Annotated in this window: 90 protein-coding genes, 5 rRNA genes, 1 pseudogene and 1 riboswitch (2 of these 97 only partly in view); of the genes and pseudogenes, 9 read left to right on the forward strand and 87 right to left on the reverse strand. The window is 54.3% G+C overall.

Annotated features, from left to right (window positions below):
- The 31 genes from NYE74_RS02715 to NYE74_RS02865 form a co-directional block, all read right to left on the reverse strand.
- Window positions 1–407, reverse strand: a 23S ribosomal RNA gene (locus tag NYE74_RS02715); it reaches 2,652 nt to the left of the window's first position.
- 306 nt (window positions 408–713) lie between these two features.
- A 16S ribosomal RNA gene (locus NYE74_RS02720) occupies window positions 714–2,267 on the reverse strand.
- Together the 16S and 23S rRNA genes form the textbook arrangement of a ribosomal RNA operon.
- Before the next feature lie 394 nt (window positions 2,268–2,661).
- Window positions 2,662–4,170 (reverse strand): lysine--tRNA ligase, encoded by a 1,509-nt coding sequence (gene lysS, locus NYE74_RS02725; protein ID WP_036618058.1) that lies wholly within the window; start codon window positions 4,168–4,170, stop codon window positions 2,662–2,664.
- A gap of 105 nt (window positions 4,171–4,275) precedes the next feature.
- Entirely contained in the window at window positions 4,276–4,752 is a 477-nt protein-coding gene (greA, locus tag NYE74_RS02730; RefSeq protein ID WP_036618060.1) for a transcription elongation factor GreA, read from the reverse strand.
- A 302-nt stretch (window positions 4,753–5,054) separates the two neighbouring features.
- Window positions 5,055–6,056, reverse strand: coding sequence for a tRNA dihydrouridine synthase DusB (dusB, locus tag NYE74_RS02735; RefSeq protein ID WP_036618063.1), 1,002 nt, complete (start codon window positions 6,054–6,056; stop codon window positions 5,055–5,057).
- 300 nt (window positions 6,057–6,356) lie between these two features.
- Window positions 6,357–6,563 carry a helix-turn-helix domain-containing protein gene (locus tag NYE74_RS02740; protein ID WP_082207598.1) on the reverse strand — a complete coding sequence of 69 codons (207 nt, stop codon included), beginning with the start codon at window positions 6,561–6,563 and terminating at the stop codon, window positions 6,357–6,359.
- Window positions 6,515–7,063 carry a 2-amino-4-hydroxy-6-hydroxymethyldihydropteridine diphosphokinase gene (gene folK / locus NYE74_RS02745; RefSeq protein WP_036618067.1) on the reverse strand — a complete coding sequence of 183 codons (549 nt, stop codon included), beginning with the start codon at window positions 7,061–7,063 and terminating at the stop codon, window positions 6,515–6,517. Before folK ends, NYE74_RS02740 begins: the two co-directional genes overlap by 49 nt.
- Before the next feature lie 10 nt (window positions 7,064–7,073).
- Window positions 7,074–7,436 (reverse strand): dihydroneopterin aldolase, encoded by a 363-nt coding sequence (folB, locus tag NYE74_RS02750; RefSeq protein ID WP_036618069.1) that lies wholly within the window; start codon window positions 7,434–7,436, stop codon window positions 7,074–7,076.
- 61 nt (window positions 7,437–7,497) lie between these two features.
- On the reverse strand, window positions 7,498–8,334 hold the full coding sequence (gene folP, locus NYE74_RS02755; protein WP_124333518.1) for a dihydropteroate synthase: 837 nt from the start codon (window positions 8,332–8,334) through the stop codon (window positions 7,498–7,500).
- Window positions 8,331–9,260: an aminotransferase class IV gene (locus NYE74_RS02760; RefSeq protein WP_036618073.1), complete on the reverse strand. Its 930-nt coding sequence runs from the start codon at window positions 9,258–9,260 to the stop codon at window positions 8,331–8,333. The genes folP and NYE74_RS02760 overlap by 4 nt, the downstream gene beginning before the upstream one ends.
- Window positions 9,257–9,838 (reverse strand): aminodeoxychorismate/anthranilate synthase component II, encoded by a 582-nt coding sequence (pabA, locus tag NYE74_RS02765; protein ID WP_124333519.1) that lies wholly within the window; start codon window positions 9,836–9,838, stop codon window positions 9,257–9,259. Before pabA ends, NYE74_RS02760 begins: the two co-directional genes overlap by 4 nt.
- Window positions 9,839–9,846: 8 nt before the next feature.
- Entirely contained in the window at window positions 9,847–11,805 is a 1,959-nt protein-coding gene (locus NYE74_RS02770) for an anthranilate synthase component I family protein (protein ID WP_227873002.1), read from the reverse strand.
- A gap of 469 nt (window positions 11,806–12,274) precedes the next feature.
- On the reverse strand, window positions 12,275–13,213 hold the full coding sequence (gene cysK, locus NYE74_RS02775; RefSeq protein ID WP_124333520.1) for a cysteine synthase A: 939 nt from the start codon (window positions 13,211–13,213) through the stop codon (window positions 12,275–12,277).
- A 296-nt stretch (window positions 13,214–13,509) separates the two neighbouring features.
- Window positions 13,510–14,400, reverse strand: a complete 891-nt coding sequence (gene hslO / locus NYE74_RS02780) for an Hsp33 family molecular chaperone HslO (RefSeq protein WP_213511328.1) — start codon at window positions 14,398–14,400, stop codon at window positions 13,510–13,512.
- A 42-nt stretch (window positions 14,401–14,442) separates the two neighbouring features.
- Entirely contained in the window at window positions 14,443–15,207 is a 765-nt protein-coding gene (locus NYE74_RS02785; RefSeq protein ID WP_155621552.1) for a type III pantothenate kinase, read from the reverse strand.
- A gap of 4 nt (window positions 15,208–15,211) precedes the next feature.
- Window positions 15,212–16,078 carry a carboxylating nicotinate-nucleotide diphosphorylase gene (gene nadC, locus NYE74_RS02790; RefSeq protein ID WP_036618084.1) on the reverse strand — a complete coding sequence of 289 codons (867 nt, stop codon included), beginning with the start codon at window positions 16,076–16,078 and terminating at the stop codon, window positions 15,212–15,214.
- On the reverse strand, window positions 16,068–17,684 hold the full coding sequence (gene nadB, locus NYE74_RS02795) for an L-aspartate oxidase (protein WP_036618085.1): 1,617 nt from the start codon (window positions 17,682–17,684) through the stop codon (window positions 16,068–16,070). Before nadB ends, nadC begins: the two co-directional genes overlap by 11 nt.
- 36 nt (window positions 17,685–17,720) lie before the next feature.
- Window positions 17,721–18,659, reverse strand: a complete 939-nt coding sequence (gene nadA / locus NYE74_RS02800; RefSeq protein ID WP_036618086.1) for a quinolinate synthase NadA — start codon at window positions 18,657–18,659, stop codon at window positions 17,721–17,723.
- Window positions 18,660–18,978: 319 nt separating this feature from the next.
- The gene (gene ftsH, locus NYE74_RS02805; protein WP_341004573.1) at window positions 18,979–21,108 is read right to left on the reverse strand and encodes an ATP-dependent zinc metalloprotease FtsH; all 2,130 of its coding nucleotides are present in this window, start codon (window positions 21,106–21,108) and stop codon (window positions 18,979–18,981) included.
- 101 nt (window positions 21,109–21,209) lie between these two features.
- Entirely contained in the window at window positions 21,210–21,749 is a 540-nt protein-coding gene (hpt, locus tag NYE74_RS02810; RefSeq protein ID WP_036618088.1) for a hypoxanthine phosphoribosyltransferase, read from the reverse strand.
- A 76-nt stretch (window positions 21,750–21,825) separates the two neighbouring features.
- Window positions 21,826–23,253: a tRNA lysidine(34) synthetase TilS gene (tilS, locus tag NYE74_RS02815; RefSeq protein WP_270620251.1), complete on the reverse strand. Its 1,428-nt coding sequence runs from the start codon at window positions 23,251–23,253 to the stop codon at window positions 21,826–21,828.
- Between the two features lie 17 nt (window positions 23,254–23,270).
- Window positions 23,271–24,224: a serine/threonine protein kinase gene (locus NYE74_RS02820; protein ID WP_340923949.1), complete on the reverse strand. Its 954-nt coding sequence runs from the start codon at window positions 24,222–24,224 to the stop codon at window positions 23,271–23,273.
- Window positions 24,196–24,939, reverse strand: a complete 744-nt coding sequence (locus NYE74_RS02825) for a VWA domain-containing protein (protein WP_036618092.1) — start codon at window positions 24,937–24,939, stop codon at window positions 24,196–24,198. The genes NYE74_RS02820 and NYE74_RS02825 overlap by 29 nt, the downstream gene beginning before the upstream one ends.
- A gap of 757 nt (window positions 24,940–25,696) precedes the next feature.
- Window positions 25,697–26,644 (reverse strand): IS110 family transposase, encoded by a 948-nt coding sequence (locus tag NYE74_RS02830; protein ID WP_249732660.1) that lies wholly within the window; start codon window positions 26,642–26,644, stop codon window positions 25,697–25,699.
- A 472-nt stretch (window positions 26,645–27,116) separates the two neighbouring features.
- Window positions 27,117–28,064 (reverse strand): IS110 family transposase, encoded by a 948-nt coding sequence (locus NYE74_RS02835; RefSeq protein ID WP_249732660.1) that lies wholly within the window; start codon window positions 28,062–28,064, stop codon window positions 27,117–27,119.
- Between the two features lie 671 nt (window positions 28,065–28,735).
- Window positions 28,736–29,701 carry an ABC transporter ATP-binding protein gene (locus NYE74_RS02840; RefSeq protein ID WP_036618094.1) on the reverse strand — a complete coding sequence of 322 codons (966 nt, stop codon included), beginning with the start codon at window positions 29,699–29,701 and terminating at the stop codon, window positions 28,736–28,738.
- Window positions 29,694–30,674, reverse strand: a complete 981-nt coding sequence (locus tag NYE74_RS02845; protein ID WP_341004574.1) for an ABC transporter ATP-binding protein — start codon at window positions 30,672–30,674, stop codon at window positions 29,694–29,696. Before NYE74_RS02845 ends, NYE74_RS02840 begins: the two co-directional genes overlap by 8 nt.
- An 11-nt stretch (window positions 30,675–30,685) precedes the next feature.
- On the reverse strand, window positions 30,686–31,621 hold the full coding sequence (gene opp4C, locus NYE74_RS02850; protein ID WP_124333637.1) for an oligopeptide ABC transporter permease: 936 nt from the start codon (window positions 31,619–31,621) through the stop codon (window positions 30,686–30,688).
- 15 nt (window positions 31,622–31,636) lie between these two features.
- Complete coding sequence (locus NYE74_RS02855) at window positions 31,637–32,593, reverse strand: ABC transporter permease (RefSeq protein WP_341004575.1); 957 nt, start codon at window positions 32,591–32,593, stop codon at window positions 31,637–31,639.
- Window positions 32,594–32,598: 5 nt separating this feature from the next.
- Window positions 32,599–34,380 carry an ABC transporter substrate-binding protein gene (locus NYE74_RS02860; RefSeq protein WP_341005297.1) on the reverse strand — a complete coding sequence of 594 codons (1,782 nt, stop codon included), beginning with the start codon at window positions 34,378–34,380 and terminating at the stop codon, window positions 32,599–32,601.
- Between the two features lie 699 nt (window positions 34,381–35,079).
- On the reverse strand, window positions 35,080–36,276 hold the full coding sequence (locus NYE74_RS02865; protein WP_115311341.1) for an IS4 family transposase: 1,197 nt from the start codon (window positions 36,274–36,276) through the stop codon (window positions 35,080–35,082).
- Between the two features lie 311 nt (window positions 36,277–36,587).
- Between NYE74_RS02865 and NYE74_RS02870 the strand changes: the two genes are divergently transcribed.
- Window positions 36,588–37,706 (forward strand): IS110 family transposase, encoded by a 1,119-nt coding sequence (locus NYE74_RS02870; RefSeq protein WP_036623922.1) that lies wholly within the window; start codon window positions 36,588–36,590, stop codon window positions 37,704–37,706.
- A 578-nt stretch (window positions 37,707–38,284) separates the two neighbouring features.
- Here NYE74_RS02870 and NYE74_RS02875 read toward each other — a convergent pair.
- Window positions 38,285–39,205, reverse strand: a complete 921-nt coding sequence (locus NYE74_RS02875) for an ArsR/SmtB family transcription factor (protein WP_341004576.1) — start codon at window positions 39,203–39,205, stop codon at window positions 38,285–38,287.
- A gap of 119 nt (window positions 39,206–39,324) precedes the next feature.
- Window positions 39,325–41,832 (reverse strand): stage II sporulation protein E, encoded by a 2,508-nt coding sequence (gene spoIIE / locus NYE74_RS02880; RefSeq protein WP_082207599.1) that lies wholly within the window; start codon window positions 41,830–41,832, stop codon window positions 39,325–39,327.
- Between the two features lie 64 nt (window positions 41,833–41,896).
- Here spoIIE and NYE74_RS02885 point away from each other — a divergent pair, with 64 nt between their 5' ends.
- Window positions 41,897–42,052, forward strand: coding sequence for a hypothetical protein (locus NYE74_RS02885; RefSeq protein WP_155621562.1), 156 nt, complete (start codon window positions 41,897–41,899; stop codon window positions 42,050–42,052).
- Between the two features lie 171 nt (window positions 42,053–42,223).
- On the opposite strand, the gene NYE74_RS02890 is transcribed toward NYE74_RS02885, so the two are convergent.
- The 4 genes from NYE74_RS02890 to yabP all read right to left on the reverse strand — a co-directional run bounded on the left by NYE74_RS02890 (window position 42,224) and on the right by yabP (window position 44,064).
- Window positions 42,224–42,700, reverse strand: coding sequence for a S1 domain-containing RNA-binding protein (locus NYE74_RS02890; protein ID WP_036618103.1), 477 nt, complete (start codon window positions 42,698–42,700; stop codon window positions 42,224–42,226).
- Window positions 42,701–42,817: 117 nt separating this feature from the next.
- Complete coding sequence (locus NYE74_RS02895; protein ID WP_051985144.1) at window positions 42,818–43,177, reverse strand: FtsB family cell division protein; 360 nt, start codon at window positions 43,175–43,177, stop codon at window positions 42,818–42,820.
- 21 nt (window positions 43,178–43,198) lie between these two features.
- Window positions 43,199–43,786, reverse strand: coding sequence for a spore cortex biosynthesis protein YabQ (gene yabQ / locus NYE74_RS02900; protein ID WP_036618104.1), 588 nt, complete (start codon window positions 43,784–43,786; stop codon window positions 43,199–43,201).
- Complete coding sequence (gene yabP, locus NYE74_RS02905; RefSeq protein WP_036618106.1) at window positions 43,783–44,064, reverse strand: sporulation protein YabP; 282 nt, start codon at window positions 44,062–44,064, stop codon at window positions 43,783–43,785. The genes yabQ and yabP overlap by 4 nt, the downstream gene beginning before the upstream one ends.
- A gap of 182 nt (window positions 44,065–44,246) precedes the next feature.
- Here yabP and NYE74_RS02910 point away from each other — a divergent pair, with 182 nt between their 5' ends.
- Window positions 44,247–45,698, forward strand: a complete 1,452-nt coding sequence (locus NYE74_RS02910) for an aspartate ammonia-lyase (RefSeq protein WP_082207600.1) — start codon at window positions 44,247–44,249, stop codon at window positions 45,696–45,698.
- Window positions 45,695–46,948 carry a [FeFe] hydrogenase H-cluster maturation GTPase HydF gene (hydF, locus tag NYE74_RS02915; protein ID WP_036618108.1) on the forward strand — a complete coding sequence of 418 codons (1,254 nt, stop codon included), beginning with the start codon at window positions 45,695–45,697 and terminating at the stop codon, window positions 46,946–46,948. The genes NYE74_RS02910 and hydF overlap by 4 nt, the downstream gene beginning before the upstream one ends.
- Window positions 46,949–47,704: 756 nt before the next feature.
- Here the strand turns inward: hydF and NYE74_RS02920 are convergent.
- The 4 genes from NYE74_RS02920 to mazG form a co-directional block, all read right to left on the reverse strand.
- Entirely contained in the window at window positions 47,705–48,823 is a 1,119-nt protein-coding gene (locus NYE74_RS02920) for an IS110 family transposase (protein ID WP_036623922.1), read from the reverse strand.
- Between the two features lie 243 nt (window positions 48,824–49,066).
- Window positions 49,067–49,348 carry an RNA-binding S4 domain-containing protein gene (locus tag NYE74_RS02925; protein ID WP_341004577.1) on the reverse strand — a complete coding sequence of 94 codons (282 nt, stop codon included), beginning with the start codon at window positions 49,346–49,348 and terminating at the stop codon, window positions 49,067–49,069.
- On the reverse strand, window positions 49,348–49,620 hold the full coding sequence (locus NYE74_RS02930) for an HU family DNA-binding protein (protein ID WP_036618112.1): 273 nt from the start codon (window positions 49,618–49,620) through the stop codon (window positions 49,348–49,350). Before NYE74_RS02930 ends, NYE74_RS02925 begins: the two co-directional genes overlap by 1 nt.
- 184 nt (window positions 49,621–49,804) lie before the next feature.
- On the reverse strand, window positions 49,805–51,301 hold the full coding sequence (gene mazG / locus NYE74_RS02935) for a nucleoside triphosphate pyrophosphohydrolase (protein WP_155621563.1): 1,497 nt from the start codon (window positions 51,299–51,301) through the stop codon (window positions 49,805–49,807).
- Between the two features lie 702 nt (window positions 51,302–52,003).
- Here mazG and NYE74_RS02940 point away from each other — a divergent pair.
- Window positions 52,004–53,122 (forward strand): IS110 family transposase, encoded by a 1,119-nt coding sequence (locus NYE74_RS02940; protein ID WP_036623922.1) that lies wholly within the window; start codon window positions 52,004–52,006, stop codon window positions 53,120–53,122.
- Between the two features lie 923 nt (window positions 53,123–54,045).
- Here NYE74_RS02940 and NYE74_RS02945 read toward each other — a convergent pair.
- From NYE74_RS02945 to NYE74_RS03040, 20 genes are all read right to left on the reverse strand, one after another.
- On the reverse strand, window positions 54,046–55,680 hold the full coding sequence (locus tag NYE74_RS02945; protein WP_124333641.1) for a polysaccharide biosynthesis protein: 1,635 nt from the start codon (window positions 55,678–55,680) through the stop codon (window positions 54,046–54,048).
- A gap of 195 nt (window positions 55,681–55,875) precedes the next feature.
- Window positions 55,876–56,418, reverse strand: a complete 543-nt coding sequence (gene spoVT / locus NYE74_RS02950; RefSeq protein WP_326047818.1) for a stage V sporulation protein T — start codon at window positions 56,416–56,418, stop codon at window positions 55,876–55,878.
- Window positions 56,419–57,030: 612 nt separating this feature from the next.
- On the reverse strand, window positions 57,031–58,182 hold the full coding sequence (locus tag NYE74_RS02955) for a peptidylprolyl isomerase (protein ID WP_036618122.1): 1,152 nt from the start codon (window positions 58,180–58,182) through the stop codon (window positions 57,031–57,033).
- A complete protein-coding gene (mfd, locus tag NYE74_RS02960; protein ID WP_341004578.1) occupies window positions 58,169–61,696 on the reverse strand; it encodes a transcription-repair coupling factor in 3,528 nt (1,175 codons plus the stop codon). The genes NYE74_RS02955 and mfd overlap by 14 nt, the downstream gene beginning before the upstream one ends.
- A gap of 156 nt (window positions 61,697–61,852) precedes the next feature.
- A complete protein-coding gene (locus tag NYE74_RS02965) occupies window positions 61,853–62,083 on the reverse strand; it encodes an anti-sigma-F factor Fin family protein (protein WP_036618126.1) in 231 nt (76 codons plus the stop codon).
- 140 nt (window positions 62,084–62,223) lie between these two features.
- Entirely contained in the window at window positions 62,224–62,784 is a 561-nt protein-coding gene (gene pth, locus NYE74_RS02970; RefSeq protein WP_036618128.1) for an aminoacyl-tRNA hydrolase, read from the reverse strand.
- A 258-nt stretch (window positions 62,785–63,042) separates the two neighbouring features.
- Entirely contained in the window at window positions 63,043–63,996 is a 954-nt protein-coding gene (locus NYE74_RS02975; RefSeq protein ID WP_036618130.1) for a ribose-phosphate diphosphokinase, read from the reverse strand.
- A 152-nt stretch (window positions 63,997–64,148) separates the two neighbouring features.
- Window positions 64,149–65,549, reverse strand: a complete 1,401-nt coding sequence (glmU, locus tag NYE74_RS02980; protein WP_278738791.1) for a bifunctional UDP-N-acetylglucosamine diphosphorylase/glucosamine-1-phosphate N-acetyltransferase GlmU — start codon at window positions 65,547–65,549, stop codon at window positions 64,149–64,151.
- A 170-nt stretch (window positions 65,550–65,719) separates the two neighbouring features.
- Entirely contained in the window at window positions 65,720–66,004 is a 285-nt protein-coding gene (spoVG, locus tag NYE74_RS02985) for a septation regulator SpoVG (RefSeq protein WP_036618134.1), read from the reverse strand.
- A gap of 179 nt (window positions 66,005–66,183) precedes the next feature.
- Window positions 66,184–67,017, reverse strand: a complete 834-nt coding sequence (purR, locus tag NYE74_RS02990; RefSeq protein ID WP_036618135.1) for a pur operon repressor — start codon at window positions 67,015–67,017, stop codon at window positions 66,184–66,186.
- 130 nt (window positions 67,018–67,147) lie between these two features.
- A complete protein-coding gene (ispE, locus tag NYE74_RS02995; protein WP_036618136.1) occupies window positions 67,148–68,002 on the reverse strand; it encodes a 4-(cytidine 5'-diphospho)-2-C-methyl-D-erythritol kinase in 855 nt (284 codons plus the stop codon).
- Between the two features lie 166 nt (window positions 68,003–68,168).
- On the reverse strand, window positions 68,169–68,351 hold the full coding sequence (locus tag NYE74_RS03000) for a small, acid-soluble spore protein, alpha/beta type (RefSeq protein ID WP_036618137.1): 183 nt from the start codon (window positions 68,349–68,351) through the stop codon (window positions 68,169–68,171).
- 242 nt (window positions 68,352–68,593) lie between these two features.
- Complete coding sequence (gene veg, locus NYE74_RS03005) at window positions 68,594–68,869, reverse strand: biofilm formation stimulator Veg (protein ID WP_036618138.1); 276 nt, start codon at window positions 68,867–68,869, stop codon at window positions 68,594–68,596.
- A gap of 361 nt (window positions 68,870–69,230) precedes the next feature.
- Window positions 69,231–70,427, reverse strand: coding sequence for an IS4 family transposase (locus NYE74_RS03010; protein WP_115311341.1), 1,197 nt, complete (start codon window positions 70,425–70,427; stop codon window positions 69,231–69,233).
- 537 nt (window positions 70,428–70,964) lie between these two features.
- Window positions 70,965–71,861: a sporulation peptidase YabG gene (yabG, locus tag NYE74_RS03015; RefSeq protein WP_036618140.1), complete on the reverse strand. Its 897-nt coding sequence runs from the start codon at window positions 71,859–71,861 to the stop codon at window positions 70,965–70,967.
- Window positions 71,862–71,923: 62 nt separating this feature from the next.
- Complete coding sequence (gene rsmA / locus NYE74_RS03020) at window positions 71,924–72,814, reverse strand: 16S rRNA (adenine(1518)-N(6)/adenine(1519)-N(6))-dimethyltransferase RsmA (protein ID WP_036618142.1); 891 nt, start codon at window positions 72,812–72,814, stop codon at window positions 71,924–71,926.
- Entirely contained in the window at window positions 72,811–73,365 is a 555-nt protein-coding gene (rnmV, locus tag NYE74_RS03025; RefSeq protein WP_036618143.1) for a ribonuclease M5, read from the reverse strand. Before rnmV ends, rsmA begins: the two co-directional genes overlap by 4 nt.
- Window positions 73,366–73,543: 178 nt before the next feature.
- On the reverse strand, window positions 73,544–74,680 hold the full coding sequence (locus tag NYE74_RS03030) for a 3D domain-containing protein (protein WP_036618144.1): 1,137 nt from the start codon (window positions 74,678–74,680) through the stop codon (window positions 73,544–73,546).
- A gap of 329 nt (window positions 74,681–75,009) precedes the next feature.
- A riboswitch (cyclic di-AMP (ydaO/yuaA leader) is annotated at window positions 75,010–75,220 on the reverse strand.
- A 194-nt stretch (window positions 75,221–75,414) separates the two neighbouring features.
- Entirely contained in the window at window positions 75,415–76,203 is a 789-nt protein-coding gene (locus NYE74_RS03035) for a TatD family hydrolase (protein ID WP_316561659.1), read from the reverse strand.
- A 16-nt stretch (window positions 76,204–76,219) separates the two neighbouring features.
- Window positions 76,220–77,509 carry an HD domain-containing protein gene (locus tag NYE74_RS03040; RefSeq protein WP_270619958.1) on the reverse strand — a complete coding sequence of 430 codons (1,290 nt, stop codon included), beginning with the start codon at window positions 77,507–77,509 and terminating at the stop codon, window positions 76,220–76,222.
- Between the two features lie 321 nt (window positions 77,510–77,830).
- Here NYE74_RS03040 and NYE74_RS03045 point away from each other — a divergent pair, with 321 nt between their 5' ends.
- On the forward strand, window positions 77,831–78,085 hold the full coding sequence (locus NYE74_RS03045; RefSeq protein ID WP_009226360.1) for an AbrB/MazE/SpoVT family DNA-binding domain-containing protein: 255 nt from the start codon (window positions 77,831–77,833) through the stop codon (window positions 78,083–78,085).
- Window positions 78,086–78,240: 155 nt separating this feature from the next.
- On the opposite strand, the gene rsmI is transcribed toward NYE74_RS03045, so the two are convergent.
- The 10 genes from rsmI to NYE74_RS03095 form a co-directional block, all read right to left on the reverse strand.
- Window positions 78,241–79,134 carry a 16S rRNA (cytidine(1402)-2'-O)-methyltransferase gene (gene rsmI / locus NYE74_RS03050; RefSeq protein WP_036618147.1) on the reverse strand — a complete coding sequence of 298 codons (894 nt, stop codon included), beginning with the start codon at window positions 79,132–79,134 and terminating at the stop codon, window positions 78,241–78,243.
- On the reverse strand, window positions 79,131–79,886 hold the full coding sequence (locus NYE74_RS03055) for a tRNA1(Val) (adenine(37)-N6)-methyltransferase (RefSeq protein ID WP_036618148.1): 756 nt from the start codon (window positions 79,884–79,886) through the stop codon (window positions 79,131–79,133). The genes rsmI and NYE74_RS03055 overlap by 4 nt, the downstream gene beginning before the upstream one ends.
- 67 nt (window positions 79,887–79,953) lie before the next feature.
- Entirely contained in the window at window positions 79,954–80,325 is a 372-nt protein-coding gene (locus NYE74_RS03060; RefSeq protein WP_036618150.1) for an initiation-control protein YabA, read from the reverse strand.
- Between the two features lie 45 nt (window positions 80,326–80,370).
- The gene (locus NYE74_RS03065) at window positions 80,371–81,171 is read right to left on the reverse strand and encodes a PSP1 domain-containing protein (protein ID WP_036618153.1); all 801 of its coding nucleotides are present in this window, start codon (window positions 81,169–81,171) and stop codon (window positions 80,371–80,373) included.
- 154 nt (window positions 81,172–81,325) lie between these two features.
- A complete protein-coding gene (holB, locus tag NYE74_RS03070) occupies window positions 81,326–82,306 on the reverse strand; it encodes a DNA polymerase III subunit delta' (RefSeq protein WP_341004579.1) in 981 nt (326 codons plus the stop codon).
- Between the two features lie 29 nt (window positions 82,307–82,335).
- Entirely contained in the window at window positions 82,336–82,779 is a 444-nt protein-coding gene (locus NYE74_RS03075; RefSeq protein ID WP_036618156.1) for a YaaR family protein, read from the reverse strand.
- A gap of 76 nt (window positions 82,780–82,855) precedes the next feature.
- Complete coding sequence (locus tag NYE74_RS03080) at window positions 82,856–83,185, reverse strand: cyclic-di-AMP receptor (protein ID WP_036618158.1); 330 nt, start codon at window positions 83,183–83,185, stop codon at window positions 82,856–82,858.
- 67 nt (window positions 83,186–83,252) lie between these two features.
- Window positions 83,253–83,903, reverse strand: a complete 651-nt coding sequence (gene tmk, locus NYE74_RS03085; RefSeq protein ID WP_036618160.1) for a dTMP kinase — start codon at window positions 83,901–83,903, stop codon at window positions 83,253–83,255.
- The gene (locus NYE74_RS03090; protein WP_341004580.1) at window positions 83,893–85,692 is read right to left on the reverse strand and encodes an aminotransferase class I/II-fold pyridoxal phosphate-dependent enzyme; all 1,800 of its coding nucleotides are present in this window, start codon (window positions 85,690–85,692) and stop codon (window positions 83,893–83,895) included. Before NYE74_RS03090 ends, tmk begins: the two co-directional genes overlap by 11 nt.
- A 152-nt stretch (window positions 85,693–85,844) precedes the next feature.
- Complete coding sequence (locus NYE74_RS03095) at window positions 85,845–86,030, reverse strand: sigma factor G inhibitor Gin (protein WP_036618164.1); 186 nt, start codon at window positions 86,028–86,030, stop codon at window positions 85,845–85,847.
- A 364-nt stretch (window positions 86,031–86,394) separates the two neighbouring features.
- Here NYE74_RS03095 and NYE74_RS03100 point away from each other — a divergent pair, with 364 nt between their 5' ends.
- Complete coding sequence (locus NYE74_RS03100; protein ID WP_306308161.1) at window positions 86,395–86,922, forward strand: hypothetical protein; 528 nt, start codon at window positions 86,395–86,397, stop codon at window positions 86,920–86,922.
- Window positions 86,923–87,349: 427 nt separating this feature from the next.
- Here the strand turns inward: NYE74_RS03100 and NYE74_RS03105 are convergent, their stop codons facing one another.
- Window positions 87,350–87,778 (reverse strand): hypothetical protein, encoded by a 429-nt coding sequence (locus tag NYE74_RS03105; RefSeq protein WP_051985145.1) that lies wholly within the window; start codon window positions 87,776–87,778, stop codon window positions 87,350–87,352.
- A gap of 436 nt (window positions 87,779–88,214) precedes the next feature.
- On the opposite strand from NYE74_RS03105, the gene NYE74_RS03110 reads away from it, so the two are divergent.
- The gene (locus NYE74_RS03110; protein WP_036618167.1) at window positions 88,215–90,152 is read left to right on the forward strand and encodes an amidase family protein; all 1,938 of its coding nucleotides are present in this window, start codon (window positions 88,215–88,217) and stop codon (window positions 90,150–90,152) included.
- Between the two features lie 100 nt (window positions 90,153–90,252).
- On the opposite strand, the gene NYE74_RS03115 is transcribed toward NYE74_RS03110, so the two are convergent.
- The 8 genes from NYE74_RS03115 to gyrA form a co-directional block, all read right to left on the reverse strand.
- Complete coding sequence (locus NYE74_RS03115) at window positions 90,253–91,884, reverse strand: formate--tetrahydrofolate ligase (protein WP_036618168.1); 1,632 nt, start codon at window positions 91,882–91,884, stop codon at window positions 90,253–90,255.
- Between the two features lie 159 nt (window positions 91,885–92,043).
- A complete protein-coding gene (locus NYE74_RS03120; RefSeq protein WP_124333646.1) occupies window positions 92,044–93,162 on the reverse strand; it encodes a PdaC/SigV domain-containing protein in 1,119 nt (372 codons plus the stop codon).
- A 294-nt stretch (window positions 93,163–93,456) separates the two neighbouring features.
- Window positions 93,457–94,848, reverse strand: coding sequence for a group II intron reverse transcriptase/maturase (gene ltrA, locus NYE74_RS03125; protein ID WP_036621729.1), 1,392 nt, complete (start codon window positions 94,846–94,848; stop codon window positions 93,457–93,459).
- A 919-nt stretch (window positions 94,849–95,767) separates the two neighbouring features.
- A 5S ribosomal RNA gene (gene rrf / locus NYE74_RS03130) occupies window positions 95,768–95,884 on the reverse strand.
- Between the two features lie 196 nt (window positions 95,885–96,080).
- Window positions 96,081–99,139, reverse strand: a 23S ribosomal RNA gene (locus NYE74_RS03135).
- A gap of 306 nt (window positions 99,140–99,445) precedes the next feature.
- Window positions 99,446–100,999: ribosomal RNA gene (locus tag NYE74_RS03140) — 16S ribosomal RNA — on the reverse strand.
- 288 nt (window positions 101,000–101,287) lie between these two features.
- Window positions 101,288–102,412, reverse strand: coding sequence for an HD-GYP domain-containing protein (locus NYE74_RS03145; protein WP_036618170.1), 1,125 nt, complete (start codon window positions 102,410–102,412; stop codon window positions 101,288–101,290).
- 191 nt (window positions 102,413–102,603) lie between these two features.
- Window positions 102,604–105,126: a DNA gyrase subunit A gene (gyrA, locus tag NYE74_RS03150; protein WP_036618172.1), complete on the reverse strand. Its 2,523-nt coding sequence runs from the start codon at window positions 105,124–105,126 to the stop codon at window positions 102,604–102,606.
- 320 nt (window positions 105,127–105,446) lie between these two features.
- Between gyrA and NYE74_RS03155 the strand changes: the two genes are divergently transcribed.
- Window positions 105,447–106,229 (forward strand): YheC/YheD family protein, encoded by a 783-nt coding sequence (locus NYE74_RS03155; RefSeq protein ID WP_036618174.1) that lies wholly within the window; start codon window positions 105,447–105,449, stop codon window positions 106,227–106,229.
- A gap of 22 nt (window positions 106,230–106,251) precedes the next feature.
- Here NYE74_RS03155 and NYE74_RS03160 read toward each other — a convergent pair whose 3' ends face one another.
- The 7 genes and pseudogenes from NYE74_RS03160 to NYE74_RS03185 form a co-directional block, all read right to left on the reverse strand.
- Entirely contained in the window at window positions 106,252–108,165 is a 1,914-nt protein-coding gene (locus tag NYE74_RS03160) for a DUF2264 domain-containing protein (RefSeq protein WP_124332448.1), read from the reverse strand.
- A 40-nt stretch (window positions 108,166–108,205) separates the two neighbouring features.
- Window positions 108,206–109,360: a glycoside hydrolase family 88 protein gene (locus NYE74_RS03165; protein ID WP_124332233.1), complete on the reverse strand. Its 1,155-nt coding sequence runs from the start codon at window positions 109,358–109,360 to the stop codon at window positions 108,206–108,208.
- A gap of 25 nt (window positions 109,361–109,385) precedes the next feature.
- Window positions 109,386–111,221, reverse strand: a complete 1,836-nt coding sequence (locus NYE74_RS03170; RefSeq protein ID WP_155619204.1) for a heparinase II/III family protein — start codon at window positions 111,219–111,221, stop codon at window positions 109,386–109,388.
- 43 nt (window positions 111,222–111,264) lie between these two features.
- Window positions 111,265–111,813 carry a helix-turn-helix transcriptional regulator gene (locus NYE74_RS33240; RefSeq protein ID WP_373281407.1) on the reverse strand — a complete coding sequence of 183 codons (549 nt, stop codon included), beginning with the start codon at window positions 111,811–111,813 and terminating at the stop codon, window positions 111,265–111,267.
- Between the two features lie 744 nt (window positions 111,814–112,557).
- A pseudogene (locus tag NYE74_RS33245) lies at window positions 112,558–112,884 on the reverse strand (response regulator); the annotation flags it as partial.
- Complete coding sequence (locus NYE74_RS03180; RefSeq protein ID WP_155619206.1) at window positions 112,884–114,722, reverse strand: cache domain-containing sensor histidine kinase; 1,839 nt, start codon at window positions 114,720–114,722, stop codon at window positions 112,884–112,886. The gene NYE74_RS03180 and the pseudogene NYE74_RS33245, both read right to left, overlap by 1 nt.
- 63 nt (window positions 114,723–114,785) lie before the next feature.
- On the reverse strand, window positions 114,786–115,343 hold the 3' end of the coding sequence (locus NYE74_RS03185) for an ABC transporter substrate-binding protein (RefSeq protein ID WP_316561413.1). The gene runs 870 nt beyond the window's last position; 558 of the gene's 1,428 nt are visible here — the last part of the coding sequence; the start codon falls outside the window, past its right edge — the gene reads right to left on this strand; the stop codon is at window positions 114,786–114,788.

A 115,343-nucleotide genomic window follows, 5' to 3' on the forward strand; every position in this document is an offset into this window, starting at 1 on the left:
TCGGAGGGCGGAGACTTTCGATTACAGGGCTTTTACCTTCTCTGGCCGGCCTTTCCAGACCTGTTCGTCTAACCTCCGCCTTTGTAACTCCATGTGAGACGTCCCACAACCCCGAAGAGCAAGCTCTTCGGTTTAGGCTAATCCGCGTTCGCTCGCCGCTACTGACGGAATCACTATTGTTTTCTCTTCCTCAGGGTACTTAGATGTTTCAGTTCCCCTGGTATGCCTCTTCACCACCTATGGATTCAGTGATGAGTGACTAGGTATTACCCCAGCCGGGTTTCCCCATTCGGACATCCCCGGATCGATGCTTGCTTACAGCTCCCCGAGGCAGTTTCGTTGTTCGCCACGTCCTTCTTCGGCTCCTAGCGCCTAGGCATCCTCCGTGTGCTCTTAGTAGCTTAACCATGATTTTTCCCGAAGGAAAATATCAAACCACTAATATCTTCACTTGTGTTGACACAAGTTCAGCTAAAAGGATTGTTCTAAAACGCAAATTTCGTTTCGTTATCCAGTTTTCAAGGATCAAGTTTCTTCGCCGTTTTACCGGCGGAAGAATATCTTATCATTTCCTGCCTTACCGTTCAACCGGCAAGTGTTGGAAGGATAAGCTTGAGAGTTGAACTCTCAAAACTGACCAACGAGTGAGTAACAGGCCTAAGACCTGATTTTGTATTTGTACCGTTCCGTAACAGGAACGAGGTACTCCATAGAAAGGAGGTGATCCAGCCGCACCTTCCGATACGGCTACCTTGTTACGACTTCACCCCAATCATCTACCCCACCTTCGGCGGCTGGCCCCTTGCGGTTACCTCACCGACTTCGGGTGTTGTAAACTCTCGTGGTGTGACGGGCGGTGTGTACAAGACCCGGGAACGTATTCACCGCGGCATGCTGATCCGCGATTACTAGCAATTCCGACTTCATGCAGGCGAGTTGCAGCCTGCAATCCGAACTGAGACCGGCTTTTCTAGGATTCGCTCCAGATCGCTCCTTCGCTTCCCGTTGTACCGGCCATTGTAGTACGTGTGTAGCCCAGGTCATAAGGGGCATGATGATTTGACGTCATCCCCACCTTCCTCCGGTTTGTCACCGGCAGTCACTCTAGAGTGCCCAACTTTACTTGCTGGCAACTAAAGTCAAGGGTTGCGCTCGTTGCGGGACTTAACCCAACATCTCACGACACGAGCTGACGACAACCATGCACCACCTGTCTCCTCTGTCCCGAAGGAAAGCCATATCTCTACAGCGGTCAGAGGGATGTCAAGACCTGGTAAGGTTCTTCGCGTTGCTTCGAATTAAACCACATACTCCACTGCTTGTGCGGGTCCCCGTCAATTCCTTTGAGTTTCAGCCTTGCGGCCGTACTCCCCAGGCGGAGTGCTTAATGTGTTTACTTCGGCACCAAGGGTATCGAAACCCCTAACACCTAGCACTCATCGTTTACGGCGTGGACTACCAGGGTATCTAATCCTGTTTGCTCCCCACGCTTTCGCGCCTCAGCGTCAGTTACAGCCCAGAGAGTCGCCTTCGCCACTGGTGTTCCTCCACATCTCTACGCATTTCACCGCTACACGTGGAATTCCACTCTCCTCTTCTGCACTCAAGCCGTCCAGTTTCCAGTGCGACCCGGAGTTGAGCCCCAGGATTATACACCAGACTTAAACAGCCGCCTGCGCGCGCTTTACGCCCAATAATTCCGGACAACGCTTGCCCCCTACGTATTACCGCGGCTGCTGGCACGTAGTTAGCCGGGGCTTTCTTCTCAGGTACCGTCACTCCTGTAGCAGTTACTCTACAGGACGTTCTTCCCTGGCAACAGAGCTTTACGATCCGAAAACCTTCATCACTCACGCGGCGTTGCTCCGTCAGACTTTCGTCCATTGCGGAAGATTCCCTACTGCTGCCTCCCGTAGGAGTCTGGGCCGTGTCTCAGTCCCAGTGTGGCCGTTCACCCTCTCAGGTCGGCTACGCATCGTCGCCTTGGTGAGCCGTTACCCCACCAACTAGCTAATGCGCCGCAGGCCCATCCGTAAGTGACAGATTGCTCCGCCTTTCCCAAGCTTCTCATGCGAGAGGCTTGATTATCCGGTATTAGCTACCGTTTCCGGTAGTTATCCCGGTCTTACGGGCAGGTTGCCTACGTGTTACTCACCCGTCCGCCGCTAACCATCAGGAGTGCAAGCACTCCATCAGGTCCGCTCGACTTGCATGTATTAGGCACGCCGCCAGCGTTCGTCCTGAGCCAGGATCAAACTCTCCAATAAAGGTTGAATGAACGAATCATCCAAGTTTATTCGAAAGAGCGATTAGCTCAATCAGTTACTGACGAGAATTTTAATTCTCATTTAATACTCACTCGTTGTTCAGTTTTCAAAGATCAACATTTTGTCGTCTTCAACCGATCTCTCGGCGACAACTTTTATATCTTATCACGTCCGGCGTTATAATGCAAGCATTATTTTTTTCTGCAATTTCTTAGCTGACTGTCATAATGCTTACGAATAACGACCGGATTTATAATATACCACCTTTTTCGAAACGGCGCAACCTATTTCCGGTCTTTTTTATACATGCAAATATATCCATACGCCGCCGCTCCAAAAAAAGAAGCTCGGCTCCAGCCAAGCTTCTTCTGATCTACTTAAAATCAAAAACCGGTTAAACCTCGGAACGCATATGCGGGAACAGCAGCACGTCACGGATGGAAGCCGAATCGGTAAGCAGCATAACAAGGCGGTCCACCCCGATGCCAAGCCCGCCGGTTGGCGGCATTCCGTATTCCAATGCACGAATAAAGTCTTCGTCCATTTCATGAGCTTCGTCGTTCCCTTTTTCCCGTTCCAGCAATTGAGCCTCAAAGCGCTGACGCTGGTCGATCGGATCGTTCAGCTCGGTGAACGCATTGGCATGCTCGCGCGCAACGATAAACAATTCAAAACGGTCGGTAAAACGCGGATCCTGTTCGTTTTTCTTGGCCAGCGGGGAGATTTCCACCGGATGCCCGTAAACAAACGTAGGCTGGATCAACGTTTCCTCGACAAATTGCTCAAAGAACGCATTCAAAATATGACCAAACGTCATATGCGGCTCGACCGGAACTTTATGCTCCTTGGCCAAACGATGCGCCTCTTCATTGCTCATTTGCACGCCGAAGTCAACGCCGGTAACCTCCTTAACCGCATCGACCATCGAAACGCGGCGCCACTGCGGAGCCAAATTGACCTCATGTCCCTGGTAGTGAACCACTTGCGTTCCCAACACTTCCTGGGCGATATGCGCGATCATATTTTCGGTCAGGGCCATAATATCCTTGTAGTCGGCATAAGCCTCATACAATTCGATCATTGTAAATTCAGGGTTGTGGCGTGTCGAAACCCCTTCATTGCGGTATACGCGGCCGATTTCATACACCTTTTCCAAACCGCCGACAATAAGCCGCTTTAGATGAAGCTCGATGGCGATCCGCATGTACAGCTGCATATCCAGGGCGTTATGATGCGTAATAAACGGCCGGGCTGCGGCTCCGCCGGCAATGTTGTGAAGGGTTGGCGTTTCCACTTCCAGATAGCCGAGCGAATCCAGGTAACGCCGCATCGATTGAATGATCCGCGAACGTTTAATGAAGGTTTGCTGTACTTCCGGGTTTACGATCAAATCGACGTAACGCTGGCGGTAACGCAGCTCGACGTCCTTCAAGCCATGATACTTATCCGGCAGCGGGTAAAGCGATTTGGACAGTACCTCCAAGTTTTTTACCTTAATCGTTGTCTCTCCGGTTTTGGTTTTAAATACTTCCCCGGTTACCCCGACGATATCGCCTAGGTCGAGAATATTAAACGCCGCATATTTGTCTTCAGGTACGCTGTCCTGACGCACATAAATCTGAATTTTGCCGGACAGGTCCTGAATATGCGCAAAGCTGGCTTTCCCCATAACGCGTTTTGCCATAATCCGGCCGGCGACCGACACCTCTACGTTCTTTTCCTCCAGCTCTTCCTTGGAAAGCCCGTCATAGTCCTGGATAATGTCTCCGGCCATCGCGGTGCGTTCGTATTTTTTGCCAAAAGGATCGATTCCGAGTCCGCGCAGCTCGTCCAATTTATCGCGGCGAATCTGCAGCAGTTCGCTAACCTCTACGGTTTCCTGATTGTTGAGTTCCTCGCTCATGCCTATCGCTCCACTCCTTAAAAGAAACTTATATTTGGTAACGGCCAGAGGAAACAGTGAAAGAAGCTTCCGCGGGGGAAGCTTCTTTCGTCGCTAATTCCGGCTTTATTTCTTGATATCCACAATTTTGTATTGAATCACGCCCGCCGGGACGTTGACGTCGACGATTGCGCCCTTTTTCTTCCCGAGAATCGCTTTGCCTACAGGGCTTTCGTTGGAAATTTTGTTTTGCATCGGATCGGATTCCGCCGTCCCGACGATCGTATATTCCATCGTGTCGCCGAACTCCAGATCCTCTACCGTTACGATCGAACCGATGCTGACCGTATCCGTGTCAATTTCATCATTATTGATGATCCGAGCGTTGCGCAGCATTTTCTCCAAGGTAATAATACGCCCTTCGATAAAGGCCTGCTCGTTTTTGGCGTCTTCGTACTCCGAGTTCTCACTGATATCCCCGTACCCGATCGCAACCTTGATCCGCTCCGCCACTTCGCGGCGTTTTACGGACTTTAGGTTTTCCAATTCTTCTTCCAGTCTCTTAAGACCATCTTGGGTAAGAATTACTTCTTTATCACTCATCTCAACCGATTCTCCTGTCATGGAAATAATTTTTGCACCTGGCGTAAGGCGCCCTGCCTCTTCCGTTCTGGCAACATCCATGTGCGTGCAAGCATCATCCGAGTATATCTTATGCGATCTTATGGAATGGTCAGACCACCACATTTTGCACGTTGTGGCAGTTAACTCCTGAGGCGAATTTTATATTGTGAAATTATAGGTGAACGATTCCCAAATGTCAATGACACCAGGTTTTACAAATGTAAACGTTTTAAAAACGTTCGCTTCACTTGTTCGCCAATTCAGCCCCGGAAAGCATAAGTTTAAGCCGAAACCTCTTCACGGGACGCGGCCTCGGACAATTCGGCGACAAAATTCTCAAGAATCCGGACCATTTCATCACGCCGGGTTTCTTCCATGATGAGATCCTTGATGCGGGCCGAACCTTTGAGCCCTTTCAAATACCAGGCCAAATGCTTGCGCATTTCGCGAACGGCCACATGCTCGCCTTTCAGCGCGGCCAAACGGTCCATATGCAGGATGGCGATCCGGATTTTTTCATGAGCGTCCGGCTCCGGAAGCAGTACGCCCGTTTTGAGATATTCTACCGTACGGTACAACATCCACGGATTGCCGAGCGCTCCGCGTCCGATCATCACCCCGTCGCAGCCGGTTTCGTCCAGCATGCGTTTGGCATCCTCCGGCGTGACCACGTCGCCGTTCCCGATGACAGGGATCGACACGGCTTCCTTGACCTGCCGGATGTAGCTCCAGTCCGCCTTGCCGGTATACAGCTGCTCCCGAGTCCGGCCGTGCACGCTGACCGCTTTGCCGCCCGCCGCCTCCACCGCTTTGGCATTGTCAATCACATATATATGGTCGCTATCCCAGCCGATCCGCATTTTTACCGTAACCGGCTTGCTGACGGCCGCCACCACCGCGGACACCATCTCAAAAATTTTATTCGGGTCCAGCAGCCAGCGCGCACCCGCATCGCATTTCGTCACTTTTGGCACCGGACAGCCCATGTTGATATCGATGATATCGGCATCAGTATCCTGGTCGACGACCTTGGCCGCCTCCACGAGGGACTCGCGGTCGCCGCCAAAAATTTGCAGGCTCAGCGGCTTTTCGCGCTCATCGACAAACAGCATTTCCTGTGTGCGCTTGTTGCCGTGAATGATCGCCTTATCGCTAACCATCTCTGCACAGACAAGCCCTGTTCCAAATTCCTTGGCAATCAGCCGGAAAGCCGGATTGCACACACCCGCCATTGGGGCGAGCACGACTTGGTTTTTCATTTCAATATCGCCGATCTTCAGCAAGATGGTTCCCTCCTATTCATAATAATGCTGGTTCACTTCAAATGCGTGTTCAAAAAGTCCGGTTTTCAGCACCGAAGCTTATGCTTCCGATGTGCGTTTTTTCAAAACGCTTTAGGTCGGATGAAGCCGGGACCGAGGAGCAGAGCGTACGTTTTGGGCACGTGCGCACCTGAAATGTTTCCGTAGGAAACATACTTCGTAAGCATATGATTGGCCCGGCTGAATTCAAGATTCGATGCCGAATTACTTCTTGAATTTACTTCGTGATCAAAAGCGGACTTTTTAAACACCCCCTTCAATCTATCCTTCCGCCGTCAGCTCAGCCAACTCAACGTTCAGGGCATCGGCAATTTTTTGTAAAATTTGCTCATCCGGCCGGCGGTTGCCCCGTTCGACAGCCCCAAGGACCGCGAGAGATACGCCGGTTTTCTCGGCAAGCTGCTGTTGCGTCAAGCCTTTCAGTTTTCGGAAAGCGCGGATGCGCTGTGCCAGGTGTAGGTTTTCCAAAATCGGACGCCTTCCTTTCCATCTATGGTGTCCAAGGCCGCCTGCATGCGCTCATAAAGCCCGGAGGATTCCCCTTTTGGGACGATATCGGCAAGGGGAATCAGCACAAACGCCCTTTCCATCATCCGCGGATGCGGCAAAGTAAGCAGCGGCGTATTCATTTCCCTGCCTTCGACCCACAGTAAATCAAGATCCACCGTGCGTGGACCAAACCGGACTTTGCGCTCCCGTCCGAGCCGAAGCTCGATGTCCAGCATTTCCGAGAGCAGCTGTTCCGGGTCCAGCGTCGTTTTCAGCGCCAGCGCCATGTTCAAAAAACAAGGCTGATCCAAATATCCGACCGGATCGGTCTCGTACAGGTTCGAGCAGCGCAGCACCTCAATCGCGGGATGCTTCTGAAGCTCCGCAATCGCCTGCGTCAAAGTCGCTTCGCGGTCGCCCAGATTAGCCCCCAAAGCAATATAAGCCTCTGAAACGTCAGAGGGAGATGTTGTGTTCATAAACGGCTTCTCACTTTCTGGAACGGTACAACTCCACCGTCACGCCTTCAAAATGAATATCAAACGGAGGATGCGGTTTCGTTACCTTTACCGTTAAGGCATCTACCATAGTATAAGTGTCCAAAACGGAGGATGCAATATGCTCGGCTAACGCCTCGATTAATTTGAAGCTTTTTTGCTGGACAATTCCTTGGACGAGCTCATGGACCTCGGCATAATTTACCGTTTTCGACAGATCGTCGCCGGCTCCCGCCTCCCGCAAATCCAGCTCCAGCTCGAGATCGACGTAAAAACGCTGGCCCAACTTCCGTTCTTCCGCGAACACCCCGTGATATCCGTAGTATTCCATGCCCCGCAGCACCATTTTATCCATTCATTATACTCCCTTTACTGGAAAATAAGCCACCTTGTATGTGGTATGTTTAAGGTTAGGTTCAAGCATAAACAATCGCGTCGCACATTTGCACGGTCCGTTTGATCTCCTTGACGTCGTGAACGCGGACGATCTGGCAGCCCTGCGCGATGCCCAGCGCCACGGTGGCCGCGGTTCCGAGAACCACTTGGTCCACCGGCAAATCCAGGGCCGTGCGGATAAATCTTTTGCGGGAGGTGCCGAGCAGCAGCGGATACCCCAAGCGGACCAGTTCATCCAGGGCCTGCATCACGCGCAAATTTTCCGTATAATCCTTGGCAAACCCGATTCCCGGATCGAGAATGATCTTGTCATCGCTGATCCCCGCATTACGGGCAAGCTCCACGCATTCCCGCAAATCCGCAGCCACATCCTGCAGCAAATCGCGGTAATTCCGCTCGTGGCGGTTGTGCATCAAAATAACGGGGCAAGCGAATTCCGCCGCCACCTGGGCCATTTGCTGGTCCGCTTTAAAGCCCCAGACATCGTTGATAATATGGGCCCCTGCCTGCAGCGCTTCCCGGGCCACCCGCGCTTTATACGTGTCTATGGAGAGCGGCACCCGCGGCAGTTCGCGGCGCAGTGCTTCAACGACAGGAATGACCCGTTCAAGCTCTTCCCGCTCATCCACCGGTTCGTGCCCCGGACGGGTCGATTCCCCGCCGATGTCGATCAAATCCGCCCCGTCCTCCACCATTTGGCGGGCATGCTCCAGAGCCAGGTCCACGCGATTGTAACGGCCTCCATCGGAAAAAGAATCCGGCGTCACGTTCAAGATGCCCATCACCAGCGTCCGTTCGCCCAATATAAGCTCCGCGCTTCCAAGCCGGTAGCTCCGATGATGCAACGCAGGCTTCATGTAAAATCCCTCGCTTTCTGTCGATACTTGTCCAGCAGGCTTTGCGTGACCGGCCCGATTCGTCCGTTCCCGACCTTCACCGCGGGTATTTCAGGGCTAACGAGCTCCGTCACGGGGACGATTTCCTGAATGGAGTTGGTCACAAAAACCTCGTCCGCCGCAAGCAGCCTGTCCCACGCGTAAAATCCCTCTTCCCGTTCAAGTCCGCCTTCCGCTGCCAACTCCAGCACCACGGCGCGGGTAATTCCCGGCAGAATGCCCGTACCGATATCCGGTGTATATAATTTCCCATTTTGCACAAAAAATAAATTGCTGACGATCCCCTCCGCCAGCCAGCCTTCCGCCGTCAAAAGCAGCCCTTCTCCCGGGGTGTCGTTATGCGGCGCAAAAGCAGAAGCTCCCGCCTCCCGTTCCAGGCGTGTAAGCTCGCGTCTGGCCAATACGTTGTTCATATAATGCAGCGATTTAAAGCGGACCTCGCCTTCCGGCGTGTTCCGCCGCGTCCCGAGCCGCCAGAGCGGCTTGCCGACGGTGTACAGCATTGCCGGCGGTTCGGGAAGCGGCTTGACATAGATAATTGTCGCCGGCTCCCCGTAGTCGCCGGCAGGCAGCCCCAGCGGCCCTTCCCCGGCCGTAACCGTAACCCGGATGTACCCTTCGGCCAATCCGTTCAGTTCCAGCAGCTCGGCGATTTGCTCGCGAAAGCGGCCTGGGCCCGCTGTTCCGAAGGCGCTGTCAAAGCGGATTCCCAGCGCCTCGCAGCCCGCCCGCAGCCGCTCCAAATGCCGCTCCAGCAAAAAAAGCCGGCCGCCGTATGTCCGGAACGTCTCGAACAGGCCGATACCGTACATGAAGCCGTGATCCATCACGGATATCACGGCTTCGGCGGCTGGGGTAGGAACTCCGTTTACCCCGATGTAGTTCATGCTTTTGCTTCCGCCTTCCGGCTCAGGAAATTGCGGAGCATCTGATGGCCGTGCTCGGTAATGATCGATTCCGGGTGGAATTGAACCCCTTCAACGGCATATTCCTTGTGGCGCAGCCCCATGATTTCGCCTTCCTCCGTCTCGGCCGTAATCTCCAGGCAATCCGGGAGACTCTCGCGTTCGACGATCAGCGAATGGTAACGGGTTGCGGTAAACGGCGACGGCAGCCCGGCAAACACCGACTCCCCGCGGTGATAAATCGGGGAAGTCTTCCCATGCATCAGCCGCTCGGCGCGGATCACCTTCCCGCCGAAAGCCTGGCCGATCGCCTGATGGCCCAGGCAAACGCCGAAAATCGGGATCACGCCTTTGAAGCGTTCGATCAACTCGAGCGTAATTCCGGCTTCATTGGGCGTGCAGGGCCCCGGTGAAATCAATATATGATCCGGCTGCAAAACCTCGATACCCGCAAGATCGATCTCGTCGTTGCGGCGGACAGTCACTTCCTCGCCAAGCTCGCCTAAATACTGTACTAGGTTATACGTAAAAGAATCATAGTTGTCGATAACCAATATCATGTCTCGTCTCATCTCCTGTCCCCAGCTTTGCCCGGACGGTTCTCGCTATTGCGAACCGCCAAAGCGACCGCTTTGGCTTTATTATGGCATTCCTTAAACTCGCGATACGGAACCGAATCGATTACGATGCCGGCTCCTGCCTGAATATAACCTACGCCGTCCTTCACGACAAGCGTACGTATAATAATATTTAATTCCATATTTCCGTTATAGTCAATCCATCCCATGGCTCCGGTGTAAGGACCGCGGGTGACCGGCTCGAGCTCCTCGATGATCTCCATCGTCCGCACCTTGGGAGCTCCGGTGATCGTCCCCCCGGGAAAGACGGCCGCAATCACGTCATAAACCGTCTTGCCGGGCGCAAGCCGCGCCTCTACCTCGGATACTAGGTGCATCACATGCGAATAGCGTTCGATGGCGAACAGCTCACTGGCCCGGACCGAACCGTAATCGGCGACGCGCCCCAAATCGTTGCGCAGCAGATCGACGAGCATGATATGCTCGGCCTGTTCTTTTTCATTCGTGAGCAGTTCTTCCTCCATTTTCCGGTCCTCTTCCGGCGTTCGCCCGCGCCGCCTCGTTCCGGCAATCGGCCTGGTGCTCGCCTTCCCCTGCTCGACCTTGACCAGCAGCTCCGGGGAAGCGGAAACGAGCTGAAAATCCGGGAACCGGAGCAACCCCATGTACGGAGAAGGGTTTAACCGCCGCAGCTGCTCATACACCTGCTCTGGTGTCCCCTGCATGGGGAACGCGTGCCGAAGGGACAAATTCACCTGAAACACGTCGCCCGCCGTGATGTAATCCTGCACTCGCATCACGGCGGCCTCGAAGGACTCCTGCGTCATCGACGCGCCGGCAGCCCCCAAATCGGCCTCGAGCGGGTCCGGACCGGCCGGCACGGTAACGGGCCGGATGCTGCTGTCCGGTTGGGCGCCCCCGTACGGAGCACTCCCGGGTTGTACGCAGCTTAACCAGGCTTTACCGGATTGCGTGATTACGGAAGTTACACTGCCTTGGGTTATACTGCCGGTGGTTATGCTGCCGGTGGTTTCGCTGCCGGTGGTTGCACTGCCGCGTCCTTCGCTTATGGAGTGTCCACTATTGCTTTGTCCCCCTGCAGGTTTGCCGCCCGGCTGACCGCTCCTCCGCTCCGTGTCCGCAGCCTCTGCGCCAAGCCGGACAATCTCCGCCCAACGCCGCTCCATTTGCACCGCTTGCCGCTTCGCCTCCTCATACAGAACCGCCAGTTCTACAGGATCTCCGGCTCTCCCGGCCTCGCCGTCTGTTACCGCCACCCCCCGTTCTCTCGGCAGATTTCCAATTCCCGGACACGCACGATGAACGACACAGTATATGTCCCCTAACTCCTGATCGATGACCCAAAGCTCCTCCACACGCATCCAGACATAATCATCCAGGCCCAAATCATCCTTAGCCAGCTGTGGCAGCCGCTCCAATGAACGGACAACATCGTAGGCCAGAAAACCGACGGCCCCGCCGCAGAACTTGGGCAGCCCGGGCAGCGCCGGCGACCGGTATGGGGCCATCCAGGCCTGCAGCAGCTCCAGCGGCTTGCCCTGAAGCTTCAACTCAGCCGTTCCCGAAGCCATAGACCCGGATAAGGTATATCCGGATGCTATAGATCCAGATGCCGTAAACCCGGATTCCGCAGATCCTGATGCCGTAGGCCCGGATGCTGTAGATCCGGAAGCCATATCAAGAACCACCGCCTCCTCTCCTTTGCCGCGAATCACCGAAACCGGCTCCAGTCCGAGAAACGTGTACCGCCCTCCCTTGCCGCTCTCCAGCACAAACGAATACGGATGCGCCCGCTTCCAGGCCTCCGCCCAATCCTCCGGCAACAGCGCCGCACCCGCTTTGACCTTCCCGGCGTACGGCAGCAGCGTCCACGTCCCTTCCGCGGCCCAAGCCCGCCACTGCTCCCATGTCGTTATCGTCTCTATCATCAGCCGCCAATTCCTCCAGAACAAATTGCGTTTATTGGTAGCTAGTATACTAAAGAACCGTTGCAATTTTAAATATATTTGTAAAAAATTAATTCCAGCGAAAAACATAAGAACAAAAAAGGTCGTTATTCCGGCAAGATCCCCCATTGAACAAGAAATAAAGGAAAATTATGTCGCTATTTTCTCGAATCGCAGGAAAACATCCCCGATCTCCATCATTCACGGGAAAATAAGTACAAAAAGTTCCGCTAATGGGGATAAACAGCCTCATATCCGGATAATAAGACCTTAAAGTTCCGCTATTTTTGAAGGACGGCTACCGGTAGCGTGGGTTGAGACGACGGATAGTTGGTCCAGTGGTGCCGGCCTTCAACCGCCGATTTTTAGGATGAGTTTCTTTTGGCAAAAAAACACCCCGCCCCATCCCTTCAAGGACGGCGGCGGGGCCTTATGCGCTCCAGACGGAGCTTTACGCTTCAAAGTTGTAAAGCGGCGTGCTGAGATAACGTTCGCCGTTGCTTGGAACGATGGCGACGACGCGTTTGCCTTTGCCCAGCTGTTTGGCCACTTTCAGCGCGGCGAATACCGCTGCGCCGGAAGAAATACCGGACAGGATGCCTTCCTCCTTCGCCACGATGCGCGCTTGCTCGAACGCTTCCTCATTTTCGACATGAATGATTTCATCATAAATTTCCCGGTTCAAAATTTCCGGAACGAAGTTGGCGCCCAGCCCTTGAATTTTGTGAGGGCCCGGTTTGCCGCCCGACAAAATCGGGGATGCCGCCGGTTCCACCGCGTAAATTTTGATGTCGGGGAAGCGTTGCTTCAGCACTTCGCCGGCGCCGCTGATCGTCCCGCCCGTGCCGATCCCGGCTACGAACGCGTCCAGACGGCCGTCCAGCGATTCGATCGCTTCGACGATTTCCGGACCGGTCGTTTCGCGGTGGATTTTCACATTCGCCTGATTTCTGAATTGATCCGCCAGGAAATAATCCGGATTGGCCGCCAGCAGCTCCTCGGCTTTCTTCACCGCCCCGTTCATCCCTTCGGCCCCCGGCGTGAGCACCAGCTCGGCGCCATAAGCGCGCAGCAGATTGCGGCGTTCAAGGCTCATCGTTTCCGGCATTACGATAACGGCCTTATATCCTTTAGCGGCGGCCACCATCGCCAGTCCGATCCCGGTGTTGCCGCTCGTCGCTTCAATAATCGTACCGCCCGGCTTCAGCTTTCCTGCCTTTTCCGCTTCCTCCACAATGCTAAGCGCGATCCGGTCCTTAACGCTGGAGCCCGGGTTTTGGTATTCCAGCTTCACATAGATCTCCGCGCTGTCTTCCGGAACGACCCGGTTCAACCGGACCAGCGGTGTATCGCCAATCAGTTCCGTTACATTGTTTACGATCTTTGCCATATTCAATATCCTCCCTTTTGGATAAAAAAATAACCCTGATCATGCCCTGATGCGATCCACCCGATGTCATGATATTGCCCAATGTCATACTGTGCCGAATGAAAGCCAATCCGAAACTATAGGATATGCCGATCCATCCGCTTTCATTTATTTCCGAGTAAATAAGTTGGTTTTATAACTATTATCTTAACAATCCCGACCGGTGTTGTCAAGAAAGTCACAAAAAATACTTTGCTTCCCGGGCATTTTGACCCAGTCCGCAAAGTATTCCAACGTATGATTACAGGATATACCGTTTATTTCTCCGTTTGAGCGATCAGATTCTCAAGATCCTGCGGAGTGAAATTATACACCTCGTTGCAAAAATCGCAGACGACCTCGGCATCCTTCCCTTCGTCCCGCAGCTCCGTCAATTCGTTTTTGCCCAAGCTGATCAGCGTGCTCTCCACTCTTTCCCGGGAACAGCTGCAGGAGAACACGATATCCATCTCCTCCAGCACTTTGAAATCGGGAACAAGCCGAAGCAGCATCTCCTCCAGCTCCAGCCCTTCATCCAGCAGCGTCGTCACCGGCGGAAGCTGGCCAACGGCCTGCTCGATCGCATCGATTTCCCGGTCGGTTAAACCCGGCAGCAGCTGAATGATAAAACCTCCCGCCACAATGACGGAATTGTCGACGTCGACCAGAACGCCCAGACCGACGGCGGAAGGAGTTTGCTCCGATACGGCAAAATAATATGTAAAATCCTCGCCGAGCTCGCCGGAAATCAGCGGAACGCTCCCTCTATACGGCTCTTTGAGCCCCAAGTCCTTCGTTACGTTGATAAAGCCGGTCGTGCCGACTACGCCCCGTACATCAAGCTTGCCCTGGCTGTTGCTGGGCAAATGCACGTGCGGGTTTTTCACGTAGCCGCGAACTTCCCCCTTGGCGTTGGCATCGACCACGATCGGTCCGATCGGCCCGTCGCCCTTGACCTGAATGGTCAGCTTCTCCTCGCCTTTCAGCATGGCGCCCATCATCGCCCCCGCCGTTAGCGTACGTCCAAAGGCCGCCGTCGCCGTCGGATACGTATCGTGCCGGCGGCGCAGCTCCTCCACCAGCCGCGTCGTCCGCACGGCAAACGCGCGGACTTTGCCGTCCAAGGCGATGCCGCGGATTAACCGGTCTTGTTTCTCATTTTGATCCATTTTACGAAAGCCCCCTTTCGATTAAGTATACCCACCACGGGCTTATTGATTTCGCTCATATATAATCCGCAGCCCCTCCAGGGTCAGCCTTGGATTGACCTCTTCAATCGAGCGCGTCTCGCTGGCGATCAATTCGGCCAGACCGCCGGTCGCAACGACCTTCGGTTTGGCGCCCATCTCCGCCGCGATCCGTTCCACGATGCCGTCCACTTGGCCGGCGTAGCCAAAAATAATTCCCGCCTGCATCGCGTTGACCGTGTTGCGGCCGATCACTTTTTTCGGCTTCTCCAGCTCGATGCGCGGCAGCTTGGACGCCCGCTGATACAGCGCCTCGGTCGAAATGCCGATGCCCGGCACGATCGCGCCGCCCAGATAATTGCCTTGGGCGTCGATGCAGTCGAACGTCGTGGCCGTGCCGAAGTCGACGACGACGAGCGGCCCCCCGTACTGCTCGATCGCGGCCACTGCATTGACAATCCGGTCCGCGCCGACCTCGCGCGGATTTTCGTAACGCAGGTTGAGGCCGGTTTTGATCCCGGGCCCCACGACCAGCGGTTTGCGCCGCAAATATTTCTCGCAAAGCGCCTCCAGCACATGCATTAAAGGCGGCACCACCGAAGAAATGATCACCCCTTCGATGTCTTGCACCTGGATACGGGACATTTGAAACAGGTTGTAAATCAGCACACCGTACTCGTCCACCGTCGCCTGCCGGTTCGTGCCGATCCGGAAATGATGGAGCAGCTCCCGTTCCTTATAAATCCCGAGTACGATATTTGTATTGCCCACGTCGACGACAAGGAACATTCGCTTACCCCTCCTTTTTCCCGTTCAAGTCCAGACTGATGTCCAGGCTCTCAAAAGAATACGTCAACCGCCCGACGGAAATGATATCTACTCCGCTCTCGGCGATGCCGCGGATCGTCTCCAGCGACACGTTGCCCGAAGCTTCCGTCTTCACGTGCGGCGCCTGCGCTTTAATCCGCATCACCGCTTCCTTCATCAGCTCCGGCGGCATATTGTCGAGCATGATGATATCCGCTCCGGCCCGCAGCGCTTCTTCCACCTGCTCCAGACTTTCCGTTTCTACCTCGATCGTCATCGTATGCGGAATAGCTGCGCGGGCACGGCTGACCGCCTGGGCGATGCCGCCCGCCCCCTTGATGTGATTGTCCTTGATCATAACGGCGTCGTACAGCCCGAAACGGTGGTTCGATCCGCCGCCGACGCGGACGGCGTACTTTTCCAGCATCCGGTGGCCCGGCGTCGTTTTCCGCGTATCCACCAGCCGGGCCGGCAGCCCCTCAAGCGCATCGACGAACGTTTTCGTCCGCGTCGCGATGCCCGACAAACGCTGCAGCAAATTCAAAGCGAGCCGCTCCCCGGTCAAAACGCTGTGCGTGCCGCCCTCCACTTCGGCCAAAATGGTTCCTTTGGCCACAAATTGCCCGTCTTGGACATGCGCCGTAAATTTAAGGCCCGGATCAACCAACTCGAACACGAGCCGAGCCACCGGCAGCCCGGCGATCACGCCAGCCTGTTTGGCATGGATGATCCCTTTGGATTCATGCCCGGGCGGAATCGTCACGGCGGTCGTCACGTCCCCCGACCCGACATCTTCCCTTAGCCAGCCGCGGATCGCATCGATCAACCCTTCGTTATATCCGTTAAACATCATCGTTTGCTTCCTCCAACATTCCTTTTTCCCGCTGCCACAAAAGATGCTTGCGCCATTTGCCGTCGCTGCGCTCCGGAAAATCCTCGCGGTAATGGCCGCCCCGGCTTTCCTCGCGGGCCAGCGCCGAGCGCGTCACCAGGAGCGCGCAGGTCAGCATATTGGCGTATTCCCATTGTTCGCGCGTATCCAGCGCCTGGGTAAAAATCGTCTCTTGGCGCTGCAGCTGCGCGAGCCCTTGCGCCAACCCTGCAGCCGTCCGGCGCAGTCCCGCGCGGCGGACCATCACTTTTTGCAGCTCCAGGCGGCGCTCCGCGATCGAAGGCGCGTCGGCAGCCTGACGCTGCACCCCATAGGCAATGCCTTCTCCGGTTTTGTCCAGCGGCGGCAGCTCCCGAATCCGCCCGATAATCCGCCGGCCGAACACGACCGCTTCGGAAAGCGAGTTGCTGGCGAGGCGGTTTGCGCCGTGAACCCCGGTTGACGACACTTCGCCGCAGGCAAAAAGCCGGTATACGCTCGTTTCGCCGTGATGGCCGGTGCGGACGCCTCCCATCATATAATGCGCAGCAGGCGCAACCGGAATCCAGTCGGCCGTCAGGTCAAGCCCGTAGCCGATGCAGGTTTCGTAGATCGTCGGGAACCGGCGTTTGACCGTTTCCGGATCTTCGTGCGTAATGTCCAGATAGACGATGTTGGCGCCGGCCGCCTCCATTTCGCTGACGATCGCCCGGGCCACGATATCCCGCGGGGCCAGCTCCAGCAGCTCGTGATATTTGCTCATGAACCGCTCGCCTTTGATGTTCCGCAGCACCGCCCCTTCTCCCCGCACCGCTTCGGAGATCAGAAAGCGGGGAGCTCCCGGGTAACAAAGAGCCGTCGGGTGAAACTGAATGAATTCCATATCGCGAATGACCGCTCCCGCGCGGTAAGCCATAGCAACGCCGTCCCCCGTAGCGACCTCCGGGTTGGTCGTATACCGGTAAAGCTGTCCGGCCCCGCCCGAGCACAGGATAGTGGCGTTCCCCCGCAGGAAAATCCTCTCGCCGCCCGGGCGCTGCACCAGCGCGCCGAGACATTCGTTGTTTTCGGTAATCAAATCGATCACGTAATGATTATCCCATATTTCGAGGTTCGGATGAACCGCGGTTTGCTCCGATAATGCCCGCACAACCTCGTAACCGGTGGCGTCCCCGCCCGCGTGCAAAATCCGGCGGTGGCTGTGCGCCCCTTCTTTTGTCAACGCCAGTTGGCCATTCTCGACATCAAACGCTGTCCCAAGCGCCATCAGCTCTTTGACGGCGTCCGGCCCTTCGTTCGCCAAAATGCTTACCGCTTCCCGGGAGCACAGCCCCGCACCGGCCAGCAGCGTATCCTCACGGTGGGAGGCAGGAGAATCGTCTTCGGAAATAACCGCCGCAATCCCGCCTTGCGCGTATCTCGTGTTGCTCTCCAGCAGCGCTTTTTTGGTAATCAGGATTACGCGCGATTTTTCACTTGCCTTGATGGCGGTGAACAGTCCGGCGATGCCCGAACCGATGACGATCACCTCCGTATCGACCACCGGGAGCTTAGCCAGCTCAAAATCAACCAAATATTGTGGTATCACTATCGTCACCTGTCTTGAACAAGAGAGTAGCGCATGCTACTTGACCTGTAGCATGCGCTCTAAAGAAAGCCTCGCTTTGTCGGCAACGACGGGCGGTACGTAAATTTGCGGCTGCATCGTTTCCAGACATTTAACCAGTTTTTTCAGATTATTGACTTTCATATTCGGACAAACGAGAAACTTGGTGGCAAAATGGAACGTTTTGTCCGGGCTGTCCTTGCGCAACTGGTACCCGGTTCCGTCCTCGGTGCCCACGATGAATTCTTTGGCGGACGAGTTTTTGCAGTAGTCCAAAATCGCCGTCGTGCTTCCCACGAAATCGCCCATCGCCACCACTTCCGGACGGCATTCCGGGTGGACGACAAACTCAGCGTTCGGGTATTTGGCCTTCATCTCCACCACGTCTTTCACCGTCAGCATATCGTGCGTGTTGCAGTAACCTTCCCAGATGATCAGCTTCTTGTCGGTATGCTGCTGAACGTAGTGGCCGAGGTTTTTGTCCGGCACCCAGATGATTTCGTCGGCATCGATCGAATTGATGACCTTCACCGCGTTGGACGAAGTACAGCAGATATCGGTCTCCGCCTTGATTTCCGCCGAGGAATTGATGTACGTCACCACCTTGGCGTCCGGGTGCTGCGCCTTCAGCTTTCGCAAACCGTCGACGTTCACCATATCGGCCATCGGGCATCCCGCCCGCTCGTCGGGGATCAGCACCGTTTTGTCCGGCGCCAAAATCTTCGCGCTTTCGCCCATAAAATGCACCCCGCAGAACACGATCGTCTCCGCGTCGGTTGAAGCCGCCTTTTGGGCCAGCAAAAAGGAATCGCCGCGGAAATCGGCGACCTCTTGGATTTCGTCCCGTTGATAATAATGAGCAAGTATAATTGCGTTTCGTTCCTTCTTGAGCTGGAACAGCCGTTCCTTAAGCTCCCGGTTCATTTCCGCTTTCCGCTCCAGCGCTAAAGCCTCCACCCGATTTCCTCCCCCAACGCGCACCATATTACCTGTAATTAACGCTTCCTCTGGACTATAGCGCGGTTTATCGACGTTTTACTATGCTCAATCCTGCGTGAAACAGCAAGAACGTATCAAATTTCACACGGTGTTTACCAACTAATTTACACAAGGTGAAAGGCGCTGTCAATGAGGCAGAGCGCCGAGCATAACGCCGAATCCCCGCGATTTACAAGGCAAATTCCCCGTTAAAGGGGAGATTCGTTAAAATTTTAATTTTTAAAAAAAGCCCCCGGGAAACCTTCCGTTCCCCAGGGGCTGCATTGTAATGTTAAGTTTACACGGTCGGCGTGTTGCCGCCGTTGTTGTTGTCGGGGCCTTTGTCGGCCTCGCCTTGATCCGATTTGCCCGGAGTATCGCTAACAGTGCCTTGCGGCGCATCGGCCACCGGATCGTTGGTGCGATTGTTCGCCGTACCGCTAGGCACATCGTTCGGGATATCCCCGATCGGGCCGGACGGTGCCGGATCCTCGGTTTTGCCTTGGATGCGGACACGAACGTCGCCGATGTTATCGACGGTCGGCTCGCCCGGCTCCGAAGAACCGCTGCCGCCTTCCGCACTGCCGTCGCCGTCAATGCTGCCGGTTTCGATCAAACGCTTGATCTGTTCGAAATCCAGCGTTTCGACTTCGAGCAGCGTCTCGGCCACGAGGCGAACCTCGCGTTCATGCTCGATCAGCAGCTTTTTGCATCGGTCATACGATTCATTGATGAAACGCTGCATTTCCTGATCGATTTCGTAAGCGATCTGATCGCTGTAGTTCTGCTCGTGCCCGATATCGCGGCCCAGGAACACCTGGCCTTGCGAAGTACCGAACTGCATCGGGCCGAGCTTCTCGCTCATCCCGTATTCGACGATCATGCTGCGCACGATGCTGGTCGCTTGCTGGAAGTCGCTGTAAGCGCCAGTGCCGATTTCGCCGATGTAGATTTCCTCGGATACGCGTCCGCCAAGCAAACCGGTGACTTTATCCAGCAACTCGTTTTTGGTAACGAGCATCCGGTCTTCCTTCGGCAGCATAATCACGTAACCGCCGGCGCGGCCGCGCGGAACAATCGTAACCTTGTGCACCATGTCGGCATGCTCCAAATAGTAGCCGACGATCGTGTGCCCTGCTTCGTGGTAAGCAACGATCCGCTTCTCGCGCTCGCTGATCACGCGGCTGCGCTTCTCCGTACCGACGATAACGCGGTCGATCGCTTCGTCCACTTCCGTCATGGAAATATCTTTCCGGTTGCGCCGAGCCGCCAGGAGCGCCGCTTCGTTCAGCAGGTTCTCCAAATCGGCCCCGGTAAATCCGGTCGTTCGTTTCGCAATAACATCCAGCTTGACGTCTTTCGTCAGCGGTTTCGTCTTGGCATGTACCCGCAGCACCGCTTCGCGGCCCTTCACATCCGGGCGGTCAACGGTAATCTGCCGGTCAAACCGTCCCGGGCGCAAGAGCGCCGGGTCAAGGATATCGGCGCGGTTCGTCGCCGCGATAATGATAATGCCTTCATTACCGGCAAAACCATCCATTTCGACGAGCAACTGGTTCAACGTTTGCTCGCGTTCGTCATGCCCGCCGCCGAGACCGGCGCCGCGCTGACGGCCCACCGCATCGATTTCGTCGATAAAGATGATGCATGGGGAATTCTTCTTGGCGTTCTCGAACAAGTCGCGTACGCGGGACGCCCCGACGCCAACGAACATTTCCACGAAATCGGAACCGGAAATGCTGAAGAACGGAACCCCGGCTTCGCCCGCTACCGCGCGAGCCAACAAGGTTTTACCGGTACCCGGAGGGCCTACCAGCAATACGCCTTTCGGAATCCGCGCGCCCACGGCGGAAAATTTCCGCGGGTCTTTCAAAAACTCAACGACTTCGACAAGCTCTTGCTTCTCTTCGTCCGCCCCCGCCACGTCCTCGAACGTGACCTTTTTCTTCTCTTCATTATAGAGACGGGCCCGGCTCTTGCCAAAGTTCATCACTTTGCCGCCGCCGCCCTGCGCCTGGTTGAACAGGAAGAAGAACAGAATGAACATGATGGCAAGCGGCACGATGGAGGTCAGGAAGGTGACCCAGATGCTTTCGCCCGGCATCTTCTTCCAAGTTACCTCAAAGCCGTTTTGCTCGCTCAAGTCCGTGATTTCCTTCAAGACGTTTGTGTCGTAAGGAATATAGAGAGAGAAGTTCTTCGTCTTTTCGTTTCCGACGATATCTCTATACTTACCGGTTACCAGATAAGCGTAACCGTCGAATTTACCGGTGATTTCAGCAACGTTGTTATCTTTAAGCTGCTGGCGCAATTCCGTGTAACTAGGGGTGACGGTTGCTTCTTGTCCGCCGTTGAGGAATTGGACGATGCCCACCACGACTAAGAAAAGTATCAAATAAAAACCAGAATTCCGGATGAACCGACTCATCCCCTACCTCCTCTCAGAACCTTAAGTTATTTTACCATAGCCGCACACGCCATTTCAAAAATCAGGCGAGGTGGTCTTTCGTCCGAAACGGGACGACGAAATCAACTGGTGTAAATTTCCGGCTTCAATACTCCGATGTATGGGAGGTTGCGGTATTTCTCGGCATAGTCCAGACCGTATCCGACAACAAAAGCGTCCGGCAGAACAAATCCCGATAAATCGGCTTCCAATTTCACCGTGCGCCGCGCGGGTTTGTCAAACAGCGTGACGATTTTCACGGACTTCACTTTCCGCCGTTCCAGCACATCGATCAAATAACTGAGCGTCAGCCCGCTGTCGATAATATCCTCCACGATCAGGATATCCCGCCCTTCGACGGAGTTATCCAAATCCTTGATGATTTTCACTTCACCGGAAGAACGGGTCGAAGCGCCGTAGCTGGAGACCGCCATAAAATCGAGTTCGATCGGCACGGTAATTTCTTTCACCAGATCCGCCATGAAAATAAAGGCCCCTTTAAGTATACAAATCACAAGGGGATTTCGTCCCTCATACTCTGCGCTAAGCTGTTTTCCCAGCTCCTTGACTTTGGCTTCGATCTGTTCCCGGGTAATTAGTATTTCCTGAATATCGTTCTGCAAAATAAGTAAACCTCCTACGTTATACTATGAATGCCGGTCTTTCGCTAAACCTTAAGGAGCCGCCCGGTTTGCCGATTTAATTCCAAACCATATGCAGCGCCTCGGACGTGTGCCGGCTCACCGCGGCATGCGCGGAACGGCGAACGCCGGGAATCCATAATATCCGGCCGTCGGCATCCGTCACCACCGGGATGCGGGAGCGAAGGGATGGAGGTATTTTCTCGTCGATGAAAATATCTTTTACCTTTTTGCTACCGTTTAGTCCCATGACTTTCATCGCGTCTCCCGGGAGACGGGAACGCACTGTAAGCGGACAGACCAGCTTATCCGCATCAAATATGGCTTCATCGTTGCTTGCTGCCTTTGCCAAAGCGGCTTCCGTACCGCCCGGCAGCCGCGTGATCCGCAAGGTCCGGCCCGCGCCCGGAATCGTCACTTCCGCAGGGAATTGCTCCACTGAATATGTATAGTGAGGAATCTGACTTTCCGCAGCAACGGAGACAAAACGGATCGTGCCGTACTCGCGCATGGCCCGCCAGCCGCCGCCAAGATCCAAGCTCCATGTCGTCGGCCGGTCCTGAACCGCCCCGATACGAACCGCTTCAATCTTGATAAAATCGCTTTCTTCCGTGCTTAAAGGCAGATAATTTAATATTAGTTTAATCAACCTCCGTTGTAAAGCGACATGTAAAGAGGCAAAAGGCGCAATTTTGAACGTTGCCCCTCCTTTGTCCGCACGGACGATTTCGGCATATGCCTTGGACGTCTCCATGGCCAAAAAATCATCCTCCGCCGAGGCCACCTCGGCCAGCCGGTTCAGCGATACCGCCAACTGATCATTATATTGCCCCAAAAAAGGCAACACATCCAGCCGCAGCGAATTCCGCGTGTATTCCGTAGACAGGTTGCTGCTATCGGTCATATATGGGATGCCGGATTCCTCGCAGGCCCGGAGCAAATCCGTCTTGTATATACGCAGCAGCGGGCGGATGAGTTCCACATTTTTTTCCCGGCGCTTAAATCGCATCCCCGCCAGCCCCGAAAGACCGCTCCCCCGCAGCAAACGCATGAGGACCGTTTCCGCCTGATCGTCGGCATGGTGGCCCAAAGCAATCGAGGCCGCGCCGTACCGCTCGGCGACGCGATGCAGGAACTCGTATCTTTTTTCCCGCGCCGCCAGTTCCAGGCCTTTACCCGATTCCTTCTTATAAGAAAGCACATCGGCATAGCCCAGCTCAAACGGAATAGCGAGCCGCTGCGCCAGCTCCCGGACGAAGTCCGCATCGCGGTCCGCTTCGCCCCCGCGGAGGCCGTGGTTCAAGTGGGCGCAAATCAACTCCAGCCCCTCGTCCGCGGCAATTTTCCTCATTATATGTAAAAGAACCGTCGAATCCGCTCCCCCGGACACGGCCACGACGATCCGGTCCCCGCGGGACCACAGCTCTTCCTGCCGCCCGGTGCGCCGGACCAACTCCACCAGGCGATGCAACGTTCGTTCTTTCATTTGAACCCCTTCTCCCATCAAAACCGCAGCGTTAAATATAGCGCACAGGCCAGCAAAGTCAACGACACGGCAAACGCGCCCAGAATCCAGCGCGGTGTGGACGGCCTCGCCTTTCGCTTGGGGCTGAAATTTGCCGAAACCAGCTCTTTCCATTGCCGGCACGCCTCCTGTGTATCCGCAAACTCCCCGTTGATCGCCTTTTGCAGCCAACCGCGATAAGGGACGAGCTGCGGCGTACTGTTGATGATAGCCAGCAGATCTTGGCGGCTGCGTGTTTGCGGCAGCTGGATAGCCGCTTTTTTGAGCGGCCGTTCGGCCAGCAGGTGGATGCATACGACGGCAAATGAAAACAGGTCGTATCCGGGATCCGCCGACCGGCTCCCCGCATCCCAAAAACCGCGGTCATACCACTCGGTAAACTGCTTGACGCTATGGCCGATGGCGGTCACACCGCCGTAATCGATCAGTTCCACCTCGCCGTAGGCGGCGACGAGGACGTTTTCCGGTTTCAGATCGCCAAACACCCAACCGGACCCATGCAGCCGCCTTAGCTGCTGCAGCAAATTGTAACCGGCGACGTCCAGCCACCGGCCTCCCCGGCGGGCCAGAAAAGCGCTAAGCGGTTCCCCCTGCACATACCGCATCACGTAGAACGGAATCTCCCTGCCCCGGTAGGTGAAGTCGTCCACCTCGACCAGATAAGCGAGATCACGCTCTGCGGCCCCTCTCCGCCGCCGCTGGCGCTGCAGCGCTTTCAGCACATTGATTTCCGATTGGATGTCCAGTGTGTCAAAACCAAGCTTAAGGGCGTACAGTTTCGCGTTTTTCTCCTGCTTCACCAGGTACACGACCCCATTCGCCCCTTTGCCCAGCAAACGCTGGACCACATAACGGCCGCCCTTCCAACGGCCGCTGATGCGCGTCCCTTGCGGCAGATTCAGTTTAAACGACGTAGTCTCCGAGAATGCCATCGCTTCCATCCGTCTCCTCGCGCCAAGACTTTCCATGTCCATCCAGTGTACCATATCGCATGAAATCCATCACCTTCAAGATGGCCGGACCGGTTGGCGTCGCCCCCCGCATGACGAGACGCTGGAAAATCGACCGCGCCGTCCCCAAATCGCCGGTCCAATCCACGTCAAGAACGACATCTTCCCCGCTGTGGGCTCCGGGAAAATGAAACACCGCCAGCCGGCTTTCCCCTTTTCTGGCGCCCAGGCTGAGCATCATATCGCGAATCGCCTCTTCCACCGCGCGCAGCTTCGGCTTCATGCTGGCGCTGGCGTCGATCAGCAAAGCGACCTGCAGCGGGCTGCTCTCGCTGAGCTCGTCGATCACCTCGACGACTTGCGAGCGCGTCTCCGGCGGCAAATCGCCCACCGTCTGATCGCCAAGAATCTGACGAATCTCCTTATTGACCGCCTGCTGGATCGTTTGCACCACCGTTTTTCGCGTCATCATCTGCATCGTTTGCGCCAAATTTTCCGTGCCGACAATCCGGCTCATGCCCCCGCCGGCCTTGGCGATTTCGGCGATCTCCACGCTGCCGAGCTCCCCGATCGTCCCGTAATCGACAATCCCGACAACGTTGACGGTGATCCCTTCCTGCTTAGCCAGCGCCGCCGCCATCACCGGACTTTCCCCCACATTGGAACATCCGTCGGTAATCAGCATAATCTGTTTCATTCTATCCCGCCTTCCATACTTTATAAGTTGAACTATTAATTGTACGGATCAGGGCAGCCGTGTGTTCAGTTCAACTCATATAGATTGATAGTCTCTCTTTCTAGCATTTCCAGACAGGGTGAAGTATAAACCGGAAGGAGGAGACAGGGATGGCCGCATCTCACAAAAAAAGAAAAACGCCGGACGGCGTCTTTTTATGATTCCGACTTCTACGTCAGAGCGATTAGATAGATTTCGCTCTAAACCAGTTCATCCAGGGCGATTTGAGGTAAATAGGGCACTAGCGTTGTATTAACTTTTGCTAAAGCTTTCCCCTGAAAGCTATCCGAAATCTAACGGTTGTAGCAGCGGCTATTTGCCGAAAAAAAGCCTTTTCTAAATTTATACGAAAAATAACTCAACGCGTTAAAGTGTGGAAGCGCGTCGAAACAAAAAGGGGGGGTGTTTGATTCTTTTTTTTCCATAATATGGGTTTATACTGAATTCAGTTCATGAAGTTCAACTTCATAGCCCATCTGTTTGATTTTTCGAATCCAGTACTCGATGGTTTTTTCACGTTTACCCAAATAGTCTGCGCCCAGTTCCTCGTAAGGCACTTTATCTCGTAGGACGACGTAGATGATCCGTAAGAGTAAATGTGAAACCGCTATAATGGCTTTTTGTTTACCCATTCGTTTGACTAGCCTGTAATATAAAGCGGATATCCGGGAGTCTTTGACCCTTATGGCGGCCCAACCGCATTGACAAAGTACGGATTTTAGTCCCTTATTTCCGCGTTGGTTCTTTTTTCGTTTTTTTTACCGTTACTTTCATGGTTGGCTGGGCATACCCCGGCCCATGAAGAAAGGTGAGCATCGGATGGAAAATGTGACATATCTGTACCCAATTCGGCCACGATGCTCGCCGCTGCATCATGTTTGATCCCAGGAATAGTGTCCAGCAACTCCATTTCCAAGCGATAAGGCATAGTCAGTTGTTCAATTTCTGTTTCCAGTTCTTGAATCTCCTGTTCTAGATACGCAATATGCTCCAGATGTCTTCGAATCATTTTCCGATGATGAAGGCGTAAACGGCCGTTTAGCGCCTCAATAAGTTCGGGAACTTTGCGTTTCAGAGACGACTTCACCATGTCACGAACCTGCCGTTCATTAAGCACTTCACCGTTGACAATGGATTCAAGTAACAATCGGCCGGAAACCCCAAAGACGTCTGACATAAAGGTGGTGAGTTTCAGATTGGCATCTTGCAATATCTTGTGAATCCGGTTCTTCTCTTGGGTCACATTCTGCAGGAGTTTCCGGCGGTATCGAGTGAGGTCACGCAAGTCGCGAATATCTACGCTCGGGACAAAACTTTGCTCGATTAATCCGCTTCGGTGTAACCGGGCGATCCACTCGGCATCGCTATAGTCGGTTTTTTTGCCTGGAACATTCTTGATGCGGGCCGGATTGGCGAGGGTCAACTTACAAGAATCCTCCAGAATGTTCCATACCGGCTTCCAGTATACCCCGGTGCTTTCCATGGCCACATGGGTACATTGTTGATCTTCGAGCCAGTCTTTTAAACGAAGTAGTTCCTTGGTGGTCGTTCCGAATGTCTCGATTTCTTTTGACGGTCTCTTGTCGAGCGGACCGTACAGAAGGCAGGCCACGATATTATCCTGATGGACATCTATACCTGCACATCGTTCCAAAATCGCATCCAAAACGAACAACTCCTTTCTGGATGTTTTAAGCAGATCATGCAACCTTGTATAAAGATGACACTTTATACTCGTACTCGTGGTAACAATCGGCGATTCTTATACGAAAAATAACTCAACGCGTTAAAGTGTGGAAGCGCGTCGAAACAAAAAGGGGGGGTGTTTGATTCTTTTTTTTCCATAATATGGGTTTATACTGAATTCAGTTCATGAAGTTCAACTTCATAGCCCATCTGTTTGATTTTTCGAATCCAGTACTCGATGGTTTTTTCACGTTTACCCAAATAGTCTGCGCCCAGTTCCTCGTAAGGCACTTTATCTCGTAGGACGACGTAGATGATCCGTAAGAGTAAATGTGAAACCGCTATAATGGCTTTTTGTTTACCCATTCGTTTGACTAGCCTGTAATATAAAGCGGATATCCGGGAGTCTTTGACCCTTATGGCGGCCCAACCGCATTGACAAAGTACGGATTTTAGTCCCTTATTTCCGCGTTGGTTCTTTTTTCGTTTTTTTTACCGTTACTTTCATGGTTGGCTGGGCATACCCCGGCCCATGAAGAAAGGTGAGCATCGGATGGAAAATGTGACATATCTGTACCCAATTCGGCCACGATGCTCGCCGCTGCATCATGTTTGATCCCAGGAATAGTGTCCAGCAACTCCATTTCCAAGCGATAAGGCATAGTCAGTTGTTCAATTTCTGTTTCCAGTTCTTGAATCTCCTGTTCTAGATACGCAATATGCTCCAGATGTCTTCGAATCATTTTCCGATGATGAAGGCGTAAACGGCCGTTTAGCGCCTCAATAAGTTCGGGAACTTTGCGTTTCAGAGACGACTTCACCATGTCACGAACCTGCCGTTCATTAAGCACTTCACCGTTGACAATGGATTCAAGTAACAATCGGCCGGAAACCCCAAAGACGTCTGACATAAAGGTGGTGAGTTTCAGATTGGCATCTTGCAATATCTTGTGAATCCGGTTCTTCTCTTGGGTCACATTCTGCAGGAGTTTCCGGCGGTATCGAGTGAGGTCACGCAAGTCGCGAATATCTACGCTCGGGACAAAACTTTGCTCGATTAATCCGCTTCGGTGTAACCGGGCGATCCACTCGGCATCGCTATAGTCGGTTTTTTTGCCTGGAACATTCTTGATGCGGGCCGGATTGGCGAGGGTCAACTTACAAGAATCCTCCAGAATGTTCCATACCGGCTTCCAGTATACCCCGGTGCTTTCCATGGCCACATGGGTACATTGTTGATCTTCGAGCCAGTCTTTTAAACGAAGTAGTTCCTTGGTGGTCGTTCCGAATGTCTCGATTTCTTTTGACGGTCTCTTGTCGAGCGGACCGTACAGAAGGCAGGCCACGATATTATCCTGATGGACATCTATACCTGCACATCGTTCCAAAATCGCATCCAAAACGAACAACTCCTTTCTGGATGTTTTAAGCAGATCATGCAACCTTGTATAAAGATGACACTTTATACTCGTACTCGTGGTAACAATCGGCGATTCTCGTGGTTGCAATTGGTCCGATTCTAACACGGAGTGTTTCTCCAAAATGTAATCGACCTATGATCCACCTATAATTATTACCTCATAAAGTGAGTGCGTGTACAACCCATATTTTTCATATATGGCGGTGGCCGCCAGGCCATATTTGATTCTAACGGTTGTAAGCATCGTTATTTGCCTGAATCTAAGGAGAAATAGCGGGATTAAGCGGAATAAGCGCCATGGCAACCGTTAGAGTTTGAAATCAACGTTTTTGGAACAAATAGCGCTTGTGGCATCCGTTAGAAAATTTATGTGGCTAGAAAATGCAGCTTGTCAGATTTAATGCAACGCCGGTGTAAATAAGGTCCACTGTGTCGTACATTTTCAAAACCTCCGTTTTTCCGCAGATAAGGTTTCTAAGGGTCCTTTAGTCTCCAGATTTCTCTTCTCCTCTCTTCCCTAACCGGAGCACGGCCCTATATTCCCCGCTTGTGATTTAATAAACTCTATAATGTATAAATAAACTCAAAGCCGGATGGCCCTAAGTTCTGGTTTAGACATAACAGCTTTATCGAGGAATAAGCTCCCCTTCATCAGACCAGGTGACAAGCCACAAAATGTCCCCCGCCGGCGTCGCGGAATTTCGGCGCCCGCTCCTTGCATTCGGCGGCGGCAAACGGGCAGCGCGGATGGAATTTGCAGCCGGAAGGCGGATTGGCCGGGCTCGGTATATCCCCTTTCAAGATGATCCGCTCCCGCTTTGTCCTCGGGATCGGCAGCGGCACCGCGGACAGCAGCGCTTTGGTGTAAGGGTGCAGCGGATGGCGGAACAATTCGTCCCGCGAGGCCGTTTCGACCAGGCCGCCTAGGTACATCACGCCGACCTGTGTGCAGAGATGCTCGACCACGCTCAAATCGTGGGAAATGAACAGATACGTAAGGCCCCGGGTCTCCTGCAGTTTGCGGAACAGATTGATGATCTGCGCCTGGATCGACACGTCCAGCGCGGAAACCGGCTCGTCGGCGATCATCAGCTCGGGATTCAGGATCAGCGCCCGGGCGATCCCGATCCGCTGGCGCTGCCCGCCCGAGAATTCGTGGGGATAGCGGTCGATATGATAGGAGGACAAGCCGCATGAAGCAAGCACCTCGAGCACGCGGTCGCGGATTTCCGCCTTGGGGAGCAGCCCGTGGTCAAGCAGCGCCTCTCCGATCGCGTCCCCCACCCGGATACGCGGATTCAGCGAGCCGTACGGATCCTGGAAAATCATCTGCAGCTTCGGACGCAGCCGGCGCAGTTCGGCGTCAGGCAGGGCGTACAGGTCGGTGCCTTTGAACAGGATCTCGCCGTCCGTTTTCTCCGTCAGGCGGACGATGCTGCGGCCGACCGTGCTTTTGCCGCTGCCCGATTCCCCGACCAGGCCAAACGTTTCCCCGGTCCGGATCGTGATGCTGATGTCGTCCACCGCCTTGATCTGTCCGGTCGTCCGCTGCAGCAGCCCCGTTTTCACCGGAAAATACTTTTTCAAATGCCGCACCTCCAGCAGCGGCTCAGCCATGACGCTCCCCCTCCTCATACAGCCAGCAAGCGGCTTTCTGCCCGTCTCCGACCCGCCCTAGCGCCGGTTCCTTCGTCCGGCAAACATCCATGCAATCGGCGCAGCGGTCGTGAAAATAACACGATGGCGTCAGCTCCAGCAGGTTGGGCACCTGCCCCGGGATCGAGAACAATTCATCCCGGCGCTGTCCCAAAAACGGCTTGGACTTCAGCAGCCCTTGCGTGTACGGATGCTTGGGCGACGCGAACAGCCGGGTCACCTCGCCTTCCTCGACGATTTTTCCGGCGTACATGACGACGACGTAGTCGGCCATTTCCGCCACAACGCCCAAATCGTGGGTGATCAGCAGGATCGCCATGTTCGAGTCTTCCTTAATCCGCCGCAGCATGTCGAGGATCTGGGCCTGGATCGTCACGTCGAGCGCCGTCGTCGGCTCATCGGCGATAAGCAGCCTCGGCCCGCAGGAGATCGCCATGGCGATCATGACCCGCTGCAGCATCCCGCCGCTCAGCTCATGCGGATAATTGTTCATGATCTGCTCTGGCCGGGATATGCCAACCTGCTCGATTAGCTCCACGGCGCGGCGGCGGGCCACCTTCTTGGGCAGCTTCAAGTGCAGGACCATCGGCTCGATCATCTGCTCCCCGATCGTCAGGACCGGATTGAGCGAAGACATCGGCTCCTGGAAGATCATTGCGATCTCATGACCCCGGATCGTTCGCAAATGATGCTTATCGAGGGACAGCAAATCGGTCTCCCCGAATTTAATCCTCCCGCCGATTTCGACGCCGGCACCTTGCAGCAGCCCCATGACCGACATCGCCGTCACGCTTTTGCCGCAGCCGGACTCGCCGACGATGCAGACGGTTTCCCCCGGCAATATCCGCAGGCTCACCTCGTTAACCGCCTTGATCCTTCCTTCTTCCGTCGTAAAATGCGCGCTCAAACGCTCTATCTCCAGCAAAGCCGGCATCTGTCGTTCACCTACCTGTTCAATTTGGGGTCCAGCACATCGCGCAGGCCGTCGCCGAACAGATTGATGGCGATGACGGTGGCGAAAATCGACAACCCCGGCGGAATCCACAGCCAGGGATGCTGCTGGAAGTCGATCATATTGTTGGCGGCGTCGATCATATTGCCCCAGGTGGGCGTTGGCGGCATGACGCCAAGCCCGAAGAAGCTCAGCACCGATTCGCTTAAAATCGATCCGCCGATGTTCAGCGTCGCCATGACGATGATTAGCGGCATGAGATTCGGCAGCAGGTGGTGGATCAGCTTGCGCCGGTCGCGCAGCCCCAGCACCACCGCCGCCTGCATGAACTCCCGCTCCCGCAGGCTGAGCATCTGTCCGCGGATCATCCGCGCCAGCCCCGGCCAGTTGACCAGGCTGAGCATCAGCATGACGATGTACATGCGGTATTCGGTCGGCACCTTCCATTCCGACAGCAGCGCCCCGGAGATGAACAGCAGCGGCAGGCCGGGGATCGTCAGCAGCAGATCGGCCAGCCGCATGATGATTTGGTCGACGACGCCGCGGTAATACCCGGCGATGGCTCCGAGCAGCGTGCCGAGGAACACGGACACCACCATCGAGGCCAACCCGACGGTCAGCGAAATGCGGCCCGCCTGCAGCACCCGGACGAGCACGTCCCGGCCCAGCTTGTCGGTGCCCAGCCAATGCTGCCAGCTCGGCGGCCTGTTCATGAGCGCCATGTTGATTTTGTTGTCGGCGTACGGCGAAAACAGCGGCCCTAAGAAACAGGCGATAAACATGAAGGCGACGACGATGAAACCGGACACGGCCAGTTTATTGCGAAGCAGCCGGCGCAGCGACTGCCGCCACAGCGACGGCTTCTTGAACGCGGAAGCAGGCACGGCCGCTTGGCCCGGGTGCGATATTTTTTCTTGGAATAAGGTCATTTTCACCGGCACCCCCTAATGCAATCGGACGCGCGGATCGGCGGCGCGGTACAGCATATCCGACAGCAGCGTTCCGAGGACGGTCAAAATCGCGATCAGCATCGTAAAGCCCATCAGCAGCGGATAATCCCGAAGCGAAAAAGAGGACATATACAGCTGCCCGATGCCCGGCCAGTTGAAAATCTTCTCGATAATCAGCGAACCGCCGAACAGAGCGGGCAGTTCGAAGCCGACCAGCGTGATCGCCGGCAGCAGCGCGTTGCGCAGGGCGTGGCGGTACAGCACCTTGCTCTCTTTCAGTCCTTTGGCGCGGGCCGTGCGGATGTAATCCTGCTTGATCACGTCGATCATGTTGGTACGGAAATAACGCGTCAGCGAACCGACGCCCAAAACGGTCATAACGATCACCGGCAGTGTCATATGATGGATCACTTCCTTGACATAAACCAGTCCGGTGGCATTGCTGCCCGTCGTAATCATCCCGCCCGGCGGCAGCCATTTGAAGTCAACGGCGAGGATCTTGATCAGAAACAGACCGATGAAAAACGACGGCAGCGACATCGCGGCAAAAATCAGCACCAGCACCAAGGTATCAAACCAGGAATACTGTTTGTAGGCCGAGACGACGCCGACGACCACCGCGATGAACCAGGTCAAGAACGTTGACACCGCCGCCAGCAGGAACGAATTCCAAATGTAGTCGTTGAACAGCGCCAGCACCGGTTTTTGTTGGGCCAGCGAGTAGCCGAAGTCGCCGTGGAAGGCGTTTTTCATCCATATGGCGTACCGCTCCAGCACCGGCCTGTTCAAGCCGTAAATTTCCCGCAGCTCGGCCTTCCGCTCCGGCGACAGCTTGATGTTGCCGCTGATGAAGTCGCCGGGCGTCAGCGCGTACAAGCAGAAGATCAGCAGCGAGGCGGCGAGCAGGATCGCCGCCATGTAAATCAATCGTTTGGCGATATATGTGCTCATTGCTCTTAATGCAGCGTCCAGTTCGGCAGACTGGAGGACAGGCCGGTAAACGGACTGACGGACAGATTTTGAATGCGGCCGTTATAGGCGTACACGGTCTTTTTGTAGGAAGTGAAAATCACCGGCAGTTCGTCGTTGAGCAGTTGGAACAGCTCCTTGTATGCCCCCTTGCGCTGCTCGATGTCGCTGGTGGCCAGCGCCTTGTCGTACAGCTCCTTTACTTTGGGGTTATCGTAGCCCTTGATCTCCCCGTCCACGAACTGCACCACCCCTTCGGACGGGTCCGTCAGCATCGGCGTGAAGAAGGAGGCAATATCGTAGTCTCCACCTTCCACTTTAGAGACGAGCGCGTTGAAGTCAGCAAACACCTCCGGCTGAAAATCGACGCCGATGGCGGCGAAGTTCTCCGCGGCGACGGCGATAAAAATGTCGGTCTGGGCGTTTTTCGAGCCGAGGAAATGGATCGTCAGCTTTTGGCCGTCTTTTTCGCGGATACCGTCCTGGCCCTTCGTCCAACCCGCCTCATCCAGCAGTTCGTTGGCTTTGTCCGCGTCATAAGCGTAATCGTTGATGCCTTCTTCGGTATAAGCCCAGGAGATCGGCGAAGCCGGAATGTTGGCGACTTGCCCAGCGCCCTGGTTTGCGTCGACGTAGATGCTTTGGCGGTCGAGCCCGTACGTTAGCGCCTGCCGAACCTTCTTGTCTTTCAGTGACTCATGTTCAAGATTGAGCTGCAGGTAACCATAAGTGCTAGGCGTGTACGGCAAAATATTGACGAAACCCAAACTTTTCAGCTTATCGATGTTTTCCGTTGTAGCGCTAAAAGAAGCGTAATCCACTTCGCCGGTCTCCAGGTACTGCCAGGTGTCACCTTCGGACGTTTTATAGATAAACCGCTCCGTTTTCGGCTTCCCGGTATAGTAATGTTCGTTGGCGACATAGCGAACCTCTTGCCCCGGAATGAATTTCTCCAGCACGTAAGGCCCGTTGCCGAGGGGCTTCTCATGCAGCTTCTTAATGTAGTCGAGCTGGCCGAATTTGTAATCCTTGCCGTAGTAAGCTTTGGACAACACGTCGCCGCCCAGGAGCACCAGCGCCGTGGCATTCGGCTGCTCCAGCTTGGCCGAGACGGTCAGCGGATCTATGACGGTGATGCCGGAGATGCTCCCGGCTTTGTCTGCTTTGTAAGCTTCGCCGCCTTCAATACGGAGCGCCGGAATTTGCGAGTCTCCGTCGTAAGCTTTATCGTGAAGCAGCGTCCAGGTAAAAGCCACGTCATCCGCCGTCAGCGGCGACCCGTCGCTGAACTTCAAATCCTTGCGCAGATGGAACGTATATGTAAGCTGGTCTGCGGAAACGTCATAGCTTTCGGCCAGCCCTGGAGCCGGCAGCCCTTTGTCGTCCACTGTTACGAGCGGCGTAAACAACAGCGACGACACATTGCCGTCATAGCCGCTTTGGTGAAAATAAGGCGTAAACGCCCCGCTCGGATCGGTCAGGCCGACGATGATCGTGTCGGTTCGCTGCTTGGCCACTGCCGGTAATTTGGACAGATCGCCGGCCGGAGTGAACTGCAGCGCGGCCGCCGGCGCAGCATCGCCGTCATTGGCGGCGGCCGCGTTTTGGCCGTTCCCGGCTGCGGCTGTGCTTTGACCGTTCCCGGCGGCCGCCGTCACCGGACCGCCTTCCTGAGCGGTGCTGTCCCCGTTATTGCCGGTGCAGGCCGACAATACCAGGGCGCCGGTCAGCAAAAACATCATCAGTACGGTTAATCTTGTTCTCTTCATCTTGTTCATCCTTCTCCCTCCCATTTGCCTGTAAAATGATCGTGGCTTATTATACTCTTAAATTCCGATAAGATAACTCAACTATATGCTTTTATCATTATACGAATGACATTTTGTTCTGTAAATAGAGAACTTGTTTATTTTTCTTTATTCGGAGAATTTTGAATTATGACTGCATAACAAAAAAAACAGGCCGATCATGGTGATGTTTGACCATAATCAGCCTGCACGCAAGAGCCGGGCCTTCTTCTTTGGGAACATTAGAGGCCTTTTTAGGGATCACGCCGCGAAAACCTGCTAATCCCAGGCAGCCTAAGAGACTCCTTCCTGACTGCGAAAAACATAAGGACAAAAAACGTCGCTATTTCGGTGATATCCGTCCATTTGAGAGAAATAGAGGCAATTTATGTCGTTATATTCTTAGGGTAACCAGGAAATACCCGCGTTCCGGACCATTCTTGAGAAAATAAGTACTAAAAATGCCTCTAATGGGGATGAACATGCTGAGCACCGGATAATAAGTGCATAAAGTGCACTAGCGTTGCAAGAACACTAACATCAATTTTCAGCAAAACCCACATTTGGATTATTGAAACTATAAATGGATTTTTTTACAGTCATTTTTTAAGCTTAAGACCAAAAAGCCAAGGTTACCTAATGCGTAGGTCGCGATGTCCCATTAAATGTATATAATGGATATTATTCCTTGAACTTGCTTGGCTTAATTATCCCAACCATTGTGCGCACCGATAACGCTTTGGGACCTGACCCCGGACGTCTCCCCGGACTACTTCGACTGGGTTTCCGATCCAGTTCGGTTCGAAAGGATCGCCATGAACGGTACAAATACTCGCGGAGAATCCGGAGCACTTGCCAGTTTGTTTTTGCCGTTTGGGTGCTGTGCCGGATGTGCTCCACGAGCAAGGCAGTAATTAAAGCCAAGAATAATTGGTTCCAAATAGCCTGTGGTTTATGACTGTGCAGCTTCTTCAATCGCAAATGTTGCTTCAGCCATTTAAAATACAACTCGATGAGCCAGCGATTTTTGTAGATCTGCGCGATTTCTTCAGCGGTCTTATCCCATACCGATGTAAAAATACGATAAGTCCGTTCCTGCTCGTCATAAAACTCCACCAAACGAACGGAATGTTCCATGGATCGGAAGGAACTGCCCACGCAAACCTTGGCGTCCCGCGTGATGTTCGAGCCTTCCGGAACAGGATACTCCTCAATGACGGTGGCAAGCGCGCGATCTCGCATACGGATCACAAACTGGATGTTGTCCTGGACCCATTGATCCATCCGGGCATAATCATCATAACCGCGATCCATCACATAAATCGCATCCGAGGGGACGACCAGTTCAACGGCCCCCGCACGATCCCCTACATTGAGCGAACTGGGGATCATGGCATCAGGAAATAGCTTGTCGGGAGCTGTAACAACGAGGCGCAGATGCATCTTGACGCCGCTACTCTTATTTGACATCTTGGCCCAACTTCCAAGTTGAAGCGGCAGTCGAATGCTGGAAGAATCAATGATGTGCAATTTCCCGCTCTGGCCCTGGTGGCAAGCACGTTGCTGTGTTTGTGATGCCAGATGCTGAAACATCCACTCCAACAGCTCCGTTGGGATCTGATCGAGTTTTCGGGATAATTGCGAGCCGCTGATACTCTCCAACTGTAGAAGCTGCTGAAGTTTCGGCTCAGCACGAAGTGCAATTTCCATTTCACCGTAAGATGACCATTGTTTCAACTGAGCATTGATGAAGAGCATGATCGCTTTCATCGTGGTAAGTTTCTTGGTGTAATGGTCGAAGAGTAAACGTTGATGCACATCGATGGGCAGTAAGGAAATCAGTTGACGAATGACCGTTTTAGCTTTAACGTTATCCATGGTTGGTCTCCTTTTGTAGAGAGTTATGGACAACGTACCTACCTCTTTACAATAGGAGATTTTTTATGCTTTTTCCATGAAAAATGATCATAATTACCCATATTTAACTAATATTTGATTATTCGCGTTAGGTTTTATGCAACGCTAGTGCATAAAGTGCCGCTATTTTGAAAGCGGCGGTCCATCGAATAAATCTAGCTATGATGAACGTAAACAAAAGACAGCCCTCCATATTGCTACATCTCGTAGGTTAAAATGGATAGTGAAAACCAAACCATTTCAGAGCTACATAGCAAAGGAGAGCTGATACTATGCAGTCTACCACAAAATTCGTCGGTTTAGATGTATCCAAAGAAAAAATTTCGGTTGCTATTGCAGATGCAAGCGGTGAAACTCCTCGCTATTACGGGAGCATTCCTCACACCCCGGCGGCGCTGCGCAAGCTGATCAAAGAACTGGGACCGGCCGAAACGCTATCGTTTTGTTATGAGGCAGGTCCGACAGGTTACGAAACCTATCGCTGGATCACCTCCATGGGAGCCCATTGCGTTGTCATTGCTCCGTCGCTTATTCCCAAACGCCCTGGTGATCACGTGAAGACGGATCGACGGGACGCCGAGCAGCTTGCCCGTCTGTTTCGTGCAGGAGAATTGACTCCTGTCTACGTCCCGGAGCGGGAAGACGAGGCTTTGCGGGAGTTGGTTCGCGCCCGGGAGGCCGCCAAAGAGGACGCGCATCGGGCACGCCAGCGGATATTGAAGTTCCTGCTCCGCCATCAAATCGAACCGCCGGCTACGATAAAGCGTCGTTGGACCCGGAAGTACCGTTCCTGGCTGGAGCAACTGACATTCCCTTATGAGCCCATGCAAGTAGCCTTCGACGAGATGCTCCATACCTTAAATGAGATCGAGCAGCGGATGGGGCGTTTGGAAAAAGCCTTGGTTCAGCAAGCCACGGTCGGCTCCAAGGCAACTCTGATTCGGGTGCTTCAGTCCCTGCGTGGGATTGGACTACTGACGGCCGTCACTCTAGCTGCTGAGATCGGTTCATTTACTCGCTTCCGCTCCCCGGCCCAACTCATGGCGTATTTAGGGTTGGTTCCTCGTGAGAGTTCAACCGGCCTGAGTACTCGGCGCGGAAGTATGACCAAAGCCGGTAACGGGCGCTTGCGCCGATCCTTGGTGGAATCCGCCTGGAGCTACCGTCATCGGCCTGCGGTGAAAGGAGATCTCGCCAAGCGTTTGGATGGCATGCCGGCCGATATACAACTGTTGTCGTGGAAAGCGCAAGAAAGATTGCATTACAAATACCGTCATCTCATTTTTGGAAAGAACAAACACAAAAATGTGGCCGTAGGCGCGGTGGCCAGGGAGCTAACCGGGTTCATATGGGCTGTTGCTCGAACGGTGGAACAACCGGTGGCTAACTAACGCCCCTTCCGTCCCCTTTGGGGAGACGCAGGGAGCGTTGCCCCCTGCACCCCCACACTCGCCGTGAGGCGTTCCTCATTTCCAATGAGGAATAGGAAAAGTGTTGATTTGAACCTAACCGCTTGTCAAGAAAAGCGCTTGACAAGCTCACGCCTGAGCACGAGGCCCGGGAGCAAACGAAGGTTCCGGGAGAGAATTTGCGTCAACCGTTTGCACTAGGTGAGTAACTGAACGTGCGCTTCTAGCTTGCAAGAGCTCTCCTTGACGAAGGCATAACATGTGGTACCAACCCACGGATAGCAGCGTGCCGACCGTCGCTCGCATTTTTGCTCTCGCGCCACGTGCTCAGGCACCTCTCACACGGAGGGCTTGACAAAAACGTTCATAGCAACGGTTGTGATCGACGCTATTGGGGTAAAGACGAACGGATTCCAAATGTAACGGTTGCCAGCGAGCCTATTTTCCGTTTTCCCGGCAGTAATGGGGCGGTTTCGCCTAAATAAGCGCGATGACAACCGTTAGCGTAATAAATGTTCCGGATAGCTTGATCATACGAGATCATTCGAGATCACCCGAGATTAACCTTGCGGCTTAATATAATCGACCAGCTTCCGGTGCATTACGTCCAACATCTCCGCACGCAGGCTGTATTCGGTGACCGTCTCTCCCTCGAAATGGGCCCGGATGAAGCCGCCGCTGCGCAGCTTGGACACGTGATCGTGCGTAATGCCCTTCGATAATTGCAAATGGCGGACGATTTCGGTAAACGTCCGCGGGCCCTCGCTCAAGTAACGCAGGATTTTCAGCCGGCTCTGCTCGCCGAGCGCCCGGATCATGCGGTATTCTTGCGGCGGAAAATCCGTCTCGTCGCCGAAGTAGATTCGCGCCGCATAATGGCAAAGCGTTACCTTGCCAAAGTGATAAATAACATTCATCGGCTGAAAATGATACTGCGGCACCAGCACCAACCGCTCCAGCCCCTCCTTCGGCGCGAACGCCAGCCCGTTCGTCGTCCGCTCGACAAACGCCAACGGTTCGGCGGCGGCCAACTCTTCCTTTCGCCGTCCGGCTTCCGCCCGCAGCGCGCCCGGCACCGCCGGATCCAGCCGGCGGAAATACTGCTCGTTCCACATGGACAACACCTCGAGCGTCCGCGAGCGGTAAAGCCCCATATCCTTGGGGAACTGCTGGGTGTATCCGGCGGTCAGCTCATATAAATCGCCCGGCGTCTTGGCCTCCAGCCAAGCGAGGAAGGCTTCCGGCGCCAGTCCGGCCGGACACAAACAGGTTAGCAGGTAAGTGAATTTCCAATCGCCGTCCACTTCCATCTCCTTCAGCATGGCGGCGAACCCGGGCGTCAGACACTGTAAGGTTTCCTTGACCCAGGCCGGGGCAAGGTCGATTTTTTTATGCGATTTACGGCAAATGATCGTATGCAGGCTGCTCAATAGCTCGTACCGGGGTTCAAATGTTACGTCCACGCGGTAATCCAATTCCACACGCCCCTTTCTTTCTCCATTATAGCGTGCTTCCCCCCAATTTCGGGCAAAACATCAAACCAGAAAAACAACCTTTCACGCAAAAAAAAGAACCTGAGGTTCTCACCTCAAGCCCTCTTCTAACTGACCGTACGCGGCCTTTCCAGCCGGCTGATCCCGGGGATATGCAGCGTTGACCACTGCGGCCGCAAGTGATCGACGGTGGCCACGGCGACGGTCATATCATCGTGAATGACGTTTTTCTGATAACGGATGACCGATTCGAGCAGGCAATCGGCGATCTCCTGCGGATCGTCGGCGTTGATTTCCTGGATCAGCCGCTTGATCCACAGCTCTTTGTTCACGGCCGGGCCCGGCGCATCGTAAATGCCGTCGGTCATCATGATCAGCGTATCGCCGGGATACAGTTGCACCGTCACCAGATCGACCTCGATGTCCTGAATAATCCCGATCGGCAGGTTGCTCGCCGAAACCGGGATCACCTCCTTTCCGCGTTTGATAAAGCTTGGGGAAGATCCGATCTTCATAAAGGTTGTGCGTGCCGTATATTGATCGATCAGCGCCATGTCGACCGTAGCGTACACCTCATCCGGCGAACGCAGCATCAGAACCGAGTTGACCGATTTGATCGCCAGCGTCTCCTCCATGCCCGACTGCAGCAGCTGCTCGAGAATGCTGAGCGCCGTGCTGCTTTCCAAGCGCGCCCGCTCCCCGTTGCCCATGCCGTCGCTGATGGCCACCGCGTAAGTGCCGTTGCCCAGCTCCTTGGCGCTGAAGCTGTCGCCGGACAGCAAATCGCCCCCTTTGGCGGTGCCGGCGACCCCGGTCGTAATTTCAAACGCTTTGGCCGACCCGAACGTAACGGTCGCAAGGCCTTCTTTTCCTCCGTGCATCGTCTCGTTCATCACCGCGATATGCTCACCCAAAATATCCGACAGCAGCGGGGCGATGATTTTCCGGCATTCATCAAACCCGCGCGTGTAAGCATGGACGATTTCAATTTCCACATTGCCGTGATCCAAATTGACGATATCGATGTTGTGGATCGACAAGCCCATTTTTTCCAAAGCCTCGCGGATTTGTTCCTCTTGCCGGTACATGGCTTGTCCTTCGCGCTTGATTTCCCGGGCCAGATCCTCCATTACCTGGGACACCCCGGACAATTGCTCGGCCACCAGCTGCCGGCTGTCGTATATTTGCTGTTTCCAGTGCATATCATGTTGGTAGAGTTCATATTCCCGCTTCATCACGTCCAGCACCTGGTCGGTTTTGACGCACAGCTTGCCCCACTTCGGAGGCAGCTCGTCCGGAGAAATGTCCGGCTTCTCTTCGATCGCCGTCATCATCTCCGTCATCAATTTATAAGTCTGATAAAATTTGCCGTCCCAGCACGTGCCGCGGCGGAAACAGGTGGCGCAGGCCCCTTCCGTCACGGCGTTCATGAAATGGTCGATTTCCTCGCCGCGCCTTACGATTTCGCCCGAACTGGAAACTTGGCCAAAGCTCCGGGAAAGCTGCTTAAAGACTTGGGAGAACTGCGCCACTCGCTCGGCCGTAATGTCGCGCACCCGCTTGGCATATTCATGCTGCGTTTTCACATGCTCTTGCGTGCCGGGAACATATTTGGCGATCACATTGACCGTTTTTTTCGGAGTCAGAAGGAACAGCAGCACCGCAGCGCAGCTCTCCCAAGTCGAGGACATCACGTCCGCAGGCCCGGCGATGTAAATGGAAAGAATCGAGGACCCGAGCAGCATGCCGAAGCCGACGGCCCATTTTCGCCCTTCCCGCATCATGCCGGCGAGCATGCCGGAAAAGGCCAATAAGCTCATTTGATAAAGCGCCGACGTGTCGGCCAAGCTTAAAATCAGCCCGGTTATGACGCCGACCGACGCGCCCAGCGGAGCGCCGCCCACGAAAGCAAACAGCAGAATCAGGTAGCGGGACAGCACATGCTCGGCGGACAACCCGGAAATTTCCCAGCCGACCGTACCAGTCATGACCGAGGCGAGCAAGATGACAAGACACAAAATTTCCTCACCCCGCAGGTGATATTGTTTTTTACGGTACGTAAAGATGGGGACCGCCTGGATAAACACCAAGGTGAGCACAAAGCTGAGCAGCGCGTCCATCACGGTCATCGTCAGCGCGTACCATGTGAGCGACGGCCCGATGACCGCGCCGAACAGTCCAACGAAAAACGTGCTTGTAAACACCATGATCGGCGCATAGGAAATGTCAGCCCGCTCAAACGCTTCCAGCCCTTTTTGCAGCAAATAGAAGATCAGCAGCTCCACCGCAATTTGGGCGGCATGCGCCTGCGCGCCCGGCGTAAACATGGCGCCCGCCACCATCACCGCCGCCGTAACCATAGCGATGTCCCGCCGCATAAATACCATGACGGCAAAAAAAGCTACCGCAAACGGTGCAAGCTCGTCCAATATCGTCGCCCGCCCAAGCAGGAAACTCATCAGGATCAGCAGCCCGTTCCATTTGCTCGCCGCAAAAAAACGCGCGGCCCGCCCCAAAACCGGCAGGTTTAAAATTTCGTTCCACAACGCCTCTTTATTCCATGCCTTTCCCTTTTTCAATCCTGGAAACAGAGTGACATTCCACTTGTTCAACATCCCGGCACCGCCTTTTCCAAATTTGTAAGGTATGTCCCATTATAGGAGCACGGGAGCGGAAAGTTTGTCAGATACCGGAGGAACGCCCAAAGAAATTTCCGACAAATTGAGAGGGGTTTACGAAACGGCGCGAATGCAGGCCCGCCATGACGGCGATTGCCCCGAAGCGTTCCTATGTTCGCATGGACTTTGCCATGCCCCCGCCGCCATAGGAGCGTGATCATCGTAAAATTGCGTAAGAACCTGTCGGGAAAAGCGAAGAGCCGACAAAACATCCTTTACTCCAGCAAAAGCCACAGAATTGCCATAATTTACCGCAAAAAAGCGCACAAAAAACCGCAGGCGAGCTTATCACCTGCGGTGGGTTTGAAGTTTTCGGTCACTTTAGGGATTACATTCGTTTGGCACCGCGTCCGCCGCGTTTGCCTTCCGTGTTCTTCTTGAGCGAAGAAATCCGCTCCTCGCTGTCCTTAAGGAAACGAGATACTTTGTCTTCGAAGGAAGATTTGTTGGCTGGGGGCTTGAAAGAGCGTCCTCCACGGTCCCGGTTGAATCCGCCGCCCGGACGGTCTCCGTCTCTTCCGCTTGGCCGATCTGTTCTCGGTGCGCGAGGCGGTCTAGCCTCTACCGGTTTGTCAACAGCCTGTTTGATGGAAAGTCCGATCTTACCGTCCTTATCGACATTGATTACCTTCACGGTAACCGTGTCGCCAATCTTCAGATGATCGTTAACGTCTTTAACGTAATTGTCGGCGATCTCCGAGATGTGAACGAGACCCGTGACACCTCCTGACAGATCCACAAATGCTCCGAAATGCGTGATGCCTGTCACTTTTCCCTCTAACTTGGTGCCCACTTCAATTGCCATAAAATAAAATGATCCTCCCTTAAAAATATACAGCCAGGCCTCGAAATTCATGACTGCGGTGATTTGATTATACCGAATGACTGAAACAAGGTCAACAGACGTATATCCCGCATGGGATCAGTCATTTCCGGCTTCGGATTCCGATACCCGGACCGGAATTTCCCCGGGCTTATACAGCCCGTATTTCTTCATGGCAATTTGTCCGATATATTCGGGATCTTGCAGACGGTTCACTTCATATTTAAGCTGGTTCAAGCTTTCTTCGGTCTGCTTCCCGGAGGCCTGCGTCTTGGCAAGCTGCTGCGACTTCTCGCCGATCTCTTCGGATTGGGAAATATACGTATACGCCGCCCAGCCAAGGAATACGATCATAAAACCGAGCCATAACCGGAGCCGCCGACGCGCCCCGACGCTTCCGGGCTTTTGAGAATTCCGAGGATTTTTTGACATCTTTGGATTTGTCGTAACCGCACGCATCAGGGACACCTCCTTAAAGCATCACTCTTTGATGAACCAGCGTAACAAACGCACAATACGATTCTTCCAGATATCCAGCCAACTCTTAAATTTGCTTAGCCCTTCCGGAATCCGCAGCCGCTTCCATATAGGCCTAAAGACCCACGAAATTAGCTTCCATAGCGGCAGCAGCGTGATCCGCCCGAGAAACAGCAGCACGATCCAGACAAAACCGAGCAGAAGCTTGGCTCCTTTGAACAACCAGCGGAACGGAGCAATGATGAAAAGCTGGATAATCCTTACGATAAACCGGTAAATTTGGTTAGTTATCCATATTAACATTAACACAAATCGTTCCGTTAGAACACTAAGAAGCAAAAAATAAATCCAAATACCTAGAAACAACCCGAGAAAAACATAGAACCTTAGTTCCCCATGATTGCTATGGTATAACACGCGAAATACAAACAAGGCGGCTGCCGCCCAATATACCAGGTCAAGGGCATGGACACTCCAGCGGGGAAAACGGAATTGTCCCGAGACGACGCGATAGCTGTCAAAGACGATCCCCATAATCCCCCCGGAGGCGAACATCCATAGAAGGGTCATCCACTGCGTTTCCAGATTCATCGGAACAGTTTGCCGAGCAATCCCTTACCGGACGGATGTGAACCCTGCTCCAAATACGACAAGGTGTTAACCAGGCCTTCAATGCTGACAAGCCCTTGCTCGAGGTTCAGGTTTTTAATATGTAAATTTTGTCCGCGGATTGCCAAATGCCCTAATTCGGTCTGAAGCAGAAACTCCTCATTGTCGAAGCTCTCCACATTGAGGACTCCCGAAATTTCCAGCAGCTTGCGATTCATTAAATGCAGCTCCTGGTGTTTTCCTTTCAATTGTTCGACCATGGCATGTACCCCTCCTTCTTACCAATAGCTTATGGACGAATTGTCGGCTTTAGAACCGGATAACTTGCAAGACTTCGCGTGATTTTCATTCTGGTTAAGTGACTTTCTTTACAGGATTTGGCAGCGTGTTTTTTTACGATAATTACGGAAGAAACGCAAGCGGCTTTTGGAGGCGAATCCTGATGGAGCAAGGTAGCAAAAACGGGGCCGGACATGGCGAAAAAAACCGCCGGGAATCCGATTCCCTAGGCAAAATGACAATTCCCGCCGACGTTTATTACGGGATTCATACGGCGCGGGCCATGGACAATTTTCCGGTTAGCGGAAGGCCGGTCAACCGCCGCCTGATCGCGGCGCTCGTGCTGGTGAAAAAAGCGGCGGCCGCCGTGAACGGCAAGCTGGGACTGATTCCGGCGGAAGTGGCGGAAGCGATTCTTTGGGCGTGCGACGAAATCAACGCAGGCGAGCTGCAGGACCAGTTTACGGTTGACGCGCTGCAGGGCGGGGCGGGCACCTCCACCAACATGAATGTCAACGAGGTCGTGGCCAACCTGGCCATCGAACGGCTTGGCGGGCAAAAAGGCGACTACGGGCTGGTTCATCCGCTGAATCACGTCAACTGCTGCCAGTCGACCAACGATGTGTACCCGACCGCGCTGCGCATCGCCGCGATCCGGCTGCTGCGCCCGCTCAGCGAAGCTTACGCATCTTTGCAGGAAGCGCTGCAGGAGAAGGAGCAGGAATTCGCGGACACGCTGAAGCTGGGCCGCACGCAGCTGATGGACGCCCTGCCGATGATGGCCGGGCAAGGGTTCGGCGCCTATGCCAAAGCGGCTGCGCGCGACCGGTGGCGGTTATACAAAGCGGAGGAGCGGCTGCGCGAAATTCCGCTCGGCGGCACCGCCATCGGGACGGGGCTTGGGGCCCCGCGGGCATACAGCTGCCAGGTGGTAGAGATGCTGCGGGATTTGACGGGGCTGGGTCTCGCCCAAAGCGAATATCCGATGGATCCGACGCAAAATTGGGACATCTTCGTCGAGGTGTCCGGCCTGCTGAAGGCGGCGGCCGTCACCCTGCTCAAAATCGCCGGCGATTTGCGCCTCTTGGCGTCCGGACCGGCCGGCGGCATCGGCGAATACACGCTGCCTGCCGTGCAGGCCGGCTCCTCGATTATGCCGGGCAAGGTCAACCCGGTCATGGCCGAGATGGCCGGGCTGACCGCCATGCGCGTCATCGCGAACGATGCGGCGATCACCATGGCCGCCGCCGGGGGCCAGCTCGAACTCAACGCGTTTGGCCCGCTGATCGCCGATTCCCTGCTGGACTCGCTGGAGATTCTGCAGCGGGCCGTGGAGCTGTTCGAGCGGCGCTGCGTGCGCGGGATCGCCGTGAACGAGGCGGTGTGCCGCGCGCATTTGCAGCGCTCCACCGTGTTGGCGACGGCGCTTGTCCCCCATTTGGGGTACGAGCTTGCCGCCGAAATCGCGGGTGCGGCCGCCCGGGAAGGCCAAACCGTGGAGCAGGCCGCCCTGGAGCGCGGGCTGCTGACCGCCGAACAGGCGGCCCGGATCCTGAACCCGCTTGAAGTAACCAAGCCGGGCATTCCCGGCAAATCAGGGAGGAACACGAGATGAGCTTAAACGCTACGCCGCGCGGAGAGCGGACGCATATTACGGTGTTGGGACGGACGAATGCCGGGAAATCCAGCTTGGTTAACGCCTTGACCGGGCAGGATATTTCCGTGGTGTCCCCGGTTCGGGGAACGACGACCGATCCGGTGTATAAAGCGATGGAACTGCTCCCGCTGGGACCGGTCGTATTGATCGATACCGCCGGGCTTGATGACGAGGGTCTGCTTGGCGGACTGCGCCGGCAGAAAACGCGGGAACTGATGGAGCGCACCGATCTCGCTTTGCTGGTGATCGACGCGGCGGAGGCCTTGCTTACGGGAGCCGATGCCTTTTATCCGGGCCTGCTCGCCGAGTTAAAGGAGAAAAACATCCCCGTGGTCGGGGTGCTCAATAAAATCGACACCATCGATGAGGTCGATACGGCGCGGGCTCGGGTGAAGGCGCGGCTAGGATTGGATTGCCTGCCGTTCAGCGCCGCGGCGGGGACGGGCGTGGCCGAGCTTACAAAAGCGATCACGGGCGCGCTCCCCCACGATGACGACCGTTTCCGGATCGTCGGCGATCTGCTCTCCCCCGGCGATGTCGTTGTGCTGGTCGTGCCGATCGACAAGGCCGCCCCCAAAGGCCGGCTGATTTTGCCGCAGCAGCAGACGATCCGCGATATTTTGGAGAGCGACGCCAGCGCCGTCGTCACCAAGGAACATGAGCTGCGGGCAACGTTGGAGCGATTGAAGGGGAACCCGCGGATGGTCATTACCGACTCGCAGGTTTTTCTCAAAGTGGCCGCCGATACTCCGAAAGAAGTGCCGCTGACCTCGTTTTCCATTTTGTTCGCTCGCCACAAAGGCGATCTGGGCGAGCTGGTCAAAGGCGCCCGGGCCATCGAAAACCTGCGCGACGGCGATCACGTGCTGATCGCGGAAGCCTGCACCCACCATCGGCAGTCCGACGACATCGGCTCCGTCAAAATCCCGCGCTGGCTGCGCCAGATGACGGGGAAACAGCTGCATATCGAGCAATTCTCCGGCCACAGTTACCCGCCGGACCTGACCCGCTATGCGCTGATCGTTCACTGCGGCGCCTGCATGCTGAACCGCCGCGATATGCTGCATCGCCTCGACGAGGCTAAAGCCGCCGGCGTGCCGATCGTCAACTACGGTGTACTGATCGCGTACATCCACGGCGTGTTCCCGCGCGCGATCGAGCTGTTCCCCTCCGTCATGATGGCTTGGGAGGAGTCGGCGGTTTTGTAGGCGCGAACCTATACTTTAGGCACGTGTTAGCGCGTGGTGTGCGGGAAGGGATGGACATTAGGCGTACCCCTCCGCTGCCGAAGTAGCAATAATTTTGGGTGTATTCCGGGATTTTCCTTCCCCCACCATTAGCGCTGCATCAATTCTGATCTGACAAGATACATTTTCTAGCCACACCAATATTCTAACGGTTGCCACTAGCGCTATTTGTTCCAGGAACGTTGATTTCAAATTGTAACGGTTGCCATGGCGCTTATTTCACTGAAATCCGGCTTAGTTTGCTTAGATTCAGGCAAATAACGGCGCTCACAACCGTTAAAATTTAGAATAGGACCTTTTTCGAAAAATAGCCGCTGTTACAACCGTTGCTATGAACGTTTTTGTCAAGCCCTCCGTGTGAGAGGTGCCTGAGCACGTGGCGCGAGAGCAAAAATGCGAGCGACGGTCGGCACGCTGCTATCCGTGGGTTGGTACCACATGTTATGCCTTCGTCAAGGAGAGCTCTTGCAAGCTAGAAGCGCACGTTCAGTTACTCACCTAGTGCAAACGGTTGACGCAAATTCTCTCCCGGAACCTTCGTTTGCTCCCGGGCCTCGTGCTCAGGCGTGAGCTTGTCAAGCGCTTTTCTTGACAAGCGGTTAGGTTCAAATCAACACTTTTCCTATTCCTCATTGGAAATGAGGAACGCCTCACGGCGAGTGTGGGGGTGCAGGGGGCAACGCTCCCTGCGTCTCCCCAAAGGGGACGGAAGGGGCGTTAGTTAGCCACCGGTTGTTCCACCGTTCGAGCAACAGCCCATATGAACCCGGTTAGCTCCCTGGCCACCGCGCCTACGGCCACATTTTTGTGTTTGTTCTTTCCAAAAATGAGATGACGGTATTTGTAATGCAATCTTTCTTGCGCTTTCCACGACAACAGTTGTATATCGGCCGGCATGCCATCCAAACGCTTGGCGAGATCTCCTTTCACCGCAGGCCGATGACGGTAGCTCCAGGCGGATTCCACCAAGGATCGGCGCAAGCGCCCGTTACCGGCTTTGGTCATACTTCCGCGCCGAGTACTCAGGCCGGTTGAACTCTCACGAGGAACCAACCCTAAATACGCCATGAGTTGGGCCGGGGAGCGGAAGCGAGTAAATGAACCGATCTCAGCAGCTAGAGTGACGGCCGTCAGTAGTCCAATCCCACGCAGGGACTGAAGCACCCGAATCAGAGTTGCCTTGGAGCCGACCGTGGCTTGCTGAACCAAGGCTTTTTCCAAACGCCCCATCCGCTGCTCGATCTCATTTAAGGTATGGAGCATCTCGTCGAAGGCTACTTGCATGGGCTCATAAGGGAATGTCAGTTGCTCCAGCCAGGAACGGTACTTCCGGGTCCAACGACGCTTTATCGTAGCCGGCGGTTCGATTTGATGGCGGAGCAGGAACTTCAATATCCGCTGGCGTGCCCGATGCGCGTCCTCTTTGGCGGCCTCCCGGGCGCGAACCAACTCCCGCAAAGCCTCGTCTTCCCGCTCCGGGACGTAGACAGGAGTCAATTCTCCTGCACGAAACAGACGGGCAAGCTGCTCGGCGTCCCGTCGATCCGTCTTCACGTGATCACCAGGGCGTTTGGGAATAAGCGACGGAGCAATGACAACGCAATGGGCTCCCATGGAGGTGATCCAGCGATAGGTTTCGTAACCTGTCGGACCTGCCTCATAACAAAACGATAGCGTTTCGGCCGGTCCCAGTTCTTTGATCAGCTTGCGCAGCGCCGCCGGAGTGTGAGGAATGCTCCCGTAATAGCGAGGAGTTTCACCGCTTGCATCTGCAATAGCAACCGAAATTTTTTCTTTGGATACATCTAAACCGACGAATTTTGTGGTAGACTGCATAGTATCAGCTCTCCTTTGCTATGTAGCTCTGAAATGGTTTGGTTTTCACTATCCATTTTAACCTACGAGATGTAGCAATATGGAGGGCTGTCTTTTGTTTACGTTCATCATAGCTAGATTTCCGGGTAGTTTTTCCGGGTAATCCTTTTACCGCTATTCCCCCCTGAGCTCGACAAAAACGGTAGCAAGAATGCAAAAAAACATGCCCCGCCTAAACGGGACATGCTCGTGGCCTGCCGCGAATCAGGTCCAATCCAGACCGTTACCCTTCGCGATCGGCTCTTCCTTAACCAAGGTATACAAGGTCGCAGCTTCATCCTTGCGGGTCGTTTCTGCCAGGCGCTCAACGCGGACGGTCACCAGCTTTTGGCCGAACTGTACCGTGATTTCGTCGCCCACCTTCACCGTACTGCTCGGCTTGGATTCGCGTCCGTTGATGAGAACTCTGCCTTGCTCGGAGACATCTTTTGCAACCGTGCGCCGCTTAATTAACCGTGATACCTTCAGGAATTTATCAAGACGCATTATTTTACAGCTTCTTTAAGTTTGTTGCCCGCTTTGAATGCCGGAACATTGGATGCCGGAATTTCAATCGTTTTGCCCGTTTGCGGGTTGCGGCCGGTACGGCCGGAACGTTTGCGGGTTTCGAACGTGCCGAAGCCGATCAATTGTACTTTGTCTCCGCCAGCAAGAGCATCCGTGATTTCGCCGAGAAAACCGTTCAATACGGCTTCAACGTCTTTTTTCGTCAAACCGCTTTTGCTGGAAATGTTGTTGATCAGATCTGTTTTGTTCATTAATAATGCCTCCCAATAAATAAAAAGATAGGTGATACCTTGGCACTACAGGCAAAAAGCCTGATTTAAAGCCATTACGATATCTTTGTAACAGTATTCTTGCTTTACGTTTAAAATCCTGCCCGGACCGTAACTTTTTTTTAATTTTTTCGCGAAAAAACCGAATTTTAGGCCTTTTATCCCATTATTCCCGTTCTTTCGACTTAGCTTCCTCCCATAGTACATCCATTTCCGACAAGGAGCTATCGCCCGGCGTTTTCCCCTGGGCTCTCAGCCGTTCCTCCACATAATGAAACCGCCGGGTGAATTTGGCGATCGTCCGTGACAGGGCCTGCTCGGGATCGGCGCCGATATAGCGGGCCGCGTTAACGACCGAGAACAGCACGTCCCCCAGCTCAAGCTCCTGCGCTTCCGGATCAAGCTTGTCCTGCACCGCTTGCTTGAGTTCGGCGATCTCTTCCTCCAGCTTGTCCCATACCCCGTCGATTTGCTCCCAATCGAAGCCCGCTTTGGCTGCTTTTTTTTGCAGCTTGTAAGCCTTCATCAAAGCCGGCAAATCGCGCGGCACCCCGCTAAGGGCCGATTGCTGCTCGGGCTTGATGCCTTTGCGCCGTTTTTCTTCGGCTTTCATCGCTTCCCAGTTGTTCAGCGCCGCTTCGGCGTCCTCCGCGCTCAAATTGCCGAATACGTGAGGATGGCGGTAGAGCAGCTTTTCGTTCAGTTCGCGGATGACGTCGTATACCGTAAAGGTGCCGAGCTCTTCTTCCATTTGGGAATGGAGCATGATTTGCAGCAGCAGATCGCCCAGTTCCTCGCGCATATGGTCGGGATCGTCGTCATCGATCGTTTCGAGCACCTCGTACGTTTCTTCGATGAGATTTTTGCGGATCGACTGATGCGTTTGCTCGCGGTCCCACGGGCATCCGCCGGGGCTGCGCAGAATCGTCACGATTTCGTGCAGGCGCTCGAAGCTGCGGATGCGCAAGGCCTCGTCTTCACTGGCCGGCACGTAGACGAGCGACAGATTGCCGTACCCATCGATGCGGTCCAGCTCATACAGCGGGATACGCCGGATCTGCTCCTGCCCGGCGACGCCGAGGGCATGTCCGACAACGACGGGATAATCGTCGGGGAATACCTCCATCAGCCCGAGCTTCACCTCCGACGCGGTAAGCTGGTCGTACACCTGGCCGATCAGCGTATGCCGGCGGGGGTCGATCCGTTCCCCATTAACGGCGGTTGCGTCAAGCAGCGCAAACCCCTCGATCGGGTCGAACCCGAGGCGGACAAACGCTTCATCCAGGAAACTCTCGCCTCCAACAATCTCCAGCTCGATTCCGGATTGCGGGCAGTGCTCCCGCAGCAGCTTGACCGTCGCCTCGGCAACCATCGGATGGCCGGGCACGGCATAAACGATTTCCATGCCTGCCGGGCCGTATTCGGCCCGCTTAAGCAGCCGTGCGGCAATTTCCTCATAGACGGAAGGAAAATCCTCCTTCGCTTCGTACACGTCGTCGAACGAAACGAACGAGACCCCCGTCTCCTCCAGCCAGGCCACGACCGGATGGTCTTTCGTCCGCACGTACCGCTCCCCCGCCCCCTGAAGGCTTTTCAGGCTTCCCAAGGTCAGCTTGTCGGGATCGCCCGACCCGAGCCCGACGACCGTAATGCGAGCGCTCATGCTCTCTTCCTCCCTCTGCTTCAGTCCGTTTCTGCATGTACCTAATATACCACTGCCGGAGCAAAATATGAAATCGGGCAGGGCAAGCCAAACCGCGATGCGGACAACGCTGCACTCTAACGGACTGAGAAGACGCTAAAAATACGTGTTCAAAAAGTCAAGTTTTCAGCACCGAAGCTTATGCTTACGATGTGCGTTTCTTCAAAACGCTTTAGGTCGGATGAAGTTAGGGACGAAGTAGCGGAGCTAATCGCTTTTGGAGAAAACGGCTCCAGAAGGATAGGCTCTTGGAAGGTATGTGAGCAACTGAAATGTTTCCGTAGGAAACATGCTTCGGAAGCATCCGCCCCACCCGGCTGAATTCAAGACTCCACGTCGAATTTGCTTCGTAACCTGCTTCGTGACCCGCTTAATGGTCAAAAGATGACTTTTTTGAATTGCCTCTAGAAGCAATTTTCGCATCATTCCCCAGCTAACGGACACAAGAGACGCTATTGCCGGAAAATTCCGCTGGCGTTGCATAACGCCTGCACAAAATCTCCGGTACACCTTGCCCGCTATTCCATTTAGGATCACGCCAGAAATCTAGCTATGATGAACGTAAACAAAAGACAGCCCTCCATATTGCTACATCTCGTAGGTTAAAATGGATAGTGAAAACCAAACCATTTCAGAGCTACATAGCAAAGGAGAGCTGATACTATGCAGTCTACCACAAAATTCGTCGGTTTAGATGTATCCAAAGAAAAAATTTCGGTTGCTATTGCAGATGCAAGCGGTGAAACTCCTCGCTATTACGGGAGCATTCCTCACACTCCGGCGGCGCTGCGCAAGCTGATCAAAGAACTGGGACCGGCCGAAACGCTATCGTTTTGTTATGAGGCAGGTCCGACAGGTTACGAAACCTATCGCTGGATCACCTCCATGGGAGCCCATTGCGTTGTCATTGCTCCGTCGCTTATTCCCAAACGCCCTGGTGATCACGTGAAGACGGATCGACGGGACGCCGAGCAGCTTGCCCGTCTGTTTCGTGCAGGAGAATTGACTCCTGTCTACGTCCCGGAGCGGGAAGACGAGGCTTTGCGGGAGTTGGTTCGCGCCCGGGAGGCCGCCAAAGAGGACGCGCATCGGGCACGCCAGCGGATATTGAAGTTCCTGCTCCGCCATCAAATCGAACCGCCGGCTACGATAAAGCGTCGTTGGACCCGGAAGTACCGTTCCTGGCTGGAGCAACTGACATTCCCTTATGAGCCCATGCAAGTAGCCTTCGACGAGATGCTCCATACCTTAAATGAGATCGAGCAGCGGATGGGGCGTTTGGAAAAAGCCTTGGTTCAGCAAGCCACGGTCGGCTCCAAGGCAACTCTGATTCGGGTGCTTCAGTCCCTGCGTGGGATTGGACTACTGACGGCCGTCACTCTAGCTGCTGAGATCGGTTCATTTACTCGCTTCCGCTCCCCGGCCCAACTCATGGCGTATTTAGGGTTGGTTCCTCGTGAGAGTTCAACCGGCCTGAGTACTCGGCGCGGAAGTATGACCAAAGCCGGTAACGGGCGCTTGCGCCGATCCTTGGTGGAATCCGCCTGGAGCTACCGTCATCGGCCTGCGGTGAAAGGAGATCTCGCCAAGCGTTTGGATGGCATGCCGGCCGATATACAACTGTTGTCGTGGAAAGCGCAAGAAAGATTGCATTACAAATACCGTCATCTCATTTTTGGAAAGAACAAACACAAAAATGTGGCCGTAGGCGCGGTGGCCAGGGAGCTAACCGGGTTCATATGGGCTGTTGCTCGAACGGTGGAACAACCGGTGGCTAACTAACGCCCCTTCCGTCCCCTTTGGGGAGACGCAGGGAGCGTTGCCCCCTGCACCCCCACACTCGCCGTGAGGCGTTCCTCATTTCCAATGAGGAATAGGAAAAGTGTTGATTTGAACCTAACCGCTTGTCAAGAAAAGCGCTTGACAAGCTCACGCCTGAGCACGAGGCCCGGGAGCAAACGAAGGTTCCGGGAGAGAATTTGCGTCAACCGTTTGCACTAGGTGAGTAACTGAACGTGCGCTTCTAGCTTGCAAGAGCTCTCCTTGACGAAGGCATAACATGTGGTACCAACCCACGGATAGCAGCGTGCCGACCGTCGCTCGCATTTTTGCTCTCGCGCCACGTGCTCAGGCACCTCTCACACGGAGGGCTTGACAAAAACGTTCATAGCAACGGTTGTATTAGTCGCTATTTTGCCAAAAAAGACCCTTTCTAAATTTTAACGGTTGTGAGCGCGGTTATCTGCTCAAATCTGAGCCCAAATCGCCGGGTTTTAGCTAAATAAGCGCTATGGCAAGCGTTAGAATATGAAAACGGCGTTATTGGAGCTAATAGCGGCTGTGGCAACCGTTAGAACGTGGTGGCGAGAAAATGTATCTTGCCGGATTTAATGCAACGTTAGTGGGAAAATTTGCTGTTTTGGCAGCCATTTGGACTAATTAACGTCTCACCTGTCCGTTAGAGCGGAATCAGGCGGAAAATTGGGCGCTTAGGAGCTCTGGTGTCCGTTAAAGCCTGGGGGCCAGGGAGCTCGTGCTTCAGTGGTCTGGACGGCTGCCACCATGGCCTGAGGCAATGATCGCGGTTAGGCCTCGGTTAGGCCTCTGGCGGGCGGCACCGCCGCGGCGGCGAGCGTATATGCCGGCCTGTGCTACGGCAAACACAGCTTCCGAAGCCGCGGCAGCGAGCGTCTGCGCCGAACGTGCTACGGCAGCAGACGCAGCTTCCGAAGCCGCGCCAGCAGCTTCGGGCCGATCCGCGGCAGGGCGCTAAGCTCTGCCGCGCTGAGCAGCCGCGCGCGCAGCACCGCGGCGGCAAACACGGCTGCGCCGAGCAGCACGCCGAGCAGGCTCTCCGCCGCGGCCGCCGTACGGCCGGGCGGCAGCAGCTCGGCGACGGCGAGGCGCAGCGCCGTCACGGCGGCGGCCATCGCCAGGAGGGCCGCCGCCGGGCGCAGCAGCGCGTCCCGCAGGCGCGGACGCAGCCCCGCGCGGCGCAGCAGCAGCGCAGCGTTCAGCGCGGCGGCCGCGCCATAGGCGGCGATGCCGGCGATGGCCGCGCCGGTGATGCCGAGCCGCGGCACCAGCAGCGCGTTCAGCGCCGCCTTGAGCAGCGCCGCCGCGAGCAGGTGCAGCGCCGGAGCGCGCTGGGCGCCGAGGCCCTGCAGCAGCGCGCTGGTCACGACCATCAGCGCGCCGGGTGCGGCCGTCCAGGCGATCCAGGCAAACGTGGCGCTGCCGGCCGCGTCCTCATAGAGCATCACATTGATCGGCTCCGCGAGCAGCGCCAGCCCCAGGGACGCCGCCAGCCCGATCAGCCAAAACCAGCGGAGCGCGGTTTGCGTTTGCCTGCGTATGGCGGCGGTGTCGGATTTCATCCGCAGTTCGGCCATCGCCGGGATAAACAGCACCGACAAAGAAGTGGCCAGCATGGTCACGAGCTGAACGAGCGGGATGCCCCGGTTGTATATCCCTACCTGCCCCATAACGCGTATCTCGTCCCCATGGACATTCAGCAGGCGCGGCAGCGAGAACGTGTCCACCAGGCTGATCAACGGGACCGCCAAAGCGGCCAGGCTGATCGGAATCGCGTATTTCAAGAGCGCCGGAAAAAGCTCCCGTCTCCCCTTTGACGGCGGAAAATTACGTTGCCGTGCAGGTTCTTCGGGCGACGATTCCAAGGGTCCCCTTTTCGCAAACCGCCAATACAGCAGCATGATCAGCAGGCTGGCGGCCGCTCCCGCGGATGAGCCGGCCAGCGCGCCGCCGGCCAGCGCGGGGTCGCCCGCCGACATCCGGCTCAAATAGAGCAGCAGCACGATCATGACGGTGACCCGCACCGCTTGTTCGGTGACCTGCGATACGGCTGTCGGCAGCATATTTTGCAGGCCTTGATAATACCCCCGCAGCGCGGCGCTGACCGGGTAAAACAGCAGCGCCGGCGCGGCCGCCTGCAAGGCCGGGACGATCAGGCTGCTGCCGATCAAACGCGCCAGCAGTGGAGCTCCAAAGTACAGCAGGATTGCGCCCGCCGCGCCGAACACCATCATCATGGCCGCCGCCAGCCGCAGAACCTCGCGTTGTTCCGGTACGTTGCCTACGGCATGGCGTTCCGCCACAAATTTAGACACGGCGGCTTGAAAACCCGATGTGGTCAGCGTAATGAGCAGCGTATAAAAAGGATACACCGTATTGTAAATGCCAAAAACCCCGTCGCCTCCGATATTCTGCAGCGGTATTTTCTGCAGAGTGCCCAGCAGCTTGGTCAAAATCGCCGCCAAACTTAGGATCGCCGCTCCCTTCAGGAGCTTGGAAGCCAGGGTAACGCCAGGTTCTTTCATGGTTTCCCTTTCTTTGCACCTTTAGATAATGGACATGCCAAAGCTTGCAGGTTCCATTATATGACGAAACCATGGGTTGCGGCCAATTTTCGGCGGTTTAACGCAAAAAACTTACACATCCGCTCCGAACGGCCGGCCGCCGCGTAAATCGGGGGTGTGTAAGCTTGAGAATGACACAGGTGAAAGGAGTCTCGTTTACTGCTCCATTTGCTTGGCCAGAAAGCCTGCGGCCGTTTCCGCCATTTTCGACTCCAACTCCGACATCTTCACGGAACTGTCTTTCGTTAGCAAAACGACGGTCCCGATCGGATCGCCTCCGGCAATAATCGGCGCAATGACGAAAGACGAAATGTTCTCCGGATGGTCCTTCGTAATTTCGAATTCGCTCGCTTCCGTTTCCATTAGGATTTTGCGCCCATCCATGCTGTTTTCCAGCAGCGTACTGATCGGCTTGTCCAAATATTCCTTTTTCGACGCCCCCGCCACCGCAATCAGCGTATCCCGGTCAGAGATCAGCGTAACATGTCCCGTGCTTTCGTACAACGACTCGGCATACTCCTTGGCAAAATCGCCCAATTCGCCGATCGGCGAATATTTTTTCAAAATGACTTCTCCATCGCGGTCCACAAAAATCTCCAGCGGATCTCCTTCACGAATCCGCAAAGTCCGGCGAATTTCCTTAGGGATGACGACGCGGCCCAAATCATCAATACGGCGTACAATACCAGTAGCTTTCATGTCACATGTTGCCCCGCTTTCTTAGAAGTTTTGAACTACTGCTTCTCGGATATAGCCTAAACAAAAACCAGTTCTATATACGATCTCTTATGCAAAAATCTGCCGGACGCAGACAAAAGTGCGATCCAAGCTTGCGAAATGCCGCTGACCGATGCCTGAGGCGGGTAGGGATTTGGTGTACCTGTGATTCTGTCCTTAGTATTCATCCCTAAAGTGCACCTTATTCATCATATTGAACCATCATTTTTAAAAATAGCCCCCCCTCCCCGTAAATGTCTGGTTAAGAAAAACCGTCGGAGAAATTCACTCCGGCGGTTAGTTTGATGCGCTGCGTGGGAAGGGGGGATAAGGAGGCAACCTTCTGTTAGCGGAAACAGCGGTAATTTATGTCGCTATTTTGAGATTTTATCCATTCTGGGTTAAATAGCGGAACTTTTTTCCCTTATTTGGGGAGCCAGCTTGAAAAAAAGCATCTTTTTTCCTCATCCCTCTATAATAGCGGTAAAAAAAACCTTTATTTCTGGTATGTCCCTCTTTTTGACGAAAATAAGGCCCTTTTTTACCGCTAAGTCAGCGACCGCTCAGCAGCTGCCCTCCTCAAGCCATCGTCGTTTATTTTCCGGCATTGCCGCTGCCGGTTCCCGCGCCGGAATTGTTGGCGGCCCCGCCGCCGCTGTTCCCCGACGCCCCGGCGTTTCCGGCTCCATCGGTTCCCGCGTTTGTGCCCGTACCTGCGCCTGCATTCGTACCGGTACCGGCCCCGCTTCCGGCGCCTGCGCCGTTATTCGCCGCGTTGCCGCTGTTGTTCTTCGGGGTTTCCGTTTTCGGAAGATTAATTTTCTTGATGATCTTCTTCTCGAGATCCCCAGCCATGAACTCGTCCACTTTTTGGGATGCAACGGACATTTTTAGCTGGTCTTTTTCATCCTGCGTCAAATCCTCGTATTTTTTCTCGTTACGCGATTCGACGCGGATAATATGGTACCCGTAGCTTGTTTTGACCGGATCGCCGATTTCGTTGATCGGCTGGGTCAAGGCAGCCTGCTTAAACTCCTCAACCCATCCGCTGACGTTGGCATTTTCATACAATCCGCCGTTGTCCTTGGAACCCGGATCCTCGGAGTATTTTTTGGCCAGGGTGGCGAAATCCTCGCCCTTGTCCAATTTGGCCTTGACGTCTTTGGCTAATTTGAGCGTTTCTTCTTCGGAGCGTTGCTTGCCGTTTGGATCAGTAAACCCGATCAGGATATGGCGGACCGAAGCCGTCGTGAAGTTTTCCTTCGCCGCTTCGAATTCCTTTTTCATATCTTCTTCCGTAACCTTGTTCTCCTCGTTTTCCATAGCGATGTAAAGGCGGTTGAAATAATCTTTGACTTCCGCCTCGGACACTTTCTGGGCGTCCAGCATTTTTTTGAACGCATCGGCGCCGCCGTAGGAGGCCTTCATCATTTCGAGCTGCTGCTCCGCCTTTTTCTTCCCGGCTTCCGCCGTCTTGTCATCGGCTTTCGCCGCCAAATACTTGTACGCAATTTCCTGTTTGAGCAGATACTCGCGGAATTCGTCCATCTGCAGCAGTTGTGCCGCCTGCGGCGAAACCGCCAGCAAGATGCGCTGGTCCAAATCAAATTCCTTCGCCGTGATCTCCCCGCCCTCGTAAGTGGCGACAACATCCTTCTTCCCGCATCCCGCCATGATGGTAAAGGCAAGCACCGCCACAAGGGCAATCAGCAGCGTTTGCCAGGAACGCCTTTTACTTTGAAACATCTTGTAGTTCCCCTTTCGCTTTGAACGCATCCTTCAGGGCATTCAGAAATTGCTCCAACAAGCCCATCAACGCTTTGTCGTCCATTCCTTTGATATTGATCCGAATCAGCATCACGGACCCTTGAATAAATTGTACACGTCTTCCGAACAGATTGCCAACTTCCGCGAGCTTGGCGGGTACGATCGTCTGTTCCCGGCCTTCGTAGAACTTGACGGTAACTTCTTCTCCACGCAATGCGATCGATTCGATGCCGTACTTCTTGCCGTACAACTTCACCCTGGCTACGGACAGCAGGTTCTGCACCGCTTCCGGCAATTCCCCGAAACGGTCAAGCAGCTCGTCCTCCAGCTCCGCCACGTCCTCAAACGAGGTTGCGGAAGCCGTTTTCTTGTAAATTTCAATTTTTTGCATGCTATCGTAAATATAATCCGAGGGCAGATAAGCGTCGATGCCGAGATCGATCGTCGTATTCCAATGCGTTTCCGCAGGTTCGGCTTCTCCGAGCATGGTCACTTTGCGTTTCTGGATTTCTTCGGCCAGCATCTGCGAATACAGGTCAAAGCCGACGGAGGCGATGAAGCCGTGCTGCTCCGCCCCCAGCAAATTGCCCGCGCCGCGGATGGCCAGGTCGCGCATGGCGATTTTGAAGCCGGAGCCGAGCTCGGTAAACTCCTTGATCGACTGCAGGCGCTTTTCGGCCACTTCGGTCAGCGATTTGTCTTTCTGGTAGGTAAAGTATGCATAGGCGATCCGGTTGGACCGGCCGACCCGGCCCCGCAGCTGATAGAGCTGCGACAGACCCATTTTGTCGGCATCGTGCACAATCAGCGTGTTGACGTTCGGAATGTCGACGCCGGTCTCGATAATGCTGGTGCTGACCAGCACGTCGTATTCCCCGTCGAGGAAGTCGAGAATCGTCTTCTCCAGCTCCTGCTCGGACATCTGCCCGTGACCGACGCCTACGCGGGCATCCGGGACGAGCGCCGAGATCTGCGCCGCCATCTCGTGAATTCCCTGTACGCGATTGTACAGGTAGTAGATTTGCCCGCCCCGGGCCATTTCGCGTTCGATCGCTTCGCGCACCAGCGCCTGGCTGTATTCGACCACGTAGGTTTGCACCGGGAACCGGTTTTCCGGCGGCGTTTCGATGACCGACAAATCCCGTACGCCAAGCATCGACATATGCAGCGTTCTCGGGATCGGCGTCGCCGTCAGGGTAAGCACGTCCACATTCGTTTTCAGCTTCTTCAGCTTCTCTTTATGCGTTACGCCAAACCGCTGCTCTTCATCGACGATCAGCAAGCCCAAATCTTTGAACACCAGATCCTGGGACAATATCCGATGGGTCCCGATCACGATGTCCACCGTGCCCTGGCGGAGCCCCTTGATCGTCTCGTTCTGCTCCTTGCGGCTGCGGAACCGGCTCAGCGTCTGAATATTGATCGGGTAACCGGCAAACCGTTCGCGGAACGTTTCGTAATGCTGCTGCGCCAAAATCGTGGTCGGCACCAGCACCGCGACCTGCTTGCCTTCGATCGCCGCTTTGAAAGCGGCCCGGATCGCCACCTCCGTTTTTCCGTAGCCAACGTCGCCGCAGAGCAGGCGGTCCATCGGCCGGTTTTTTTCCATGTCCTTTTTGATTTCTTCGATGGCCCGCAGTTGGTCCGGCGTCTCCTCGTAAGGAAACATTCCTTCGAACTCCTGCTGCTCCGGCGAGTCCTTCTCGAAGCCATACCCCGGCGCCGCCTGCCGCTCGGCATACAGCTTGATCAGATCGTCGGCGATATCCTGCACGGAGGAGCGGACCTTGTTTTTCACCCGCTGCCATTCATTGCCGCCGAGCTTGTAGACCTTTGGCTCTTTGTCTTCGGAACCGACGTATTTCTGAATCATGTCGATCTGTTCGATCGGAACGGACAGCTTGTCGCCGCCGGCATACATGATATGCATGTAGTCTTTGTGGATCCCGCCGACCTCGAGCGTACCGATCCCCATATATTTGCCGATCCCGTGGTTTTGGTGAACGACGTAATCGCCGACCTTCAGCTCGGTGTAGCTTTTGATCCGTTCGGCGTTGTCCATGCTTTTGCTGGCGACGCGGCGCACTTTGCGCTGCTTCTGGGAGAACATCTCCCCTTCGGTGATGACAACCAGATGCACGGAAGGCAGCTCAAAGCCCGACTGCAGATTGCCCTTCAGCAGTGTCGGCTCCTCGATCCCGTAATCCTGCAGCACCCGCCGCATCCGGTCCATGCGTTCCTCGCCGCTAGCCAGCATGATGACATTGGCGCCGCTTTTTTTCCAGCGTTCCATTTCCGCCTTCAACACGTTCATTTGCCCATGGAAGTCCTGCATCGTCCGACTAACGAAGTTGAGAATGTTCTGCGGCTGGGAGTGCGGAACCTGGCGCAGGAACAAGGACAGAAACAGCGTTTGAAACGGACGGTGGTACAGCACATGGTCGGTCTCCACCGCCAGCGGCAGTTCCGGAAGGCTTTTGCCGTTTTGCAGCAAATGCAGATTCCACTCCGATTCATCGCGCTCCAGCTGCTTGGCCGTCTCCAGCAGGCGCGCCGGTTCGTCCAGGATGAGCAGCGTGTCGCTCGGCATATAGTTATACAACGTTTTTCTTTCAGGGTAGATCAAAGAAATATATTTATAGATTTCCGGAAAATACACATGCTCCCGCAGCAGCTCGATCTCCTTGGCGATTTCCTCCTGCAGCTTGTTTTTCGCCTGGCGGTCGGCCATTTTTTCAAGCTGCCGATCCAGGCGTTCGGACGCGGCTTGAGCCGCCGCCTCCAGCCGGTCCGGGGAAGCGATCAATTCCTTGCAAGGGGGAACGAACACTTCCTTGACCTGGTCCACCGAACGCTGGTCGGACGGATCGAAGGTGCGGATGGAATCGACTTCGTCATCGAACAATTCCACCCGGTAAGCCATCGCCGAGGTCAGCGGGTAAAAGTCGATGATTCCTCCGCGCAGGCTCATTTCCCCACGGGATTCAACCCGTTCTACACGTTCGTAGCCAAGCTCGATCATTTTGTTCAGGAAGTCGCCATGCTGAATCGTCCCTCCGAGGGTAATCGTAAGTCCGGCCTCTGCCATTGTTTCCGGCGTGGGAATAAACCGGCGGATGCCGGAATAAGGCACCACCACAACGCCCCGAAAGCCGCGGGAGCATTGCAGCAGCACCTCGATCCGCTGGGCCAGCGTTTCCGGGCTGGATACGGCCGATTCGGCGGCGACCAGCTCGTTGGCGGGATAAAGCAGCACTTCGTCCGGTGAGAGCGCTTCCTGTAAATCTTCATAAATTTTTTGGGCGGCGAACATATTGTGGGTTACGACAAGGAGCGGTCGCTTCACCTCCTGGTGCAGCGCGGCCAGCATCACCTGTCTCGTCGAACCGGATAACCCCGAGAGCAATTGCTCCTTCATACCGGAGTTGACGCCGGCGACCATCGAAGCAAAGTCGGTATCCCGGGAAAAAGCTTCTATTAGCGCTTGTAGCAAGTGTGGCACCTCTCTTACTGCTTATTCAATCTATTGACCTGACCGGGCAGGACAATGTGTTTACACGAACCAAAAAGGAGCCTCAGCAAACGTGCCAAGGCTCTATAACCGCTTTAACCGGTAAATTGTTCATTCTTCATCGGCCTTCGCCCCCGCTCATTGCAAGGGACTCACGAGCAGCATCAGCTCCGGGTTCTGCTCCAGCGCTTCCCTGCAGTAATCGCAGATCACCCGAACCGTCATTTCGCCGTTCGAATCATACGCTATTATATCTCGCCGTTCCTCGGGGGTCAAGGAATGAAAGCCTAGTTGGGCTTCCGTGACCTGGGGGGCCTCTATTCTACCAATCACCGTCCGGCAGTGCCGGCAGACGTAATTTATAGCCATCTATATGCCTCCTGAAGATTCATTATGTCTCCAGTATGCCCCAGACTGGCTCCTTTTAGCCCTGACCTTGAACGGCAGCAAAACGCGGATTAGGCTTCCGGCCGACTTCCCGTCGGCCGCGCTGGTCCATAACCCGGCATTTATACGTTAAACTTGGCCATAGTCTGCTCAAACGTGTGGTCCAAGCTGTACTCCAGCGCATCGCACGCCGCTTCGATCGATTGCTGCAGCAGCGGCTGATCTTTTTTGGCAAACCCGGAAAGCACATAATCCACCACCGCATAACCGGGCTCCGGGCGGGAGATACCCATTCGTATGCGGTTGAACACCTGTGTTCCGGTATGCTGGATAATCGATTTAATTCCGTTATGGCCGCCCGAACTGCCTTGATAACGCAGCCGGTTGCGCCCAATCTCGGTATCGAGATCGTCGTATACGACGATCATATCTTCCAGGGACGCTTTGTAATAATCCATGTAGGCGCGAACCGCTTCGCCGGACAGGTTCATGAACGTCATCGGCTTGATCAATACGACCTTGCCGCCCGGCAGCACCCCTTCGCCGATCAAAGCCTTGCATTTGCTCTGCTTGATCTCGATCCCGTGCCGCCGCGCCAGTTCATCCACGGCCATAAAACCGATATTGTGCCTCGTTTTCTCATATTGTTTCCCCGGGTTTCCGAGACCTACGATCCATTTCATTTGTTCCATATACCTCCTACGTTTGTGGCAGCTGGCAGCACCTTAAGGCTCTTCCCGGCACCCTCACTTGGAAAAACTCCAATAGATTGGCGGATATCAGCCGCTATTTTGAGCCCCCACTTGGAAATATCCAATAGATTTCGCCCAAATCGCCCATTTTACGCCCAAACGAGCCTTATCTATCCCCCGGCAAACACACCGATAGGGGTTACACCCTCCGGCGGGAGGATGCAACCCCTGTGTGCAGTAGCCTTTTCCTTATTCGATCTCGAACAGCTTGCTGATCGACAGCTCTTCGTGCACGCGAATAATCGCTTCACCCATAAGCGGAGCGACGGAGAGCACCTTCAGCTTGCTCGTCGGATTGGGATGCGTAATCGGAATCGTATCGGTTACAATAACTTCCTTCAACGGAGAATTCTCCAGCCGTTCCATCGCCGGGCCGGACAACACGGGGTGCGTACAGCAGGCGTAAACCTCTTCCACGCCGCCCTCCTTCAGCGCATTCGCGCCAAGCACGATCGTTCCGGCGGTGTCGATGATATCATCGACGAGAATCGCCGTCTTGCCTTCGATGTTCCCGATAATGTTCATAACTTCGCTGACGTTGGGCTCCGGACGGCGTTTATCGATGATCGCCAGCGGGGCGTTCAGGAAATCCGCCAGCTTGCGGGCGCGCACCACCCCGCCGTGGTCCGGAGATACGACGACCGGATTCGGGATATGTTTGGACCGGAAATACTGGGCCAAAATCGGCACCCCGAGCATATGATCCACCGGGATATCGAAGAAGCCTTGAATCTGCATGGCGTGCAGGTCCATCGTAATGACGCGGTGAGCGCCGGCCTTCTCGATCAAATTGGCAACCAGCTTAGCCGTGATCGGATCGCGCGAACGGGCCTTCCGGTCTTGGCGGGCATAGCCGTAATACGGGATAACCACGTTGATGCTTTTGGCCGAAGCTCTTTTCAAGGCATCCACCATAACTAGCAGCTCCATCAGATTGTCGTTGACGGGAGCACACGTCGATTGTACGACATAGACGTGGCAGCCCCGGACACTCTCCGACAGCTTGACCTGAATTTCGCCGTCGCTAAAACTGGTCGTTTCCGAATCGCCCATCGGAATTCCGATATAATCCGCGATCTGATGAGCCAGCTTAGGATTGGAGTTACAGGTGAATATCTTTAATTTGGAATCACAATAAGTCATAAAATTAAAACCCTCCGTGCTGTGTAGATAGCGAAAGGGAATCAAACCGCTGAACCCGCCTTCCAGCTACCCCGTCATTAGAAATGGTCACTGCATCCTCATTCCGAAAAATTCATTCCGACAATTGCTACTACATCCTATGATAAAACGGCTTAAGAGTCCTGCTTATTTTGTTTTTTGGCTTTTGCGCGGCCGCGGATTTTCTCGGCGTAACCCGGCTTGTTCTCCTGCCGCTGTCTCGCGATGGCCAGATCGCCTTGGGGAACGGAATGCGTAATGGTCGAACCGGCGACCACATAAGCGCCTTTCCCGACCTTCACCGGCGCGATCAGATTAACATTGCTGCCGATAAAGGCTTCGTCCTCAATCTCCGTAATGGATTTATTATAACCATCGTAATTGACGGTAATCGCGCCGCAGCCTATATTTACGTTTTTGCCGACTTTGGCGTCGCCGATATAACTCAGATGCGAGACTTTCGCTCCGTCGTCCAAGGTCGCGTTCTTGATCTCGACGAAATCGCCCACTTTGACGTTGGCGCCAAGTTTGGCCCCCGGACGCAAATAAGCGAACGGCCCCACCGTCGTTTCTTTGCCGACTTCCGCCTGGCTCAGAACCGAATGCTTCACCTTCGCGCCGTCATGAATCACGCTATCCTCGATTTGAGACGCCGGCCCAATCACGCAATCCTCGCCGATGACCGTCCGCCCCGCAAGCACGGTTCCCGGATAAATCACCGTATCCGAACCGATCGCCACATCGGCCCCGATATAAGTCGACGCCGGATCGATCACCGTGACGCCGCCCAGCATATGACGCCGAACGATCCGTTCGCGCATCACCGCTTCCGCTTCGGCCAGCGCAACGCGGTCATTGACGCCGATCGACTCCCGGTGGTCCTGCGCCGCATACCCTTCCACGATTTCGCCGGCTTGTACCAAAATGCCGATGACATCGGTCAGGTAATATTCCTGCTGCGCGTTGTTATTGGTCACTTTCTCCAAAGCGGCAAACAATTTCGCATTATCAAAACAATAAGTGCCTGTGTTGATTTCCTGTACCGCTGCCTCTTCCGGCGAGCAGTCCTTCTGCTCGACGATGCGCTCGACCGTACCGTTCTCTCCACGGATCACCCGGCCATACCCTTGAGGATTGTCCATTTTGGCCGTGAGCACGGTAGCCGCTGCACCCTTGCGGGTATGAAGTTCGACCAGCGCTTCAAGCGTCTCCGCGGTCACCAGAGGGGTATCGCCGCAAATCACGACGGTCGTACCTTCCTCTCCGGCGAGCAGCGGACCAGCCTGCTTCACCGCATGACCGGTTCCCAGCTGCTGCTCCTGCAGCACGTACTCCGCCGATGATCCAAGGTATGATTTAACCGCTTCGGCACCATGGCCGACAACGACGATGGTTCGTTCGCAGCCGGCTTGCTGTACCGCGCTTAAAACATGCCCGACCATCGGTTTGCCGCACACAGGATGGAGCACTTTATAAAGCTTGGACTTCATGCGTTTCCCCTGACCTGCGGCAAGAACAATCGCTAATTTTTTCAAGGCCCCGGCCTCCTTCTCTCTTAAGCTTCGGTGCTGAAAACCTGTTTTTTTGAACTCTCATTTAAACTCATTACTGAATATATCTCATTTACCGCAAAAAGAAAAGGGAGCCATGTACTCATGGCTCCCTTTTCCTCGAACCCCAATTGGTCAAGAATTAAAAATGCGACTTACGCCCCTTCTTCAATAGCTTCCTCCTGGTCGGCCGCACGTTCGTATTCAGCCAAAACAGCGGCTTGAATCTTCTCGCGGGTACCGGAGGAAATCGGATGCGCGATATCCCGGAACTCCCCGTCCGGCGTGCGCTTGCTCGGCATAGCTACAAACATTCCATTGTTCCCGTCGATGACGCGGATGTCGTGAACGACAAACTCGTTATCGATGGTAATGGATGCTATGGCCTTCATTCTGCCTTCAGAGCTGACTCGGCGGAGTCTTACATCCGTAATTTGCATATGTGTTCACCACCTTTTTCCATCAGAGACTTGGTGTAATATTCCACATAGCAAACGGAAATCCTTTTTTTTTCAAGAACAAAATGCCTTAAATTCTCGATTTTTTTTGATATGACGGGGTTTTCGACACATTTCGTCGCAAAATTTTCAGTTTTGCGGTTTTATCGACATGTTTCTGCTTACCCGAATTTGGAAAAATAATTTCCAGGCTCCACGGAGATTTCCTTGCCTTTGGCATCCACCGCCCGGAGCGTCGCCAGCGACACATAATCGCGCAGAAGCCGCTGCTCGGAATCCACTTCCCCCGATTCCACCAACACGCCGACCCCCGCAACCTTCGCGTTGAATTCGTCCAGCAGGTCGACCATCCCTTGAATGGTGCCGCCGGCCTTCATGAAATCGTCAACGATCAGCACGCGCGAATGTTCTTTGAGCGCCCGGCGGGACAACGTCATCGTATGCAGGCTTTTGTGCGATCCGGACACGTAATTGATGCTTACGGCCGACCCCTCCGTAACCTGATGGTCTCTTCGCACCAGGACGACCGGCAGATTCAGCTCGGCGCCCGTAGCGTAAGCGAGCGGGATCCCTTTTGTTTCCACGGTCATGATGCAGTCGATCTCCAGATCGCCGAAGGCGGTGGCGAACAGTTTGCCCGCCTCATTCATCAAACCCGGCTGCCCGAGCAGGTCGGACATATACAAATAACCGCCCGGCAAAATGCGATCCGGCTGCGAGAGCTTGTCGCACAGCTCGCGGATAAAGACAAGCGCCTGCTCGCGGCCCACTCTCGGAACATATTTAACGCCGCCGGCGGCTCCGGCCAGCGTTAGCAAGTCGCCGATCCCCTCTTCTTCAAAAACCTCTTTAATAATGCCCAAATCCTCGCTAATGGACGATTTCGCGGCCCCGTACCGCTGGGCAAAGGTCGTCAGCGGGATCAGATGATGCGGCCGGGCCAACAAATAGTGGGTCATCTCCACTAAACGAGCGCTTCTTTTCAATTTTTTCACGAAGTACCCCTCGCTAAAATCCGAATATTTTATTGAAACTATAACATTTTTGTACGGATTTGTCCAAGCTTGTTCTTCATTTTCATGTGGGGTGAGCCGCTTCGTGCTTAAGAACCAAAACGCTTTTCGTTCAGGTAAGAAGACGCACCGCGTAAACCTCTTTGCAAAACCCGCGCAGCCCGTTGTAAATCCGGGACACTTTCGCTTCTTTGGAGACGAGCCCGAACACCGTCGGACCGCTTCCCGACATCAGCACACCGTCAGCGCCCAGGCGCAGCATCGTCTCTTTCAAATGGGCGACCTCGGGATGCATGTGCAGCGTCACGCTCTCCAGAACGTTGCCCAGCTCCCGGCACACTCCCGGAAAAGACCGGCTCTCCAGGGCCGTCCGCATCCGTTCGGCCGAGGGATGCTTTTGGATCCGTTCGTTGCGATACCGTCCGTACACCTCGGCCGTAGATACGTTAATCGGCAGCTTTGCCAGAACGACCCAACATTGCGGCGGGTTCGGCAAAGGCGTCAGCACCTCGCCGCGTCCCGTGGCCAGCGCCGTCCCTCCCGTTACGCAAAAGGGCACGTCCGACCCCAGCTCCGCCCCGAGTTTCTTCAGCTCTTCCTCGGAGATGTTCAGTCCCCAAAGCCGGTTAAGTCCCCTCAGCGTCGCCGCCGCGTCGCTGCTTCCGCCGGCCAGACCGGCCGCGACCGGAATCTTCTTGTCGAGATGGATATACACCCCGCTGCGCACGTTGTACCGTTCCTTGATCAGCTTCGCGGCCTGAAAGGCCAGGTTCTTCTCATCAAGCGGAATATATCCGGCCTGGCTCGATATAATAATCGTATCCCGCGGGAGGGCGCTCATTTCCAACCGGTCGGCGAGATCAACCATCGTCATGATCATCTCGACTTCGTGGTAGCCGTCCGGACGTTTATGTATTACGTCGAGCATCAAGTTGATTTTTGCCGGCGCTTTCTCGTAAATTTTCAAGGCCCTCACCTACCTTCAGCAATCCTTACCGTTCCTTTATTTTAAAAAATACTCCGCAGTCCGTCTATGCGCGAAAGATCAACATTCATCTTACACTATCTTACTTCATCCGGGCAAAAAAACGAAGCTCCCCCAGGGAAGCTTCGTCCGCCAAATTTGTTAGCCGCTATTGCTGCTGCTTTGCCGCAGCCTGTTCGGCGAGCTGGATCGCCCGCTTTACCATATTTCCCGCATCCTTCGCTTTGATGCCGCCCCAGCCTTCCTGCTTCACGGTATCGTAAAATCCCAGATCCTTGGCTAATTCGACCTTCAGGTCCTCCGACATTACGCTTCGTCTTCTGCGCGACATGGTCAGTCCTCCTTTGGGGTCTGGATATGGAACAATGGTTAGTATGCGTGGGCCCGCACCCGTTCATACGGTGACAGCGGCAATCCTGTCCGCCCAAAAAAAGCCTGCCGCCCCGCGCCGGCTGATCCTTTCGAGTACAGCAGCTTCGCGTCAGCGCCTGATAAGCATCCGCCCTGCCCGGCAGCAGTAAAAAACGGCCCCGCCGATGGCGGAAGCCGTTTGCTTGTAATTCATCATGATGTTCACGGTTTAATATACGAAATCCGCACCTCGTTGTTGTCGTCGCAAATCATGACCTCAACGGATTCGGTTAGTATATCGGCATAACTGTAAGACACACGCTTAAATGTCTGATGCTCCTGGTCCAGCTTCACGATAAAGACCGAAGGATAGGTTTCCTCCAATACTCCGGTGCGTTCGATGGTCTTTCGGCGACCTCCGTTTGCCCGAAGCATAATTTTTTGTCCAACGTGGGCGTCGAGACTATGCTTGATTTCCGACAGCGCATTTTTAGCCATTACCTGTGACCACCTTCTTTCTTAAACCATTATACAGGAAAGGAGAATCTTTGTCAAATCAAAATAAATAATTATATCAGCATGGAAAAACTAATGTCAATGAATTTTTTTCGACATGACCTGACGCGGCCTTCCCGAACAAATAAAGCTGCCGGAATGAGCGACCGCCGGCCTATATAATAACGGCATTTTATGCACTAGCGTTGCAAGAACACTAACATCAATTTTCAGCAAAACCCACATTTGGATTATTGAAACTATAAATGGATTTTTTTACAGTCATTTTTTAAGCTTAAGACCAAAAAGTCAAGGTTACCTAATGCGTAGGTCGCGATGTCCCATTAAATGTATATAATGGATATTATTCCTTGAACTTGCTTGGCTTAATTATCCCAACCATTGTGCGCACCGATAACGCTTTGGGACCTGACCCCGGACGTCTCCCCGGACTACTTCGACTGGGTTTCCGATCCAGTTCGGTTCGAAAGGATCGCCATGAACGGTACAAATACTCGCGGAGAATCCGGAGCACTTGCCAGTTTGTTTTTGCCGTTTGGGTGCTGTGCCGGATGTGCTCCACGAGCAAGGCAGTAATTAAAGCCAAGAATAATTGGTTCCAAATAGCCTGTGGTTTATGACTGTGCAGCTTCTTCAATCGCAAATGTTGCTTCAGCCATTTAAAATACAACTCGATGAGCCAGCGATTTTTGTAGATCTGCGCGATTTCTTCAGCGGTCTTATCCCATACCGATGTAAAAATACGATAAGTCCGTTCCTGCTCGTCATAAAACTCCACCAAACGAACGGAATGTTCCATGGATCGGAAGGAACTGCCCACGCAAACCTTGGCGTCCCGCGTGATGTTCGAGCCTTCCGGAACAGGATACTCCTCAATGACGGTGGCAAGCGCGCGATCTCGCATACGGATCACAAACTGGATGTTGTCCTGGACCCATTGATCCATCCGGGCATAATCATCATAACCGCGATCCATCACATAAATCGCATCCGAGGGGACGACCAGTTCAACGGCCCCCGCACGATCCCCTACATTGAGCGAACTGGGGATCATGGCATCAGGAAATAGCTTGTCGGGAGCTGTAACAACGAGGCGCAGATGCATCTTGACGCCGCTACTCTTATTTGACATCTTGGCCCAACTTCCAAGTTGAAGCGGCAGTCGAATGCTGGAAGAATCAATGATGTGCAATTTCCCGCTCTGGCCCTGGTGGCAAGCACGTTGCTGTGTTTGTGATGCCAGATGCTGAAACATCCACTCCAACAGCTCCGTTGGGATCTGATCGAGTTTTCGGGATAATTGCGAGCCGCTGATACTCTCCAACTGTAGAAGCTGCTGAAGTTTCGGCTCAGCACGAAGTGCAATTTCCATTTCACCGTAAGATGACCATTGTTTCAACTGAGCATTGATGAAGAGCATGATCGCTTTCATCGTGGTAAGTTTCTTGGTGTAATGGTCGAAGAGTAAACGTTGATGCACATCGATGGGCAGTAAGGAAATCAGTTGACGAATGACCGTTTTAGCTTTAACGTTATCCATGGATGGTCTCCTTTTGTAGAGAGTTATGGACAACGTACCTACCTCTTTACAATAGGAGATTTTTTATGCTTTTTCCATGAAAAATGATCATAATTACCCATATTTAACTAATATTTGATTATTCGCGTTAGGTTTTATGCAACGCTAGTGCATTTTATGTACTTATGTCCGGAGATCGGAGCATGTTCATCCTCATTAGCGGCATTTCATGTACTTATTTTCCTATGAATGCCCCAGAACATTGGTATTACCTAGGGGAGGAGGAAAATAACCACATAAATGTCCTCTATTTCACTCGAATAAACGATATCGCTGAGATAAAGACATTTTTTGTCCTTATTTTTGACGCAACCTAAAAATCGGTACCAAAGACGGGCGGCCATGGAAACGGGGGCTAGGCTTACCCTGCGGCTTGCTAAGGGACCAGAGCGCCCTTATTGTCTGAAAACGGCCAAAATTATGTTTGGAATATCCTATTTTTGCATAAAAAAACCGGAAGCCCCAAGGAAAAACTTGGAACTTCCGGTTAGCATGCTCTCACATGGAAGGCACAACTTTAAGCGTGGACAAATCCTTCAGCCTGGGCAGGCCGATCCGGTAGCTGCCGCGCGTTTCGATCCCTCCGACGCCTTGCGTGCCGCTGATCGTATGGTTCAGGACATCCGTAATTTGAATCGTATCGCGTATGGACGTCAGTGAGGCCTTGGCGGCGATATACACCGGGTCCAGGGCGTGGATCAGCACGCGGCCCGGGGAACTGGCGAAATTGGCCCCCGCCTGCAATAACGCCTCAAAATGCGACTGGCAGGCGCCGGCCACGATCGTCAACGAATCGAAATTGCGTTCGTATTGTCTGGCCGTCTGAATGGCCTCCACGAAATGCTTGGAATTTTTATAGCTGGTCAAATTGTACAGATCGCCGGTAGGCCGATGCTTCAAAACGCCGTCATGACCGGTCAGCACCACGATATCCGGGCGGACCGTCGGCAGCAGACGGTACAGCGCGCTGGCCATCTGCGACTCCGTAACATAGAAGCCTTGTGCGGGCACCCGCAGCTTTTCGTACAAGCTCAGGCTTTTTTGCAAATATCTTTGATCCCCGTCCAGATGAAGCACTTTGCCCGGCACTTCAAAATACGCCGGCTCCCCCATCGGGTACCATTCCCCGCCGATGGTCATCCGGTTCCGCTCGGCCAGCTGCTTCCGGTCCAGGGTCAACCGCTTCAGCGACTCCGTCGCCTTGATGCGCGCGCGCTGCGTCGTTTCTCCGGGGGTGTCCCGGTCTATACGGATCAAATCGCTTAAAGGCGCATCCGCCAGCAGCCGGAATTCCGTTCCCTTGATGACCGCTTCGCTCCGCACGATGCTTGCTACCCGGAACGTAACATCCCCGCCGTAAGATTTGCGGACGACCAAGTCTCCCAAATTCGTCAAGTCAATCACCTCTATCCCATGGTATGGGCAAATGGAGGGATTGGTTACTGCGGCGGGCCCCGTTACGGCCGCTTTAATCCTGCCTGCAGCAAGGTGTTGCTCAGCCCCGCGAACTCCGCCAAATCGAGCGTTTCGGCGCGGCGCGACGGGACGATTTCGGCCGCCTCCAGCAGCCGCTCCAGCCGTTCCCGGCCTTCGCCCGGGAAAAACCGGCTTTTCAGATTGTTGGAAATCGTCTTGCGCCGCTGGGCGAAGGCGGCCTGCACCACCTCGAAGAAAAACGCCTCATCGTCCACCGCCACCGGCGGCTCTTTGCGTACCGACAGGCGGATGACGGCGGATTCCACATTCGGCTGCGGAATGAACACGCTGTGCGGCACCGTAAAGACCAGCTCCGGCTCGCTGTAGTACTGAACCGCGATGCTGAGGCTGCCGTAGTCTTTGCCGCCCGGCGAGGCCGCCATGCGCTCCGCCACTTCCTTCTGGATCATCACGACGATATGCTCCAGCGGCAGCTTCTCCTCGAGCAGCTTCATCAGGATCGGCGTCGTCACGTAATACGGCAGATTGGCGACGACGCTAACGCCGCTGACGCCGGAAAATTCGGCGGCAAACAGCGCCTTAAGGTCCAGCTTCAGCACGTCGCCGTGAATGACGCGAACGTGCGGATACGGCTCCAGCACCTCCTGCAGGATCGGCAGCAGGCGCTGGTCGATTTCCACGGCCGCGACCTTGCCCGCTTCCTGCGCCAGCTTCTCTGTCAGCGCGCCGATCCCCGGACCGATTTCGAGCGCCCCTTTAGTGGCGTCGAGACCGGCGGCGGCGACGATTTTGCCAAGGATGTTCTGATCGATCAAAAAGTTCTGTCCCAAGCTTTTCTTAAACGAAAATCCGTACCGCTGTATGATCTCCTTCGTCCGCCGCGGCGTGGACACGTCTTCCCTTATGCTCATGGCCTCTGTACCCCTTCATTCTCCAACTTGGCGAGCGCATCCGCAAACTCCTCGCGGCTGATCCGGAACACCGTCAAACGCTTGTACAGCTGTTTGCCGTTGCAGTATCCGATCCCGAGCAGTTCCCCCAGCACCTTGCGCCGGGCCGCCGCCTCCGGATGCACGATCAGCCCCGCCGTCATCAAGTCTTCCCAATCGATCTGGCCCTCTACTCCCGGCGCCTCGCTGCGCACGCGCGACAAAGCCTCGCGGATCGCTTCCGGGGAGGCGTTTTCGATCCCGATATCGCCCCGCTTCGTCGCATCCGCTTCCCGCAGAAACGCATGCTTGCAGCCGGGCACCCGGTTGGCGATGATCTTACGGATCCGTTCCCCGGCATGGTCGGGATCGGTAAAAATGATTACTCCGCGCCGCTCCTGCGCCAGGGCGATTTTCCGCAGCGTCGTCTCATTGATCGCGGAGCCGCCAGTTTCGATCGTATCCGCCTCCACGGCCCGCTTGACAGCCACGGTGTCATCCCGGCCCTCCACCACAATGACCTCTTTGATCATGTGTCTTCTTCCCTTCCGTTTACAACAAAAAGAAGAGGAACGTATCCTCTTCTTATCCAAGTGTCTTATTCATCATCATAATAGAGGTTGTTCAAAAAGTCATCTTTTTATCACGAAGAAGGCCTTTTGAACACGCTCAAAGTATCTCGTTCCCCGGATAAAGCGATAGCGGGGCCAATTAATTCAATTCCGGTTTTGTCGGACCGATCACGTAAACCGTGCGGCCCTTCTTGCGGCCAAAATTATTAGCCGCCTTTAAGCTGTCGTAATACACGTCGATCTTGTGGCCCTCAATCGCTCCGCCGGTATCCTCCGCTTTCCGGAAGCCGATGCCTTCGATATAGACCCACCAGCCCAGCGGCACAACATCATTGTCCACGGCGATCGTTCGCCCCTCGGTAACGCGGGTGCCGGAGGCCGTGCGCGTTCCAATACCGTCCTCCTCGGAGGAATAAGCGGTGAGCGTGACGTTTTTAAGTATTTTTTTATATTTGAATGAGACTCCGCCTTTTGTTGTCAATCCGCTGACGCTGACCCCGTCCGAGCTGCGGGTCATGCTGGCGGACAACACCGCGGTCGGCTGCTTGGTGCCGACGGCAATGACCTTCGGCTGCGCGGTTTTGGATACCTCTTTGCCGAGCCATCGCTTCGTCACGAATTTGCCGTCCTCGTAAGTTTTCTCCACGGTGTGGACAACCAACCCTTTTCTGCCTTGCTGAACGACCTTGGTTTCACCTTTCGGCAAACTTTCATCGGCCGTTTTGACAACGGTAAACGGTACGGCTTCTTCTTGCTTGACGGTGTGTTTATTAACGCGAACAATTTTGATGTTCATGTTAGTGGAAATTTTGCTGTCCAAAGCGGGCGTTACTTTATCGTCCTGCTTCAGGGTGACGCCCAGTTCGGAAATGGCGCCTCTTACGGTGTTTTTTGTCGTAAAGTCAACTTTGGCCGTTCCATCCACGATGACTTTCACCGGAACCGCCCGTTCGATCACGATCCGGTCTCCGTCCGAAAGCAGGCTCTCGAGCGGACGCGATACGGTGTCTTGCGGCGCAAGCTTAACGGATTGTTCCTCCAGCAGGTGCGCCACCTTCGATTCCGTCGTTTCCACCGACCGAACCTTTCCATCGATGACCAGAGATACTTGTTTACGCTCCTGACCAAACGCCCCAATCAGGATGATGATGATTACTGCGATGCTCAGTACGCCGACAAGCGTAATCTGACGAAAATTCTCATGCTTCCATCGCAATGCGTAAGACATGCTGGATGAGCGTGATTCATGGGTCTCCCCGTTTCGGAAAATGCCCATTTCTTCCGTCCTCCTTCATAGTCCCGCCGTAAGGTCGATGCATGATACGGTTGACGCGACTACAGTTCTTGTTTACGAAACGCGCTTTAGAGGTTGTTCAAAAGTCATCTTTTGATCACGAAGCAGACCACCCTGACTTTTGAACTCAAATATAAACAAAGCCGCGCATTTCGCACCCTGCCCCAGTCTTTATCGGCATTTGTCACCTCCTGTTTATCAACAGTATGACGACCCTATTACTTTTATTCAAAACAAAAGAAGCCCAAAGAAAGAGTTAGAGGAACTCCCTTCGTGGCTTCCTGATTGTCTAGGTGTAATAGGCTGCACGAGTTACCTCTCTTGGTACGCTTACGAGGTTAGCTGTCGGGTTCGGACGAAAGAGAGCCGCCCTTTCTCAGTTCGTTCGCTCATGGCGCAACGACCTCGAATTCACCCCTAAGACCCTGAAAAGGAATCATTTGCAAACCTGGCCGGCATCAGCCGATCCATGTTTGCGCCGGTTCCCCCGTTCTCCATGCGGAGACTCAGCGAGACTGGTTCACGGAACCAAGTTATCGAACGGCTCGTCAAGCTGAAAAATGAGCCGCAGCGATTACTGAAAAAATTCTATCCTGTTTGGATGCATGTTGTAAAGAACCAATCAACCACGTTTTTTTAAAAAAATGGTTAAAAAAATGTAATAAACATGCTGTTTTGAGTTAAAAAGCATTAATCTTTCGTTTATCCTCATTTTTTCAGCGGTTTTTCTCCGTTATGCTTGGTATTCCAAATCGTTCCAGTGCATTTCGGGTGGTAATTTCGGCGATTTCCTCAAAAGAGACCCCCTTCAGCTCGGCCGCCATTTCGGCTACCAAACGCACGTGGGCCGACTCGTTCCGCTTCCCACGAAATGGATGGGGAGTTAAATAAGGGGAATCGGTTTCGATCAGCAAACGGTCCAGCGGCGTTTTGGCCAGGACCTCTTTGGGCTGCTTTGCATTTTTGAACGTAATCGGCCCGCCAAACGATAAATGAAATCCCAGATTTAGACACAATTTAGCAATTTCCCAGCTGCCGGAGAAGGAGTGCATCACCCCTCCGACTTCATTCGCCTTTTCCTCGCGCAAAATCCGCACGACATCCTCATGTGCGTCGCGGTTATGAATGGAGATCGGCATCCCCAGACTGCGGGCCAACCCGATCTGCTTACGGAACACCTCGTGCTGCACGTCTTTGGGCGACGTGTCCCAATAATAATCAAGGCCGATTTCGCCGATAGCCACCACTTTTTCGTGCTTGCAAAGCTCGGCGACCCAATCCAAATCGCCTTCCTTCATCGTGATCGCATCCTGCGGGTGCCAGCCGACGGCGGCGTAAATGAAATCATACGTTTCCGCCAGCTTCATCGTCGACGGAATCGTTTCGCGGTTAAAGCCGATGTTGATCATGCGCGTAACCCCCTGCTCTATCGCGCGCTGAATCACTTCCTCCCGATCCTCGTCGAACTGCGGGGCGTCCAAATGCGTATGTGTGTCGAATAACATGGTCGTATCGTTCCTCCTAACGTGCTTGTTCGAATATTTGGGCGATGTCCGGCGGCAATTGATCCCGCACTGCGTGTAATTTATTATCCGGATAATACAAATGGTATTTGCCAAGCTGCAGCCCGCTGATCGAGCGGACGATGTCCGACACTTCGGAAATTTCCCGCAGCCGCTCCTGCCGGTCCAGCAGCAAAATCTGCTTCCCCGCGGCGGCTTCGTCCGGACGGAACACATCATACGGCAGATCGGTCGGAAAATCAATTTCCAGGTCATATTCGGGATGAAGACCGGCCTGTTCAAACGCCTGGCGGATCTGTTCGACCATTTCCAGTTCGCCTGTCTCCAGTTCTACATATTTATACAATTTCCGGTCCAAAAAACGGCCGCAAAGATCGCTTAGCAAAGCATCCGGCTCGCTTTTCCACTGCATGAAGGCGGTCTGCATCAGCGCTTCGTCAAGCAGTAAATAATCGCGCACGCCGATCCCCCCCTGAAACAGACAAGGAAGCGGGTGAGGCAAAAATGAAAAAGTATAGCCGCCCCGGTACAATTCCTTGGCCCGCCGCAAAATCTGCCGCAAAATGATATCCGAGCTGCGGGTAACCGGGTGAAAATACACCTGCCAATACATTTGATAACGGGACATTAAATAGTCTTCCACCGCGTGCATGCCCGATTCCTTGACAACCACCCGGCCGTTGTAAGGGCGCAGCATCCGCAAAATCCGGTCCACGTCGATCGTACCGTAATTGACGCCGGTAAAATAAGCGTCCCGCAGCAAATAATCCATCCGGTCGGCATCCAGCGGGCTGGTGACGAGATTAACGACGATCGGGTTGTGGTAATCTTTACGGATCACCGCTGCGACCTTGTCCGGAAAATCCGGCTCTACCGTGCGCAGCACTTCCCCAACCTCGGTATCTCCAAGCAGGATTTTACAGGTCCAATCCTCGTGATGCATTTGGAAGGCCTCTTCGATCGAATGCGAAAACGGACCATGACCCAGGTCATGCAGCAGCGCGGCGCACAAGGCAACCATCCTTTCTTCGCTTGGCCAATCGGCGTAGCCCCCGCGCTCAAACTGCGAAATGATCCGGCGCGTAATTTCATAGACACCCAGGGAATGGGAAAAACGGCTGTGCTCTGCGCCATGAAACGTCAAATAAGACGTTCCCAGCTGACGGATGCGGCGAAGACGCTGAAACTCCGGGGTATTAATCAAGGACCAGATCACTTCGTCCTGTACATGAATATAATTATGTACGGGATCTTTAAACACCTTTTCCTCGGAAAGCGGACGATGCATGGCTAACACTCCTTTTTTGTCAAAATAGTTTTTTGAAAAATAAAGGGGCAACTTGACCGATATTAGCAAGTTATGTCGAATCTTGTCGGATTAAGTCAAATCTCTGTTTTCCAAAATGTCGAATTGGCTCATCCCTTGAATTTCCTAGGTAAATAAGTAGTTCTTGAAGCTATGTAAGATATTTTTTTAGAAATTATGCTGAACTCTGCCATAAATAGGTTGACTATTCTGGCAATGGTTGGTATTATAAAAAGCAGAAAAGATAGAACAATGTCGAAAAATGACATTAATAAATTATAGCGAGAGGGGCACTTATCAGTTATGATGAAATCAACAGGTATTGTAAGAAAAGTCGACGAGTTGGGACGTGTCGTTATCCCGATCGAATTACGCCGCACACTCGGCATCGGCGAGAAGGATGCGCTTGAAATTTATGTGGACGGCGAGCGGATTATGCTGAAGAAATACGAGCCCGCCTGCATTTTCTGCGGCAATGCCGAGAACGTCACTTACTTCAAAGGCAAAATTGTTTGCCATGAATGCATCACTGAACTTCCTACCCCTGTGACAAATTAAGAATTATAGTATATAATAGATTTACTGAAACTGTTAATTCTAACCTTTTTCATATCTCCTTGGCGCCTTCTCTTGGCTTGAACCCGGCCTAGTGAAGGCCCCTTTTTTTTGGCCGTACAACATTTTTTGGGATATTCTGGCGGGTTTATGTGCTCCTAGAGCAATGAATTGTAAATATCCCGTTTAGATACTCCGCGGTCGGCGGCGGTTTTTTTCATCGCGTCTTTCCGCGTCAATCCCTCCTCCTGTTCGTAATGCGCCACATGTTCCTCTATTTTTAAATTTTTCCACCAGGCTTCTTTTTTCTCCTTCACCCGATCCGGATTCGCACCTTCTAACACCAGACAGTATTCTCCGAGCGGCGGATGTTCCTCCAGCCACCCCAGGCAAGCCTTCAACGAACCCCTGGCCATCTCCTCATAACGTTTGGTCAATTCGCGCGCCAGCACGATGTTCCGGTCACCGAACACCTCAAGCAAGGACTGAAGCGTTTTGTTTAACCGGTGGGGCGATTCATACATCAGCATGGTGCTTTCCTCATCCTCCAGCGATGTCAGCAGCTTCTCCCGCTGTTTCGGGTCCCGCGGCAAAAAGCCCAAGAACATAAACCGCTCCGTGGGCAATCCCGAAACGATCAGCGCGGACAACGCCGCGTTGGCCCCCGGAATCGGAATGACGGAAATGCCCGCGTTAAGCGCCAGCCTCACCAGGTCGCTCCCGGGGTCGGAAATGGCCGGCAGACCGGCATCGCTGACCAGCGCCAAATTTTTTCCTTCCATTATATACCGGATCAGTTCAGGTCCGCTCGCCGCCTTATTGTGCTCGTGATAGCTCAGCAGCTTGCCCGGCGATATCTCAAAATGGGTCAGCAGCTTTCGCGTCTGCCGCGTATCTTCGGCCGCAATGATGTCCGCTTCACGAAGCGTCCGCACGGCGCGAAAGGTCATGTCCTCCAAATTGCCGATCGGCGTGCCGACCAGGTACAGCTTGCCGTAATCCGCCCGTTCTCCGGGTGCGGCTTCAAAGCTTTTTTGCACGTTTACGTTCATGGTCTACCCTCTTTTGGTCCATAATAAATGTCCATGATTTCCGGGCAATATTGCCCGTCCTCTCCATATACGATCAGCGGCGGAAGTATCCTTACATCGGGTTTGCCGTCCCGTAGCGCCTCGATCAGCACCATGTTGGCCTCGGCCCCAGCCCGCGGATGCACAAACCGGACGAGCTTCGGCTCCAGCCGGTGCTGCCGCAGTACCGTTACAATCTCCGCCAAACGCTGCGGCTTATGCACCATCGATACTTTGCCTCCCGGCCGCACCAGCCGCATCGCCGCGACGGCCACATCCTCCAGGCTGCAATGAATTTCATGCCTTGCGATGGCCTGATGCTTATTAAGCTTTAAGTCGCCCCCGGTCAGCGGCATATAAGGCGGATTCACCGTAATCGCGTCATACACTCCATGGCCGGTGATATTGACCAGCTCGCGCAGATCCCCTTCGCGGATGAGAATCCGCTCCGTAAGACCGTTCATTTCCACGCTGCGGCGAGCCATATCGGCCACTCGCGGCTGAATTTCAATGCCTTCGATCGCCGCTTTCGTCCGTGTCGACAAAAGCAGCGGAATCACTCCGTTGCCGCTGCAGAGGTCCAATACTTTTCCGTATTTCGGAACCGCGGCGAACCTCGCCAGCAGCACGGCATCCATCGAGAAGCTGAACACCTCGTCGCTTTGAATGATGCGCAAATCATGGGTGAGCAAATCGTCGACCCGCTCGTTGCCATAAATCGGTACGTTGTGCATGAATTTATCCTTCTTTACGGTCATTGAAAAAAAACCGTAGGGCCGATCCCCACGGTTTATTATTCTTTTATTTATTCAAAAATGACAAGCAGAACAAGCAATCGCCTTCCGTACGAAGATGTCCATAATAAACATTGCAAATATGAAAACCTTCATGATAAAGACGCGCCAAATTATCATACCCTTCGCCCACGACATCGATCGCTTCTTTACCGGCCAGTACCGGGTCCGCAGCCTTGCCGGCGGGCGTTAACGGCACGCGGCTTTCCGCGCTTTCCCGCTTCAATATTTTGCGCAGCTGCTCATTCTCCAGCAAGAGCCGCTGGTTTTCTTCCACCAGCTTTTTCACTTCAAGCATGAGGCTGCCCAATTCGCCGTGAACTTTGCCCATTTGTGATTCCAGCGCCTGCATATGGTTGAAAATGTCCTTGTTCTCCAAGTTCCCACCCCAGCGTCATCTCTAAAGTCTTGAAAAAGCCTTTTCTTATTTAAGGACAACGTCGTCCAGCGGAAGCTCCTTCACCTTGCCGATTTCGAACAGCTGTACGTGCACGGTGCGCGATCCGGCGTTGATTCCGACCACCTTCCCGTCGCCCAAAGAAGTAATGACCATTTTGCCTACGGACGGAAGCTCCTCCTTCACACTTTCGTAGTTATCATGCTCAAACTTCAGGCAGCACATTAACCGTCCGCACAAACCGGAAATTTTCGTTGGGTTTAGCGACAGGCTCTGATCCTTGGCCATTTTAATGGAAACCGGCTCAAAGTCGCCCAGCCAGGAAGAACAGCAGAGCACGCGTCCGCAAGGACCGATTCCGCCAAGCATCTTGGCTTCGTCTCTGACGCCGATTTGCCTCAGCTCGATCCGGGTGCGGAAGATGCTGGCCAAATCCTTCACCAATTCGCGAAAATCCACCCTTCCCTCGGCCGTGAAGTAAAAAATGATCTTGTTGCGGTCGAACGTAAATTCTACATCGACCAGCTTCATCTTCAGGTCATGGTCCCTGATTTTATTTAAACATGTGGCAAAAGCGTTTTTTGCCGCAAGCTTGTTCTCCTCGACTACACGGGCGTCGGCTTCGTCGGCGATCCGGATGACCTTCTTCAGCGGAAGGACAACATCCGTTTCTCCCACCTGCTTCTTGCCGACCACCACTTTACCGTATTCGATCCCGCGCGCCGTTTCGACAATCACGTTCTGATCCTTCTCAACGGGAAGGTCCAGCGGATCGAAATAATATATTTTGCCCGCTTTTTTAAAACGGACGCCCACTACAGTGTACAAAAACTAACCCCCTCGTATACCTATAAAACCCCCATAAATGGTGATACGCCAAAAAAGCATCGCTCGAACCAGCTTTCCTTCTCATTCCCTGCTCTTTCACGGGAGAAAGTTTCTAAAGTGCCTGAGTGCTGCCTGTGCGGGCAGAACAAACGTTCTACCTCTGCCCGTCTACCGCGATGAGGAACTGCTCAACGCAAAGCTGGGCATTCATATGCTGCCGCAGTTTCTTTTTGCTTTCCGCAGCCAGTGCCATCGCTTCAATCCACTGCTGCGGACTGCGCGAAGAGGCATGTCTGGAAATAAACTCCAACTCATCTATGAAAACGACTTGATCATGCTTATGATAGAGCGCGTGGATCATATCTTTAAACCACAAATGGAAAAGACTAAACAACATGTCCAGGTGGTCGCTTAAACCGGCCTTGAACAAGCTTTGCTGCACTGTAATTAAAGGAGAACCGCCACGGCCTGCGATCTCCCTCCCTAATTGTAACACTACGTTTCTAATTTCTGCAAACCAATTCTGCTGGATAAGTTCACGGCACGGACCCAGTCCTGCCGCGAGATGAACGGCGCTTCGGGCCAAAGTTGCCGGATATCCCTCATCCGCCAAAATTTGGAGCATCCGCTCCGGGTTCAGCGGCAAAAACGGCACCCACTGCGCCCGCGATTGGATCGTCGGCAGCAAAGCCCGTCCATTGTCGGACAGCAAAATAGCGACCGCCGGCGACGGGGGATCCTCCAAAAATTTCAACAGGCTGTTGGCGGCCTGAACCGTCATTTTTTCCGCCTCATCTATAATATAGGCTTTCGGATTGCCGCTCTCCGAACGGTAAGAGAAAATCCGCTGCAAATCGCGGATTTGGTCGATTTTGATCGTTGCCCCATCGGGTTTGACGGTAAAAAGATCCGGGTGATTGCCATGCAGCACCTTGCGGCATTCCAGGCATTCCCCGCAGGCGTCGTCCCCGCCCCGGGTGCAGAACAACGCCTGGACGAAGGCCATGGCCATTTCCATTTGCCCGCTTCCAGGCGGTCCGCTAAAAATATAAGCATGCGATATTTCGTTTCTCCGCAGGCCGCCCTGCAGCAGCTGCTTGGCGGTATCCTGGCCGATGATATCCTGAAATGACACGTGGTTTCCTCCATTTGATACTCGCACTTTTAGAAACACAAGTTGATCAGCATGCCGCGGATTTCGCCGATTTTTTGCAGCAGCTCGATTTTGCCCTGCTCGGTTTCCAGCAGTTCATCGGCCATGGCAAGCAAAGCGGCGTCAACTTCGTCCAGCAGCTTGTAACGTTTTCCCCGGCCGCGGCGATCCCATCCTTTGACATCCTTAATGAGGACGCCCCGGCGGACCGTATCTTCGAGAAATCTTTTGACCATAAGCCGGTATGCTTTCAGCTCCCGGATCGTCATGGAACGTGCCAGCCGATCCCCCTGCATTTGAATTTCCTTAAACCGCCGGGTCAGCTCTTCCTGCGACGCCCGCTCCCCATGCTGCTGCATGACATCGGCGAAGCTCTTGGACTGCACCGGCTTCGCGGGGCCGTCAGTCACCCCCAAGCCGCTTTGGAGCGGCCGGAATCCCGGATCAATTTTCATCTTCGATCACCGCCTACCTTTTGGAAATTACTCAGCTGACTGAACGTGACGCGTATTTCTATCTAATCGTATTTTCTCAGAAATGTTCAAACCGGTCTACCGGCAGTACAAATACGGTGGCTCCGCCGACCTGCACTTCCACGGGGAGCGGCAAATACGAATCGGTGGTCCCGCTCATCGGCGTTACCGGGGTTACCAATTGCTCGCGAACTTTACAACTGTTGCGGATGACGTTCAGCACCGCGTCCACCTGGTGGTCGTCGACACCGATCATAAACGTCGTGTTCCCCGCCCGAAGAAACCCTCCGGTACTGGCCAGCTTGGTTGCCCGGTAATTTTCCTTGACGAGCGCGCTGGACAGCCGGTTGCTGTCTTTATCCTGGATAATCGCAACAATCAGTTTCATTTGCAGTCCCTCCTCGTTATATTAAACTCGTTATACTAAAAATGTACCACACCTTATTATTTGACAGCTAGGCCTTCATTTCCTTTAAAAATGCGGAAAGTTGGCTGCGAATGTCGGCGGCCACCTCGGCTTGGCCCTGCGAGGCGTCGATCCGCCTAATCCGCTCCGGGTACATCCCGGCAATCCGCAAATAACCTTCCCGAACCTTCCGGTGGAACCCGATGCTTTCCATATCCAGACGGTCGACCTTTCGCCCCTGGCCTGCGGCGATGCGGGCCAAACCGGCCTCCGGTTCGATATCGAGGTAAAAGGTAAGGTCCGGAAAACGCCCTTGCGTCGCAAACATGTTGATGTTCAGCACCTCTTGAATGCCGAGTCCCCGCGCATACCCCTGATAAGCCAGGCTGCTGTCGATGAACCGGTCGCACAGCACGCTGACGCCCCGCGCCAAGGCAGGCTCCACTTTCTCGGCCAAATGCTGGCGCCGCGACGCCGCGTAGAGCAGCGCTTCGGTACGGGCGTCCATCGCTGTGTGCTGCGGGTTTAAAATGATGTCGCGGATTTTCTCGGCGATTTCTATCCCCCCCGGCTCACGGGTGGTCATATAAGAAACGCCGTGTTGTTCAAGAACTTGGGCCACTTCGGCCATTACCGTCGTTTTGCCCGAACCGTCACCGCCTTCCAGCGTAATAAATAGTCCTCTCTCTTTACCGTTCATGTGGTTCATTCCCTGCTTTCTTGATTAGCTTCTTGACTTGGATGGTGAGCAGCAAAGGATCGGCCGCCCCCTGGCATTTCGCCCCGGAATGCCGCAGGCGGATCAGACGACTTCTCGTCTCTTCCGTGATCGTCTCTCCCGGATACAGCAGCGGGATGCCCGGAGGATAAGGGATGATCATCTCCGCGGCCTGCCGGCCGGCGCTGTCCTCCACGGGAATCGCTTCAATTTCCCCTTGGGATAGGGGAGCCAAGGAAAACGCCACAGGCTCGGAGATGCCGGGAAGAACGTCGGCCTGTTCAGCATCTATGCCCGATCCGCAATCGGCAGGTTCCAAGTCTATAACCGTGCCGGTTACTTGCGCACCTATACCGGCAGCGGCTTGGGACCGGACTTCAGCATTTCTTATTGCGGGATCTGCCGGTTTCGGGTCCGGCGAAATGTTCCACGTGGAAAGTTCCGCAGCTGGATCACCTCCGGAAGCTTCCTGTTCCTCTTCCTGTTCCTCTTCCTGCTCCGCTTCCCTTTTCTCCGCCGCCGTTGCCGGCTGTGCCGTCGTTTCTGCCGCCTTCTCTTTCGATTTCTCCGACGCACCCTCCGACTCTTCCGCTGCCACCGCGATGCGCTCCAGCGCCTGAAGCAGCCGCAGGGCGTCCCGCTCCGTCGTCCCCGGTCCAAACGCCAGCACCACGTACCGCTCATCGCTCATTTCCGGCACGCAGCCCTCCGCCTCAAGCCGCTGCTGCAGCTCGTAGCCGCTCCACCTGTTTGTTGTGTCGTATATTACAAGCTTAAACGGGTCTTGAATAGTATATGCAGCGGCCCCGCCGCTCGCGCCCGGCGGCTTGACGAAGCCGAAGCGCGGCAGTTTATCGAGGCCGCTGCGCGCCGCGGCGGCCGCAGCCAGCCCGCCTGCGAACAGGGCGGGCCCCTGGGCCGCCAGCAGGCTTCGGCTCACGTCGAGCGAAGCCATGATGGGATAGGACGGGCTGGAGCTCTGCAGCATCGCCAGCCGCTGGCGCAGCAGCGCGCGGTCGATCAGCCCGCCCTGCACATGCAGCATCGCGCCCATCGTGAGCGCGGTGAGCATCTTGTGCGTCGACTGCACGACGCCATCGGCGCCTTGAGCCAGCGCGCTCTCCGGCAGCGCCGGATGCTGGCCGTAGTGGGCGCCGTGCGCCTCGTCGACGAGCAGCGGCACGCTGTGCGCGCGGCAGAGCTCGGCCAGCGGCCGCAGCGATGCGCCCATCCCGTAGTAGCTCGGGTGCGTGACGAGCAGCCCTTTAGCGCCGGGGTACCGGCGCAGGGCTTCACGCACCGTCTCCGCAGGCGGGATGGTCGCCAGGCCGCTCGGCGCATCGAGCCGTGGCGCCAAAAACACCGCGTGCGCGCCCGCCAGCATCAATCCGTGGATGACGGATTTATGCACGTTCCGCTGCACGAGCAACACATCGCCCGGAGCGGTGCACACGCTCAGGATCAGCGCCAAATTGCCGGCTGTGCTGCCGCCGACAAGAAAAAACGTCTCCTCCGCCCCAAATTGGGCGGCGGCCAGCTGCTGCGCCTCACGGATCGCTCCCTCCGGATGATGCAGATCATCCGTGCCGGTAATTTCCGTGGCGTCGATTTCCATCACCCGGGACAGCAGATCCTGCTCCGGGGGCATTTCGCCGCGCAGGGCTTGTCCGTTTTTATGTCCCGGCACATGAAAGGAAACATCGTTTTTTTTCATATATTGCATCAAAGCTTCATATAACGGAGCCCGATTGGCTTGTGCTTGTTCCGGCATCTCTATCTTAATCCTTCCGGCAGTGGTCCTGCTTTGCTGAAAATATCATTGCTTCATTTTACCGCTTCTTTCCCCGAATGGGCAATATCGCATATAGAAAAGGACCCGTTCTCCCGAAGAACAGGCCCTGTCACCTCATCGATTTATGCGTATTATGCATTCTTTTGCACCCAAATTTGCTTCATTTGATGAATAAAGAAATGGTATTTTTCCTCCTGCACATCGGTATGCACCATTTCGGCCTCGCACGCATCGCATATAAATTCCGATACGATATGAATGCCTTCGGTTTTTGGCTCCCCGCATATAATGCAAGTTCTTTCGGTCCGCTCATCCATGCCCAAATCCCACCTTGTCTGTTTTACTATCAGTATGACACAGATTCTATTATTTTAAACCTTTTCATAGTCCCTTACCTGCTTTATCTTATGCCGCATGGCCCGCGGCTGTGTTTGTACGCCGCATCTTTAATTATCGGCGGCTTGCTCCGATATAATAATATAGGTATGTCCGAGTTTTAAAGAGGTAGTTCTATGCTTCCGAAGCCGTTTTCTCCGAAAACGTTTAGCTCCGCTACTTTCGTCCCTAGCTTCATCCGACCTTAAGCGTTTTGAAAAAACGCACAGCGGAAGCATAGGCTTCGGTGCTGAAAAGCCGACTTTTTGAACACGTACTATATGTGATTTCTAGGAGGGTTGATGGGTGATATCCGCTGATCCTGAAACAAACGCGACGTTTTACCATTACCGGTTGCTGAAAAAGGTCGTGTTGCCTAAAGCCTTGATCTATGGCTTCGCTACGCTTCCTTTTCTTTGGCTTGCCGCAGAGATGATTTTTCTATCCTGGACCAGCCTTTTCTTCTTTCTGATTGCCGCACCCATTGCGTTATGGATTCAATTCGTCATTTCCCGGTCCGTCCTGATCATCTTAAGCCATTCCTACCGCAAGCGCTGGCGTTTTTCCCGGCTGCTGCCCTGGATCGGCTATATGCCCGAACAATATGTGGCTTACTCCGTATTTCGCAAAGTTCACCTGCATGCCGCCTGGATCGGTTGCTGTATCATCGCGATCCTCATTCCGTGGTCCCCGGTTTCTTTTGTGCTGTCCTTGTTTTTCTGGCACTTCTGGCTGATTGCACCACGTTTGCTCGCCCTTGCCTGTGTACGGGGCCAACGTAAAGACGGCATGCTGAAAATCACCGGTCCCGATATTTCCTATTACTTGCAGTGAGTACGTACTCAGAGAAAATAGCTGCGTTTGGCGGTTGTTTTTTCTTGCGATAGGAGGATGCCGAGGCGCCGCCTAAGTTTTACTTTCTGACGGATATAATGGTAATTTACGTCGCTATTTTTAAGATTTTTACTCTCTCGAAGAAAATAGCGGAACTTTTGTCCTTATTCGGGGCAACGCTTGAAAAACACGGCTTTTTTACCCCCATCTTACTAAAATAGGGACAAAAAAATCCTCTATTCTCGCCACACTCCTTTTTTGACGAGAATAAGGACCATTTTTTCCGTTATTTTTCTGAACCTTTACAATAAGCCTGTTGCCTGCGGTTTGCAGGAACAGGCCGATACTGGTGAACCGTTCGGAATCAACCGGCTGGCTGGCTTGTACCGAATTTAAGCGATCCCCGCGTTGCTGCGGGCCCGGCAAATCAAGGACTGCTTTCCAGACCTTGAATCACCGCCTTATCTTCTTGTTTTGGGACAAGCACCGTAAACGAATCGTCGTGAATGGTCAGCTGCACAATCTTTTTGCCTTTCTCGTAAACTCGGGTTGAACCGGCGCGTTCCTCTTTTTGTTCGGTCCAGCCCCATTCTTTTATGACCTTCTCATAAGCATCCGGTATGCCGCCGCTTTCGCTTAACCCCTTCAGCGAGTAGTGAACATAGTCCATTTTTGAGTTATTTAATGCGTTATCCGTCTGATCGGCTTCTTTGGGAACCGGGAAGCTTTTTTCCACAGCCGCCCCTACGTAATTTGTCCACGAAGGCTCGGAAGACGCACAGCCCGCGATGACGAACATCATCATCAAGACTCCCCACATGAAGCATAAGGAATACGCAACTCCTCTGCGCCGCATGATCCATTCCTCCTTACCCTGCCTATATACTGTAAACGTTATCCCATGTTGTCGATGCCTGATATAGAATTCGGAAGGCTATATGCCCTAGACAATAACATATCATTACAATTATAACGGTTGACTTGCCGTTGTCGGTAACAAAAAGGTTACATTCTTTTTGATAGGTTCTAAGTATAGTAAACCCGTACAGCTCAAAATGCAATACTGAAGCGGAAAATCGCGTGACTTAAATGTTATGTTATTTTACACAAATTTTTAGTCACTTTATTTAATGATTGCACGAATTCGGGAGATTTATAAAGCATTATAAATTAAATCAATCATGTATGCGCTTATTTGAAGTTAAAGTGATTTTGTCATAATACCTTACATCTATTTATGATGGTACCCATATTCTTTACATACGATTTCAGGAGAGGAGAGCAATAAAGAGATGAAACTACATCGCTGGAATTGGAAAAAAAGCAGTTCCCTGCTATTAACCGGGGTTCTGATGACCGGGCTATGGACCGGCGGCACACCAGCGGAGGCCGCTTCGGCCTCTGCTGCGGCTTCTGCTGCGGCTAGTAGTGCCAGGGCTGGGAAAACCCAAGGTTTTATCACGGCAGATCAATTTTACCTTTCGATGAAGGAGGCCGCCGCCGAAGCGGGATCCGCCCTAACGCTCGACGTTCCTCAAGGCGCGAAAATGCAGCGCAGCAACGCCGCCGTCTTCCTTCAGCAATGGCTGAATTTGAAAGATGCGGCGGAAACCTTCGATGATGTAGCGGACGATGCCTCCTATGCACCGGCGGTTGGGGCTGTTGTCAAAGCCGGCTTAATGGAGGGGTATTCCAAAACCCTGTTTATGCCGGGGCAACCGCTAACGGCTGAGGACTTGACGATTTTGCATGATCGCGTCGCGGGTCATTTGAAACCGTTTGTGCTCGAAGAGGCGACGATCGCCGATATGCAGTTAGCGATAGATCAGGGCAAGCTGACCTCAAAGCAACTCGTTCAAATGTATTTGGACCGCATCGCCAAATACGACGACCAGGGCGTCTCGCTGCAGGCTGTTCTGACCTTAAATCCCGACGCTTTGAGCATTGCCGAAGCTCTCGATCAGGAACGGGCCGCGAAAGGGCCGCGCGGACCGCTTCATGGCATCCCTATTTTGGTTAAGGACAATTTCGATACGGCTGACATGCCTACCACCGCTGGCTGCCTATGCTTGAAAGATTCCATTCCGGGCAAGGATGCCGAGCAAATCGCCAAATTGAAAGAGGCCGGCGCCATTATTTTGGGCAAAACCAACCTGCATGAGTTCGCTTTCGGCATCACGACCTCCAGCTCCCTTGGCGGGCAAACGAAAAATCCGTACGCGCCCGACCATTATCCCGGCGGCTCCAGCGGCGGCACCGGTGCGGCGGTCGCGGCCAATTTCGCCGCAGCCGGCCTTGGGACCGACACCGGCGGATCGATTCGCATCCCGTCCAGCTTCAACAGCCTGGTGGGCATACGCCCTACGGTCGGTTTGTCCAGTCGCGACGGCATCATCCCGCTGGCCTTGACGCAGGACGTCGGCGGCCCGATGGCCCGCACGGTGGAGGATGCCGCTATCATGCTGGACGCCACCGCCGGGTATGATCCGGATGATACGGCAACCGCGTACAGCGTCGGGCATATTCCCGCAAGCTATACCGCGTTTCTGGATACGGACGGTTTAAAAGGCGCCCGGATCGGTGTCGCCGTCGAACTGTTTCAAAACGGCAATGATCGGGAAAAGACCGTCTCCGATGTCGTTTACCATGCGGTCGATGAGCTGAAGGCCCTGGGAGCTGCGGCCATTCCGGTCACCATTCCGAACCTGGCGGAAATCAACGAGTACCCCAGCCTAAGCGGATACGAGTTCAAATTTCAATTGAATGAGTACCTTCAGGAGCTGGGAGACGGCGCACCTTATCATAGCCTGGCGGAAATTATCGCATCGGGAGAGTATGACAAGGCTCAGGAGCAGTCCATGAAAGCCCGCGAGGCTCGGGAAACGCTGGAAACGGAGGAATATAAGGATATTTTGCTGAACCGGACCAAATTAACGCGCGATGCCCTTCTAAAAGTGATGGCCGATTACGACCTGGATGCGATCGTTTACCCGACGACGACGCAACCGGCCGCGTTCATCGGCGAGAGCCAGGCTTCCGGCAACAACAACCGCCTTAGCCCATTCTCCGGTTTCCCGGCCATCACCGTTCCAGCCGGGTTTACCCCAAACGGTTTGCCCGTCGGCATTGAATTCCTGGGCCGGGCTTTTGACGAAGGGACCCTGATTAAGCTGGCATACAGCTATGAACAAGGGACTCATCATCGCCACGCCCCTAAATTGACACCATAACGAAAAGCAAAAAGTACGGTCCGGGGCGTGACCCGCTTCGGCCGTACTTTTTTTGTGCGTTATATTTCCAGTTTTCAAACCCCGTTCCGGAAAAGAGAACCTACAACAAACCGTCCACTTCCCCCCGCTCATCCAGACGGATTCGTTCCGCCGCCGGAGATTTGGGCAAACCGGGCATCGTCACGATATTGCCGGTATGCGCAACGATAAAGCCCGCTCCCGCGGACAGCGTTACGTCCCGCACCTGGACAGTAAAATTGTCCGGGGCTCCGAGAAGCGTTGCCTGATCCGAGAAGGAATAAGGGGTTTTCGCCATGCACACCGCCAAGCGGCCAAATCCGAGGCGCTCGAGCTCCCGAATCTTCGCTTCCGCCTTAGCGGACAGCTTGATGCCTTTGCCGCGGTAGATTTCCCTCACGATGGCTTCAATTTTTGCCCGGATATCAAGCTCTTCCGGATACAGCGGCGCATACCGCGAAGGCTCACCCCGCAAAATATCCTGCAAGGCCCGGGCCATTTCCAAACCTCCCTCGCTGCCTTTAGCCCAAACATCGGACAACTCCGCCCGAACCCCCATACGGCGGCAGGCTTCGGTAACCAGCCGGATTTCATCTTGCGGATCGTCGGCATAATGGTTTATAGCCACCATCACGGGAACTCCGAATTTCCCGATGTTCTCCAAATGCCGTCTAATGTTGGCTAGACCGGCTTCCAGCGCCGCGGGATTCGGTTTGTCCAGCTCCGCTTTGGGGACCCCGCCGTTATATTTGAGCGCTTTTACGGTAACGACGAGCACCGCGGCGTCCGGCGTTAATCCAGCCTGACGGCACTTGATATTGAAAAATTTCTCCGCGCCCAAATCGGCTCCAAAACCGGCTTCCGTAACCACGATTTTGGCCAGCTTCAGGGCGGCCTTCGTACCGATCACACTGCTGCAGCCGTGAGCGATGTTGGCGAACGGGCCTCCGTGAACAATGGCCGGGGACCCTTCGGCCGTTTGCACCAAATTGGGCTTGATCGCCTCCTTGAGCAAAACGGTCATCGCGTCGACCGCGCCGATCTGCGCCGCGGTGACCGCTTCCCCGGACATGTTGCAGGCCACAACCATACGGCCAAGCCGCCGTTTCAAATCGTCCGCGTCTTCGCTGAGGCACAGCACCGCCATAACCTCCGAAGCGCTAGTAATCATAAAGCCGGATTCATGAACCTGGCCGTTCCCGTCACCCAACCCGACGACGATTTGCCGAAGACTCCGGTCGTTCATATCCATCGCGCGCTTCCACAAAATGCGCCCCGGGTCGATTTGCAGTGCATTCCCTTGAAAAATGTGGTTGTCGATCATCGCCGCGAGCAGGTTATTCGCGGAAGTGATCGCGTGCAGGTCGCCGGTAAAATGCAAATTAATATCCTCGGACGGTAAAATTTGCGCCTTACCGCCGCCGGTCGCTCCGCCCTTCATGCCAAAGCATGGTCCCAGCGACGGCTCCCGCAGCGCAGCGATCGACGGCACGCCGATCGCGTTCAGCGCCTGCGCCAGGCCGATCGTCGTCAGTGTTTTTCCTTCCCCGGCCGGCGTAGGATTCATAGCCGTCACCAGCACTAATTTCCCGTCGGGCCGATCTCGCATATCGCTTAGCAGCCGAAGATCCAGCTTACCCTTATAACGGCCGTACAATTCCAAGTATTTATCCGCAATCCCAAACGTATCGGCTATCTCCAAAATCGGCTTCATTCCCGCAAGTTACCTCCAGCAATATGATTCGTGCAAAATAAGGAAAAAATCAAAACACAATCATATTGTACATGAAAACAACCGGGATAGGCGTGACGGAATTGGCATCATAATAACCTTAGGCCGTTCTCTCAAGAGCGTATTCAACCGGATTCCGCGTTATTTGAAGGAGGCAAACGGACTACTGCCTTTCGGGAGCAATTCGTTCCAAGCAAAGCTAAACTCCGGAAAACCGGCGGCATAAGGCGTGTATTCATATAATTGGAAGAAAATTTGCACGCGGCCCGGCAGCAAATAGAAATCCGGATTGTCCTTTAACCCTTCGAAGCCCCCCATATAACCGGGGTCTGCTTTCAACTCCTTGCTTAGCCGGGCGTTCATCCGCTTTTCATAATCCTTATTCGCGCCCAGCAAGTCCTTAAGTTCCAAAAGCTTGCCGTCTTTCAACGAGAAAGTGTATCCGGTCCGGTAACTCATACCATGCGCTCCGCCCGTATACTCCGTATATTGGAACAAAAGGCTGAGCACGCCATTTTGGTTATAGGTGACAAGATACGAGCTCTCAAAACTATTCGGATTCGTTATATTCTGATCGCCGAGATCCTTCATGACCTCGTCGATGTGCCCTTTGTGATCTTCCATTTGCTTTTCAAAAAACGTATTGATCGCCTTCTCCGCTTTCGCATCTCCCATGCCGCCCAATTGAGGATATTGGAGATGAACCGAAACCCGTTTGCTTTCCTTGTCATAGCTTGAAGTGGTCACCGTGATTTTATTCTCTCGGCTCTTGATGACGTTTAACTGCTTAGCGCCTTTATTCCAGACCGCATCATAACCGAGGTAATCCTTGACCCATTGAAAAGGAATGTAGATTTTACCGTTAATGAGCTTGACCTCTCCATCTATATAGAAACCGTTAATGACGGGTTCCACGCTCCCTCCGGCCACCATCATTGTTAGCTGCCGATAACCTTGGCCAATCTTCCAGGTCTTCGTTTTTGAGTCATAGTTAGTGGGAATTTTCAACGCATCCCGCAAAAAAGCGACCGGAACCAAGGTTTTTCCGTTCAGCAGCAGCCCCTTAAGCCCCGTATTCTCCCCATTAACTTTAAGGTTAATGGCATCGCCGACAGCGCTCTTGCTCTTGACCACGGCCGCATTGAAATTCCCTTGCCGGACGTCTGCAGCCGCTTGGCCCGGGCTAACCGGCAGCAATATTGCGGAACATAACAAACCTGTTGCTACACCCACAGCCCCTAAACGCATCAATTTGTTCATCTCGGTTTCTCCTCCTGCCAAATACCACTTTTGTATTTACAGAGCCGCTTCTTCATTCTCTGTTGTTGCTCACCTTTATCATTATAGTGACTGCTTAGGCAGAATAAGTTACATCCCACCTTACAGTTTTTTTCTCTTTCGTCCGGATTACGCGCGAATATTGACGTTTTCTTTACGGCTTTTTAACTGATTGACAAGCGGAATCGTAAAAAAGAATCGAGTAGGAGAGGGTGACTAACCCCCGTCCTCTCACACCACCGTACATGCGGGTCCGCATACGGCGGTTCCAAAAGGTTAACAAAGCTCCAGGTAACGAGAAAGCAAACTCTTCAGCCCTTTCACTTCCCAGTAGGAAGTCGGAAGGGCGTTATTTGTGTTTCGAGACATTTCCCATGCACCCCGGCGGGAGTTTGCCATAACATAGCAGGCCCATTCTGGGACTCCGAGTGCCCGAAGTTCACGAATTCGGGTGCGTACCCGCTTCCATTGTTTCCATAGGCACATTCGAAGTCTTCTTCGAATCCACTGGTCGAATCTTTCACAGTGGCTCTTCGCCGATGCGATTCGGAAATATCCAATCCATCCCATGAGGTAACGGTTCAGTCTAGATATACGTTCCTCCATGGAGACTGATTGGGTACGGTTTGTCAACTCCCGGATCTTCTCTTTAAATCGAGAGATTGTCTTGGGAGCCAATCGAATCGTCGCCTGTTTATTCGACAGGAAACTAAAGCCAAGAAACTTCCGGTTCCATGGCCTGTCCACTGCACTTTTGTCCCGATTCACTTTCAGTTTCAACTTTCCTTCCACAAATCGTGTGACCGATTCCATGACTCGTTCACCTGCTCGCCTGCTCGCTACAAAGATGTTGCAGTCGTCCGCGTAACGAACAAACCGCAGCCCCCTCTTTGTCAGTTCTTTATCCAAATCATCGAGTAAGATGTTTGCCAGAAGCGGACTTAGCGGACCGCCTTGCGGAGTTCCCTCGTCCGTCTTCTGGCAGATGCCACCTTCCATCATTCCGGCTTCCAAGTAGGCCCGAATCAGCTTCAAGACTCGCTTGTCTGTCACTCTCCTTGCCACTCTTGCCATGAGAATGTCGTGGTTCACCCGGTCAAAGAACTTTTCCAAATCCATATCTACGACCCATCGCAGACCGCTTTGGATATATCGCTGGGCTTGCTTCACGGCATCGTGTGCTCTCTTCCCCGGTCTAAAGCCGTAGCTGTACCAAGAGAAGGGGGCATCGAAAATCGGGTTCATCACTTGCAGAAGTGCTTGTTGGAGGAAGCGGTCCATCACGGTCGGGATACCGAGCAGCCTTACACCGCCTCCGGGTTTGGGGATTTTCACCCGTCTGACAGGTATCGGTCTGTACGTTCCCGTTAGGAGTTCATCTTTCACCGTTTCCCAGCGTGTGTTCAGGTAAGCCTGTAGCCCCGCTACCGTTACTCGGTCTACACCGGGGGCACCTCCGTTTTGTACCACTCGCTTATAGGCGAGCCTGAGGTTCTCCCCTTCGAGCATTCGCTCCAACAAGTCGTTACTTGCCTCGTGAGAGGAAGGATCGATTTGTGCCGATGAAGAACTCGGCGCTCCAACATACCCTGACGGCTTCACCGCTTCTCTTTGTTGGCAGCTCCCTTTTGGGATATTCGGCTGTCTTTGCTCTTCACGCGAACGCATCGGTTTCCTCTCTCCTTTCGGTTCGGCCCTTCCGCTTTCCGGCGTCCCGTACTTGCGTACTATGGCCTCTGCTGACTCCTGCGGGTTCAGCGCAGCCTCTCGGTTGCGGTTACGAAGTGACTTCGCATTTTTTTTTTCTCCCGCAGGCCTCCCCAGATAAGAACGTCATCTTTCCGCCCACGACCACTGGAGTTTACAGGAGTGATCCTTGGCGGCTTTGGATTTCGCTGTGTTATGGCAGCTCATCCGGTTCATCCTGCCTCAAATCCAGTTTGTGTACCTTGGCCCGTGCTTTTGCCTCCGGCTTCCTTCAGATTCCACCTCGCGATGGACACCCTTGCCCTTGGCTAGCGGTAGGCGCTCGCCAGCCCCCGCTCGGGACTTTCACCCTATAGATGACGCCCATGCTGGGCGTACATACAAAAAAGCACAGCCGACGTTTTCGGCCGTGCTCTTCCCGGACTGTGCGGTATTCTTATCACAAACTGTCCTTTTTCGCGCATGTTACAAACTCTAACGGACCGTATTCTAGCTCTAGTAAAGAGCTTATCTCCCCATTTCCCGAGTATTTCCACTGGCGTTGCATTAACTTTTGCTCAAGCTTTCCCGTAAAAGCTATCCGAAATCTAACGGTTGTAGCAGCGGCTATTTGCCGAAAAAAAGGCCTTTTCTAAATTCTAACGGTTGCGAGCGCCGTTATTTGCCTGAGTCCAAGTAAAAATTACTGGTTTTCAGCGAAATAAGCACTATGGCAACCGTTACAATTTGAAATCAACGGTATTGGAACAAATAGCGCTTGTGGCAACCGTTTGAATTTGGGTGTGCCCAGAAAATGTAACTTGTCAGATTTAAATGCAACCCTTGTGCATTCCGACAATGCAAAAAACACCGCCGAGTGATCGGCGGTGCTCTTCTTCATGCTTGGCGGCGTCCTACTCTCCCAGGACCCTTCGGTCCAAGTACCATCGGCGCTGGAGGGCTTAACGGTCGTGTTCGGGATGGGTACGCGTGGAACCCCTCCGCCATCGCCACCAAACGATTCAAGGTTAATCCTTGAAAACTGGATACGAAACTTGATTTGCGTGTTAGCCCCTATTCAGTTCCCGGGGTCCCCGAAAAGTAATCGGAATTACCTACGAAGCCTCGCGTCACTTTTTGGGGTATATTTTTGGGCCCCGCCAAAGTACTCGGACTCAGCTTCGAAGCTTCACGTCACTTTGGTGGGTAGAGTTTTGGATAAGCCCTCGACCGATTAGTACCTGTCAGCTCCATGCATTGCTGCACTTCCACCTCAGGCCTATCAACCTCGTCGTCTTCAAGGGGTCTTACTAATTGGGAAATCTCATCTTGAGGGGGGCTTCACGCTTAGATGCTTTCAGCGCTTATCCCGTCCGCACTTAGCTACCCAGCTGTGCTCCTGGCGGAACAACTGGTACACCAGCGGTGCGTCCATCCCGGTCCTCTCGTACTAAGGACAGCTCCTCTCAAATTTCCTGCGCCCACGACAGATAGGGACCGAACTGTCTCACGACGTTCTGAACCCAGCTCGCGTACCGCTTTAATGGGCGAACAGCCCAACCCTTGGGACCTACTTCAGCCCCAGGATGCGATGAGCCGACATCGAGGTGCCAAACCTCCCCGTCGATGTGGACTCTTGGGGGAGATAAGCCTGTTATCCCCAGGGTAGCTTTTATCCGTTGAGCGATGGCCCTTCCATGCGGTACCACCGGATCACTAAGCCCGACTTTCGTCCCTGCTCGACTTGTCAGTCTCGCAGTCAAGCTCCCTTTTGCCTTTGCACTCTGCGAATGATTTCCAACCATTCTGAGGGAACCTTGGGGCGCCTCCGTTACTCTTTAGGAGGCGACCGCCCCAGTCAAACTGCCCGCCTGACACGGTCCCCGTACCGGCTTACGGTACCGGGTTAGAACTCCGATACGATCAGGGTGGTATCCCAACGGCGCCTCCATGGAAGCTTGCGCTCCCACTTCTTAGGCTCCCACCTATCCTGTACAAATCGTATCAAAGTCCAATATCAAGCTGCAGTAAAGCTCCATGGGGTCTTTCCGTCTTGTCGCGGGTAACCTGCATCTTCACAGGTATTAAAATTTCACCGGATCTCTCGTTGAGACAGCGCCCAAGTCGTTACGCCATTCGTGCGGGTCAGAATTTACCTGACAAGGAATTTCGCTACCTTAGGACCGTTATAGTTACGGCCGCCGTTTACTGGGGCTTCGGTTCACAGCTTCGGATTACTCCTAACCGCTCCCCTTAACCTTCCAGCACCGGGCAGGCGTCAGCCCGTATACTTCGCCTTGCGGCTTCGCACAGACCTGTGTTTTTGCTAAACAGTCGCTTGGGCCTTTTCACTGCGGCCCCCTCGGGCTATAAACCCTACCGGGGCACCCCTTCTCCCGAAGTTACGGGGTCATTTTGCCGAGTTCCTTAACGAGAGTTCTTCCGCGCGCCTTAGAATTCTCTTCTCGCCTACCTGTGTCGGTTTGCGGTACGGGCACCTTCTCCTGGCTAGAGGCTTTTCTCGGCAGTGTGAGATCATGACCTTCGGTACTGTAAATTTTCCCTCCCCATCACAGCCCAGCCTTATAGTGTGCGGATTTGCCTGCACACCAGCCTCACTGCTTGGACGGGGCATTCCATCGCCCCGCGTCACTACCCTCCTGCGTCACCCCATCGCTCATAGCGGATTACGGTGGTACAGGAATTTCAACCTGTTGTCCTTCGACTACGCCTTTCGGCCTCGCCTTAGGTCCCGACTTACCCTGAGCGGACGAACCTTCCTCAGGAACCCTTAGGCTTTCGGCGGATCAGATTCTCACTGATCTTTTCGTTACTCATACCGGCATTCTCACTTGTATGAAGTCCAGCGCTCCTTCCGGTACACCTTCAACCCTCATACAACGCTCCCCTACCCCTGAATCGACTTCACTCCTGCTTCGAAGTCCTGTGTTTAACCCCGAGGTGCATTTGGCCGAAACCTTTGAACAATATTCATCGGTTGCTTTCGGCAAAAATGTACCTGGTTATCACCGCCTCAAAGAAGCAGTGAAGTCGATTCAAGCCATAGCTTCGGTGGTGTGTTTAGCCCCGTTACATTTTCGGCGCAGAGTCACTCGACCAGTGAGCTATTACGCACTCTTTAAATGGTGGCTGCTTCTAAGCCAACATCCTGGTTGTCTGTGCAACTCCACATCCTTTCCCACTTAACACACACTTGGGGACCTTAGCTGATGGTCTGGGCTGTTTCCCTTTTGACAATGGATCTTAGCACTCACTGTCTGACTCCCGGTGAATCAGTCTATGGCATTCGGAGTTTGACTGAGCTTGGTAACCCTTGCGGGCCCCGCACCCAATCAGTGCTCTACCTCCACGACTGTCACACCGAGGCTAGCCCTAAAGCTATTTCGGGGAGAACCAGCTATCTCCGAGTTCGATTGGAATTTCTCCGCTACCCCCACCTCATCCCCGCACTTTTCAACGTACGTGGGTTCGGGCCTCCAGTGCGTGTTACCGCACCTTCACCCTGGACAGGGGTAGATCACACGGTTTCGGGTCTACGCCTGCAAACTAAATTCGCCCTATTCAGACTCGCTTTCGCTGCGGCTCCGCTTTCTCAGCTTAACCTTGCTTGCAAACGTAACTCGCCGGTTCATTCTACAAAAGGCACGCCATCACCCATATAGAGGGCTCTGACTTCTTGTAAGCACACGGTTTCAGGTTCTCTTTCACTCCCCTTCCGGGGTGCTTTTCACCTTTCCCTCACGGTACTGCTTCACTATCGGTCGCTAGGGAGTATTTAGCCTTACCAGATGGTCCTGGCGGATTCATACGGGGTTTCACGTGCCCCGCACTACTCGGGATCCGTCTCGGAGGGCGGAGACTTTCGATTACAGGGCTTTTACCTTCTCTGGCCGGCCTTTCCAGACCTGTTCGTCTAACCTCCGCTTTTGTAACTCCATGTGAGACGTCCCACAACCCCGAAGAGCAAGCTCTTCGGTTTAGGCTAATCCGCGTTCGCTCGCCGCTACTGACGGAATCACTATTGTTTTCTCTTCCTCAGGGTACTTAGATGTTTCAGTTCCCCTGGTATGCCTCTTCACCACCTATGGATTCAGTGATGAGTGACTAGGTATTACCCCAGCCGGGTTTCCCCATTCGGACATCCCCGGATCGATGCTTGCTTACAGCTCCCCGAGGCAGTTTCGTTGTTCGCCACGTCCTTCTTCGGCTCCTAGCGCCTAGGCATCCTCCGTGTGCTCTTAGTAGCTTAACCATGATTTTTCCCGAAGGAAAATATCAAACCACTAATATCTTCACTTGTTTTGACACAAGTTCAGCTAAAAGGATTGTTCTAAAACGCAAATTTCGTTTCGTTATCCAGTTTTCAAGGATCAAGTTTCTTCGCCGTTTTACCGGCGGAAGAATATCTTATCATCTCCTGCCTTACCGTTCAACCGGCAAGTGTTGGAAGGATAAGCTTGAGAGTTGAACTCTCAAAACTGACCAACGAGTGAGTAACAGGCCTAAGACCTGATTTTGTATTTGTACCGTTCCGTAACAGGAACGAGGTACTCCATAGAAAGGAGGTGATCCAGCCGCACCTTCCGATACGGCTACCTTGTTACGACTTCACCCCAATCATCTACCCCACCTTCGGCGGCTGGCCCCTTGCGGTTACCTCACCGACTTCGGGTGTTGTAAACTCTCGTGGTGTGACGGGCGGTGTGTACAAGACCCGGGAACGTATTCACCGCGGCATGCTGATCCGCGATTACTAGCAATTCCGACTTCATGCAGGCGAGTTGCAGCCTGCAATCCGAACTGAGACCGGCTTTTCTAGGATTCGCTCCAGATCGCTCCTTCGCTTCCCGTTGTACCGGCCATTGTAGTACGTGTGTAGCCCAGGTCATAAGGGGCATGATGATTTGACGTCATCCCCACCTTCCTCCGGTTTGTCACCGGCAGTCACTCTAGAGTGCCCAACTTCACTTGCTGGCAACTAAAGTCAAGGGTTGCGCTCGTTGCGGGACTTAACCCAACATCTCACGACACGAGCTGACGACAACCATGCACCACCTGTCTCCTCTGTCCCGAAGGAAAGCCATATCTCTACAGCGGTCAGAGGGATGTCAAGACCTGGTAAGGTTCTTCGCGTTGCTTCGAATTAAACCACATACTCCACTGCTTGTGCGGGTCCCCGTCAATTCCTTTGAGTTTCAGCCTTGCGGCCGTACTCCCCAGGCGGAGTGCTTAATGTGTTTACTTCGGCACCAAGGGTATCGAAACCCCTAACACCTAGCACTCATCGTTTACGGCGTGGACTACCAGGGTATCTAATCCTGTTTGCTCCCCACGCTTTCGCGCCTCAGCGTCAGTTACAGCCCAGAGAGTCGCCTTCGCCACTGGTGTTCCTCCACATCTCTACGCATTTCACCGCTACACGTGGAATTCCACTCTCCTCTTCTGCACTCAAGCCGTCCAGTTTCCAGTGCGACCCGGAGTTGAGCCCCAGGATTATACACCAGACTTAAACAGCCGCCTGCGCGCGCTTTACGCCCAATAATTCCGGACAACGCTTGCCCCCTACGTATTACCGCGGCTGCTGGCACGTAGTTAGCCGGGGCTTTCTTCTCAGGTACCGTCACTCCTGTAGCAGTTACTCTACAGGACGTTCTTCCCTGGCAACAGAGCTTTACGATCCGAAAACCTTCATCACTCACGCGGCGTTGCTCCGTCAGACTTTCGTCCATTGCGGAAGATTCCCTACTGCTGCCTCCCGTAGGAGTCTGGGCCGTGTCTCAGTCCCAGTGTGGCCGTTCACCCTCTCAGGTCGGCTACGCATCGTCGCCTTGGTGAGCCGTTACCCCACCAACTAGCTAATGCGCCGCAGGCCCATCCGTAAGTGACAGATTGCTCCGCCTTTCCCAAGTCTCCCATGCGGAAGACTTGATTATCCGGTATTAGCTACCGTTTCCGGTAGTTATCCCGGTCTTACGGGCAGGTTGCCTACGTGTTACTCACCCGTCCGCCGCTAACCATCAGGAGTGCAAGCACTCCATCAGGTCCGCTCGACTTGCATGTATTAGGCACGCCGCCAGCGTTCGTCCTGAGCCAGGATCAAACTCTCCAATAAAGGTTGAATGAACGAATCATCCAAGTTTATTCGAAAGAGCGATTAGCTCAATCAGTTACTGACGAGAATTTTAATTCTCATTTAATACTCACTCGTTGTTCAGTTTTCAAAGATCAACCCATTTTTCGCTCGTTGCCGTGTTTCAGCGGCAACTCTTATAACATATCACCCTTTAAACAATATTGCAAGACTTTTTTTATAACAACTAATTCCAGTCGTTTTTTATCGCCTTGCACTTTTGCAGCGGGTATCTATTAATATACCCCAAAAGCCGGTGCAATATCAACCCTAGGAAAGAACTTCCTCAATATGCAGCTCTCTTGTCAGCACAAGATTCACGATTTCCCCTTTGACCGAAACCATCGGACGAGTCGGGTGATTGCGGTCGGAGAACACGATTTCGCCTACGCTGCCGTCGCTAAGCCGTACACGCGTCCCGTTATGAAACTGCGTCACCTTATCGACAAAAGATTGGACTACGCCGGGATCCAGCTTTCCAAAAGCCTCGGAGCGGATCTCTTCCAGGACCAAGTAAGGCGACTTGGCTTTACGGTACCTCCGGTTTAACGTCATGGCGTGGAAAATATCCGCTACGCTGACGATTTTGGCGTAGATATGGATTTTATCTCCGGTTAACCGGAACGGATACCCGGTGCCGTCCATCTTTTCATGATGCTGAAGCGCCGTCAATCTGACCCCTTCATTAATTGCCGCCGTTTTGCGCAGCTGCTGATAGCCGTAAGTCGTGTGCATACGCATTTCCTCCGCTTCATCAGAGGTTAGCGGGGACGGTTTGTACAGAATCACCGGATCGATTTTCGTATTCCCGATATCATGCAGCAAGCCGGCAAAAGCGACCTGCATCCAATCCTTCTGCGGCAATCCGTGCCATTGCGCCAACTGATAAGACGTCAGCGAAGAAAGGAGCGCATTGTGGTACAAATAATCGTATTCATTCATATATTGCGGCGTAAACGTAAGCACATTATAGTGCTTCAAATGACGGATCAACGCCTCAAACTGATGGCGAAGCTCATAAATCGGGAGTTCGGCGGCCAATACGGATTGAAAAGCGCTCTTCGTCAAATGCAGCATACGATCGTATTCCTTGTGTAATGCAGCATAGGGAGAAACCGTCTCGTTTTCCGCAGAACCGTTTGCAGAAGCGGAAGGAGCGATAGAAGCGGAGTAGCCCTCTTTGGAAGCTTCCTTTACCGTCTCCGCTGCTTTACGTTCAGGGAGTTGCTGCAAATCTTCAATTTCTACCTGTTCGATCATAAAAGCGCGTAAAATATCCAAATCTCTCGGAAGCAAAACCTTTCCCTTCTGCAGTAAAAGACCGCCCAACGGGCTATGCACATGATTTGACAATTTGACTCCAGGCTTTAATTCCGTGATTGAGATACTAGTCATCTTTTACTCTCTCCTCAAGGTCCAAAACTAAAAATCCGCCTTCATTTCTCCCAAATCTAGGGATTAAGAACTAAGGTTCGTCTACTGTCATTATAGTACGGCGGCAAAATAGCAAGCAATCTTTCTTTCTATGATCAACTAAAAAACAGCCTTCCCGCCCTTAAGCTGGGAAGACTGTTTTCATATGCCGCTTATTCTTCAGCGCTATCGGCAGCCGGCTCGGAGCCCGATCCTTCCTGCGGCGGATTTTCGGAAACGGCCGATTCTCCGCCTTCTCCTTCCGGCTCGTCCTCGCTCTTGTCCGTCCGGCAGACGGTCGCTACGGAATCATCCTCACGGATATTGATCAGCTTTACGCCCTGCGTATTCCGGCCCATCGTGGAAATGCCTTCCATGCTGGTCCGGATCAACGTCCCGCTGCTTGTGATGATCATCAAATCTTCCTCGTCCTTAACGACTTTCAGGCCGACGACCGAACCGTTTTTCTCCGTAACGTTGATCGTCTTGATCCCTTTGCCGCCCCGGCTTTGGATCCGGTATTCGGAAACCGGCGTACGTTTGCCGTAGCCTTTGGCGGTTACGATCAACACGTCCTGACCCGGCACCACGACATCCATGCCGATCAGTTCGTCGCCGTCATCCAGCGTAATGCCTTTAACCCCGGTAGCCGATCGGCCCATGGAACGAACGTCGCTTTCCGGGAACCGGATGGACATCCCTTGCGCCGTGCCCATGATGACTTCCTGCTGGCCGTCGGTCAGCTTCACGTCGATCAGCCTGTCGTCCTCGCGCAGATTCACGGCAATCAGGCCGCCTTTGCGGATGTTGATGTAATCTTCGATCGGCGTCTTTTTGACGATCCCCTGCTGGGTCGCAAAGAACAGGTATTTGTCCTCATCAAAACGCTCGACCTCGATCACCGCATTGACGGTCTCGCCCTGTTCGATCTGGATCAGGTTGATGATCGGCGTACCGCGCGCCGTACGGCCCAGCTCCGGAATTTCGTAAGCTTTCAGGCGGTAGGCTTTGCCGCGGTCGGTGAAGAACATCAGATAATGGTGGGAGTTCGTCACGAACAGATGCTCCACAAAGTCATTATCTTTCGTGTCCATCCCCACAACGCCGCGCCCGCCGCGTTTTTGGCTGCGGTAGGTCGTAACCGGCAGCCGTTTGATGTAACCGGTATGCGTAAGCGTGATGACGACCTCTTCCTGCGGAATCAGATCTTCGTCGAGAATGCTCTCTTCGCCGATCGTGATTTCCGTCCGGCGAGGATCGGCGTACTTCTCGCGAATTTCCTGAAGCTCCTGCCCGATAATTTCCAGCACAAGCGATTCATTGGCCAAAATCTCACGGTATTCCGCAATCTTTTGCAGCAGCTCGTTATATTCGCTTTCGATTTTCTCGCGTTCCAATCCGGTCAACCGGCGCAGTCGCATATCGAGGATAGCCTGAGCCTGGTCGAGACTCAAACCGAATTGCGTCATCAAACCTTCGCGGGCTTCTTCATCGGAATTGGAAGCGCGAATCAAGGCGATAACTTCGTCAATATGATCCAAAGCGATGCGCAGGCCTTCCAGGATATGCGCCCGGGCTTCGGCTTTTTTCAAGTCGAATTCCGTGCGCCGGCGAATAACTTCGATCTGGTGCTGCAAATAATGACTAAGGACTTCCTTCAGCGTCAAAAGCTTAGGCTCGTTATTGACGATCGCAATCATGTTGATGCCGAACGTGCTCTGCATCGCCGTATGTTTGTACAAATTGTTCAAGACAACGTTAGGGTTCACATCGCGGCGGAGCTCGATGACGATGCGCATCCCGGTGCGGTCCGATTCATCGCGCAAATCGGTGATGCCGTCAATTCTTTTTTCCCGTACAAGCTCGGCGATTTTCTCTACCAAACGGGCCTTATTGACCATATAAGGAATTTCTTCCACAATGATCCGGGCTTTGTTGTTATGCTCCTCAATTGAGGTTCTAGCCCGCATCGTCACGGCTCCCCGGCCTGTCGTATAGGCCTGCCGAATGCCGGAACGGCCCATGACATAACCTGCCGTCGGAAAATCCGGCCCTTTGATATAATCCATCAATTCCAGCGAACTGATGTCCGGATTTTCGATCAAAGCCTGGACCCCATCGATAACCTCGCCCAAATTATGCGGCGGAATGCTGGTCGCCATCCCGACGGCGATCCCCGAAACCCCGTTTACCAGCAGATTTGGAAAACGCGCCGGCAATACGACGGGCTCCTTCTCCTCACCGTCGTAGTTCGGCATAAAATCAATCGTCTCTTTATTGATATCGCGAAGCATTTCCATTGCGATTTTGGATAAACGCGCTTCCGTATAACGCATCGCTGCAGCAGAGTCACCGTCAATGGAACCAAAGTTGCCATGACCCTCCACCAGCATATTGCGCATGGAGAAATCCTGGGCCATGCGCACCATCGTTTCATAAACTGCAGAATCCCCATGGGGATGGTATTTACCAATGACTTCGCCGACGATTCTCGCCGATTTCTTAAACGGCTTGTCCGGATGCATCCCCAGTTCCGACATCGCAAACAGTATCCGGCGATGCACCGGTTTCAGACCATCCCTTACATCCGGCAATGCACGGCTGACAATAATGCTCATGGCATAATCCATAAAGGATTCGCGCATTTCCACATTGATGTCCCGGTCAATGATTTGAGAGAATTTTTCTTCCGCCATGCTGGACCTCCTTCATTTCTACCCACATGCCAATCTATGGGAAAAGCCCGAAAAACCGCCACTTTCATTATATTACTTTCACAAAGCAAGCTCAATTAAACGTGGGCCGGTTTTCATCACACATTCCATAAGGACAGCAAAAAAATAGGGATGTGTCCACTCCCATCGAAACGTTCGCACATACACTACGGATATAGGCCAAAAAAGCTTATAAAATCCCCATATCTTATAATTATATCATTGTTTATCTCTTCTGTCCTATGTTTTTCGCACTCGGAAATTGGCTCGCAAAGAAGTCTGAGGAAAGGAAGGATCTCGTTTTGGCGATTCAACGCATCGCAAGCAAATGGGAAAAAACGAAAGTAATCCGGCAGAATGAATCACTTCGTCCTTATATCCCGGATACCCGAAAATTCGCTCTGGAGCCTCTCCGGGATATGTTGAACGAGTACGGGTTCGTCTTTGTCAAGCCGGACAATGGAACCTACGGCAACGGCGTCATGAGCGTAGAACTCTGGCGGGATGAACTTGCCCCGGAGAGTCCAATGCAATACAGGTTAAGGTACGGAACGGAATCCGAACTGTTCCCGGCGTTGGAGGAATTGTACGAGGCGCTTGAGAAAAGAATCGGACAGACGCCTTACCTGATTCAAAAAGGGATTCACGCGCTTACGTACCGGCGGCGTAAATTCGACATCCGCGCCCTCGTACAGAGAACCCCGCGCAAAACCTGGGAAACGACCGGATTTATCGGCCGGGTGGCGGCCCAGCAAAAAGTAATCACCAACTATCGGGGCGGCGGCAGCGTCATGCTGATCGAAGATCTTCTGGCTCCTTACACGAACGCCAAAGAATTCGCCCGCCTTTACAAAGAAATGAAATGGATCGGCGAACAGGTGGCGGCCCAGCTGGCCCGTAAATTTCCAAGGCTCAAGGAAATCGGCCTGGACATCGCCATTGACGAATACCATCATATCTGGATTTTGGAGGTGAACACCCTCCCCGCCCTGTTCCCTTTCAAAATGCTGCACCCGAAAGAAGTCTATAAAAAAATCCGGCGTTACGCAGTAGCGTACGGCCGGCTGAAAGCTTCTTCCAAATAGCGAAAACCGTTCATGCGTCTGTTCAATCCATCCGAATCACTTTTACTTGGCCCGTAAACGTTTTGATGCGGATCTCATTTTGCCCCACATCCACCATTCCGGAGGGCTCATGGGCGCTTTCCGGCGAACTGATGCGGGCGCTTTTTTTTGCTCCCGGACAAGCCGGATTTCCGTATATGGCGGCAATCAGCCAATGGTTGCCCGGCCGAAGACGGCCCCGAAGCGTAGGAATGACGGTCCGCGGATACAACACATTCGTGTTGGCGTTCGGGTAAATCAGTTCCGCCCGCTCATACCCTAGTTTGCCGGCGACGCCGCTGCTCCCCAGCGAATTGCCGATCAGCACACCGCCCTCGGACAACGTCCCGGTTTGTTCGCCCTGCGCAGCCGGTTCAAGCCCCAAGGCAAATCCGCCTTCGGCAACGTCCAGCTCCCGGTCCGTGCTGATCCGGTGAATCCGGTAATGCCACGGCAAACCGGCGACGATCCAGGACTCAACGCAAACGTTATGCCACGGTCTCCACCGGGCATAAATGAGGTTCTCCTCAATCCCTGTCTCCTCGTTGCTCCTTCTGACCCGGTACAGATTGTCCCCTTCGCTGAGCGCAAGCATCGAGTCGAAAGCCCCTTGCCCAAGCCCCCACTCCGCTCTCGGCACGCTAAAGCCGAAGGCGGTCGAATAGGCGAATTTTTCATATTTTGCCGATGTATGCGTGTGTTCATTGGTCGAGAGGTGGCCGCTGTTGAACGCGGCGACATGCCCGCTTCCCTCCTGCCGGCAAACGACGAGATGCGGCGGCAGCTGCACCGCGACGGGCCCGGCAGCGGGCAGCGCCTCCTCTTCCGCCTGCCAGAAGGGATGGCTTTCCGGAAAAGCGAGCGGTAAAAAAGCTTTAAAGGCCCAATAAGGCGACCCCGGCGAATTGTAATTTTCGGCCATCACCAGGTTAGGATAAGCGTAACCGACCGTCAGCAGTCCGCCCGCATCCAAAATCGGCTGCCGAAACCACCAGCGCAAATTCCGCAAGACGAGACCTTTGATCACCCCCGGCGAAAAAACGTCAACCTCGGCGTAAGCCAGCGCGCTCCAGAACGCCGACTGGGCAAACCGGTACGCCAGGCTTCTCCCATAGGGCAGCGCCGAGCCGTCCGGTGCAAACCACAACGTGAAATCGGCGGCAAACCGCGCCGCCCTGTCCTTAAAGCGGGCTGCCCGCTCCGGGTCCTCATCCCCCATTAGCTTGGCGTACAGCAAACCGTAAAAATGCAGGGCAAACGGCACGTAGTAATCGCTGTGCCCGCCCGGCCCGTCGCTGTACCAGCCGTCGGATAAGTAAAATTCGTCAATCCGGCTTAAATTGCGCGCCACTTGCTCGCGGTCATACGGAAGTCCGGCCTTATGAAACCCGATATTGACGAGCACCCGGAAAAAAAGCCAGTTGCAATCGTAACAAGCGCGGTGGTTGATCTGATTCAGCCAGGCGTACAGATGCTTCCGTTCCCGCTCATCCAACGGCCCCCAGAATCGCTCCGGAGCCAGCGCCAACGCGAACCCGAACGCCGCCATTTCCACCAGGCGCTGGTCGTAATCGTTCACGTCGCCCCAGTATTCCTCATGATCTGGATCGGTACCGTGGCGGATCCCCTCCAGGCAGATGTCCTCTAACGGGATTTCCCCGCCCCCCGCCAGAAAAGGCACCAAGCCCCACAACAATCGGGAAAAACCCTCCATCCCGGCGACGGAGTCCGGATACCCCGCTCCCGCCGCTCCCAGTTTTAAACGGGCGCGGCCGCCCGTGTAATATCCCATCAGCGGCCCGGTAAGCTGCTGGAACGCCGCCTGCAGGTCCCGCCGCGCGGCCAAAGGATTTTCCCGAATGGACTTCGAAATTGCCCCCGTTTGTATCCCTTTTCCTTTTCCTTTTCCTTTTCCCATTTCCGCCGCCATGTTCCGACGCTCCTCTCCGCAAATGCGCCTATTCCCAATAAAAAGGCCCTTTCCCCAGCAGCCGGGCCAGCCCTTCGACATAGAAGAAGTCCCCATAGATCAGCGGCACATCGACGTTTTTACCTTCCGGATAATGACCCGTGCCGTGCAAAATCAAACCTTCCTCGCGTTCATCGTCCCAAGCGCCGTAGTTCCGGTACAACGAATCCAGAATGCGGATCGCCGCCTCCCGGTAAACCGCGGACTCCAAAGGATCGACTTGATCCGCCAGCAGCAGCAGGCCGCTGGCCGCGCAGGCCCCCGCCGAGGAGTCGCGGATATGGCGGAGCTCCTGCGGCGCGCGAAAATCCCATGGCGGCACATGGTCCTCCGGCAGCCCGGCCAGAAAGAAGTGGGCGGCCTGTTTGGCCGCGTTAAGATACGCCGGCTTGCCGGTGTGATGATATGCCAGCGTCAAGCCGTAAATCGCCCAGGCCGTACCCCTGGACCAGGCCGACTCCGGCGCATATCCTTGGCCGCCGAGGGGTTCGAGGCGCTCGCCCGTTTCCGCATCGAACCGGACGATGTGGTACACCGAACCATCGGGGCGGATAAAATGCTCCAGCACCGTATCCATATGCGCCTCCGCAATATGGCGGTAGCGGGGATCGCCCGTGTTGGCCGAAGCCCAGAACAAGAGAGCCGTGTTCATACTGCAATCGATAATGGCGATCCCGGCATTGTCCTCTCCTTCGGTCCACGGATTCCAAGCCCGAATGTAGCGCCCCTTCAGGTTAAAGCGAGCCGCCAAATAATTGGCCGCTTTCAGCGCGCGGACGCGCGACTGCTCCTTGCCCAGCAGCTTATACGAAGCTACGCTCGTTAAAATCCACATAAAGCCGGCGTCATGATCCAGCCTCGTATACCCGTCGAGCACGTCGTCCAGCGTCTCCTCGCACCGCTCGGCCAGCGCCTTGAGACGCTCATCCCGGGCGCCGTTGTACAGCAGCCATAAAATCCCCGGCCAAAACCCGGCCGTCCACCAGCCCGGATCGGCAAGCTCGTATGCCCCGTTATGGCTGGCGTGAGGGAATCCCGCTCCGATCCGCCCGCTGGTTCTTTGTATTTTTCGCAGCGCCTTGCCCCATGCTTCCTCCGCCCAATCCGCCCGGTTCCTATCCAGCGTGTGTTCCGCTGCTTGCATGCCATCCACCTTCCCCTTTCGTTGTTCAAACAAATTCGAATTTCAGCCGCACCCGCTCTGTTAATCCCGGCTGCTTGACGATAAAATCAAGCGAATACCAGGTTTCGTCCCGGCCGAAATGATTGCGGAACGTGTGCGGCTGCGCGGCCGGCTCGAGACGCTGCCCGTCATAAACGATGCGCAGCGCCCGCTTCCCGCCGCCGGTTCGTGCCAGCAGGACCTCGCCGTTTCCGTTCATCACCGGCCGAAGCGGCGTCACCACTCGCTCCGCCAGCGCTTCCGGTTGTAAGACAAACCGGAATTCATCGGTCAGCTCCAGCGCCGGCAGCTCCATTTTGTCCCAGACAAACGACCGGGTGAATCGCTTTAGCCCCGGCTCTTCATAAGCTCCGGTCAAATCAAGCCGCAGCTCATCCCGCGTTCCACCGGTGGCCGCCTCCAATACGACCGCCGCGTGCCGCTCCCCTTCGGCCTGATGCCGGCCGTTGATGATCGGCACCGAATGACCCTGCGACCCGTTGCAATCATAGCGGTACCTGCCTGCTCCGAAATAATCGGCGGTATATTCGCCGCTGCCCAAATCCGCGGCAAAGGTGTCCCCGTCTGCGATCAGGATGAAATGCCCCAGGTCGTTATGGTTGTGCGGCTCCCCGTTGTGCCCGCCCTTGGCGGCAAAGCCAAACGCTCCGGCCGCGCTCCGGTGCCGGGAGACCAGCCACTGGGCATCGGGCAAATCATAGCTCACCGCAGGCCAATCGCGGTCCTGCTCCCCTTCCGCCGCACCATCCTTCCAAATCAGGTTGCGGAAGGCCGGCGCCCAGCGGCTGCAATGGTCGTCCCGGTAATCGGCCCGCAGGCCGGGCGGAGGAAGCTGCACGCTCTTGTAACGGCGGGCGAGCTCATGAGATAACCCGATCTGCACGCGGCAATGGGGGACGGCATCGGAGAAATTGGCCACCCGGTCACCGCCGAGGTAGCATTTTTGCTGAAACTCCGCGATCCGCCGCACCTTGTCCCCGGCAAACCAGTCGGCCTCTCCTAACGTGCGCCGGGCGAGCAAATCGGCAAAATATACGAAATAGCCGAACCCGTAGTTCCAATACCCGGGCCCTTCCGGGCAGGCCCCGTCCGCGCCGAAGCCTTGCAGGTAGCATTCCAGGCTGGCATGCACGCGCTCCAGGATGGCGCTCAAAGCCTCCGGGTCCCGCAGCAGCAGCAGCGCGGCGGCGCCGACGGAACCGGCGCATACGGCCGCCCAATTATGCCTGGCCGTCTCCCATTCGTACGGCCCGTTCCGCAGGAAAGGCTCGAACAACCGCCGGTTCACTTCCGCCTCGATGCGCGTTTGCAGCAGCCTGGGCAGCCTTCCCTGCAGCAGCAAGGCGATTTCGCCAAGCGTAAACCCGGTTTCGGCCGCAAACAAGTCGATGGCCCTTTCATGTCCGTCCGCGCCGAGATGGGCCGGCAGGCACCATGTATACTCGCCGCAGACCGACCAAATCATGTCCAGCAGCTCGTGTTCCGCAACCTGATCGTCCGGATCAAGCAGGGCCAGCAAAGCGAATGTATTCAGCCGCCGTCTCCGCTCAAAGTAAACCCGCTCATACTCCAGCCGCGTCCCCCGCTGCGCAAAGACCGCAAACAACGAATAGGCGAGCTCCGGATTTTGTTCGTGCCGCAGCCGTTCCGCTTCCGCCCGGATTTCCCGAACCTCTTCCCGGTACTCCCCGGACTCCCTCACCCGCCGCCAAAACGCGGCCTGTTCTCCGCCTGGATAATACAAACGAAGGTCAGCCGGAGCCATACGCCCTACGATCGCAAGCCAATCCTCACGTTCCAACGTTCGTCCCAACGAATTCATGATGATCCCATCCTCCGCTTCAGCGCCAGATTCCAAACGCCCTTCATCTCCGGTACTCCATTGGAGTGGCGCCCGTGTAACCTTTGAACGTTTTAATAAAATAACTCTGATTGTCGTAACCGAGCATTTCGCCGATCTCCCCGACAGAATGCCGGGTCCCGTCCAGCAGTTCCTTGGCCCGCTCCATTTTCATGCGCGTAATATACTCTATGAAGGTCATGCCGGTTTCCTTCTTGAACAGCCGGCTGAAATAGCTCGGGTTCAAATGCAGATGCCCGGCCGCCTCGTCGAGGCTGATCCGCGTATGAAGGCGAAGGGAGACGTACCGGCAGGCCTCCGCCACCTCGGTTCGCCGGCTCGCCCCCGAACCCGCCTCCGTCAGGGCTGCAATCCGCTCCAAATGCCCCTTCAACCAAGCGCCAAGCTCGGACAGCGAATAAATGTCGACCAATTCCTTATGCAGGGACTCGGCGGAATAAGACGGGCGGATCGAATGCAGCGAATGCAGCTTCAGCTTCAAATCGAGCAGCAGCTTCAGCGTCCAGTCTTTGACGGTCTCCGGCGAATAACGCGCCCGGCCGATCATGGACATCCATTGGTCCGTTATGCTTCCGGCCAGAGAGGGATTTTTGCCGAGCAGCGCTTCCCTCAGCTCCGCGTTGGCCCGGTCATAAAAAGCGAACAGATTCGGCCGCTCGCCATCCCCCGCGCTATCCAAGGCCTTTTCGCTCCGTTTGGCAATTTCCCCGGGTTCCAGATAAAATCTCACGCTTTCGCCGTTAAGCAGCTCGCCAAGCTTCTGTTTCAGGCTTTCCGCACCGCCGCAGCTCTCTCCCAGCACAAAGGACATGCCGACCTTAAGCACGCGGCGCAGCGTAGATTGCATCTCCTGCAGGCATGCGGCCGCTTCGTCCGCGGCGTTCCGCTTCAGCGATGGCGTATGAGAGAACAGCAAAATCGACGTCCCCGCGTCATATCTGACGTGAAGGCCTTGCAGCGGCAGCCCGTTCCATACTTCCCCCAGCACGTTGCCAATCGCAAAATGCAGCGTCCGGTCCGATGCGAAGCGGTGCTTCACCGTCTGATAATTCTCCACGTAACCGATCGCCGGCAAACAGGACTGCCCGGGCAGAAACAGTCCGTATTCCCGCGCTTCCTGCTCCCACTTCTGCGCCGAGAAAAGCGGCTGATCGATCAGGCTCGCCAGCAGCTGCTCCTTGCGCAGCTCGCTCGTCTCCACGACCAGATGCTTCATGCGCGATTGCTCCCAGCCGTTGTGCGCCTCTTCATCCATATGGTCCTTGAACCGGCGCAGCACCGCGGCCACATCCTCCGGATCGAGCGTATCCTTCAGCAAATAATCCTGCACATTCAGCCGCATCGCCTGCTGGGCGTATTCGAATTCGCTGTGGCAGGACAAAATGGCGATCCGCACATGCGGAGACATCCCCCGGATTCGAGCCGACAGCTCCAGTCCGTCCATCCTGGGCATCCCGATGTCCGTGATCAGAATGTCCGGCATTTCCCGCTGCGCCTGCTCCCAGGCGCTCCAGCCGTTTTCGTAGGAACCCATTAAATGTAACCCCAGCCCTTCCCAAGGAATCGCCTCCGACAGCAATTGGGTAACGGGATAATCGTCGTCCACGAGCATAACGTTATACATCAGCGCTCCCCCTTATTGTGAGGAATGTACATCTCGATCACCGTTCCAAGTCCCGGCTCGCTGCGAATTTCCACGTGGAACAATGGCCCGAACCTCAAGCGCATCCGCTCCATCACATTGTGCAGGCCCATCCCGGAAAAATGGCCTTTTTGCTTTAAACCGGCTCGCTCTGCCGCCGCCTCCGTATCGTTCATCCTGCGCAGCGTGGCTTCAAGCTTCGCTTCTTCCATCCCGGCGCCGTTATCCTCGACGGTGAGCAGCAAACCGCTCCTTTCCATCGAGGCGGCGATCCTGATCATGCCGGCCTGCTGCGTGAGCCCGTGGATCAGCGCGTTTTCTACAAGCGGCTGCAGGATGAGCCGCGGCACCTTCACGAGAAAAGCCTCCGGCCCAACCGCAAGCTCCAGCGTCACTTCCTGCTTCTGGCGCAAATTCATCAGCCGCACGTAATGCGAAACAAGTTCGATTTCCTCATGCAGCGTGATCTCATCCTCTTCCCGGCTGATCGTCATCCGCAGCAGCGTGGACAGCGAACCGATCATTTTTGCGCTCTCGAGATCGCCCTGCTTCATCACTTTCATGCGAATCGAGTTGAGCACGTTAAACAAAAAATGCGGGTTGATCTGCGCCTGCAGCATTTTCAGCTCCGCCGTCCGTTTGCGGGCCTGGGTCGCGGAAATTTCCGCGATCATTTCCTTTACCCGGTCCAGCATCTGGTCGAACAACAACCCCAGCCGCCCGATTTCATCATTGCCGCGAACGCCGGAGCGCACCTCCAGGTTGCCCCGCTGCACCGCCGAAGCCGCCTTGCCGAGCCGCACTAGCGGTCTGGTGAACGTTCTAACCAATACGATCAGCATCGCCATGAACACGATAAACGAGATGATCTGAAACAAGAACACGCGGTTGAAAATCGAGCTGATATTAACCGTCGCCTCCTGGTAGGGTTGGGTCAGGATCAGCCGCCAGCCGTTCAGGGCGATGCTCTGCTCGGCCACAAGCCGCGTTTCCCCATCGTCCCGCGAAATAAAGGCGGTTTCCAACGCCGCATGCCCATGCCCAGCCCCAAACCCCAGCCGCTCCTGCTTCCCGACGGGATACATGCCGCCGATGTTGTCCTTGTTCCGGTCCGCCATGATCCTCCCCGCGGCATCCACCAAGCGCACCTCCTGGCCCGCGGTCAGTTCGCTGAAAATATCGCTGACCTGATCCTCCATCACCGTCACGACGACATACCCGTAAATGTCCGAATTAGCCAGCCGCAGCGTACGCGCTACCGACACCTGGTACGGATGGTCGAACCGGTCGTACTTGAATTTCGTCGGCTCCGCGCCAATCCAATAAGAATCCAACCCCTGCAGCTCGTCGAGCTGTTCGAACCAGGGTTCCTGCAGCAAATCGAGCGGGTTGTAATCGCTTACGGAATAATTCATAAAATAAGATCCGTCGGTGAGCAGCACCGTTACATAGCTTTTTTCGCCAACCACGGTCAGGCTGTCCAGTTGTTCCAGCACGCGGTTCGCGTCAGTAAATTTCCGGTAAGGGTCCGGCTCCTTATATCCGGAGGCCACCAGCTTGAAATACGTGTTCAACCCCGCATTGACCTGGATGTAATTGGCGATGTCCAGCATGCCTTTTAATAAATGGGTCACCGAGCCGTTTACCAACTCGAGCGAATTTTCCGCATTGGCGATGGCCTGCTGCTTGACCGCCTTTTGCGTCAGCGCATGATACACGTTTAAGGTAAAGGCAGCGGGAACGAGAATGCAGACCACCGCGGCCAAAATCAATTTCGCGCGAATCGTCCGGGGCGCAAAGTGGCTGAGCCGCTTGAACATTTCACCTCTCCCCTTAGCGAAAAGGGGGGCGATGCCGCCCCCTGTTTTGGATCATTTTACCACTCATTTTTTGTTGGATTCAATAATTTGGTTAACGCGCTCCTGACAATTTTTGATCGTCGTATCGATATCCTGGTTGCCCAAAATCAGCTTCTCGTACTCCTCGTTGATCGCCTTGTACACCTCGGCCTGGTACGAAGAAGGCGGGATGATCGCGGAAGCCTTGGAGGCCATCAGCGTGTTCACCAGCGACTCTTTGTCGACCTTCTCCGGATTTTTCGTGCCGGCCAGAATCGTATCGATGATGCCGGTGATTTCCTCAGAGCTTACGCCGTTCCACGCCGGAATGTTCTTGCCCTGCACAACTTGCCCTTCCGTCGTATACCAGCGGACAAAGCGGTACGCCTCTTCCTTGTGCTGCGATTTGGCGGCGACGGCCACATAATCGGTGGTCACCGGCGTCAGGCCGATTTCATCCTCGGGGTTGTTTTTCGGGAACGGAGCGACCGCCACGTTAAAATTCAACGGGACTTTGTCGGTGCCGCCGATTTCCGTGTTCATCCAGCTCCCGATTGTCAGCATGCTGGCCGATTCGTTGAAAAACTGCGTCCGGTAAGCGAG

Origin of the sequence: Paenibacillus sp. FSL P4-0127 (assembly GCF_038007325.1) — a bacterium.
Taxonomy (GTDB): Bacteria; Bacillota; Bacilli; order Paenibacillales; family Paenibacillaceae; genus Fontibacillus; species Fontibacillus macerans.

Bases quoted from the DNA above. Each gene is read 5' to 3' on its own strand.
- NYE74_RS03045 (WP_009226360.1), top strand. From the start codon at position 77,831: ATGATGAAATCAACAGGTATTGTAAGAAAAGTCGACGAGTTGGGACGT.
- NYE74_RS03145 (WP_036618170.1), bottom strand. From the start codon at position 102,412: ATGACTAGTATCTCAATCACGGAATTAAAGCCTGGAGTCAAATTGTCA.
- NYE74_RS03090 (WP_341004580.1), bottom strand. From the start codon at position 85,692: ATGCCGGAACAAGCACAAGCCAATCGGGCTCCGTTATATGAAGCTTTG.
- NYE74_RS02785 (WP_155621552.1), bottom strand. From the start codon at position 15,207: ATGTTCCTTGTCGTCGACGTGGGCAATACAAATATCGTACTCGGGATT.
- NYE74_RS02895 (WP_051985144.1), bottom strand. From the start codon at position 43,177: ATGCGTGCGGTTACGACAAATCCAAAGATGTCAAAAAATCCTCGGAAT.
- greA (WP_036618060.1), bottom strand. From the start codon at position 4,752: ATGAGTGATAAAGAAGTAATTCTTACCCAAGATGGTCTTAAGAGACTG.
- NYE74_RS02825 (WP_036618092.1), bottom strand. From the start codon at position 24,939: ATGAAACAGATTATGCTGATTACCGACGGATGTTCCAATGTGGGGGAA.
- NYE74_RS03010 (WP_115311341.1), bottom strand. From the start codon at position 70,427: ATGGATAACGTTAAAGCTAAAACGGTCATTCGTCAACTGATTTCCTTA.
- NYE74_RS03040 (WP_270619958.1), bottom strand. From the start codon at position 77,509: ATGCATCGTCCGCTTTCCGAGGAAAAGGTGTTTAAAGATCCCGTACAT.
- rnmV (WP_036618143.1), bottom strand. From the start codon at position 73,365: ATGATCAAAGAGGTCATTGTGGTGGAGGGCCGGGATGACACCGTGGCT.
- NYE74_RS02845 (WP_341004574.1), bottom strand. From the start codon at position 30,674: ATGCCGGCTTTGCTGGAGATAGAGCGTTTGAGCGCGCATTTTACGACG.
- pth (WP_036618128.1), bottom strand. From the start codon at position 62,784: ATGAAATGGATCGTAGGTCTCGGAAACCCGGGGAAACAATATGAGAAA.
- tmk (WP_036618160.1), bottom strand. From the start codon at position 83,903: ATGAACGGTAAAGAGAGAGGACTATTTATTACGCTGGAAGGCGGTGAC.
- veg (WP_036618138.1), bottom strand. From the start codon at position 68,869: ATGGCTAAAAATGCGCTGTCGGAAATCAAGCATAGTCTCGACGCCCAC.
- yabQ (WP_036618104.1), bottom strand. From the start codon at position 43,786: ATGAATCTGGAAACGCAGTGGATGACCCTTCTATGGATGTTCGCCTCC.
- hydF (WP_036618108.1), top strand. From the start codon at position 45,695: ATGAGCTTAAACGCTACGCCGCGCGGAGAGCGGACGCATATTACGGTG.
- ltrA (WP_036621729.1), bottom strand. From the start codon at position 94,848: ATGCGTTCGCGTGAAGAGCAAAGACAGCCGAATATCCCAAAAGGGAGC.
- spoVG (WP_036618134.1), bottom strand. From the start codon at position 66,004: ATGCAAATTACGGATGTAAGACTCCGCCGAGTCAGCTCTGAAGGCAGA.
- NYE74_RS02945 (WP_124333641.1), bottom strand. From the start codon at position 55,680: ATGAAAGAACCTGGCGTTACCCTGGCTTCCAAGCTCCTGAAGGGAGCG.
- NYE74_RS02840 (WP_036618094.1), bottom strand. From the start codon at position 29,701: ATGGCTGAGCCGCTGCTGGAGGTGCGGCATTTGAAAAAGTATTTTCCG.
- hslO (WP_213511328.1), bottom strand. From the start codon at position 14,400: ATGGATCAAAATGAGAAACAAGACCGGTTAATCCGCGGCATCGCCTTG.
- NYE74_RS03035 (WP_316561659.1), bottom strand. From the start codon at position 76,203: ATGTTATTCGACACACATACGCATTTGGACGCCCCGCAGTTCGACGAG.
- folB (WP_036618069.1), bottom strand. From the start codon at position 7,436: ATGGATAAAATGGTGCTGCGGGGCATGGAATACTACGGATATCACGGG.
- NYE74_RS02930 (WP_036618112.1), bottom strand. From the start codon at position 49,620: ATGAACAAAACAGATCTGATCAACAACATTTCCAGCAAAAGCGGTTTG.
- tilS (WP_270620251.1), bottom strand. From the start codon at position 23,253: ATGAAAGAACGAACGTTGCATCGCCTGGTGGAGTTGGTCCGGCGCACC.
- NYE74_RS02920 (WP_036623922.1), bottom strand. From the start codon at position 48,823: ATGCAGTCTACCACAAAATTCGTCGGTTTAGATGTATCCAAAGAAAAA.
- NYE74_RS02955 (WP_036618122.1), bottom strand. From the start codon at position 58,182: ATGTTTCAAAGTAAAAGGCGTTCCTGGCAAACGCTGCTGATTGCCCTT.
- NYE74_RS02855 (WP_341004575.1), bottom strand. From the start codon at position 32,593: ATGAGCACATATATCGCCAAACGATTGATTTACATGGCGGCGATCCTG.
- lysS (WP_036618058.1), bottom strand. From the start codon at position 4,170: ATGAGCGAGGAACTCAACAATCAGGAAACCGTAGAGGTTAGCGAACTG.
- NYE74_RS02965 (WP_036618126.1), bottom strand. From the start codon at position 62,083: ATGGCTATAAATTACGTCTGCCGGCACTGCCGGACGGTGATTGGTAGA.
- NYE74_RS03120 (WP_124333646.1), bottom strand. From the start codon at position 93,162: ATGAACAAATTGATGCGTTTAGGGGCTGTGGGTGTAGCAACAGGTTTG.
- NYE74_RS02865 (WP_115311341.1), bottom strand. From the start codon at position 36,276: ATGGATAACGTTAAAGCTAAAACGGTCATTCGTCAACTGATTTCCTTA.
- NYE74_RS03000 (WP_036618137.1), bottom strand. From the start codon at position 68,351: ATGTCGCGCAGAAGACGAAGCGTAATGTCGGAGGACCTGAAGGTCGAA.
- rsmI (WP_036618147.1), bottom strand. From the start codon at position 79,134: ATGAACGTAAACGTGCAAAAAAGCTTTGAAGCCGCACCCGGAGAACGG.
- folP (WP_124333518.1), bottom strand. From the start codon at position 8,334: ATGAAGCCTGCGTTGCATCATCGGAGCTACCGGCTTGGAAGCGCGGAG.
- spoVT (WP_326047818.1), bottom strand. From the start codon at position 56,418: ATGAAAGCTACTGGTATTGTACGCCGTATTGATGATTTGGGCCGCGTC.
- NYE74_RS03080 (WP_036618158.1), bottom strand. From the start codon at position 83,185: ATGAAACTGATTGTTGCGATTATCCAGGATAAAGACAGCAACCGGCTG.
- NYE74_RS03075 (WP_036618156.1), bottom strand. From the start codon at position 82,779: ATGAAAATTGATCCGGGATTCCGGCCGCTCCAAAGCGGCTTGGGGGTG.
- NYE74_RS03105 (WP_051985145.1), bottom strand. From the start codon at position 87,778: ATGCGGCGCAGAGGAGTTGCGTATTCCTTATGCTTCATGTGGGGAGTC.
- NYE74_RS03055 (WP_036618148.1), bottom strand. From the start codon at position 79,886: ATGCACAACGTACCGATTTATGGCAACGAGCGGGTCGACGATTTGCTC.
- NYE74_RS03165 (WP_124332233.1), bottom strand. From the start codon at position 109,360: ATGCAAGCAGCGGAACACACGCTGGATAGGAACCGGGCGGATTGGGCG.
- NYE74_RS03170 (WP_155619204.1), bottom strand. From the start codon at position 111,221: ATGAATTCGTTGGGACGAACGTTGGAACGTGAGGATTGGCTTGCGATC.
- gyrA (WP_036618172.1), bottom strand. From the start codon at position 105,126: ATGGCGGAAGAAAAATTCTCTCAAATCATTGACCGGGACATCAATGTG.
- NYE74_RS03095 (WP_036618164.1), bottom strand. From the start codon at position 86,030: ATGGATGAGCGGACCGAAAGAACTTGCATTATATGCGGGGAGCCAAAA.
- NYE74_RS02820 (WP_340923949.1), bottom strand. From the start codon at position 24,224: ATGGCATTCTCGGAGACTACGTCGTTTAAACTGAATCTGCCGCAAGGG.
- opp4C (WP_124333637.1), bottom strand. From the start codon at position 31,621: ATGACCTTATTCCAAGAAAAAATATCGCACCCGGGCCAAGCGGCCGTG.
- NYE74_RS03180 (WP_155619206.1), bottom strand. From the start codon at position 114,722: ATGTTCAAGCGGCTCAGCCACTTTGCGCCCCGGACGATTCGCGCGAAA.
- nadC (WP_036618084.1), bottom strand. From the start codon at position 16,078: ATGATGTTTAACGGATATAACGAAGGGTTGATCGATGCGATCCGCGGC.
- NYE74_RS02860 (WP_341005297.1), bottom strand. From the start codon at position 34,380: ATGAAGAGAACAAGATTAACCGTACTGATGATGTTTTTGCTGACCGGC.
- NYE74_RS02975 (WP_036618130.1), bottom strand. From the start codon at position 63,996: ATGACTTATTGTGATTCCAAATTAAAGATATTCACCTGTAACTCCAAT.
- mazG (WP_155621563.1), bottom strand. From the start codon at position 51,301: ATGAGCGCTCGCATTACGGTCGTCGGGCTCGGGTCGGGCGATCCCGAC.
- pabA (WP_124333519.1), bottom strand. From the start codon at position 9,838: ATGATATTGGTTATCGACAACTATGATTCTTTTACGTATAACCTAGTA.
- folK (WP_036618067.1), bottom strand. From the start codon at position 7,063: ATGAACACAACATCTCCCTCTGACGTTTCAGAGGCTTATATTGCTTTG.
- spoIIE (WP_082207599.1), bottom strand. From the start codon at position 41,832: ATGTTGAACAAGTGGAATGTCACTCTGTTTCCAGGATTGAAAAAGGGA.
- NYE74_RS02890 (WP_036618103.1), bottom strand. From the start codon at position 42,700: ATGGCAATTGAAGTGGGCACCAAGTTAGAGGGAAAAGTGACAGGCATC.
- NYE74_RS03110 (WP_036618167.1), top strand. From the start codon at position 88,215: ATGAAACTACATCGCTGGAATTGGAAAAAAAGCAGTTCCCTGCTATTA.
- NYE74_RS02940 (WP_036623922.1), top strand. From the start codon at position 52,004: ATGCAGTCTACCACAAAATTCGTCGGTTTAGATGTATCCAAAGAAAAA.
- NYE74_RS03115 (WP_036618168.1), bottom strand. From the start codon at position 91,884: ATGAAGCCGATTTTGGAGATAGCCGATACGTTTGGGATTGCGGATAAA.
- NYE74_RS02770 (WP_227873002.1), bottom strand. From the start codon at position 11,805: ATGATAGAGACGATAACGACATGGGAGCAGTGGCGGGCTTGGGCCGCG.
- NYE74_RS02760 (WP_036618073.1), bottom strand. From the start codon at position 9,260: ATGAACTACATCGGGGTAAACGGAGTTCCTACCCCAGCCGCCGAAGCC.
- NYE74_RS02925 (WP_341004577.1), bottom strand. From the start codon at position 49,348: ATGCGTCTTGATAAATTCCTGAAGGTATCACGGTTAATTAAGCGGCGC.
- NYE74_RS02910 (WP_082207600.1), top strand. From the start codon at position 44,247: ATGGAGCAAGGTAGCAAAAACGGGGCCGGACATGGCGAAAAAAACCGC.
- yabP (WP_036618106.1), bottom strand. From the start codon at position 44,064: ATGGTCGAACAATTGAAAGGAAAACACCAGGAGCTGCATTTAATGAAT.
- rsmA (WP_036618142.1), bottom strand. From the start codon at position 72,814: ATGAGCATAAGGGAAGACGTGTCCACGCCGCGGCGGACGAAGGAGATC.
- cysK (WP_124333520.1), bottom strand. From the start codon at position 13,213: ATGGCAAAGATCGTAAACAATGTAACGGAACTGATTGGCGATACACCG.
- ftsH (WP_341004573.1), bottom strand. From the start codon at position 21,108: ATGAGTCGGTTCATCCGGAATTCTGGTTTTTATTTGATACTTTTCTTA.
- NYE74_RS03160 (WP_124332448.1), bottom strand. From the start codon at position 108,165: ATGGGAAAAGGAAAAGGAAAAGGAAAAGGGATACAAACGGGGGCAATT.
- NYE74_RS33240 (WP_373281407.1), bottom strand. From the start codon at position 111,813: ATGTCCATGATCGGCCGGGCGCGTTATTCGCCGGAGACCGTCAAAGAC.
- NYE74_RS03030 (WP_036618144.1), bottom strand. From the start codon at position 74,680: ATGGGCATTTTCCGAAACGGGGAGACCCATGAATCACGCTCATCCAGC.
- NYE74_RS02870 (WP_036623922.1), top strand. From the start codon at position 36,588: ATGCAGTCTACCACAAAATTCGTCGGTTTAGATGTATCCAAAGAAAAA.